We start from the raw sequence: 93,145 nt of genomic DNA, 5'->3' as shown, positions 1-93,145 counted from the left end.
GCGCGGACTTCGATACAGGCCCTAGGAGGTCCGCCGCCCAGACTGGACTGTTCCGTTGTTGCCGGAGGCCGTTCACCAGACACCACAGGTTCCGGAATGGCGAGGGCGGCCGAGCCGGCGCGGTCCCCGCGATCGAGGGCATCGTCGGCGCGAGCGCCGGACAGGATGGCGTCGAGCAGTCCGGGATAGCGCGCGTCCAGATCCTCGCGCCGCAGGACGAGCAGGTTCTCCCGTCCTGAGGGTTGTTGCCAGATGACGCCGCTGTCCCGCAGCACCCGCCAGTGATGGGTCATGGTCGACTTCGCGGTGATCCCCAGTGTGTTTAGGACGCTGGTGCAGTTGTGCTCACCACCGGCGTCGAGTACGCGTACGACGGCCAGCCGCACGCCGTTCCCGAGTGCCGATAGCACGTCTTCGATCCGGATCTGGTTGCGGTCGGGGTGACGAAAGGCCATGGTTCCACTGTACCGCGATTGTCGTACAGTCAGCCTCGTTGTGGCATAGTACGACTGTACGCGTACAGTCGTTCATCTGTGCGGGCTTCCGCATGCCTGCCATCGGCTTCCCCCCGAAGGGCGTTCCATGTCCACACCATCCGTGCTGCGCGGGCAATCCCCCGGTGGCGCCAAGCCACGACTCGGCTGGACCCTGGCACTACTCGCCCTGGCCCAGCTCATCTACGCGCTGGACCTCAACATCGTGTTCGTCGCGCTCCCACAGATTGGCACCGACCTGGGCTTTCCCGGCCAGACCCAGCAGCTCGTGGTCAGCGCCTACGTCGTCTTCGCCGGCGGCTTCCTGCTGTTCGGCGGCAGGGCGGCCGACCTGCTCGGACGCCGCCGCATCTTCGTACTCGCCCTGGCCCTGTACGCCGTCTCCTCGCTGGCGGGCGGACTGGCCACCGGCCCTGTCGTCATCATCATCGCCCGCGCCATCCAGGGCATCGGCGGGGCGCTGCTCCTGCCCTCCACACTGGCGCTGCTCAACAGCCTGTTCGCCGAAGGCCCGCAACGTAACCGCGCGCTGGCAGTCTGGGGCGGCGCCGGCGCTAGCGGGCTGACCATCGGCGCACTGCTCGGCGGCCTGCTCACCCAGAACTTCGGCTGGCCCGCCGTCTTCTTCGTCAACGTCCCCCTGGCCGGGCTGGTCGCGCTCGCCGCCCTTGCCGTCATCCCGCGCGACCCGGCCAGACGGGAACGGCGCAGATTCGACATACCAGGGGCGCTGAGCGTCACCGCCGGATCGACCCTGTTGGTCTTCGCCCTGGTCGAGGGACCCGAACTGGGCTGGGGCAGCCTCCCGGTGATCGCCGCCTTCCTGTTGGCCGCCGTGCTATTGGTGATTTTCGCGCTGGTCGAGGCCCGCAGCGCCGACCCGCTCATGCCCTTCCGGCTCTTCCGCAACCGCAGCCTGACCGTCGGCATGCTGGTGACCTTCATCTACATGGCCAGCTTCGGCGTCCTGCCGTATTTCCTCACCGTGCTGCTGCAGAGCGTCCACGGCTACAGCGCCCTGCAGACCGGGCTGGCCTTCCTCATCCCCTCATTGGCCATCGCCGTCGGCACTCAGAGCGGCGAACGCCTGGCCACCCGGATCGGCACCCGTGCCACGCTGCTGATCGGCTTCGCCGTCGGCGTGGCCGGCACCGCCGTCCTCGCCCTCGGTTTCGACGCCGAGGCCGGGTACGGCCTGCTGGTGCCCGGCCTCATCATCTCTGGCCTCGGTCAGGGCATCGTCTGGACCGCCATGTGGATCGCCGCCGCCACCGGCACCGCCACCGACAAGCAGGGCGTGGCCAACGGCATCGCCTCCACCGCGCTCAACCTCGGTAACGCCATCGGCCTGGCCGTCTTCACCGTCATCGCCGACATCGGCACCGAAGGCAGAACCGGCCAGGCCCTTCGTGCCGCCACGGCCGACGGCGAGTTCGTCGTCGTCCTGCTCACTGCGGCCGCGATGGTGGCCGGCCTCCTGATCACACTCATCTTGTCACCCCCGAGCCGCGAGGCCCTCGCCACCGCACAACGAGACAAGTCCCACGCGGCCGGCTGACCGCACAAGCACGGCGTACGACGGCAACAGCGGGGGCACCTGGCATGACCGCAGGTGCCCCGGCTGCCTCTTCAGAACCCAACGTGGCGATCGACGCGCTCGGCCCCAGGCGCCCGGAAGGCCATGCCGGCATAGGCCAATGGCCTGAACTCCTGAACTGCGGGCGATGACGGACTTCTTCGTCGAGTTCGAGGAACGCGACGAGGACTACGCCGGGCAACCCGTGCCCGACGCAGCACGCTGAACCACTGCATTCTCGACTGGGAAACGATCACGACCGCCATGGGAAGCGATCTTCGTCAGGGCGTCATCGTCACTGCTGAACCACACTCGTGAACGCCCCAAGGGGCAGGACATCCTCCACGTCGCCCACGCCCTGAACTTCCTCAAGCCCGGCGGCCGACTCGTCGCCGTCATGAGCCTTGGCGTCACCTTCCACAAAGCCCGTCCGGCCGTCGAGTTCCGGCAGCTCGTCCAGGAACGCGGTGGCGACATGCACGCGCTGCCGGCCGATGCCTTCGCCCCGGCCGGGCTGTCGATCCGCACAGTCATCGTCGTCATCCCCTGCTGACCAACCCGCCAGCCGTACCGCTTGCGGTACGGCTGGCATACCCCTCGAAGGAGAGCGGATGGTCGCCGTTGACCTGCCCGCCTAGACCTGGCAAACCGTCCTCGAAATCCTCCACGGTCACGCCGCCGAGGTCGAGACACGCCGCATCCATGACGCGATCGCCGAGCAGGTCGGCCCCGGAGACATCCCCCTGGCCGACCTCATCACACAGGCCGGTCTGCCCGGCGACAGGCCGATCAGGGACGCCATGCCCGACCTGCCTCCCGCGATCGTGATGGCCCTCGCGCGCGCGGACATCCATGACCTGGCGGGCCTGGCCGCCTGCACCGACGAGTACGTGCTCCGCGACGTCAGGTGCATGGGCCGTCTGCGGCTGGCCCAACTGAAGACGCACCTCGTCCGGATCGGCAAGCCCGGAAGGAGACCCCTCTCATGACGGAACACCTGGCGGACTGCTGGGCTGAGGAATGCGACGACTGCGGCGCCGCCCCCGGCCAGCGCTGCGCGCCGGACTGCTTCTCCTACCAGCTCGAGACGCACACGTCCTCCGGCGTCGAGACACCCTTCGGTGTCATCTCCGACGCCGACCCGGGACTGTGACGATGGCCCGCAACAGCATCAGCAGACTCGCTGCCTGCGAGCGACTCGCCCAGCGCAGCTAGTCCGAGCACGAGCAAGCCGGAGCCCGACCAGCGCTAGTGCCGCATCAGCTTGGGTTTGCCCCGTTTCATGGCGACACGCCGATCAAGGTCCCACCGCGATCGGCGTGATCGCCTCACACTCTGCTCGTGGCTGAGCGGGTTCGCGTACGCGAGATCGATGACGATGAAGGGAACCGGCTGCTGCGCATCGTACGGCGCGGCACGGGATCGGTGGTGACCTGGCGACGCGCGCAGATGGTGCTGCTATCGGCCCAGGGCATGAGCATCGGTCGGATCGCCAAGGTGGCGTTCACCAGCGAAGACCGGGTCCGGGATGTGATCCACAACTTCAACGCCGACGGGTTCGACTCCCTGTACCCCAAGTACAAGGGCGGTCGCGCTCCGCTGTTCACGCTGCCGCAACGCCGTGAGATCAAGAAGATCGCCAAGTCCAAGCCCGCCGAGCACGGGCTTCCGTTCTCCCGGTGGAGCCTGACCAAGCTGGCCGACTTCCTGGTCGCCGAGGGGGTGGTCGAGGACATCAGCCATGAGGGCCTGCGCGAGCTTCTACGTGCGGAAAGTGTCTCCTTTCAAGCCGTGAAGACCTGGAAGGGCTCCCGCGACCCGGACTACGCGGCCAAGAAGGCCCGCATCGAGCACCTGCACGCCATCTCCGACGGCGAGGTCGTCCCCGACCCCGGCGAACCCGCTGTGATCTTCTGCATGGACGAGTTCGGGCCGCTCAACCTGCAACCCCGGCCCGGCAGGCGGTGGACCGACGTCGGCGGCAAGGGCAAGGACCCCAACCGGGAACCCCGGCCGCGGATGCGCGCCACCTACACCCGCACCCAGGGGGTGCGGCACCTGTTCGCCGCCCTGGACCTGAGCAAAGACCGAATGTACGGGCACATCAAGAAGCGCAAACGGCGCGGCGAGTTCCTGGAGTTCTGCCGCTACCTGCGCAGCCTTCACCCGGCCGAGGTTCGCATCGCGATCGTGTGTGACAACTTCAGCCCGCACCTGACCACGAAGAAGGACAAGCGAGTCGGCCAGTGGGCGGAGGCGAACAACGTCGAGATCGCCTACGCGCCCACCAACTCCTCCTACCTGAACCGGATCGAGGCGCAGTTCACCGCGTTGCGCGAGTTCACCCTCAACGGCACCGACCACGCCGACCACCGGGAGCAGGCCAGCATGATCCGCCGCTACATCGCCTGGCGAAACCGCAACACCGACAATCCCCGCCTACGACGCATCGTAAAGAGGGCAAACGTGGCCTGACGCGGCACTAGACACCGTAGCGGTTGGCGCACCCGTTGAAGATCAGAGCACAAACGCTCGATCGGCCGCGGACGTGGTAGCGGCACCACGCCAGGCTGGCAAGATCTTGAGCTCTGCTGCGAAGCCCGCAGATCGAACGAGTCCGAAATCGTCGGTGCGGCGGCGTAGGCTCCATCTCACTGGCCGACGTGCCGGCCCGCTTCCGACGAACCCGGTCCGGAATGACGGGCCCGACCTATATCGTCCCGGCATGAAGTCTGCTTCTGCGAACATTTCGGGCCCGTGGCTGGAACAGTTGACCGGCGCCTTTGAGATTCTGCTCGGCCGTCCGCTGGCGAGTTTCGACGCCGACGCCGTCTATGCGACGTTCTTCGGCGGCAACCTCATCAACGAGCTCGGCTTCGCGCGGGACACCGCCTGGGTGAACCCGGCCGCCCTCCGCGGCGCCGAGCCGGTCGTCTGGGACTGCCCGATCTTCGACCTGGACGAGCCGCTGCTGGAATTCGACGCGAGCCGGTCGGTCTTCGAGTTCGACAAGGCCGGGCTGCCGCCGGAGTTCGAGGCGGATCTCGCGGCGGCGTGCTTCGCGGGCCGGCGCGTCCTGGGCGGTGACCTGGCTCCCCTGCTGGCGCGGTACGACCTCGCCGCGTCCGATCTGCGCGACACCTGGACCGTCTGCCACCCGCGGCTGGTCTCGGACGGCACGCTCTTCGACGCGATGCGGGTCGCCACCGCGCTCGGCACGGGCCCCGAAAGCCTCCTTCCCCTCGAGGCCGAGGCGGCCGAGGAGTGGCAGGAGGCGCTGGCCGACCTCACGCCGCCCGAGCTGTTCGCCCACCTGAGCTTCTTCTGCACCGAAGGCGAGGAGGGGCTGATGTACCTGCGAACCGAGCGGTCGGGCGGCGCCCTGCTCGCCGACGCGGGCTGCACGCTGATCGCCAACTGGGAGGAGGGCCAGAGCCAGGTCGAGTTCGCGGTCGTCCAGGTCGGCGAGCTCTTGGCAGGGCCGCGCCTGTCCTGAAGAACACACGGCGAGCCGGGAGCGGCAGACCCGTCAGGGCCGGACGGAAGACGGCGCGAGACCACCTGCCGTCGACGCCGCGGCGGGCGCGATCCAAGCCTGGCCGCCCTGTCGGCAGGTCGGTCAGTGTCCAAGACCGGAGAGCATCGACTCTGTCAGGTCTGCCTCCGGCGGCCCGTTTCCGCCGTATTCCGGTGGCACCCCCACATAGACGACCGCGAGTCCGCCCACGTCGAAGGAGCTGGGTTCGCCGGTACGGCAGGCGGCCACCATGCCCACGGGCAGGCCATTCAGGCGTCTGGCCACCATGCCCAGCACCAGCGCGCTTGCCCGGTCGAGCCACGGCAGGTCATCGATCACGAGTAACAGCGGCCGTTCTTCTGCCGTCGTCCGAAGGAGCGCGAGGACTGCGCCGGCGACCAGCCGTGGCGCGGGCGGGGCGCCATCGCCCCGCCCGAGCGCCACGTTCAGGGCCCCGGCCAGCAGCGGGCTCAGCCGGAGCAGCTCACCGAGGCACGGGTGCAGGAGTTGGTGCAGGGTGGCGTAGGAGATGTCGGCCTCGAACTGCGAACCGGCCGCCCGAAACACCCGCGCCCCCGCACCGGACGCGAGGGAGATGGCCTGCTCCAGCAGGGACGTCTTGCCGACGCCCGGCTCGCCTGTCAGAAGCAGCGCCTCCCCCGCGCCGCCGGCGAGCCGGCCGATCGCCGTAGTCAGCCGGTGAATTTCCGGTTCGCGGCCGATCAGGGCGTGGTGTGCGTCGAACCGCTCCATCCCCCGACCTGCCCCACGGCGATCAGGTCCGTGACGAGGTGCGCCGTGCGCGACACCGAGGAACGTCACGGGCCCTCCGAAGCTAGAGCGCCCAGGCACCACTGGTCACACTGGTACGCCGCCTGTATGGTGGCCCGCCGGGCCGGGCGTACTCCCGAGGAGGCGGAACGGCAGGCGGCCGATCACACGGAGGGGAATTTCGATGTCCAGCCACTATGACGTGATCGTCCTGGGCGGCGGTTCGCCGGGCGAGCACTGCGCGGGCGAACTGGCCGACGGTGGGCTGCGCGTCGCCGTGGTCGAGCCCGAACTTGTGGGCGGTGAGTGCTCCTATTGGGCGTGTATCCCCTCCAAGACGCTGCTGCGCCCCGGCGAGGCGGTGCGCGGTGCCCGCGAGGCCGCCGCCACCGCCGAGGTCGACGTGGCGGGGGCGCTGGCCTGGCGTGACTTCATGGTCTCCGGGTACTCGGACGCCGGGCAGGAGAAGTGGCTGGCAGGCAAGGGCATCGCGTTGCTGCGCGGCCACGGCCGGCTGGCCGGTCCTGGTGCCGTCGAGGTCGGCGGCGCCCGCTACACCGCCGACCACGTCGTGGTGGCCACCGGCTCGGCTCCCGCCAAGCCGCCGATCGCGGGCCTGGCCGGGCTGGAAGGGGTGTGGACCAACCGCGAGGCGACCGCCATGACAGCCGTACCGCGCCGGCTGGTCGTGCTCGGCGGCGGGCCGGTCGGACTGGAGATGGCCCAGGCCGTACGGCGGCTGGGCGGCGAGGTCGTCCTGGTCCACTCGGGCGACCGGCTGCTCGCGCGGGAGCCCGCGCCGCTCGGGGCCGCGCTCGGAGAGGTGCTGCGCCGTGAGGGCGTGGAGCTCGTCCTCGACGCGCGGGCGGCGGCGGCGCGGCGCGACGGAGAGGACTACGTGCTGGTCCTGGCGGACGGCCGCGAGCTACGCGGCGACCGGCTGCTCGTCGCCACCGGACGCAGCCCGCGCACCACCGGGATCGGACTGGAGACGGTCGGCGTCCAGGCCGGGCCGCGCGGCATCCCCGTGGATGAGTACCTGCGGGCCGGCGAGCGGTTGTGGGCGGTCGGGGACGTCACCGGGTTGTGGATGCTGACCCACGTCGGCAAATACCAGGGCAGGGTCGTCGCCGACAACATCCTGGGCCGCCCGCGCAAGGCTGACTACGCGGCCGTTCCCCGCGTGGTCTTCACCGACCCGCAGGCCGCCGCGGTCGGCGCCACCGAGGCCGCTTTCAGCGCGACGGTGCCGGTGTCGGAGGTGGCCAAGACCGCCACCTACACCCGCGCCTACGCCGAGTCCACCGGCTTCCTCACCCTGCTCAGCGACGGCGAGCGGCTGACGGGAGCGTACGCGCTCGGCCCGGAGGCCGGGGAGTGGCTCCAGCAGGCCACGCTCGCCATCCGGGCCGGTGTCCCGCTGGAGCTGCTGCGCGACACCATCCAGCCCTTCCCCACCTTCTCCGAGATCTACGTCGCCGCGCTGAAGGCTCTCCACAACGAGGTCTCCACCGGCCAGCACATGGTCACCGCCCCACGTGCAGGAACGGAGTGACCGACGAGCACCATCGGCACACCCGACCGCCGTCGATTCCTGGCCTTCAGCGCCGCCGTCGCGGCGTCGCGGGGTTGGGGCTGCCCGGCCGGGCGCAGGCGAGCGCCTCCCCTGGGCGGAGGCGAGGTTCTTCGGGCTCGATCACCTAGACCGCTACCTCCGGACTACTGGACATAACGGCCTATTGTGGGGCGATGTACTCGATCGCGGCACGCTCGATGTAGGCGTCAGGCTCCGGGAGATTGACAACCACCGGGTCCACGCCGGAGCGCACCACAGCCCAGACCGTCTCGACTTCGGTGGAGGCGTTGATCTCCTGGTGAACGACGTAGGAGGGGATGAACACGAAATCTCCGGGGCCCGCTTCGGCTACGTGCTCCAGCCGGTCTCCCCACCGGAACCGGGACGTACCGCTGATGACGTAGAGGACGGTCTCCTGGTCCCCGTGATGGTGGGCTCCAGTTACCGCGCCGGGCTTGACGGTGCTCAGGAATGCCGACAGATGGGCCGCGTCCGGGTTGCGGGCGTCGAAAGCGACGTCGCGGATGAGCCCGGGTGTCTGGGCCGTATCGCCGTCGAGAGCGTCGCGGTGCGCGATCCTGATCTGCCTGCCGGCGGAGATATCACTCATGACCGTGGTACTCCAGCGTCGAAGGTGCTGTCCGTTCTCGCCACTGCCCGCCAGGGCTGACCTCCAACCGTGAAACGGAGCAGCCACGCGACAGGCGCAAGCGGGGCGGAAGCGCGATGACGCTGGGCGCCGTGGCCGAAACGCACAAGCGCGCCGGAGCACGCCGCGCCCATGACTTCATCTGCGGGCCCGCTTGGGAGCGTCTCCTGCACGAGGGCATCGCCGGCCCCCGGTTCGTCCTCCTCGAAGACAGCGGCCATCTGGGGCACATCGAACAGCCCGACACCTTCGCCTCCGCCATCACCGAATTCACGCGCGACGCCACTCATGCGGCCGGGAGCTGAGGAAGAAGGGCCACCTGCGCGTGAGCCCCCGAGGAATCCCATGTCGGAGCGTGGGGCGCCAAGGCGCGGGTGGACGTCCCGACGCGGGGACCGTCTGGTCAGGCGAGGAACTCGGCGAGCGGGAAGGAACGGTGGGAGCGCGGCGGAATCAGGAAATTCTGCCGGTGCGTCGTGTGCACAACAGAATTCAAGCCGGCGCCCGAGGAGCGCGGCGAGAAGGGGGCGCGCCTGCCGTCGGGAAACTCGCCGTCCATGGCAAGCCGCACGCGGTTGAAGGTCTCGGTGGTCGGAGCGAAGAGCAGGAAATGCAATCCGGCCGCCTTCTGATCACTGAAATGGTCGCCGGCGGGATCCGAGGTGTAGTGGAACGGATTGTCCAGTGTGGCGAAGTCCCCGCGATTCGTGATGGCCGTATTGACGGGATAGACGTGACCGTAGTTGCTGGTCGTTTGCTCCTGCAGGCGGTTCACCGGCTGCATGCTTCCATTATGCCCGTACGCGTGATGTTTCTGCACGCCGCTCAGGACGTCGGCCTCATTTTGCTCCGGCGGGTCCGCTGTCACTGTTCCAGGCGCGAGGGAAACCCCCGGGCGAAACATCGCGTGGGCACGATCGTCAAAGGTCGGAAACGTTTTGGAGTACCACGCGACGATGTCCTGGAACAGATGCGAGAGGGGCATGATCGTCCCGTGCTTGAAGTATCCGTTGGGCCATTGGTCGGTCCAACCGGGCAGCGTCTCGAAGTTGGAGACAGGGACGGAGCTCTCCGCGTCACGGATCGTGGTTGTGAACCCGAGGAAGATTGGTGAATGCTGGGGGATCAGACTCGCACCGGGAATGCCTGCCGCGAGCGCCAGCTTGCTCGCCAGCCCCTGCCCACCGGTGTGGGCGCCGCCGGTGAAGCCGCGGCGAATGCTGGTCACCTTGAACAGGCTGCCCGCTTGCTTGTTTCCCGTCCCGAAAATGGCGTTCGTGGCGGTCATGATGTTGTCAAGCGAATCGCTGCGCAGCAGCACGGCCACATCGTTCTGTTCCAGGCGAACCGGCCCGAACCCGGGAGGCGGCTCGTCGCTCGGGAATGTTCTGGACTCCTGCAGCGCATAGACGGTGCGGCCACGCTGCTTGGAGGTCATCACGTCGACCGGCAAATAGCCCGGGTACGATGTTCCGGCGTGGAAATAGCTCGAACTCTTTTCGAGTCTGGGGATGTAATGCTCGAAATAAGGGAGTCCCCAGGCGACCACGACACCCACCCCGCTCGGCGGGGGCGGAAACTGCTGTTCCAGGCGTTGGATCACGCTTTCCAGGTGCCGCTGCGCCTCCTGCAGAGAATTCGCCCCCGCCGGAACATTCAGCTTCGCTGTGACGATATGGTTGTGGAACGGCGGGATCAGGACGGGGATCTTACCCTTGTTGCTCGCGACCCCGAAGCCGTCGTCCATGATGTGCCGCGGGTGCGGAATGGCATATTGCTCCGGAGGCAAGGGCTGTCGAGCCGTCCCGACCGGCGGCCGTTCGATCGGCCCGACCAGCGCGTCGACCAATTCGTAGATTCCCGCGGAAGCCAAGGCCGCCGCGAATGTTCCCCCTTTGAGTACGCTCCGCCTGCTCAGTGTTTTATGATTCTCCACGCCATACGACGGTGTTCCATGGCTGTCTGTCATATCGGCGTCGTGCCACGCCATCAGGCTGATCAAACGCTTCGTTATGCCATTATTTGACGTGGGCGTCCGGCGTCTCGGAGTCGGATCGGCCGACGGCGTACGGCTTCCCGACCGCGGGTGTACGCGCGCCGACATCCGCTCCGTCGAACTCTCGTGCACCTTCGCGCTTCCACCCGTCTCCCCCGGCACCGCGGGCCGGGCGCAGTGACTCGGTCACCCGCCACCCAGGCGTTCGCCCCAGTCGGCGGGTACCCGCCCGGCGGGCCCGGGGACGGGCTGGTCGACGGGGCGGCTCTCCGGCGGCGCCAGCGCGGGCCCGGACTTGTAGAACTTCGAGGTGGTGTAGTCCCAGAACCACTCCTCACCCGGCTCGAAACTGCGGATCACCGGGTGTCCCGTCTCCTTGGCGTGCGCCGTGGCGTGCTTGGACGGCGAGTCGTCGCAGCAGCCGATGTGGCCGCAGAGGGCGCAACGTCGCAAATGCACCCACCATCCGCCGGCCGCGTCGCACTCGACGCAGCCGGTGCCGCTCGGCGGAACGGCGGGGTCGATCGCCTGCTCAATACTCATGGCAACTCCTCGGGGGTGGTGAGGTCGGCGGGGAACAGCGGGAGGCGGACCTGGAAACGGGTGTCAGAGGGCACGGACTCGACCCGCAGGTCGCCGCCGTGCCGGTCGACGACGATGCGCCAGGAGATGTCCAGGCCCAGCCCGGTGCCCTCGCCCACGGGTTTGGTCGTGAAGAAAGGGTCGAAGATGCGGTCGCGGATGTCGGGAGGCACACCGGGGCCGGTGTCGCCGATCTCGACCAGCAGGCGGTCGCCGTCCCGTGCGGTGCGTACGGTCAGTGTGCCGTCGGCGTCCGTGCCGCCCATGGCGGAGAGCGCGTTGTCGACGAGGTTGGTCCACACCTGGTTGAGCTCGCCGGGGCACGCCGGGATCTCGGGCAGCGTGCGGTCGTAGTCCTTGACGACACTGACATGCGCCCCGATCTTCTGCGAGAGCATGACCAGCGTGCTGTCGAGCAGGTCGTGTACGTCGGTGTGCCGGTATGGCGCGCGGTCGAGTTGCGCGTAGTGCTTCGCCGCGTCGACCAGGGTGGAGATGCGGGTGGTCGAGTCCTCGATCTCGTCGAGGAGGAGTTCGGTCTCGACGGTGCAGTTCAGCCAGCGCACGGCCGCGTCGAGCACGCCCGGGGGCACGGCCGCGGCGATCCGGTCCAGCCAGGCGGTATCGAGACCGGCCTGAACGAACGTCGGCGCCAGCTGCCATCCGTCGGCGATGCCGTGTTCGTCCAGCCAGTCTGTCAGGACGTCCTCCCGGTCCGAGGCCTCCAGCGGGCTGAGGGCGGGGGCCCGCGCCGCGAGTTCGGCGGTGTCTTCCTGAATCTTGGTCAGCGCGTCGACGCTGTCCCGCCGGATCGGGTCGGCCGCGATGTCGCCGAGCCCGTGGCGCATCCCGGCCACCCGCTCCCGGAGTTCGGCGGTGGCCCGCACCGCGGCTGCGGCCGGATTGTTGAGCTCGTGCGTGAGCCCGGCCGTCAGCGATCCGAGGGCCAGCAGGCGCTCGCGCTGCCCGATCGCCTGCTGGGTGTTCTTGGTCCCGAAGAACAACCCCTCCAGCAGATGGACGGCCATGGGGAACCAGTCGCGCATGATCTCCGCGAACGTCTCCGCGGGCAGGACGAAGAACCGGGAGGGCTCGGTGACCCGCATCGAGTTGTTGTAGACCTGTGGCACCTGGTCGCCCAGGTAGGCCTGGAAGGCCCCGGCGTACACGCCGCGCATGGAGGTGCGGTTGACGTCCACGTCTTGGCCGCCGACGCGGCGTGAGAGCACCACCGTGCCCTCGAAGAGGACGTACAGGTACGCGGCCGGGTCGCCCTCCCGGTAGACCGTACCCGGGTCGAACCACTCCGCCCGGCCGTCCCGGCACAGCCGGGCGAGCTGGTCGTCGGAGAGCTTCTCGAAAAGGAACAGGGAGCGCAGCTCTTCCTCGTCGCACCGCGTACCGGGTCGGGTCATGACTGCTCCAGATAGCGGTGCACGAGCATGACGGCCATGGCCCCTTCGCCCACCGCGGAGGCGACGCGTTTGGCGGACTCGGCCCGCACGTCGCCCGCCGCGAACACGCCCGGCACGCTGGTCTCCAGGTGGTATGGCGGCCGGTCCAGCGTCCATCCCGCGGGCGGGCGCCCGTCCGGCGACAGGTCGGGGCCGGTCAGGACGAACCCGTGCGGGTCCCTGAGCACCGTGCCGTCCAGCCAGTCGGTCAACGGCGCGGCCCCGATGAACACGAACATCCACTGGGTCTCCACGGTCTCGGTCTCTCCGCTCACCGTGTTGCGCAGCGTCAGCTTCTCCAGATGATCCGTACCGTGGACGGCCTCCACGACGGTGTCGGTGCGCACCGAGATCACCGGGGACTCCATGACCCGCTGGAGAAGGTAGTGCGACATCGAGGCGGCCGGCGACGACCCGCGCACCACCAAGGTGACGGACTTGGCACCCCGGGCAAGGAACATCGCGGCCTGGCCGGCCGAGTTCGCCCCGCCGACGATGTACACGTCCTGCCCCTGGCACGCGGGAGCCTCGGTCAGGGCTGATCCGTAGTACACCCCGCGCCCGGTCAACTCGGTGGCGCCCGGCACGTCCAACTGCCGGTACGACACGCCCGTCGCCAGGATCACGCAGTGCGCGGAGACCTCGGAACCGTCCGAGAACCGGAGTGTGCGTGCCGCGCCCCGCACCTCCAGCCCGGTGACCTGACGCGCCGTCAGCAGCTCGGCCCCGAACTTCGCCGCCTGACGCCGCGCCCGGTCGGTGAGCTGTGCCCCGGAGACCCCGTCCGGGAAACCGAGGTAGTTCTCGATGCGCGAGCTCTGACCTGCCTGGCCGCCGGTCGCCTCGCGCTCGACCAGGACCGTCCGCAGCCCTTCGGAGGCTCCGTACACGGCCGCGCCCAGGCCGGCCGGTCCGCCGCCGACGACGACGAGGTCGTAGAAGTCGGCCGCCGGAGTCGTCGACAGCCCCACCCGGCCCGCCAGTTCACGCTCCTCGGGCTCCACGAGCGCGACGCCGTCCGGGGTGACCACCAGCGGCAGCCGAAGCCCGTCCTGACCCGCGGCGTGGAGCAGGCGCCGGCCTTCCGGTTCGTCGGACGAGTACCAGCGGTAGGGAACCTGGTTGCGGGCCAGGAACTCCCGGATCTGGGAGGAGCGTGCCGACCAGCGGTGACCGACCACTTTGGTGGTGGGCGTCTCCTTGCCGTCGGTGGCCCGCCAGGACTCCAGCAGGTCGTCCACCACCGGATAGAGCTTCTCCTCCGGCGGGGCCCACGGCTTGAGCAGGTAGTGGTCGAGGTCGACGATGTTGATGGCGTCGATCGCGGCGCCGGTGTCGGCGTACGCGGTGAGCAGCACGCGCCGGGCGCCGGGGAACAGGTCGAGGGCCTGCTCCAGGAACTCGACGCCGTTCATCCGCGGCATGCGGTAGTCGGCCAGGAGCACCGCGACATGGCTGCCCCGCAATTTCAGCTCGCGCAGAGCCTCCAGCGCCGACTCACCGGACTCGGCGCGGACCACGCGGTACCGGTCGCCGTAGCGGCGGCGCAGGTCACGGGCGACGGCGCGGGACACCGCCGGGTCGTCGTCCACGGTCAGGATGACCGTACGCGCTGCGTCGACGGCCTCCGCCATGTTTCACCTCCGGGACTTGTCAGCTCACGGCACGGCCCGCGCCGCGGACCACGTGACCGACCTCGTTCGGTTGGTGGAGCGCGACAGCGGCGCTGTCGACTCCGACGGCGGTCGTACCCACCCACTTCCGCCGGGCACCAGGATCCACTCCCTCGGCCCCTCCCGACGGCATCCGCGACGGCGATTCTCGCCACACTACGCCGTGACGCGACCACACCTTGCCTGGCAGCGCACGACCACCGGCCCCTGCGCGCACAGCGGGGCTACGGACCGGTGTGATGTGTTCCGCCTTGCGGTGACAGGGCGAGACGAGGGCACTGGCGGGGCAGGTTCTGTGCACGCACTGTCATATCGGTCACGCGAGTGACGCCTATCATTCCCGGACACGATTGCCTTAAGAAGAGGGACCGCCATGCAGTTCGGGATCTTCACGGTCGGCGATGTGTCGACCGATCCGACCACGGGCAGGACGCCGAGCGAGCACGAGCGCATCAAGGCGATGGTGACGATCGCGCTCAAGGCGGAGGAGGTGGGCCTGGACGTGTTCGCGACCGGCGAGCACCACAACCCGCCCTTCGTACCGTCGTCGCCGACCACCATGCTCGGATACATCGCGGCGCGCACCGAGCGGCTCATCCTCTCGACCGCCACGACATTGATCACCACCAACGACCCGGTGAAGATCGCCGAGGATTACGCGATGTTGCAGCACCTGGCCGACGGGCGTGTCGATTTGATGCTGGGGCGGGGCAACACCGGGCCGGTCTACCCCTGGTTCGGCCAGGACATCCGCATGGGCATTCCGCTGGCCGTCGAGAACTACGCGCTGCTGCGCCGGCTGTGGCGCGAGGACGTCGTGGACTGGGAGGGCCGCTTCCGCACCCCGTTGCAAGGCTTCACCTCGACGCCCCGGCCGCTCGACGGCGTCCCGCCGTTCGTCTGGCACGGCTCGATCCGCAGCCCGGAGATCGCCGAGCAGGCCGCCTACTACGGCGACGGGTTCTTCGCCAACAACATCTTCTGGCCCAAGGACCACTTCCAGCGCCTGATCGCGCACTACCGCGAGCGCTACTCCCACTACGGCCACGGCACCCCCGAGCAGGCCGTCGTCGGCCTCGGCGGCCAGGTGTTCATGCGCGAGAACTCCCAGGACGCCGTACGGGAGTTCCGGCCCTACTTCGACAACGCCCCCGTGTACGGGCACGGCCCGTCGCTCGAAGAGTTCATGGACGAGACCCCGCTCACCGTGGGCAGCCCCCAGCAGGTCATCGACAGGACAATGACCTTCCGGGAGCACTTCGGCGACTACCAGCGCCAGCTCTTCCTGATGGACCACGCCGGACTGCCGCTGAAGACCGTGCTCGAACAACTCGACATCCTCGGAGAGCAGGTCGTGCCCGTGCTGCGCGCCGAGTTCGCGAAAGGCCGCCCGTCGGACGTTCCAGACGCCCCCACGCACGCCTCGCTGATCGCCGCCGCATCCTCCGCGAACGGAGTGACGGCCGCATGAAGCTCGTCGCCGTGGCCGCAGGGCTGAGCACACCGTCCTCCACACGTCTGCTCGCGGACCGTCTCGCCGAGGCGGCCCGCTCCGAACTCGCCGATCAGGGCCACGACGTGGAGATCCAGGTCATCGAGCTGCGGGAACTGGCCGTCGCCATCGCCAACAACCTCGTGACCGGTTTCCCGCCGCGACAGCTGGCCACCGCGATCGACGCGGTCACGCGCGCCGACGGCCTGATCGCCGTGACACCGGTGTTCACCGCCTCATACAGCGGGCTGTTCAAGTCCTTCTTCGACCTCATCGACCCGGACGCCCTCCCCGGCAAGCCGGTCCTCGTGGCGGCGACAGGAGGCACGGCCCGCCACTCACTCGTCCTGGAGCACGCCCTGCGCCCGCTCTTCACCTACCTGCGCGCCGTGGTCGTCCCCACCGCCGTGTACGCGGCGTCCGAGGACTGGGGATCCGGCGGCGACAAGTACGTGGAGGGCCTGCCCGCGCGCATACGGCGAGCGGGCCGGGAGATGGCCGCCCTGATGGCCACCCGCCCGGCCGGCGCGACCTCCCAGGACGACGACACCTCGTTCGAACGGCGGCTCTCGGACCTGCGCTTCGACTGAACCACGGATGTCTCGTCACGTACGTCCCGTCGAACCGCGCCAGTGACGTGCCACCGCGCTCCCCCGTCTGTCACCGCGCACTCAGCAGCCTGAGTTCGGGAAATTTCCCTCACGCCAAAACTGTTCCGCAAGTTGAATGTTTAACATTCAACAAAGTTTGGAGGGGCCATGCCCGCCATCACCGCCAACACGCTGACGCTGCCCCGCGTGGTCGTGCCCGATCCCGCCGCGGCCGTCCAGCGCCCGGTCCGGTCGGTGACCACCGCGCCCAGCGACTTCGAGGGGGAGGGCTTCCCCGTACGGCGCGCGTTCGCCGGGGTCTCCTCCGCCGACCTGGACCCGTTCATCCACATGGACCAGATGGGCGAGGTCGAGTACGCGCCCGGCGAGCCCAAGGGCACGGCCTGGCACCCGCACCGCGGCTTCGAGACCGTCACCTACATCATCGACGGGATCTTCGACCACCAGGACTCCAACGGCGGCGGCGGCACGATCACCGACGGCGACACCCAGTGGATGACCGCCGGGTCCGGGCTGCTGCACATCGAGAAGCCGCCGGAGCACCTGGTGGTGTCCGGCGGGCTGTTCCACGGGATCCAGCTGTGGGTCAACCTGCCGCGGGCGCACAAGTTCCACCCGCCGCGCTACCAGGACATCCGCGGCGGCGAGGCCAAGCTGCTCGCCTCGGCCGACGGCGGCGCGCTGCTGCGGGTGATCGCCGGCGAGCTGGACGGTCACCAGGGGCCCGGGATCACGTTCACCCCGATCACGATGGTGCACGCCACCGTCAGCCCGGGCGCGACGCTGAGCGTGCCGTGGAACCCGGGCTTCAACGCGCTGGCCTACGTGCTGGCAGGCCAGGGCTCGGCGGGCGCCGAGCACGCGCCGATCCGCAAGGGGCAGCTGGCCGTCTTCGGACCCGGCGGCGCGCTCACACTGGCCGCGAGCCCGCGCCAGCCGCAGGCCGAGCCGAACCTGGAGGTGCTGCTGCTCGGCGGGCAGCCGATCCGCGAGCCCGTCGTGCATTACGGGCCCTTCGTGATGAACACACGCGCCGAGATCCTGCAGGCGATGGAGGACTATCAGGCCGGCCGCCTGGGCGTCGTCCCCGCCGAGCGGATGCCGCACACCGACGGAGAGGAGCGGCCATGACCGCGACCCTGGCCGAGGAGTTCGCCCGCGGCCGGATGTTCTTCGAACTCAAGGACTACATCGGCGCCGCCGGCATCCTGGCGCCGGTGGTCGCCGCCGAGCCGGGCAACGTGGCGGCCCGCCTGCTGCTGGCCCGCGCCTACTACCACTCCGCCCAGCTGCGTGGAGCCGAGGCGGAACTGCGTGCCGTCATCGAGCGTGCCCCCACAGAGGCGTACGCCCACCTGCTGCTGGGCCGTACCCTCCAGCGGGCCAACCGGCACGCGGAGGCGGAGACCTACCTCCGGTTGCACGCCGTCATGACCGGATGATCGATGGCGCCCCTGGCCGGCGCGGCCGGCCAGGGGCGCACCGAGCGCACGCTCGAGTGCTCACCTCGGACTCAGTCGGTGTGCAGGGCGCTGCGCAGGGTCTGTACGGCGAGCGTGATCGCGCCCTGGGCGGCTTGAGTGGAGCGCAGGGCGTTGAGCATCACGAAGTCGTGGATGATGCCCAGGAACCGCACCGCGGTGACCGGCACACCCGCCTGACGCAGCTTTCCGGCATAGGCCTCGCCCTCATCGCGCAGCACGTCGGCCTCGGCGGTGATGACCAGGGCCGGAGGCAGCCCCTGAAGCTGCTGGACAGTGGCGCGCAGCGGGGACGCGGTGATCTGCCCCCGCTCGACGGGATCGGTGGTGTACTGGTCCCAGAACCACTGCATCCCATCGCGGCGCAGGAAGTAGCCGGTGGCGAACCGGTGGTAGGAGCCGGTGTCGAAGCTCGCGTCGGTGACCGGATAGAACAACACCTGCTGAACCAGCGCGACCCCACCGCGCTCCTTGGCCATCAGCGTCAGCGCGGCCGCCATGTTGCCCCCGACCGAGTCACCCGCCACGGCCAACCGCGCACCGTCCAGGCCCTTGGAAGCGCCCTGCTCCACGACCCACTTCGCGACCGCGAAATTCTGCTCGATGGCCACCGGGTAGCGCGCCTCAGGCGACAGGTCGTACTCGGGGAACACGACCGCGGCGTTCACACCGACAGCCAGTTCCCGTACCAGGCGGTCGTGGGTATGCGCGTTGCCGAACACCCACCCCGCGCCATGGATGTAGACGATCACCGGAAGTACTCCGGTGACTCCGGCGGGCCGGACGATACGCGCCCGGACGCCTCCCGTGGGACCGCCCACGACGGTGATCCACTCCTCGTCCACCGCGGGCTTGGCGACCTCCCCGGACTGGACATTGTCCACGGCCTCGCGTCCCTCCGCCGGAGGCAGGTCGAAAAGGTACGGCGGGTCGGCGGTCGCCTCGGCGAAGGACTGGGCCTCCGGCTCGAGCACCGGCCGGGTCGGCGCGAGGGCATCGGACATGCGAATCTCCTGGAGTTCGTCGGGTACGCCGGTCGATCCGGCAAACGAACCGGATACCTGTGCTGAGCACCCCGGCGGCGCTGATCTTCAGCGTAGAAGCGCTGCGTATTCGGTAGTTGCCCACAAACGCACGTCCGATGTCCTCACAGCGCATGGAAGCCGCCCCGACCCGCCCCACGGAACACCGTCTACCTCCTTGCCTTCCAGGGCGGGCAGGCGCTGGCGGCACCCCTGTGGGGTACGGTCGCCGATCGGCTCGGGCTCACCACGTGCCTGCTGATCGCCGGAGCCGTGATGCTGCTCTGCGCCGCCGGCGTACGCCGATGCCCGTTGCACGACGCCGAGGGGACCAACCCCTCGCCGTCGGACCACTGGCCCGCTCCCCCTTGCTGTTCGAGCCCGGAGAGGCCGATGGCCCGGTCCTGGGGACCGGCCGCGCCGAGCCCATGGACGAACGAGCCGACGAGGATGCGGATCCGACCATTCGACGTCAGGAATGCGCCGCCCACACAGCACATGCCGGTGTCCACGGTGAACACGGCGTCGTCGGCGATCTCCGGTTGAGATAACCGACATCTCGAACCATCGCCGTGGATGGGGAAGCGGCGAGCGTCGTCGAGCGCTTGTGCCCCGTGAAGGCACCGAGCAAGGTGCCCCTTCCTCCGAAGAAGGTCTCCGTGTCCCAGTCATCCACACTTCGCACTCCGCGCCGGAAGACCGTCCGTGCAGAGCCCGCTCACGGTGTACCGGGCTGGCTGATCGCCCTGCTGGCCGTCGCCACCGGTACGACGGTCGCCAACCTCTACTACGCGCAGCCCCTGCTCTCGTCGCTGCGCGACGTCTTCCACATCAGCACCGCGACCGCGGGCGCGTTGATCACCCTCACCCAGGTCGGCTACGTGATCGGCATGCTCTTCCTGGTCCCCCTCGGCGACCGACTCGAGAAGCGCAGCCTGATCACCGCACTACTGACGATCACCACCCTCGCCCTGGTCGCGGCCGGTCTCGCGACCGGCTTCCCCATGCTGCTGGCCGCCTCCCTGATCAGCGGCGCCACGTCGGTCGTCGCCCAGATCCTGGTCCCTTTGGCCGCGAGCCTGGCCCCTGACCACGCGCGCGGCCGCATTGTCGGTCGGGTGATGAGTGGGCTGCTCACCGGCATTCTGCTGTCCCGCACGCTCAGCAGCCTGGTCTCCGACATCGCGGGTTGGCGCGTCGTCTACCTCGGCTCCGCTATCCTCATGGCTGTCCTGGCCGTGGCGCTGCGGGCAGCGCTGCCCCAGCACGCGCGCACCACGTCCATGCCGTACCACCATGTGCTGCGCTCCACGGTAAAGCTGGTGCGCACACACCCGGCGTTGCTGCGCCGCGGCCTGTACCAGGCGGCGATGTTCGGTGCCTTCAGCGCCTTCTGGACCACTGTCTCCTACGTCCTCACCGGCCCCCACTTCCACTACTCCCCCGTCGGCGTCGGCGTGTTCGCGCTCGTCGGAGCCGCCGGTGCGGCCATCGCCCCGCTCGCCGGCCACTGGGCCGACCGCAGACTGACCCGGCGCATGACCGGCGCCGCGCTCGCCGTCGCCGCGCTCGCCTTCGGCGTCGCGGGCTTCGGTCAGCGCAGCATCGTGCTGATCGCCCTGGCCGCCATCGTCCTCGACATGGCCGTCCAGACCACCCTCATCCTCGGCCAGCACACCATCTACCAGCTCGACCCCAACGCCCGAGCCCGCCTCAACAGCGCCTTCATCGCCACCTTCTTCCTCGGCGGCGCCCTCGGATCCGAGCTCGGCTCGATCGCCTATCACGCCGGCGGCTGGGGCGCGGTCAGCGTCCTCGGCACGGCCCTGCCGGTCCTGGCACTGCTCTACTGGGTCACTGAGCATCGGGACGCGGGCCGACGCCCGCCCCGGAGGTGACAGCAGTGCGCTCCTGGCCATCACCGCATGAACTCCTGGACAACTCGTCCCCGCCAGTCCAGCCCCTGGGCGGCGTCGCGAAGGCGATCCCCGGCACCTCGCCGAGATCACCTCGATTCCGCGGTCACCGAACGGCGTCGAGGAAGTCTGGGCCATGCACTCCCGGCTGCTGGAGGCCCAGGAGACGATCCTGGTCAAGTGCACGACGCGGCGGCCCGGATCGCCGACCTGGGCGACGGCGGCACCAACGACCTGCTGATCTCGCAGGTGATCTGTACCGGGGAACTGCAGACCTGGTTCTCGGCGGAACACCCGGTCGCCGCTCCCCTGGTCCGTGTCTGAGCCGAGGCCGTGGACTCCTCGTCCGCCTACGATGCTGTGAAGATCGTCGCCCTTCGGACGGGCGCCGCGGCACTGGGAGCGGATGATGGACCTGCGGCAGATGGAAGTCGTCGTCGCGGTGGCTGAGGCGGGTGGGTTCACAGCGGCGGCGAGGCGTCTGAACGTGGTCCAGTCCGCCGTCTCCGGCACGGTCCGCGCCCTTGAGCGCGAGTTCGGCACTCCGTTGTTCACCCGGACCACGCACCGCGTGTCGCTGACACCGGCCGGTGAAGCATTCGTACCCGCGGCACGAGCGGCGCTGCGCGCGGCCGACCTGGCGCGCGAGGCGGTCGACGCGGCCAAGGGAGAACTGCGCGGCCGGGTGACCGTCGGCACGATGCAGGGTGTCTGGGCGGGACTGCACCACGCGCTGGCCGCGCTGCGGGCGGAGCACCCGGGAGTGGTGGTCCAGCTGCGCCAGGCCGCGGTGGCCGACATCCGGCAGGCCCTGCGCGAGGGCACCGTGGATCTGGCGGTGGTGGCGCTCGACCGCCAGCAGCAGCGGGGGCTCGTGACCCGGCTGCTGTCTCGCGAGGACATGGTCCTGGTGGCTTCACCGCAGCGGGACCTCATCGCGAGAACCGCTGAGGGCAGGGTCGAACTGGCCGAGGTCGCCCGGCTGCCCCTGGTGGACTTCACCCCCGGCTGGGCGATCCGCCACTCCGTCGACCGGGCCTTTCGCGCCGCCGGTGTCGACCGCAGCACGACCTTCGAGGTCAACGACATCGTGGCCGCGTCCGAGCTGGTCCGCAACGACCTGGGCGTCTGCATCATGCCCCTGTCCATCGCGAGCCGCTTCCCCGACCTGCCGACGTACCGGTTCGCCCGGCACGCACCCAGATGGAGGGTGATGGTGGTACGGCCCCCGGGCGAGCCGCCCGCGGCGGTCGCTGCATTGCTGCGGCACATCGCCTGAACCGCCCTTGCCGAGGGGACCCGCCGAGAACCTCACCCTGCTCCCCGGAGGCCCCGCCACGGTCGCCTTCGCCTCCTCTCGCCAGGTCGCCGGTTCTCGGCGACCGTCGCCTCGGCGAGCCCTTCTTCGGCCCCGACGCTCGTCACGCTTGGGCCCGTCCGCGCCATTGCGTTGGCGACATGCCGTACGCTTCGCGAAATGTCCGGCTGAAGTGGGAGGGGCTGGTGAACCCCCAGCGGGCGGCCACTGCGGCGATCGGCCTATGGGCCGGGCCGAGCCGGGCGAGTTCCTGGCGTGCCGCCTGGAGCCGCCGCGTTCGCACCCAGCCGTTGACGGTGGTGCCGTGCAGCTGGAAGAGCCGGTGCAGGTAGCGCAGGGAGATGCCGTGCTGATCGGCGATGTCCTGCGGGGCGAGTCCGGGCTCTCCCAGCCGAGCCTGGACGGACGCCGTGATCCGCTCCCACAGCGCCGACGTGTGCCGCCTGGTGACCTGTTCCAGGGCCATGGTGGCAAGGATCTCCGCGGCGACGCGGGCGAGCTGTTCGCGTCGGCTCGTGGTGGCCATGGCGACCTCTTCGAGGAGCCCGCACAGCAACGGCAGCAGCAGGGCCGTCGCTCCCTCCCCGGCTTCGTCCACCACCGTGCCCGAGAGGGCGGACAGCTGCCCTTCCTCCAGGCGTAGCAGTGCCCGGGGCATCATGAGGATCCGGGCCCGCTGCCGCTGCGGCAGCACGATCCTGAACGGGCGCCGCGCGTCATGGAACGCCAGGCGGCCAGGCACGAGTTCGGCCATGCGGCCGTCCTGCAACAGCAGCGCGTCGCCGTCCAGTTGCTGACGCACCAGGATGTGGGTGCGGCGGTCGGCGGCCACCGACCTGGCATCACGCAGGAACGTTCCCGGGCCGAACTCCTCCGTGGCGATCTGGAGGGCCCCCAATCGTTCGGCGGCGAGCTCGCCCGCCCATGGGCGCTCGCCGTCGACGGCGACCTCGAGGTCCACGAAAACCTGCGAGAGCGCGCGTTCCCAAGCGGCGACACGGTCGCCGGGAGCGAGATCCCGGGTGGAGAAGAACATTCCCTGGCCCGGGGAGGTCAGCGCCCCTGTCAGCACAGCGCATCCGCCTCCGCGCGGCTCGCCCGCTCTCGGGCGAGCCAATCCGTGGGTGACAGACCGAAGGAGCTGCGGAAGGCCTTACTGAACCGGGCGGGACTGGTGAATCCCCAGCGCCTCGCGACCTGACCCAGGCCGACGGATCCCGGTGCCCGTGCGGCGAGTTCCCTGCGGCATTCCTGCAGGCGCAGCTCGCGGATCCACCGGCACAAAGTGGTGTCCCCGGCCTCGAACAGCCGGTGCAGGTATCGGACGGAGATGCCGTGGGCGTCGGCGATGACCTGAGGGGTCAGGCCGGGGTCGGACAGATGCCAGCGAACGAAAGTCTTGATCCTCAGCAGCAGGACACGGTCGGCACCCGGTAGCTCGGCCGGATCCTCGCCCAATTGGGCCGCCGCGGTGGCCGCCACCAGGTCGATGACGGACGCGGCCAGTCGCTCGGCCATCGGCGTCGCGTACCCGTCGGAGGTGTCCGCCAGCCGCTCCAGCAGCGGCATGAGCAGGGCGGGGAGACCGCCGCTCGGGCGCACTGCCCGCGCGGTGAGCTGTCGCAGGTCGGCCTCCGACCGCGCGAGCAGGCCGCGCGGAACCGCGAAGATCTTCAGTCGGAAGTGTTCCGGGAAGGTGGTGCGGAAGGGCCGGATGGTCTCGAAGAACCCGATGTCCCCGGCTCGCAACTCGGTGGTGCGACCGTCCTGCTCGACCTGGGCCCGACCGGTGCTCTGGAGGGCCACGAAGACGTGCCGCCCGTCACCACGGGCGATGAAGCGCGGCGCCCGGTGGACGCGCCCCGGGTCGCATTCCACCGTGGTGATCTGAAGGTCCCCGAGGTGGTCGGTGCGCATCGCCGCGTCATAGGTGCTGCCTTCAGTGGCGATCTCCATCCCTACCAGGGTCGCGAGCACGGCGTCGTGCCAGAAGTCCAGGCTCTCGTGCGGCGGAACCGAGCGGGTGGTCAGCACCCGGGCTCGCGGACTCGCGGAGGCGGTCGGGGACCAGGGGCTCTCCTCGACGGAGCCGATGACGGTTGGCATGCTGCCACCATGCCGCGACGGTGCCGGCCGGTGCATCAGTCCGCCGTCTCGACCGAGAGGTGGCGACTTCGCCGTACGGCCGGCCACTTCCTGGGGTGGGCGAACCGTCATGCACCTACTCCGGATCATGGTTGTGGAGCGCTTTCCTGGCCAGGCCATAATCGGGAGGACAAAGGTCGCGACGCTTCTGTCACATGACCAGTCGTACGCCGGCCACCGGTGGAAGGCCGTGCGGCAGCTGACAGGATCCCCGGCGTCGTGATCGCCGGCTTGAGGAGAACGACCGAGATGCACCCCGCCGATCCCGGCATCCTGGGCAGAGCTGCCGAGCTGTCCCGCATCGAGGGCCTACTCGGGGCGGTGGACGGCACCGGCCCACACGTGCTGGTGCTGACCGGAGAGGCGGGCGCGGGCAAGAGCACACTCGTCGACCGGACGGCCGAGCAGGGCCTGGCCCGCGGCCTGCGGACCCTGCGTGTGCGCGGAAGCGAGGCTGAAGCCGGGCTGGGCCTCTCGGGTATCCACCAGCTCCTGCACCCGCTGCTTCCCGGTGACACGCTGCCTGTCAACCAGCGAAAGGCCCTCGACCGCGCCTTCGGGATGGCGGCGGCGCAGGACGACATGCCCCTCGACCAGCTGTCCTTGTGCATGAGCGTGCTCACCCTCATCGGCGACGCCTCCTCACGCCGGCCGCTGCTCCTGCTGGTGGACGATGCTCAGTGGCTCGACCTCGGCTCGGTGGACGTGCTGGGCTTCCTCGCCCGGCGTCTGGAGGGCAAGCCGGTGGTGATGCTGCTCGCCGCGCGTGAGGAGGCCGTGCCGGCTCGCTTCGACCGGGACTTCCCGCACGTGGCCGTCGGCCCGCTGGACCGGGCAGAGGCAGGGCTGCTCCTGGACGTCCAGCCGAACCCACCCCGCGGCAGGGCCCGAACTCAGATCCTCCAGCAGGCTGCCGGCAACCCGCTGGCCCTGATCGAGCTGTCCCGAGCCGTCGCCCGAGGCCGGACCGGCACGGGTCAGGACGGCGGTGCCGCCCCTCAGCTCACCGCGCGCCTGGAGAACCTCTTCGCCTCCGACCTCCCCGGCCTGCCCGCGCCCACGCGTGAGGTGCTGCTTCTGGTCGCCGCGGGAACGGGGCGACTGGCCGACCTCCTACGGGCCGCCCCGTCGTTGGACGCCGTCCAGGCACTGGCGCCCGCGGAGAGCGTCGGCCTGGTGCGAGTCGAGGACGGCCAGGTGCTGTTCCGCCATCCGCTGGTCCGCTCGGCGGTCTACCAGGCGGCCTCCTTCTCTGAGCGTCGGCAGGCCCACCTCGCCCTGGCTTCCGCCCTGACCGGGGAACCGGACCGCCGCGCCTGGCACCTGGCCGCCGCGGCGACGGGTCAGGACGCCGAGGTCGCCGACGCCTTGGCGGAGAGCGCCGACCGCGCCCATGCCCGAGGCGGGTACGCGGCTGCCGCGGCAGCGCTGGAGCGCGCCGCGGAATTGACCCCGGTATCGGAGCTGCGCGCCCGGCGCCTGCTGTCGGCCGCACGGGCGGCCATGTTCGCCGGCCACCCCCAGTGGGTCGGCGAGATCAGCGGGCGCGTCGGCGACCTGACCGAGGATCCACGGCTGCGTGCCGAATCCTCCCTCCTGGCCGGGTGGGCCCTGGGGGTCACACTCCGCCACGAGGAGGCGCTGGCGCTGCTGCTCGGCCTGGCCGAAGCCACCGCCACCTCCGCTCCGGACCTGGCGCTCGGCACCCTGGCCACCGCCGCGACGTCCGTCTACAACTCCGGGGCGCCGTTCTACCGGGCGGAACTGCGGCGGATCAACGCTCTGATCGGCGAAGCCCACGATCCCGCCGCCTTCGCCTGGTCCCAGGCGGTCATCGATCCGCATCACCAACGAACGAGGCTGCTGGGGCTCCTGGAGAAGGGGCTGGCGGCCATGTCGCCGGAGTCGCTGGGGAACCTTACGGCGCTCGGCGGCACGACCTGGATCCTGGACGAGACCGAGCAGGCCGTTCGCATTCTCGAGCAGACCATGGACGTCATACGCCGCGCCGGCGGCGCGGGCGCGAACGCGACCGTCACTCAGACGCTCGCCCTCGCCTTGTTCGAGAGCGGTTCATGGACGGCGGCCCAGTCCGCGGCGGAGGAGGCGTTCTGGATGGCCACGGAAGCGGGAGCCGACAACGTCACCGTGGGCTCCCGCATCCTCCAGGCCACGCTGCGCGCTCTGCACGGCGACCACGCGGACGCGCGGACGCGGGCATTGGAAGCCGTGCGGGGCGTGGACCTGCGCAAATCCCTGAGCCTTCAGGTGCGGCACCGTCACGCCGTGGGCATGGCCGCGTTCGTCGCCGGAGAGCACGCCGATGCCTACGAGCAGCTGCGCGCGACCTTCACCCGCGATTTCCGCCCCGCTCCCGTCCACTACCACGCCTCGGTCTACTACCTGGGCGACCTGGCCGCCGCGGCTGTCCGCGCCGGGCGGACGGACGACGCGCGCACGGTGGTCGCCGCCGTCGAGCGCGACCTGGGACCGGACAGGTCCCCCCGGCTGGCCGCCGTCCTCCACCGGGCCGCGGCCCTGCTGAGCGATACCCAGGACGCCGAGGACCACTTCCACGCCGCCCTCGCCGACTCCACCGTCGACTGCTGGCCTTTCGAGAAGGCACTCACGCAACTCGACTTCGGTGAGTGGCTGCGCCGACGGCGCCGCAGCGCCGAGGCACGCCCGCACCTCAGCGCCGCGCTGGAGTGCTTCCAGCGGCTCGATGCCCGGCCCTGGATCGATCGCACGGCCGCGGAACTGCGGGCGGCGGGGGCCTCGGCGGCAGCGGCGAGCCTTGCCGGCGAGCTCACCGCGCAGGAACAGCAGATCGCCGAGCTGGCCGCTCAGGGCCTGACCAACCGCGACATCGCGGCCCGGCTCTACCTCTCGCCCCGGACCGTCGGCTACCACCTGCACAAGATCTTCCCCAAGCTCGGCATCCGTGCCAGGGCCCAACTCCGCGACGCCCTCTCGCAGGATCCGCCGCAGTGAGAGGGTGCCGGGCGAACGCGGGTACGTGAAGTGTGCCCGCGCGGCCGTCGGGTGGCCGGCCCAGCCGCGTGGTCATCCGGAGTTCGACGACGCGCCGCTCGGGGCGGACCACACGCTATGACGCCGGCCATCGGCACGCCAGACCGGGCCCTGGCCATGAGCTGAGACAGGGCCCGCGGCCGCATCCATCACGACTCGGCCCGCATGGAGCGACGTTCGCCTCACGCGAGCCAGGGAGACCTCGCCAGGCGGGCGTGCGCCACACCCTGTGACCGGACCCGGCTGCACCCCGGTCGGCGAATGGTGGACGTTCTGGGGGCGGCGGGCCCTTCTCGGACAGGAAGCGGGGGATGCTATGACCGCGCGGCGCAGACGGGGAGACGGCAGCCGTGCCGCGCTGGATCAAGGGGAATGCAGGGGCCGAGCGAGTATGAAAAGAACTGCCGCCTTTTGCGAGCAGGGAAGGGTATCCGATGCGTCCGGGGTTTAAGGCTTTGATCATCGGTGGGTCCGTCGGGGGTCTGGCAGCGGCTCATGAGTTGCGGGCGGCCGGTGCGGAAACTGCCGTGTACGAACGGTCGGCGGGCAGGATGCAGGCCCGTGGCGCTGGAATCGTCATGCAGCCGGAGGTGGAGGCGCTGTTGGTGGGCCTCGGCATGTCCGCGGAGTCGGTGAGTGTCGAACTGCGCGAGCGCCAGCAGCTTCACATCCACCGCAGTCCCGACCGGTATGAGGCCCCGCAGTTGATGACGGCCTGGGACACTCTCTACCGGGCGTTGCGAGAACCCCTCGCCGGGGTCTGCTACCGCTTGGACAGTGCCCTTAGCCGGGTCCGGGTGGAAGGTTCTGACGTCACGGCCGAGTTCGCCGACGGCTACACGGCTCAGGGCAACTTCCTGGTGGGCGCGGACGGGATCGGCTCGGTCACGCGGCGGCTACTCGATCCCGCCGCGCGTCCCGCGTACGCCGGCTATGTGGCCTGGCGAGGGCTGGAACCGGAGTCGGCCCTGCCCGGTGACCTTCTGGACCTGCTGGCAGGCCGGTTCACGTTCTTCGGCGCGGACGGCCTGCAGATGCTGTGCTATCTGGTCCCTGGTCCCGGCGGTGAGCTGGCCGTGGGCTCCAGGCGGGTCAACTGGGTGTGGTACACGAACGTGCTCGAGCGTGACGTTCCACGGCTGCTTGCGAGCCGGTCCGGAAGGCGGTTCACAACCTTCCTGCCGCCCGGGGAGATGCGTCCGGACGTCGTCGCGGAGGTTGTTGCCACGGCGGACGCATCGCTTCCGCCGCCGTTCGCGGAGCTCGTGCGCCACGGTGAGGTCTTCATGCAGCCTGTCTTCGACCTTCGTCCGTTTCGGATGGTCGCCGATCATGCGGCTCTCATCGGCGACGCCGCCGGAACGGTCCGGCCGCACACCGCCTCCGGGACCTCCAAGGCGTTCGGTGATGCGGCCGGCCTCGCCGCGGCCATGCGCGGATGGACACCCGGTCACGACCTTCCCGCCCAGCGGCTGGCGGACTGGGAAGAGCAGCGACTGATTCACCTGGTGAGGCTGTCGGAGATGGGGATCAACCTGGCTGAGCGGTCGGCACTCGGGACGGCCACCGGCCGCCGGTTCTTCACCTCCGCCTGAGGGGTCCGCGTGCGACCGGCGTGCCGAGCAGGTTGACCAGGTACCGGCGTTCCCCCTCGGGTCGGGCGGCTGCAGCGCGGGTGCATGAGGACGGCCTGCGGCCGCTGCCCAGCGGGAGATGACCTGCCCATCACCGCCTCCGAAGCGAGGCCGACTCGGCCGCGGCGCGCATGATCGCCCGCCGAATGGGTTCATAGCCGGTGCACCGGCAGATGTTGGACTCGACCAGACCGTGTACCCGTTCCGGATCGTCGCCGATCGCCGGGTCGGCCTCCAGGGCGCCTGCCGCCACCATCAGAAAGCCCGGTGTGCAGAAACCGCACTGCAGGGCGTGCTCGGCGGAGAAGGCCCGTTGGAGCGGATGCGGCTCGCCGTCAGGCCCCGCCAAGCCTTCAACGGTGCGTACCGACCTGCCGTCGCACTGTACGGCAAGCATGAGGCATGAACGTACGGCCTGGCCGTCCACCAGCACTGTGCAGGCCCCGCAGACACCGTGCTCGCAACCGAGGTGTGTGCCCGTCAGCCGGCAGTCCTCGCGTAGTACATCGGCCAAGATACGTCGCGGCTCGACATCCAGCGGGTAGTCGTCGCCGTTGACCGTGAGCGTGATCTTCACTGAAGGACTCCCTCCGCCGCCTGGCGCAGCGTTCGGCCGACCAGGACGGCGATGACCTGCCGCCGGTATTCCGGGTCGGCGTATGGCTCGGCGAGAGGAGCGGCGTCCTGGTCGGCGGCGATCCGGCCGGCACGGGCGAATGGGTGGCCGCCGGGCAGCCGGTCGCCGACCGCCGGGACGATGACCTCGCGGCCGATCAGGACCTGTTCGGCGGCGTGGGCCCGAATCGGCCGGTCGGCGCAGTTGACCAGGCCGATCCTCACGTCGCTGATCAGTCCGTCGTGCACGGTGAGCGCGGCGGCAACGGCCACCTGGGCGAAGCAGAAGTGCGTCCGCCGGTGCTCGATGAAGCCGACCCCGGTGTCCTCCGCGGGCAGCGGGAACCGCAGCGAGGTGATGAGCTCGTCTCGTGCGCGCGCGGTCTGGAAAGGGCCGCGGAAGTAGTCACGGGCCGCGATCTCGCGGGCGCCGCCGGTACTGCGTACCTCGATCACGGCGTCGAGCGCGAGGGCGATCGCGCACCACTCCGATGCCGGATGCGCCCAGGCGAGGCTGCCCACCATCGTGCCACGGGCGCGGATGGGCGGGTGGGCGATGTTGACGGCGGCGAGTGCGAACAGCCTGCCGAGCGGACCCGGCACGGCCTGCGGGGACTCGAAGACGCCGTGGCGGACCAGCGCGCCGATCTCGACCGTGCCGTCGTTCACGCTCAGGCGGTCGAGCCCGGCGACACGGTTGATGTCGACCACCAGGTCGGGACGGATCCGCTGCAGGTGCATCTCCAGGATCAGGCTCTGGCCACCGGCGAGGACGCGGACGTCGCGCCGGGTGTCGCCGAGGGCGTTCAGGGCCTCGTCCACGGTGCGAGGTGCGACGTAGTCGAAGGCTGCGGGTTTCAACGGGCTCCCTCGTACTTCGCGGCGCGGGCCGCGCGCCACACGACGTCCGGGGTCAGCGGCATCTGCAGCAGACCGGGGTCGGCGATCTGGAGCGCGTCGGCCACGGCGTTGACGATCGCCGCAGGTGTGCCGATGCAGCCCGACTCACCCGCCCCCTTGGCACCCAGCGGCGTACTCGGGCTCGGGGTGCGGGTCTCCTTGACCTCGATGGGCGGGACCTCGGTTGCGGTCGGCAGAAGGTAGTCCAGCAGGCCGCCCGCCAGCAGCGGCACGCCGTCGTCGCCGTACGGGATGCCCTCGTACAGGGCCTGGCCGATCCCCTGGACGGCCGAACCGAATGCCTGCCCGCGTACTATCGCCGGGTTGAGCACGACTCCGCAGTCGTCCACGACGACCAGCCGTAGCACGCGGACGGTGCCGAGTTCCGGATCGACCTCGGCGACGGCGACGTGGGCGCCGAACGGAAAGCCCATGCCCGACTCGAACCGGTCGTCGACGCTGAGCGGTCCGGTGGCCTTGACCAGTTCCGCCACGTCCATGGCGGCCGAGCCGTCCCGGACGTGGTGGACCGAGCCGTCGGACCACTCCACCTCCTCGACCGGCGTCCCCCACAAGTCCGCGGCCCGCTCGCGTGCCAGGTCGATGAGCAGGGCGGAGGCGTGGTGCAGGGCCGCCCCGTCGACCTGCGCCGAACGGCTGGCGAAGGAACCCAGGCCCTCGGGCTGCGCGTCGGTGTCTCCCTCGATCAGCTGTACCCGGCTCTCGTCGACGCCGAGGGTCGCGGCGACCAGCGCGGGAAAGGTTGTCTCATGACTCTGCCCGCTGGATGCCGCGCCGCAGCGGGCGATGATCGTGCCGTCCTCGTGCGCTTCGATGCCGGCGAAGTCGTGCAGTCCCCCCGGTTCTCCGCCGGAGCGTTCCACGTAGCAGGACAGGCCGATGCCCAGCGGCAGGGCGCGCGGGTCATGCCTGCGGCGTGTCTGCTCGGCCCGCCACGTGTCGTAGCCGATGGTCTCCAACGCCAGGTCGAGGGCGGCGGCGTAGTTCCCGCTGTCGTAGCACCGGCCGGTGGGAGTCTGGTACGGGAAGTCTTCGGCCGGGATGAAGTTGCGTCGCCGCAACTCCGCCGGGTCCAGCCCGAGTCGGCGGGCCAGCAGGTCCATCGACCGCTCCAGCGCGATCGTCGCCTCCGGCCGGCCGGCACCGCGATACGGGTAGGTCACCATCGTGTTGGTCAGCACCGAGCGCACGGAGGCGTGAACCCGCGGCGTGGCGTACGGCCCGGTGGCCATCCAGGCCGTCTGCATGGGCAGGCCCACCCCGAGATGAGGGTAGGCGCCCACGTCGGCGTCGATCTGCAGTTCGTAGGCGAGCAGGTGCCCGTCGGCGTCGGCGGCGAGCCGGACCCGCTGGTCCTGGCCCCGCCCGCGGGTTGCGGCCGTCATGGATTCCAGACGGTCCTCGATCCAGCGCACGGGCCGCCCTAGCATCACCGCCAGGTAGACCACCGTGACGAACTCCGGAAACGCCGCGCTCTTGGAACCGAACGCGCCGCCGGTATCGGGCACCACCACGCGGATCCGGTCGAGCGGCATTCCCAGCAGCGCCGCCAGTTCTCGCCGCAGCCGGTGAGGCATCTGATGCCCCGACCACACCGTCAACCGCCCGTCCTGTTCGGGGACGGCGAGGATCGTCCGGCACTCCATCGGCGTCGGCATCAGGAGTTGCTGGCGATAGCGGGCCTCGACGACGACGGCCGCCTCCTGCCATACCGTCTCCTCGATCGGTGTCCCGGCCTCTCCCCGGAACGCGGTGTTGCTCAGCCCGTCGAACAGCAGAACCGAGTCGCCGGCGGCGGCGGAGGGCGTCACCACGGCCGGCAGCGGATCGATCCGGACGGCGACCTCGGCGGCTCCGTCCTCGGCCCGGTAGCGGTCCTCTCCCACGACAACCGCGACGGCCTCTCCCGCATACCGCACACGGTCCTTCGCCAACGCCGGCCATTCACGCCCGGCGACCGCCTCAGCGGTGGACAGCTTCGCGAGCAGCGTATGAGGCACCGGCGGCAGATCCTGCAGGCGCGCGGCAGCGTGCGCACACGCGGGTAACCCGGACAGGTCCGCCGCCGACCACACCCCGACCACTCCCGGCACCTCTCGAGCGGCCGCGCAGTCCACGTCGCGCACGACACCGTGAGCGATCCCGCTTCTGACGAAGACCGCATCCAGGCAATTCTGCACCGCCATATCCGCGACGAACTGACCACGGCCGGTTAGCAGCCGCCGGTCCTCGCGCCTGGCCCACTGCTCCAAGGCGATCCCCCAACACCGACTCGATCGGTCGAGCCGTAGCGCTCCCTGCTGGCATTCCACCGCCAAGCCCGTTCAACCCATCATCGGCGCTCTTCACGCTCGGAAAACTCAGGTGGGGATGAGCCGGACATCAGCTTGTCCAGCGGCCATCCCTGACTCCCCGCTCTGCGGGATCAGCATGTCCGATGTCGCTGGGCAGGACTTTTGAACCTGCCGCCCCTTTACATCTGAGCATCACGCGCGGCCATGGGGGTCATCGCGCACTACTCGGCCATGTCCGTCAGTCTTCCTGGCCTGTTCACGAGAGCGTGTGACCTGGCGGAACGGAAACGTCAGAAGATCGAAGGCGCCTGCGGTCCCGGTCAGCAACGCCGGTGGACAGGTCTTGGTGCAGGTGCACCGCCGGCGGCCCCGACTTCGTGTCCCCGCACGAAGCACTCCCGGGTGACGTGATGGAGGGTTGCCAGAACATTGGTTTGAAAGCTCCGGAGGCCTGTGAATGGGACTCGCCGAAGACACCCTCGCTCTGGCGCCCGCGCAGATACGCAGGACGGCGACCGTCACCGTCGGTCTGCTCATGGGTGTCTGGGTGATCGACTACGTCGATCGAGTGATGATGGCCGTCGCGTTGCCGTTCATCGGCGAGGACTTCGCGCTCACCAAGACCGAGCAGGGCTGGCTGATCACCGCCTTTTCCCTGGTCTATCTGCTGTGCCAGATACCGGGCGGCATCCTCGCCGACAGGTTCGGCGCCCGACGCCAACTCATGGTCTCCCTGCTGCTCTGGTCGGTCTTCACCGCCCTCACCGGTATCGCCTGGGGCCTGGCATCCCTCCTCGTCATCCGTGCCCTCTTCGGCGTCGGCCAGGGCCTCTTCCCCGGCGCGTCCTTCAAGGCCATCGCGGAACGCACCACCCCCGCCGTCCGCGCCACCGCCGCCGGTGCCATGCTCGCGTCCAACCAGCTCGGTGCCGGCGTCGCCCCGCTCATCGTCGCGCCGCTCATCCTCGCCCTCGGCTGGCGCCACACCTTCTGGGTCACCGCCGCCGCCGGCGTCGCCATCGGCGTTCTGCTCTGGAAGCTGCTGCCCAGGGCGCTGCCCGCTCACCTCAACGGCTCCGACATCGTTCACGACAAGGGGCTCGGCCTCGGCACCGTTATGCGCTCGCCGTCGGTCTGGAAGTTCGCCGCCCTCTTCTGCGCCACCAACATGCTCGGCTACGGCTTGATCACTTGGGTGCCCAGCTACCTGCTGGAGGAGCGCGGCATCTCCCTCATCAACACCGGTGTCATGTCCGCCATCCCCGGCCTGGTCATGTGCGCGACCGTCTTCCTCGGCGGCTGGCTGTTCGACCGCTTCTTCCACGACAGGGCCCGGCTCTACGTCATCCCCCTGCTCCTGGTCACCGCCGTGCTCCTGGTGCTCATGCTGATGGCCGACTCCGCTGTCGGGTTCACCGTCTACCAAACCCTCGCCATGGGTGTGGCGGGCCTTTCCTCGATGGGCATCCTCGGCATGCCCGTGCGCGCCCTGCCACCCGCCGTCATCGGATCCGGCATGAGCGTCGTCAACGTCGGCGGCCAGATCGCCGGAGTCCTCGCCCCCGTCCTCATGGGCTTCCTGGTCGACAAGTTCTCCTACAACGCCGCTTTCGGCCTGCTCATCGCCACCACCATCCTCGGCGCGCTGATCGCGTTGATCGTGCCCCAGCGCCCTGAACAGTTCAGCCTCGGAACGAAGGAGTTCGCGTGACGACATACGATCTGGTCCTCGCCCGTGGCCGGGTCATCAACCCCGAGACCGGTCTGCATCCCCGTCGGCTACGCGCCTCGCATCGACCCCTCCGAGTTCCTCGCCGTGGCCGCCCTCGCCCGTGACGAGCGTCTGCTGCCGACCGCCCTGCCCGGGCGCGCCGTCAGAGCCTGATGCCTGCTCCAAGGCCGCCTGGTTGACGGAACCGCCTGCCATCGTGCCGTCGTCAGTTGTGATCGTTCTCCGGGCTCGGCCCGCGTGGTCGGCCTACAACGGGATGGGCCGTTGCCGCCGCGCTGGCAGCGAACGCGTCGAGCGGGGCGAGGGCGTGGTGCGGTCGCCGGTGCTGAGGCGTTCGATGGAGCGGACGGCGTTGGCGGCCTACATGGGGTCGTCCCTGCTACGGCGGAACGCCCTCTGTACCTCGTACACCGCCCATTGCATCTCGGCCAGGTGGTGGTGGAAGCGATTGAAGCGATGCCCGATCGGGTCCGGTGCGGACGTGGAGCCCGCACCGAACCCTCGGGACGACCTAGTGGTCGTGGTCGCAGGACACGCGGGCCCTCTCCAGCTCGGCGGGGTTGTTCCACCAGAAGCCCGCGGTGCTCGGGTGGGCGGGCACGCGGGCCTTGACCTTGCCGCGGGGTGCAGGGGCAAGGGGCGCAGCTTGGTCGGTGGCCGTGGAGGACGGGTACGGCGCGAGCAGTTGCTCGACCGTGTGGTGCCTCCCGCCGACGACGACGCCGGTGACGTTCGCGGTGTCCTCGATGCGGGATAGCGGATCGCCGTCGACGATGGCCAGGTCGGCGTACATGCCCTTGCCGATCCTGCCCAGCGGCAGGCCGAGATACGCCCCGGACGTACTGGTCGCGGTGGTGAGCGTCTCCAGCGGGGTCAGGCCGTACTTGACCATGGCCCGCATGTTCATGTGCAGGCTGACCGCGAGGTGATCGATCGGTGCGTCGGTGCCGGCGGTGACCACGCCGCCGCCGCGGACCATCGCCACGAGCTGCGCGACTTGGTTGGCCAGGTTCTCCCGGGCCGCGGTCTGGTCGGTGGTCTGCGCGGAGGTGACCGACGCCTGGAGCTTGGCCATCCGCCAGTTCGGGTAGAGCCGACGAACCCGTTCGTCAGTGACCAGGGAGGTGTCCTCCTTGTAGAGGGTGCTGGAGCCGAACAGGGTAGGGGTTCGGGCCATCTTCGACGTGTTGAACATGGAGATGACGTCGGAATAGGCGGAGCCGACATTGGTGACAGTGCGTGAGTAGCCGAATCGGTTGGTCGCGCCGACATGCTCGGTTTGGTCGCCGCCCATCGCGATCGCCGGATAGTGGTAGTGGGACGTGACCGGTTTGCCGTTACGGTGGGCCCAGTCGATGACCTCCTTGTGCCAGACGACCGGCAGCCGCACGTAGCACTTCATCAAGTCGTAGTCGAGGCTGGCGGCCCGCTCGAGCTCGAGCCGCAGCTGGTCATGGGAGAACGTCGGGCGCATGAAGTTGTAGTAGATGCGCGGCCCGTCGACGGCCTCACCGGTGCCCAGGTAGCGCGGTGCGAGCCGGGCGCCGGACTGGACCGACTCGCGCTCCTCGACCATGTGATAGGCGGGCGAGCCGGGTGAGCGGGTCGTTGTGATGCCGAGGGCGAGCCAGAGCGGCCCCTGCCGGGACCCATAGGCGTACCCCTGCATCTCGCGGTGGTGGTGGATGTCGATCAGGCCGGGCATGACGAACTTGTCGCCGGCGTCGATCAGGGTGCCGGGCCGTCCGTCCCGGTGCGGCTCGACCGCGGTGATGCGCTGGCCGCGCACGATGATGTCGACGTCGCGGGCGACGGCCGCGGAGACGCCGTCCCACATGCGGCCGGCGTGGATGACGACCTGGTCGGGTCCGGGGTCGTTGCGCCAGGTCAGCTGGACCGGGACGGAGCGGCCGGACTTGCCGTCGACGCGGACGGTCTTCAGCCGCCCGCCGTTCAGGTAGAGCAGGGTGGCGGAGTCGCCGGCCCAGGTCGGGGCGTCGGACAGCTCTCGGGTGACCTGACGGGCGGGGCCGGTGGGTCGTCCAGTCTTGTCGACCGGCAGGACCCACAGAAGCGACTCCATGGCGAAGGCGAGCATGGTGCCGTCCGGTGACCAGACGGGCCCGTCGTCGCCACGGGTTTGCAGGGACCGGTGCGGGGCCGGGTCGACGTAGGTGCCGGCACCGGTGGCGCGGTCGACGAGAAGGATCTTGGACAGACCTTCGCGGTAGCGTCGTGAGTACGGCACCACCGCGGCCAAGGCGATCGTCTTGCCATCGGGTGACCAGGTCGGCCGGCCAGGCTCGAAGGTTGCGTCGAAGACCTTCTGGATGTCGCCGGTGGCGACGTCGAGGACCCAAAGCGCTCCGTCTTGGTCCAGGTAGGCCATCTCCTTCCCGTCCGGTGACCACCGGACCGACAGGGCGGCGGAGTCGGTCAGGTGGGTCAGCTGCCGGTCGGTGCCGGTGGCCAGGTCGCGGACCCAGATGTTGAGGGTGCCGGTGCGGTCGGTGACGAATGCCAGTCGCTGCCCGTCCGGGGAGAAGTCCGGGTCGGCCTTCCACCATCGGTCGCGGAACAGCGGGATCGGCTTGTCCCCGATCCGCATCGTGTAGATGTCATTGAGGGCGCGGAACGCGATGGTGGACCCGTCCGGGGACACGGTCGGGCTGCCGATGCCGACGACTGGGAACGATCCGGGCGCGTCGAACACACGGACGCTCTTCTTGTACTTCGGGGTGGTCGCGGTCAGTGCGGCCGTGAAGCCGACCGTGCCGGCGGATGTGGAGCCGAGGTGGCGGGTCCGGATGGTGCCGGCGGAGGTGTAGAAGTAGCGTCCATCCGAGGTGAACCGGGCTCGGAACGGGAAGACCTCCTCGCCGGTGACGAGCGCGCCCGCGGTGCTGGCCAGGTCGTTCACGCCGTCGTGGAAGAGATGGTAGGCGATGTCGGTTCCGTTCGGCATCCAGGACGGCTGGTGGATGACCTGACCGGCGGGGACGGTGACTGCGGTGCTGCGGGCGCCGGTGGCCACGTCGACGACGTCGACCTTGGTGTCGGCGACGACGAATGCGACTTTGGTCCCGTCGGGTGACCAGGCCGGCTCGTACTCCTCCTCGGGGGTGTCGGCCAGGACGCGGGTGGCGCCGGTGGCGACGTCGAGCAGGTGGATGCCGTAGCTGCCGCCGGCATCGGATGAGTAGGCGACGGTGCGCCCGTCCGGGCTGTAGCGGGGCTCGCGGTGGTCGAACGGGCCGGTGGTCAGCTGGGTGACAGCGGACCCGTCGGGACGGATCGTCCACAGGTTGAAGACACCATCCCGGTACGACTGGAACACGATGGTGGACCCGTCCGGGGACCAGTCGGGCTGGGCGATGTCGTACAGGTCGCTGGTGAGCCGGCGGGCGGTGCCGCCGGATGCGGAGCAGATCCATAGGACGCCGAGCATGTCGAGAGCGAGCATGCGGCCGTCGGGTGAGGGTGCGACGGCGAAGTCGGTGCCGGAAGCGACGGAGGTGTTGCCGCCGTCGCGGGCATCGTCGGCCCGGGCGCGCCTGGGGGTGGTGGGGATGAGCGCGGCGGCAAGGGCGGCTCCGGCGCCGCCGGCTAAGACGGCGCGGCGGGACGGACGGAACGCCGGAGCGGGGACGGGTGCATCGGGAGAAATCGGGGCGGGGGGCATTAGGACTTTCCTCCTGCTTTACGCATCGTCGAACGATTTGTGGCAGTCCTCGGATCATGACCACGAAAGGGAGGTCCCATAGGGCCCGGAGGTACTCGGTTCGACGAGTGGACGTCGGTTGCCGCCCAACGGCACAGCGAGCACGTCGAACGGTTGATCCAAGCCTGTGGGCGGCGGGCACCGCGCCGGAATCGCGCTCGAAAGCGGCCGGGAACGATCAGTCGCCGTGGGCGCGCCGGACAGCGATCACGGCGGCGTCGTCGGCAAGTCGCCCCGACTTCACCGCCGCCTTCTTCGCGGCCCTGGGCACGAAGGGCACTCTGGCACTCCCCTCGACCCTGCGGCGGCAGTACCAGGGCCTCATGACCGACGATCCGATCAGGCCCGACGAGAGACTGCTCCGCATCCTCAGCGAAGCCTTCGGCACCGCGGTCACCGGAGGTTCGGCCGTTCCCGGGTTCGCGAAGATCCGGGACAAGGTCCAGTCCTCCTCCGACGACTGGGACGAACGCGTAGGCGCGGCTCTGCTCCTCTCCGCCGGAAAGTTCCCCACCGGCTGGCTTGCCGGCGCGATCGCGGCACGAGGAGGGCTGACCGATCCGCGAAAGGCCGGCATCGGGGTCATCCAGGCTCTGAGTAACAATCCCGCCGCCGCGAGAATCGCCATCGAGAAGGCCGTCGGGCCGTACACCAAGGACCAGTCCAAGCTGAAGGAGTTCATCAAGCAGCTCAACGAGCGCGCCGATGACGATTACACGCCCGCCGACAAGGTCAATGCCGACCTGTTCGGGCGGCGGCACGCGCGGCAAAGAACGCGCCATGGCCTACGACAGCTGACGCCGCTCTCCCCGCATACGACCTCGTCATCGTCGCTCCGCATCGCGACCGCCGGGCTGGCGTGACTGCCCCTCCGGCTCATGAGGTCGGGAGACACTCGGTTTCGCCCCGGACCTTGTATCGCCCCCCGGCCTGCGAGTCCAGGACGAGTACCGTCCGATATTCCTCGTTGGCAAGCCGGATCGGAGACTGATCATGATCTTCGATGATCTGGTAGCGGGCGACCTGAGAGAGAGTGCCCAGGAGAAGAGTGTTGAGCATGCCCGGCTGACGCTCCGGCGCGGCGTCCCGGGCAGTTGCGGCGAAGGTTCGTCTGGCCTTGCCCTCACCGCAGGGAATGTCGTGGCCGCCAGGATCGGTGACTTTGACGTCGAGAGCATGGCGTTCCTTCATCAGCTCGGTGATGTGGCGCTTGAGCGTCTCGCCCGCCTGGGCGGCGGTCGGGCCCCTGTCGCCGCAGCCGGACACCGCCAGCAACGCCCCCACGCAAGCCGTGACGCCAAGCCGTACGAGACGTGCCATGAAGTCCTCCAGAACGCTGGCTGACTTGCGCTAGGTCCCATAATGTCCAATTGATCAGCCCGGCGTACCCCCTATCGACAGAGGGACGTATGAGTCAGCCCCAGGACCAGATGGTCCCCAACCCGCGCCGCCAGGCCCTGGAGCAGAAGCTGGCGGAGGCCAGAACGCGGATCGCCCTCGAAGACGAGATCCGCGCCACGCCGGCGGAGATCCGGTCGCCCGCCCGGCGCTTCATGTGACACACGCCCGCGCCTTTACGATGTAGATCAAAACATCGCGTTCAACGCCGCAACGTCTCGTTCAGCACCGGCAGGCCGGTACCCGAGTCCAACAGGAGCCGGTCGCCCAGGGGTCTGGCGAGCGTGACCGTCGTCCGGGCTTCGATGAGCTCCAGCGTGCAGGGCCCGCCGCTGTCTTCGAGATCCACGTCGACCACCACCAGATCGTCGGTCTCATAGGCGCGTGCACCGTGGATCTCTTCGCACCGGCCGTGGCCGTACTGGAGGAGAAGGTCCCGCGGTCTCACCGGGTCGAGGCCGTAGGCCATCACCTCCTCGTACTCGCCATCCCGTTGGACCGGGCGCGAAGCGATCGCGGACGGATCGACCGCCATCCACCCGAACCTCTCCCTGACCCCCTTCACCGTGAAGTACCAGACGGGCACCCGGATCGTCCCCCGGCCGGTACGCAAGGGCGCGTCGCCCAGCTCGGCTCCGGTGACATGCAGGGTGGTGCAGCCGCCCGGCGGACACTCCTCATCGATGAAGTCGGCGGGCCTGCTCAGCTCGGCGTACGTCGTCGCCGCCGCGACCAGCGGAACCGTCAGCGTGGAGCCGTCCGGCCAGCTCAGTTGCGCGCCGCGCGGCGCTTTGCCGGAGAGCGTGACATCGAGGGCCCACGCGCCGTTGTGCACGCTCAGAGGCGCCCAGTCCGGGATCCGCTGCAACGGCGGCGGGATGTCGGGTCCCTCCAGCGGGACGAAGCCGGTCCGCCACGCCAGGTCGTCCTTGGACCCGTGCCAGCGCTCCACCACCTCACGGGCGCGGTCCTGGAACTCACCCGGCGACATACGTCCGCCGAGGCCGCACGCGGACACCAGCAGTATCAAGGCGAGCGCACAGATCACCACGCGTGCGACGGCCGCACACGCGAATCGGGGCGGCGGGGAAGCGGCCGGCGAGACGGACATCGGCATCCCCGGAGCGTACGGCAAAACGATCAAGCGGCGGGCGGTTCCGGCCACGTCCTCAGTCCCGCCAGAACCCCCACTCGCCCGCATCAACCAGCCGCTCAACGTGCGGCCTGAGGGTGCCGCCGGCGTCACCCCGCTGGATGTTGTCTCGGGCAGAACGCCAATTTTCGGCCGCCACCACCAGCGCCGTCACGTCGCAGACAGGATTTGAACCTGCGCCCCATTGACCCCCAGGCAACCTAGCCGGCCGACCAGGGCGGCACTAAAGCGGCTCTGAGCTGGGAAAACGATCCCTGATAGTCCGTCGGCGTCCATAGTCATCCGCAGGCGTTGTCGCTCAGTTTGTCACTCAGTGACCCAGCCGCCGACGAAAGCGACGAAGCCAGCATCTCGATCCCACTGGTCGGCTGCCTCGACGCTCACGGTCGGCGGCTCCTCATCACACCTTCTTCATCGCCGCAGCCCAGCGGCGCTCGGCGAACTCCAGGCCCTCGGTCCAGGAGGCGCCGCGCATGATGAGCGGGGCTGGTGGCGCCGCTTGACCCCCGCCCTCCGGTGGTGCTCGCAGACCGACTTTTGAAGCGGTACACGGCCTTCCGCATTGTTACGGATCCGACTCTTCATATGTGAGCAATGCTCATATATGGTCGCTGACGCTATGAGGAACCGCTGGCTGTCGCCGATCGCCGTTGTGATGCTGGCCGCCGTCATCGTGCTGGGGGCGGCTTTCGACCCGTCGGGGCTGGCCGCGCCGTACACGTGGACGGGCGCCGACCTGTTACCTGTCGCCGGGCTGTGGCAGGTGGCCGCGCCGGCCGTCTATGTGCCGCTGCTGCTCGCGGGAGTTGGGGCGCTGGCGTGGGTGGTCGCACGCGAGGGCGCCCCGCTGCGTGCGGCACTTCTGGTGTGGGGCGCGGTGGTGTGGTCGGCGATGGCGGCCAAGCTGATGATGTCGCTGGTGATGGCCTTCGGCGATGTGGTCTACCTGGCGTGGTCGACCGGCTTCACCGGCGTCAAGGCGGCGATCTTCGGCCTGCCGGTCCTGGCGGCCACCTGGCTCACGCAGCTCCTACGCCGCCGCCTCACCCCACCCCCTTCGAGTTCGACCTCCCCAGGGTCGGGCACCGGACCTGCGGCGGCCCCGGCGTCGTTCTTCCCGCCGGTTTCGGGGCCGGGGTGGGTTGCGGCGGGGGTGGCCGTGGTCTTGGGTGCGTTGGTAGGTGGAGTGTGGTGGGGCGGCTCACCCGTCGGGTATGCGATCGGCGACTCCCCGCTGGCCCCGGCGCCCGAGGCGGGACCGCTGGGCCGCCTCGCCGCCGTCGCCCTGCTGGGCGTTACGACCTGGGCACTGAACCGCCGGCTCGGTACCACCACCTCGCCGCGGGCCGTCGTGGCCGGGATCTCCGCGCTGGGAGCGGCCGCGACGCTGGGCCTGGTCCAGGCGGCCATCGGGCTTCCCGGCGACCTGGCGGGCGGCGACACGTTCTGGGCACCGGCGATCATGCTTCGCCTCGCCCCCGCGCTTTCCTTCGGCGCCCTCCTCGCCTTCGCGACGGCAGCCCTCGTCGCCCTCCTCCCCGCCACCCTCCCGGCGCGAAGAACCGCCCTGGTCCCTGCGCGTACGGGCTTCACCATTTCTGCGGCGATTTGGATGGCGGCTGTCGTGGGCGCGGCGGCGCTCGCCATACCGCTCCCGCAACCCGGAACCGCCACCGCGCAGCCACCACACACCAAGGGCCTGACGCTCTCAGCCGACCGCAGGATCGTCGACGCCGACGGCAATGAGGTGCTGCTGCGCGGCGTGAACGTCAACCAGCTCGAAGACTATTTCCAGGAATTTCCGGACAAGGCGGTGACGCGACCGCTCACCGAGGCCGACTTCGTCGGCATGGAGCAGATGGGCTTCAACGTCATCCGCCTCGCCCTGTCCTGGTCAGCCCTGGAACCCCAGCCGGGCCACTACGACCCGGCCTACCTCGCCAGGATCTCCTGGGCCGTCGAGACCGCGGCCAAGCATGGCCTGCACACGGTCATCGACATGCACCAGGACGCCTGGGGCAAGGGCGTCAACGCCGCCCCCGGCACCACCTGCGAGAACGGTTCCCCGATGCACGGTTGGGACGGCGCCCCCACCTGGGCCGACCGCTTCGACGGCGCCCCCAAGTGCGAGTTCACCGGACGCGATATCTCTCCCGCCGTCGCCCGCGCCTTCACCAACTTCTACCAGGACAGGGATGGCATCCAGACCCGCCTGGTCGCCGCCTGGGGCATGCTGGCGGAGCGGTTCGCGAGCGAGCCCATGGTCGCCGGATACGACCTGCTGAACGAGCCCGGCTTCGGCGAGGCCCCGCCGATCACCTCCGGCGTGCTGCTCGGCCGCTACTACGATCGAGCGATCAAGGCCATCAGGGCGGGCGAGAAGCGCGGCTTCCCGCACCTGATCTTCTTCGAGCCGTCCGTGCTCTGGTCGGGTCTGGGCTTCGAGGTCTCGGTGCCCAAGGACTTCACCGACGACCGGTTGCTCGTCTTCGCCCCTCACCTCTACAACGAGTCGATCACCATCGACCAGGGCACCGGCGTCACCATCACGAGCATCGAGCGCGGCTTCGACCTGGCGAGCCGGGCGGCGGCGTACTACGGCGCGGGGCTCTGGTCGGGAGAGTGGGGGTGGTTCGGCGACGCCGCCTCGGCCCCGATCAAGAGATACACCGACCACGAGGATCGGCACCGAATCGGCGGCGCGTTCTGGGTCTGGAAGCAGTCCTGCGGCGACGCCCACGCCGGAGCCGAATCCAAGACCGGCGGCAACCTCATGATCGAGGACTGTGCCACCGGGAAGTACCTGCCCCCGCCCCCCGAATACGTTGCCGAACTCTCGCGCCCCTACCCCCGTTCCGCCCCCGGCCGCCTGACCGGCCTCACGTCGGACCAGGCGAGCCTCACGGCACAGGGCGAGGGCGCCGGGTGCGGCCTCGACGTCTGGTTCCCCGGCGGTGCCCGGCCGGTCGTCCGTAGTGCCGGACTCACGGGCGTCGCCGCCCGGCAGACACCGGGCGGCTGGCGCATCATTGGCTGCGCCCGGGGCGCCTACACCCTGACGGCACACCGCTAGACGATCGAGTCCAAGGGATCGCCTGCGGAAATGAACGCTTGCCGCCGACACCGCGCTCTGGGGCCGACTCCACTCCGGTGGAGTGCGGCCGATCCCGGGAGACGGTCAACTCTCACTCGACACGGGTCAGGCGGACGAGGACGCTGGCGTGGCTGCGGCCCGGCAGCTCAAGCGGGAGGCCATGAGCCAGCAGGACGGCCCCGTGATGGACGGCGCCGGTGTCGTCGTCGCGATAGCGGGCGTCCGGGTCCAGGGCGCGCAACCGCAGAGGCGCGGGCGGGGCTCCGAAGGGGGACGACAGCCGCCAGGCGAGCACGACGACCCGGCCGTCCGCGACATACTGCACACCTGTCAGCGGCGGCTCCCCCAGCCGGTAGTGGACGCCGTGCTGCACGACCGGACGGATCTCCTTGTAGAGCGCGACGAGCTCCGCCGCCTCCCCGCGCTCGGCGGCGCTCCAGCGCGACAGGTCGCCGCCGACGCCCAGCACCCCGGCCATCGCCACATGGAAACGGAACCGCAGCGGCAGATCCCGGCCGGTCAGGAAGTTCGGGCTGTCGGTCACCCACGCCGCCATCGTCCGGGCGGGATAGATCTGCCCGAACCCGTGCTGGATCGCGATCCGGTCGGCGGCGTCGGTGTTGTCGGAGGTCCACGCCTCGTCGGTGCGGCGCAGCACACCGAGGTCCACCCGGCCGCCACCGCCCGCGCACGCCTCGATCCGCAGCCGGGGATGGTCGGCGCGCAGCCGGTCCATCACCTCGTACACACCACGCACATGGTCGATCCACGGCCGGCCCGGATCGCCGGCCCCGGGCCGCCCCACCTCGGTGAGAGCCCGGTTCATGTCCCATTTGAGGAAGTCGATCCCATGTTCGCCCACCAGCCGGTCCAGCCAGTCGTGCGCCCATGAGGCCACCTCGGGCCGCCCGAAGTCGAGCACGAGTTGGTTGCGCAGCAGCGTGCGGCGCCGGTCCGGCTCGTGCAGCACCCAGTCGGGATGGGCGCGGTAGAGGTCGCTGTCGGGGTTGACCATCTCCGGCTCCACCCAGATCCCGAACCGCATGCCGAGCCGGTGCACCTCGGCGATCAGCCCGTCCAGCCCCGTGGGGAACTTGCCGGGGTTCGGCAGCCAGTCACCGAGCCCGGCCTCGTCGCTGTCGCGCGCGCCGAACCAGCCGTCGTCCATGACGAACATCTCCGCGCCGACCTCGGCCGCAAGGACAGCGAGCCCCTTCTGCCCCTCCTCCGTCACCGCCCAGCCGGTCGCCTCCCATGAGTTGTAGACCACCGGGCGCAGCTCGGACCCGGCGGGCAGCACGTGCCGCGCGATGTACGCGTGCCAGGACCGGCTCGTGCCGCCGAATCCGTCGGGGCGGTACAGGCCCGCGAAAACCGGCGTCTCCAGCGACTCGCCCTGCTCCAGCCGCCAGGTGACCCCGTCATGGCCGAACCCGCCGCTCCAGCGCAGGCGCTCGGCGGGTGAACGGTGCAGCGTGATCCGCCAGCTCCCGCTCCAGGCCAGCGCGGTGCTCCACACCTCCCCGTGTTCCTCGCCGGCCCCACCGTCGTCGATCATGAGCCATGGATTGGCGTGATGCCCCGATACGCCTCGTCTGCTCGTCAGAACGGTCTCCCCTCCTGGGAGAGCCTCGCGGCGCAGCCGGAACTCACTGCCCCACGCCCCGGTCACATGGCTCAGCCGATAGCCCGCCAGATGGGGAACGCTCCACGCGGCCGAGTCCACGCGCAGCACTTCCAGGGGCACGTCACCCCCTGTGTGCCGCAGTACGGTCCACCGCTCCAGCACATCGCCGTCCTCATGCACCCGGTAGTGCAACTCGGCCGCGAGCGGACGGCACCGGTCGTGCAGCCGGATCGTCAGATGACCGCCCTCGACCGTGTGACCGTCACAGCGCCACTCGATCTCCTGCCCTCCGCCCGGGAAGCGGACCTGGAGAGCGGGCGGCCCGAACCCGGCGACAGGAAACTCCGCCCCGTCCGCCCGCGGGTACTCGAAGCTGCTGTCCGCCGGGTCGCGGAAGGGCGGTACGGCCGCCGCCTGCTCCAACGTCAGGGGGCGCCCCCAGTGCACGTGCCGGGGAGTGCCGTCCTCGTCCAGCCGCAGCGCGTACGCCATGGTGGGCGTGCTGAGCAGCCAGATCCGGTGGCGGGGGTCGAACTCGATCACAGTGGGGCGCTCCTCGCGAGGGTCGGCGACGGTCGGGAAGTGTAGATCCCCGGCCACCCCAAATTAAATTCTTGACGAAGTTAATTAGTTCACCCTACGGTAACCCGCATGCCGAGAAGCCAGGGCTCCGGGGCACCCGTCTCCAGCCCCGCCGCCGCAGCGGTCTTCACCACCGTCCTCACCCGGGGCCCGGCGAGCCGGGTCGACGTCTGTCGGCTCACAGGCCTCTCATCTGCGGCCGTGACCAAAGCCGCCCGTCCCCTGATCGAGGCGGGCTACCTGCGGGAACTCGCACCCACCGAGCGGACGGCGCCCGGCGCGGGCAGGCCCGCCAGTCCGCTGGCGATCGCGCCGGAACGTGAGTACTTCGTCGGAATCAAGATCACCGGTGATGACCTCATCGGTGTGGTGACCGATCTCGGCTCCCGGATCGTGATCTCCAAGCACCGCCCGGTGCCCGGATTCGACGTGCGGACCGACGCCTCCGCCTCTCCCATGGAACCCGCCGACGTGGTCGCGGCCATCGCCGCGCTCACGGCGGAGCTCTTGGACGAGCACCCCGACTTCCGAGAGCGGGCCCATCGGCTCGGTGTCGCCATCTCCGGCGACGTCGACCGCGACACCGGCACCGTGCGCTACTCCCCCTTCCTCGGCTGGCGAGACGTTCCGCTCGCCGCGCTGCTGGATGAGGCGACCGGGCTGACCACGACGCTGGAGAACGACGTCAAGGCCCTCGCCGTCGCCGAGCACTGGTTCGGTGAAGGCGTCGGCGCGTCCTCCTTCGCCCTGGTCACCGTCGGCACCGGCATAGGCAGCGCGTTCGTCGTCAACGGCGGTCTCGTCTCCGGCGCCTTCGGCGTGTCCGGGGAGATCGGCCATGTGCCGATCGGCGTCGACGGACCGCGGTGCCACTGCGGCGCGACCGGCTGCCTCGAAGCGCTGGCCTCCACCCAGGCACTGCTCACCGAGGCGCGCCGCGTGACCGGCGTGGACGATCTCACCATCGACCAGGCGGTCGATCTGGCCCGCTCGGGCGACCAGGTCCTCCGCAAGGTCTTCGCCATCGCCGGCCGGGCCATCGGCCTCGGCCTGGCCGTGGTGGCGAACCTCCTCGGCCCGGAAAGCCTCGTGGTATCCGGCGAAGGACTCGACGCCTACGACCTGTTCGAGGAGTCGATCCGCGAGGCGTTCTCCGCCCAGGCCTACGGCAGCGCGGGGCGGTGCGGCCTGACCATCCGCCCGCTGCCGTTCGAGGAATGGGCGCGCGGCGCGGCGACCGTCGCCGTCCAGTCCATGGTCAGTACACCCGGCTGACCGACCACGCACTGCCGCGCGGCCCGGACGGCGCCTCGCGACATCGTCTCCCCGTCGACGAGACACCTCGCCGGCTCGGAGTTTCCATATGGCCCGGAAATGTCGGGCGAAGGCTCCGCTCCCCTCCTCCTCCGCCTCGCGACGCATCCGTCAGGCACTCCCCAGCACCATCTCCGGGAACACCGGCCCGCGCCATGGGCCGGCGGGCGGCTCGGCCCCTCAGAAAGGACCCCCCAAATGAGCACTTCCCTGACATCCCGCCGCGCCTTCCTGGGCGGATCGCTCCTCTTCGTCGGCGGCATGGCGCTCGCCGCGTGCGGCAAGGACGACGCCGTCAAGGCCGGCGCCAAGGTCACGCTGGAACAGTGGTACCACGCCTACGGCGAGGCCGGCACCCAGCAGGCGGTGATCCGGTACGCCAAGGAGTACACCAAGGCCAACCCGGACGTCGCCATCAAGGTCAACTGGATCGCGGGCGACTATTCCGCGAAGCTCCACTCGACGCTGCTCACCCCGCAGGCGCCCGACCTGTTCGAGATCGGCGACTTCCAGTACGTCGACGTCAAGAACGGCCTGCTCGCTCCGCTCGACGACATCATCAAGGGGCAGGAGGCCGAGTACTCCAAGGCGTCGCTGGACTCCGCCACGGCCGACGGCAAGCTTTACGGCCTGAAGATGATGGACGACGCGATGGTCCTGTACTACCGCAAGAGCGTCCTGGAGAAGGCCGGGATCGCCGCGCCGCAGACTTTCGCCGATCTGGCCGCCGCCGCCAAGAAGCTCACCAGCCGGGAGCAGAAGGGCCTGTTCGTCGGCTCCGACGGCATCGGCAACGCGGCGTACCTGTTGCTGTGGTCGGGCGGCGGCGACCTGCTCGACCCCGAGGGCAAGAAGGTCGTCTTCAACTCGCCCGAGGGCGTCGCCGCGATCTCCGGACTCAAGCAGTTGCACGACGACAGGTCGCTGCTGCTGGACTTCACCACCGACTGGTACGACCCGGGCGCGTTCATCCAGGGCGCCGCCGCCATGCAGTGGTGCGGTCTGTGGGCCCTGCCCGCCATCAAGAAGGCGCTCGGTGACGACTTCGGCGTCGTCGCGTGGCCGAAGTTCGGCGACACGGGTCAGGCGGTCTCCCGCATCGGCGGCTGGTTCGCGGCCGTGAACGCCAAGGGCAAGCACGCCGAAGAGGCCAAGAAGTTCATCGAGTGGCTCTGGATCAAGCAGACGGACCTGCAGAAGGACTGGTGCGTCAGCTACGGGTTCCACGTCCCGTCGCGCAAGAGCGTCGCGGCGCAGACCACCGAGTTCAGCTCGGGCCCGGCGAAGGACGCCGCCGACATCCTGGCGAACACCAGCAGGGCCTACCCGAACCTGTGGAACACCACGATGGACTCCGCGTTCGCGCAGGCCGTCCTGAAGATCGCCAAGAGCGGCGGCGACGCCAAGTCGCTACTCGACGAAGCCGCGGCGAAGGCCCAGGCCGAGCTCGGCAAGCAGCTGGCCTGAGCATGTCAGACACCGCCACGACCGGGCAGGCGGCCACCGCCGCCCACCCGGCCGGGGTCCGGCCCGGCCGCCGCGGGCGGCGGACCGACTGGAGGGCCGTCGGCGCGTTCGCCGTGCTGACCGCGCCCACGGTCCTCGGCCTCGGCCTGTTCAAATACGTCGCCATCGGCTGGAGCTTCCTGCTCAGTTTCAGCGAGGCCCGCGGCACCGTCGATCTCGGATCCTGGATCGGCTTCGACAACTACACGTTCCTGCTCAAGGACGAGGCGTTCCGGTCCTCGATGACCGGAATCATCCTGTTCACGATCTTCATCGTGCCGGTGACGTTCGGCCTATCGCTCGGGCTCGCCGTGCTGCTGCACGGGATGCGCCGCGGCCGGGCCTTCTTCCGCACCAGCTTCCTCATCCCGGCCGCCGTCTCCTATGTCGTCGCCGCGCTGATCTGGAAGATGAGCCTGTTCAACGGCTTGCCGTCCGGCGTCGCCAACACCATCGGCGGGCTGTTCGGCTGGGACGTCCAGTCCTGGATCGCCAGCACCGACCCGCCCCTGTACTGGATCGTGATCATCACAGTGCGCCTGTGGCTTCAGGTCGGCCTCTACATGATCCTGTTCCTGGCGGGCCTCCAGGCCATCCCGGTCCACCTGTACGAGGCGGCCTCCCTGGACGGCGCGTCCCGGTGGGCGCAGTTCCGGCACATCACCCTGCCGATGCTGCGCAACACGTCGGTGGCGATCCTCATGCTGATCCTCATCGCCGCGTTCCAGGCGTTCGACGAGTTCTACAACGTGTTCATGACCACCACCGGCAACTCCACCGCCCCCGTACGGCCGCCGCTGGTGTTCCTGTACGACACCGCGCTCAAGGGCCAGGACTACGGCGTCGGCTCGGCCGGGGCGTTCCTGCTGACCCTGTTGATCGTCCTGGTGACCCTGCTGCAGGGACGCCTCGTCGGATTCGGCCGGAAGGACTGACCATGCGCAAGACCACGCGCAGGACTCCGGCGACGGTCCTGACCTATCTGGTCGTCGGCATCGCCGCCGTGCTGTTCCTGGCGCCTTTCTACTTCATGCTGCGCGCCGCGCTGATGACCGGAACACAGGTCACCGACTCGAACTGGCACTGGCTGCCCGACCCGTTCACCCTGCAGGGCTTCACGGACCTGTTCGACGACCCGTCGGTGCCGATGGCGGGCGCGCTCGGGAACTCCTTCGTCATCGCGATCGTCACCGCGCCGGTCTCCCCCCTGCTCGGCTCGATGGCCGGCTACGCCCTGGCCCGCATCTCGGTGCCCGGCCGTGGCGTGGTCATGTCCTTCATCGTCGTGACCCTGATGATCCCCACCTCGGCCACGTTCGTGCCCACCTTCGTTCTGGTCAGCGCGATGGGCGGGGTCGACACCCTGTGGGGTGTCATCGTGCCCGGCCTGTTCAACGCGTTCTCGGTGCTGCTGTTCCGCAACTTCTACCTGAAGTTCCCGCAGGAGATCGAGGAGGCGGGCCGCCTGGACGGCCTGGGCCATCTGGGCGTGTACTGGCGGCTCGCGCTGCCCAACTCGGGCGCCCTGCTCGCCTCGCTGGGCACGCTGTCGTTCATCGAGAGCTGGAACGCCTTCCTCTGGCCGCTCGTCATCGGTCAGGACCCGGAGTCGTGGACCGCCCAGATCGCGCTGTCCACGTTCCTGACCTCGCAGTCGATCAACCTTCCCGCGCTCTTCGCCGGCGCCGTCGTCACGATCCTCCCGCTGGTCGCGGTCTTCCTGTTCGCGCAGCGCTACATCGTCCAGGGCATCGCCGCCACCGGAATGAAGGACTGAGTTAATGAGTTTCACCGACCGCCTGGGCGGCCTGGGCTTCGGCGGCGACTACAACCCCGAGCAGTGGCCGGACGAGCTCCGCGCCGAGGACGTGCGCCTGATGGCCGAGGCCGGGGTCAACCTGGTCACCGTCGGTGTCTTCGGCTGGGCGCGGGTGGAGCCCGCGCCCGGCGCGTACGACTTCTCCTACTTCGACACGGTGCTGGACGCGCTGGCGGCGGCCGGGGTGACCGTTGACCTCGCCACCATGACCGCCTCGCCGCCGCCCTGGCTGGCCACGGAACACCCGGAGATCCTGCCGGTCACCCAGTCGGGCACCGTCCTGGCGCCGGGCGGCCGCCAGCACTACTGCCCGTCCAGCCCGGTCTACCGCGAGCGGGCCGCCAGGCTGGTCGAGGCGCTCGCCGCGCACTACAAGGACCACCCCGCCCTGGGCTTCTGGCACGTGGGAAACGAGTACGGCTGCCACGTCGCCGAATGCTTCTGCGAGGAGTCGGCCCGCGACTTCCGTCGCTGGCTGCGCGGGCGATACGGCGACGTCGAAGGGCTGAACGCGGCCTGGTGCACCGACTTCTGGTCCCAGCGCTACACCTCGTTCGACCAGATCCTGCCCCCCAGACTCGCGCCGACGTACGCCAACCCGGCCCAGCAACTGGACTTCAAGAGGTTCAGCAACGAGGCGCTGCGCGCGTGCTTCGAGGTCGAAGCGGCGATCCTGCGACGGGTCACACCGGGTGTGCCCGTACTGACCAACTTCCTCGCCCACCACAAACCGGTGGACGTGCACTCCTGGGCCGACCGGATGGACATCGTGGGGCTCGACAGTTACCCGGACCCGTTCTGGCCGAGATCTCACGTGGCCGCGGGCCTCGCCTACGATCTGGCGCGCGGCGCGCACGGCGGCGACCCCTGGTACCTGGTCGAACAGGCGCCGTCGGCGGTCAACTGGCGGCGGCGCAACGGCATCAAGGAGCCCGGCCTGATGCGCCTGTGGAGCTGGCAGGCGATCGCGCACGGCGCCGACGCCGTCCTCTACTTCCAGTGGCGGCAGTCACGCGGCGGCGCGGAGAAGTTCCACTCCGGAATGGTGCCGCACGCGGGTCCGGACACCCGGGTGTTCCGGGAGGTCGCCGCCCTGGGCGCCGAACTGGCAGCGGTGCCGGAGCTGGCCGGAACCCGCGTGGTCAACGACGTGGCCGTGCTGTTCGACTGGAACAGCTGGTGGGCGCTCGAGCTGGACTCCCGGCCGTCGGACGGGCTGAAGGCCGTCGACCGAGCGCTGGATCACTACGGCCCGCTGTTCGACCTCGGCGTCCGCGTGGACGTGCTGCCGCCCGGCGCGGACCTGTCCGGGTACAGACTGGTCGTGGTCCCCAACCTCTATCTCCTCACCGACGAGCACGCGGGGAGACTGGCCGACTACGTCTCGGCCGGAGGCCACCTGCTGGTGTCGTTCTTCACCTCCGTGGTGGACGGCAACGACCGGGTCCACCACGGCGGCTGCCCGGGACCGCTGCGCGAGGCGCTCGGCCTGCGCATCGAGGAGTACCGGCCGGCCGCCGAGGGTGAGACGTTCCCGCTTGGGGAGGGCACCGCCGATCTCTGGCGAGAGGACGTACGCATCGAGGGCGCGGACGTCCTGCTGGCCTTTCCCGACGGCACGCCCGCGGTGACCAGGAACGGGTTCGGCACGGGCACCGTCCGCTACGTCACCACCCGTCCCGACGAGACGATCATGCGTACGGTCCTGGCCGAGGCGCTCGCCGAGGCCGGCGCCGAGCCGGTGCTGCGCGGGCTGCCCGACGGCGTGCAGGCCGCGGTGCGCACGGGCGGCGGCGGGGAGTTCCTGCTGTTGCTCAACCACACCGACGAGGCCCGCACGGTCGATCTGCCCCACCCGTTCCACCACCTGCTCGCCCCCGGGCGCCCCGAGGTCGAGCAGGTCACCCTCCACCCCCGCGACGTCGCGGTTCTCGCGCGTCACTCCCGATCTGAGGTGCCTTGATGCGATTAGGAGCACTCCTCGCAGTTCTCGCCACCGCCCTCGGCGGCCTGGCCGTGGCTCCCCCTCCCGCGGCCGCCGACGCGCCGACCCCCCTGGCGGCGTCCTGGGAAGGACCGCTCAGCACCCGGGGCCGCTACATCGTGGACTCCACCGGCAAGCGGTTCAAACTGCGGTCCGGCAACTGGCACGGCGCCAGCGGCACCTGGACCGGCAGCGGCGACGACGAGAACCCGGCGAACAACTACGCCTCGGAGACCTCTCACCGGGTCCCGCTCGGCCTGGACCGGGCGCCGATGAGCAAGCTGATCGCGGACTTCCACACGCTCGGCGTCAACAGCATCCGCCTGCCGTTCTCCAACGAGATGCTCACCGACGCGCGGCCGGTCACCGACGCGGGGGTGGCGGCCAACCCGCAGCTGCGCGGCCTCACTCCCCTTCAGGTCTACGACAAGGTCGTCGAGGCACTCACCGCCGACGGGTTCGCCGTCATCCTCAACAATCACACGACCACCACCCGCTGGTGCTGCGGCGTCGACGGGAACGAACGGTGGAACAGCAGCCAGACCACCCAGAAATGGCTCGATGACTGGGTCTTCATGGCACGGCGGTACCGGGCGAACAAGCGGGTCGTCGGCGCCGACCTGCGCAACGAGGTACGCCGGGACACCTGGGACAACCCCAACTGGGGCTGGGGCGACGACCACGACTGGGCCGCCGCCGCGCAGCGGGCCGGCGACCGGATCCTCACCGAGGCCGACCCGGACATGCTGATCATGATCGAGGGGATCAACTGGTCCGGCATCCCGGTCGACGGCATCTGGCACGACAGGCCGATGCTCAAGCCGGTCGCGACGCTCTCCCAGACGCTCGTCCGCTCGCACAAACTCGTCTACGCGGCGCACTTCTACGGCTACACCGGCCCGCAGCACACCGGCGCGGACGGACTGGGCGAGACCCATGACGCCCGATACCGGGACCTGAGCCGCGCGGACCTCTTCACGGCCATGCGCGACACCGCCACCTACGTGGCGACCACCCCGGACCGGCACTTCACCGCCCCCGTCTGGATCAGCGAGTTCGGCGTCGGCAAGGTCACCACCGACAAGGACAAGGCCTGGTTCGCCAACATGGTCGACTTCCTCATCGAGAACGACGTCGACTTCGCGTACTGGCCGATGGTCGGCTTCCAGGAGAACGACCAGGGCAACACCTGGGGTCTCGTCCGCTACGCCACCGACGGCGGCCTGCGCAGCGTGTTCGACGCCGACGACTGGCGGGCGGCGCACTGGCGCCGCCTGATCGCCGCCACCGGGTACACCGGACAGGTCGCGCCCATCCGCACCTGGTCCATGCTCCAGGCCATCCGCGGCGACGCGAACCAGTCCGCGCGAATGCGCGCCCAGGGTGACTGGGATTCCGGCGCCCACAAGCTGTCCTGCCCGGACGACCAGCGCCTGATCGGCATCAGCCAGAAGGGCCAGGGCGGCCTGTGCACGGACGCCGGAGCGACGAACCTGTGGGAGTCGGGCGATGCCAAGGTGGTGAAGAGTGAGAACGTCACGACCGACTGGGCGTACGGATTCACCAAGTACCAGTGCCCCAACGGCCAGTTCATGATCGGCTACAGCCTGCGCGGCGACAGGATGTCGGCCGTCCTCTGCGCGCCCGGCCGGATCCCACTGGCCGGTGTGGGCCGGCCCCTGTGGGACGACCGGGGTGACAGCCGTCCCGCGTCCGGCGAGGGCGGCGACTACGCCTCCGGCTACTACAAGGCGCAGTGCGCCTCCGACGAGTACGCCGCCGGAATCGCGTTCTCCAACGGCATCGGCCGCTACGGTACCCCCGACGCTCTCTACTGCCGCAAGCTGTCAGCCTCTCAGCCGTGAACGACCGAGCTTGCAGCTCCTCGCCGCCGATGGGTTCGACGGTTCAGGCCGCGTACGGCAATTCCGCCCAGGCGTGAACGCCCAGGGTTCTTCGCTAGATCGCGCTGAAAGGTCTCCCCTCCGTTGTCTGCACTTCCCTCGTCCCTGCGGGCGGCGCTGGCCCGGCCGGCGCCGCCCGGGGGGCTCGACTCGATCCGGCACGTCGTGTTCTTCATGCAGGAGAACCGCTCCTTCGACCACTATTTCGGGACACTGCGCGGAGTGCGCGGGTTCGGCGACCGCAACGCCGTCATGCTGCCGGCCGGCCGGCCGGTGTTCGAGCAGTCCGGCGTGCTCCCCTACTCCGTACGCGCCGGAACAGGTGACCGGGACCTGACCGAAGGCGACCTCCAATATGTCGAGGGCGTCGACCACGAATGGGACACGGGGCAGCGGACCCGGGGCGATGGCTGGCACGACGGCTGGATCGCGGGCAAGGGACCGGGCGCAATGGTCCACTTCGACCGTCGTGAACTGCCGTTCCAGTTCGAACTGGCCGACGCCTTCACCCTGTGCGACGCCTATCACTGCTCGATGTTCGGGCCGACGAACCCCAACCGCCTCTATCACTGGTCGGGAACCGTTGGGCACGAGCCGTCCGGACGGCGCACCACGGCGAACGACGCCTGCGCCGAGGACACCCACCCCGGCTACGCCCACACCTCCTTTCCCGAGCGGCTGACGGCGGCGGGCAAGACCTGGCGGGTCTACCAGGAGTGGGACAACTACCAGTGCAACTCGCTGGACTTCTTCACGTCCTTCAAGAGGGTCGCGCGTGCTGCCCTGAGCCACACGCCCCATCGGAGCCTGCACTCCTTCTACACGTCGATCGCCGGGCTGCCCGAGCCGGAGCGTGAGGAGATGCTCGCGGCGCTGGAGAAGGGAGTCGCGCAGCTCACCCCGGCGGATCTGGACGCCTACCGGCGGGGACTGTCCAGGGTCGCGCCGGGACGGCTCGCCACGTCCTTCCGCGCGGACGTGGCGGAGGGGCGGCTTCCGCAGGTCTCCTACATCGTCGCGCCGGAGGCGTACTCCGAGCACCCCGATCCGTCCAGCCCGGCGCACAGCGCCGGACTCGTCTACGAGATTCTGGACGCGCTCGCCTCGCACCCATCGGTCTGGGAGCGGACGGCGCTGTTCCTCACCTTCGACGAGAACGACGGGTTCTACGACCACGTGCCGCCTCCGTTGCCGCCGGAAGGCACCGAGGACGAGTTCATCGACGGGCTCCCGATCGGGCTCGGCTACCGGGTGCCGATGACGGTCGTGTCGCCGTGGACCGCCGGAGGGCACGTCTGCTCCGAGGTGTTCGACCACACGTCCACGATCCGGTTCGTGGAACGCTGGCTGGGCGTCGCCGAGCCCAACATCAGCTCGTGGCGACGGCGCGTGGCCGGCGATCTCACCTCGGCGTTCGACTTCACCCCGGCGTTCGATTCGGCCGCGCACCCCGTGCCCACATCCGCGCCGGCGGCACCGGAGGAGACCGGGCCCCCGACCGCGGCGGCCGTGGCCATCCCACCGTTCCGTGTGCGCTGGCCGGCGACGCCCCCCGCGGAAGGGCGGCTCGCCGCGCAGGAGCCCGGCACACGGCCCGCCCGGCCGCTGCCCTACCGGCCGGAGGCGTCCGCCGTCCTGGCGGACGACGGGCTGATCGTCACCATGACCGACGTCGGGGATCGGGGCAGCCATTTCGCGCTCTATCCATACGCCGGGGAATTCGCGTCCCCCCGCCATTTCGACGTGCTCGGCGCGGAGGTCGTCACCGTGCCCGCCGGGGCGGAGGGATACCGGCTGACCCTCACCGGCCCGAACGGGTTCCGGCGCGAGTTCGCCGGCTCCCGTACCGGCCCGGCCGCCCGGGTGGCGGTGTCCTCCTGCGGTGCGGGCCACCGGCTCTCGGTGACGATCGCCAACCCCGGACCGGTGCCGTTGGCGTTCACACTCGAAGCGCTCGCCTACGGCTCCGGCCGGCGTGAGGTACTCGTCGCGGCCGGAGACCGGACGGTCCTCGACTGGGACACCGCGTCCGGCTGGTACGACCTGCGGCTGACCGTCGCCGAGGACCCGTCCTTCCATCGGCGAATGATGGGCCACCTCGAAAACGGCCATGCCGGCGTCTCCGGCTGACGTCTTCGCTCCCGGGGGTTGATCGTGCTTTCCGCTGTCGCGGTGCTGTTCGCCGGACTACTCCATGCCACGTGGAACGCGCTCGCCAAAGCGGTGCCCGACCGGCACGCCGCCTTCGGCGTCATGGGGATCGCCCAGTCGCTGATCTGCCTGCCGTTGCTGCCTTTCGCGGCTCCGCCCACGGCCGGGGCCTGGCCGTACTGGGGCGTCTCGATCGCGCTGCAACTGCTGTACATGCTGCTGCTCATCCGCTGCTACGAGCTGGGCGACTTCGGCCAGGTCTACCCGATCGCCAGAGGGAGCGCTCCGCTGCTCGTCGCGATCGTGGCCGGCTTGCAGGGTGAGAGGCTCGCGGTCCTCCAGGTGTTCGGCCTGGCCGCGACATGCGGTGGGCTCGCGGCGCTGGCGCTCGCCGGGGCGGGGCGGCGACGCATGCCATCTCGCAAGGCCGTGACGGCGGCCGTGCTGACCGGGGCGACCATCGCGGCATACACCGTGGTGGACGGCCTGGGCGTACGGGAGTCCGGTACGGCGCTCGGCTACGCGGTCTGGATGTTCGCCGTCGAAGGGGTGCTGACCCTCGCGGTGATGGCGGCCGTACGCGGCCGGGCGATCGTGCCCGCGTTGCGCGACCGCCGGCGGGTCTCGGCCGCCGGGGGGACGATCTCGATGGTGGCATACGGCCTGGTGCTGTGGGCCCAGACCCGGAGCCCGCTCGCCGAGGTCGCGGCGCTCCGCGAGACGGGCATCCTGTGGGGCGCGCTCATCGGCGCGGTGTTCTTCTCCGAACGGTTCGGCCGCCTGCGGATCGCCGCGGCCGGAGTCGTGACCCTCGGCGTCGTGCTGCTGTCCGCGCACTGAGCCGCGCCGGCGACGGGCGGCCGGCCGGACGAGCGGCTCTCGGCCGGGGCGGGAGCCAAGGGCCACCGTTTCTCCGGCTGGGCGTTCGCCGAGGAGTGGCGGAACGCGGCGAACCGAGGCACTTATGTCCCATTTATCCCAGTCTAGGGGTATTGTCCGGTTAGCTGCTCTGGCGCGTTCCCCCCACTGACCGGTGACGGAGGGAGAAGCATGGAGATCAAACCACAGGCAGTCGTCCTTCCCAAGGAAACCGACCATCTCGAGCAGGGGAAATACGGTCCCGTCTTTCCGCGGACCCCGGCCTGCTACGGGTTCACTGTCATCGCCAAGGTCAAGCCCGGCCGGGCCGAGGCGATCCGCGACTACGGCCACACGCTGGCGAAGGCGCTGGAGGGCGATCCGTACCTCCTCGCGCCGCTCAAGCTGCACTACCTGCGCTGGGTGCTCTTCGACGACGACACCCGTTTCATGTACCAGGGCATCTTCGACACCGACTTCGACAAGTACACCGAAGACGCCATCGCGCTGTTCACCAAGTCGGGCGTGAGCACCGCCTTCGAGAACCTCGAAGGGTTCCCCGAGGACTGGAGGACGAACCCCGAGGCGTTCATCAGGTTCGTCCGCGAGCACCAGTGCCCGAGCTTCATCGAGTACGGAGAATATCCGTACGTCACCGCCGACGAGATCAAGAAGGCGCTGCGGATCAAGAGCGCCCTGTCGGAGATGCTCGACCAACTGCAGTGAGGCCGGGCCACCGCGCCCGCCCGCCACGCCGTCGATGGAGACGTGATGAGTGAGATCAGGACCGCACGTACCTACAACCAGAACCATGTGCCGCGCGAGTACACACCCGGACGCCGACGCGTGAGCATCTACGTCGCATGGAGCTACCCGGCCGAGGCCGGCCGGAACCCGGCCGAGCTCGACAACCGGTTCTCCACGATGACCGAGGTCCGGCGCGTGGCCTGGCCCGCGTACGAGGACCCGAAGTGGTCCGACCCGATGCGCTTCCAGCAGGGCATCGCCGGGACGCTGGAGCTGTTCTTCTGGGCCTGGGTGCCGTTCCAGCAGTTCGTCGAGGAGACCACCGGACACCCCGTACCCGTGTACCAGCGCATCGATCAGGCCGGCTTCCGCACCCCGCTCGACGAGCGGGTGCTGGCGGACACCGACACCCTGTTCGTGTTCGGGCTGGACCACATGGTCACCGGCCAGGAGGCCGCGCCGGAGGAGATCGAGGCGCTGCGGCAGTTCGTCGACCGGGAGGGGACCTGCCTGGTCCTGGGGCCGCACCACGACGTCGGGGCCTCCGACGACCTCGCCGTGCGCGATATGGAGTACCACCATCACGGCGACCTCCTGGTCCCCCGCCAGCAGCGGTTCGGCAGGTACACCCGGTCCTTGATGCAGGGGCTCGGAGTGCCGGTGGAGAACCGCTACGGCTTGCGTCCCGCGGCACAGGGACCCGGCAAGATCGCCCCGCTGTCCATCGCGAGGGATCTGGACACCAAGGGATGGCTGGACGGGGTGACGACCTTCAACTTCCACCTGCACCTGCCGCACTACGCCGTGACGACGGACGATCCGAACGCCGTCCACGTGCTGGGCAGGCAGCCGATCGACCTGTCCAAGCCGCACCCGTTCACGGAGGCCGGGAACACCGAGTTCAACATGTTCCTGTGGATGCCCCCGACCGGTGACCGGGGCGGCGACATACTCTTGGCAGACTCCACGATCTTCAGCTCGCTGTTCGGCGGAGACGAGAGCCTGCGCAACTTCTGGAGAAACATCATCTCGTCCAAGTAGCGGCCGGGAGGAGGTGAGTATCCGTGACCGAACAAACCCATACCGCACTCGAACTCGACGACATCCAACGCGGGGTTCTCAGTCCTCGGCCGACCCCGTACGCGGCGACATACATCCTGTTCCGCATCGACGACCGCGCCCAGGGACGGGACCTGATGCGGCGCGTCAGCGAAGTGGTGACCGCGGCCACCGACTCGATGAGTCCCCTGGGCGAGACCTGGGTGAGCGTCGCGCTCACCGGCCACGGTCTCAGGGCGCTGGGCGTGCCGCAGGAGTCGCTGGACACGTTCGCCTGGGAGTTCCGGCAGGGAATGGCCGCACGGGCGAACGCGCTGGGCGACACCGGCGAGAGCGGCCCCGCGAACTGGGAACCGCCACTGGGCACGCCCGACGTCCACGTCGTGCTGGTGGCGCTCGCGCCGGACGGCACCCAGCTCGAAGCGGCCGTCGATCATGCCCGCCCTGCGTTCCGGCACCTGCCCGGCGTGGTCCCGATCTGGCGGCAGGACTGCTACGCGCTGCCGACCGAGACCGAGCCCTTCGGCTACCGGGACGGCATCAGCCACCCGGCCGTCGAAGGCAGCGGCATCGCCGGGTCGAACCCCCTGGAAGCGCCGCTCAAGGCCGGAGAGTTCGTGCTCGGCTACCGCGACGAGCTCGGCGGCGTCCAGACCCCGCAGCCCGAAGTGCTGGGCCGCAACGGCACCTACGTGGCCTTCCGCAAACTCCACCAACGTGTCGCCGTGTTCCGGCGGTACGTGAAGGACAATTCCACCGGCCCCGAGGACGAGGAACTGCTCGCGGCCAAGATCATGGGGCGCTGGCGCAGCGGCGCTCCGCTGGCGCTCAGCCCGCTGCGGGACGACCCCGTCCTCGGCGCCGACCCACGCCGCAACAACCGTTTCCTCTACGAGCGGGACGATCCGGCGGGATTCACGACCCCTCCCGGCTGCCACATCCGCCGGGCCAACCCCCGCGACGCCGCGGTGGCGGGAGCGCCGAGGCTGCACCGCATGATCAGGCGCGGCACCGTGTACGGCCCGCCGCTGCCCGAGGGGGTCCTGGAGGACGACGGGGCCGACCGCGGGCTGATGTTCACCTTCATCGGAGCGCACCTCGGGCGGCAGTTCGAGTTCGTCCAGTCCCAATGGATGAACGACGGCGTCTTCGTCGGCGCCGAGGACGCCAAAGACCCGATAGTCGGATCCGCCGACGGCGCCGGCGATTTCACGATCCCCCGGCGGCCGGTACGACGGCGCCTGCACTCGCTGCCGCGGTTCGTCGTCACGCGCGGCGGCGAGTACTGCTTCATGCCCGGACTGAGCGCCCTGCGCTGGCTCGGCGACCTCAAAGACTGAGGTCACGGCGCCGAGCCGCGGAGCATCCCGGCAAATGCCGCCTCACGCGAGTGCGGATCCAGACGGACGCATCGCACGGCCAAGAAGCTGCTCGGGCGGAGCCTCCGGCCGAGCAGCTTCTTGGCCCGTGGAAACTTCGAGCCTGAGGAGTCTTCGCCGACGCGGCGAGATGCCGGCCGGGCCGTGCGCGGCAGGGCTCGACTTGTCAGACACGACCGACGGGCGGCCGGCACCGCCAGGCACGGTCATCACCGCTGTGGACGGACCTCATGGATACGCTGCATCTGCTCCTCAACGCGGTCACCGTGATCTTCATCGCGACCACCATGTTCGCCGCCGGTCTCGGAGCCACGCCGGCGGCGTTGCGTGCCGTACTCACCGACCTCCCACTGCTCCTGCTGGCGCTGCCGGCCAACCTGGTGATCGTCCCGCTGCTGGGCTGGGGCATCGCCGCTCTGTTCGGTCTGCCCGCAGCGGCTTTCACGGCGCTGGTCCTGGTGGCGTCGTCACCGGGCGGGCCGTTCGGGGCGAAGCTCGCCATGGTGCAAACCGGAGACGTGGTCGCGGGCGCGGCGATGCAGGTGCTGCTCGCCGCCGCAGGCAGCATCACCTTCGGCCTGACGAGCAACGGCATCCTCTCGGCGGCCCAGGTCGGTGCGGGTATCTCCATCGATGTCGCCGCGCTGGTGCGGACCGTGGCCATCCTGCAGCTCGTACCGTTCGCCATCGGACTGATACTGCGTCGCTACGCGCCGCCGACAGCGCGATCGTGGCACCCCGTGGCGGCCAAGGTGTCGAACGTGACGTTCGTGATCGTTTTGGCGGGCATGCTGGCGGGCAATTGGCATGACGTCGTCGGGCTCCTCGGCTCACGCACCTTGCTGGCGGGGTTCCTCCTGTCCGCCGTCGCGTTCGCCATCGGCACCGTGCTGGCCACCGGATCTCCGGTACGCCGCACCACCATGGGAGGCGTCACGGCGGTGCGCAACGCGGGGCCCGCGCTGGCTGCCGCCGGTATCGCCTTCGGCAACGACCCGGCCGTCCTGGGAGCGCTTGCCGCGGTGCTGCTCAGCGGCCTGGCGGCGGCCATACCGATCGCCGCGCTGCTCACCCGCGGGCGAGGCGGCAGCCCCACGTGAAGTACGCGATCCGTCTGCCTTCGGCCGGAGGGACGAGATGTCGGCCCTGGACCGGCTGAAGGCGAACGCGGCGCATTCTCGTCCTACGCCGAAGACCTCGTCGAGGAGTTCGCCTGGGACGTCTGCTGGGACTGATCCGACCGGGACGGGGTGGCGGAGCTGTCGCCGACCGGCGGTGGCAGGCGGCGCAGCTCGGGTTTCTGGATCTTTCCCGAGCCCGTCTTCGGGAGGTCGTCCACGACGTCGAAATAGGCCGGGATCTTGTACTTGGCCAGGCGGGAGCGGAGGAAGTCGCGCAGCTCGTCCGAGGTGACACTCACACCTGGGCGGGGGACCACGAACGCGCGGCCGACCTCGCCCCATTGGGGATCGGGCACGCCGACCACGGCGACCTCGGCGACGGCCGGATGCTCGAAGATCACTGCCTCGACCTCGGCCGGGTAGACGTTCTCCCCGCCCGAGATGTACATGTCCTTGACCCGGTCGACGACGTACAGGTGTCCCTCCTCGTCCAGGACGGCGATGTCGCCGGAGGAGAACCAGTCGCCGTCGGAGAAGGCGGCGGCGGTCGCCTCCGGGTTGCGCCAGTAGCCAGGGGTCACGTTCGGCCCCTGGATGAGCACCTCACCCGGCTCTCCCACTGCCGCGTCCGCCCCGTCGGGCCGGACGACCCGCACGTTGGTGAAGAACACCGGCACCCCGGCCGAGCCCACCTTGCGCACGCTCTGACTGGCCTCGAGGAAGGTTGCGCCGGGCGCGGTCTCAGTGAGCCCGTATCCCTGGCAGAAGACCAGACCCCGTTCCTGGTAGGCGCGGATCAGCGAGGCCGGGATCGCCGCTCCCCCGGACATGAGGTGGCGCAGCGAGGACAGGTCCGCATCGGCCCACCTGGGCGACTGGGCCAACGCGGCGAACATCGTGGCAACCCCGAACATCCAGGTGACACGGGACCTCTCGATGAGGTCGTAACACTCGTCCACATCCCAGGATGGAGTGATCACCGAGCAGCCGCCCTTGAGGAAGGTCGGCAGCAGCGTCTGGTCCAGGGCCGCGACATGGAAGAGCGGCGCGCTGATCAGCGTCACCTCGTCACTGGCGACGTCGACGCCGGCCAGGAGGTTGAAGCAGTTCCACACCAGATTGCCGTGGGTGAGGGTCGCCCCTTTTGGACGCCCGGTCGTGCCCGACGTGTAAAGGATGAGCGCCGTGTCGTCCAGCCCTACGGGCACGTCGATCGGCGTGGGATCGCCCTCCGCGAGCCAGGTCTCGTAATGCCGTTCTCCCGGTCCGGGCGTGTCGGGAGCGACGATCTCACGAAGGGAGGCCGAGGTGTCGCGTACCATCTCGGCGCACTCGGGCGCGTAGATCAGGACCTGCGCGCCCGAATGATCAAGCATGTAGCCGATCTCGGGCGCGGCCAGGCGGAAGTTCAGCGGGACGAAGATCCCGCCGAGCATGTGCGTGGCGAACATGGTCTCGGCGAAGGCGACGTGGTTGCGGCCGAGGTAGGCGACGCGGTCCCCGGCCGTCACTCCGGCCTCGCGCAGTCGCGAGGCCAGCCGCGTCGTCCGCTCGTGGAACTCGGCGTAGGTCACCGGCCGGTCCGCGAAGACGAACGCGGTCCGTTCCGGGGTCATCTGGGCCCGGCGAGCGGGCCATGCTCCCAGTCCGGCGTTTCGCATCGGTGTACAAACCTCCTGTCGGGCATGGCCCTCACTCCCTAGTCCCGCACCAGGTCGCGGCCGATGATGCCCTTCATGATCTCGGTGGTTCCCCCGTAGATCGTCTGGATGCGGGCGTCGACGAAGGCTCGCGCGATCGGGTACTCGCGCATGTATCCGTAGCCCCCGTGCAACTGCACGCACCGGGAGATGACGCGCTGTTGCAGCTCGGTGGTCCACCATTTCGCCTTGGCCGCGTCCACGGCTGACAGCTCGCCCGCGTTGAGCGCCAGTACGGCGTCCTGGACGAAAGAGCGGGTCACGTCGATCTCGGTCCGCATTTCGGCCAGTTCGAAGCGGGTGTTCTGGAAGTCGGCGATCCTCCGGCCGAAGGCGGTGCGCTGCCTGACGAAATCCAGCGTCCAGTCCAGCGCCGCCTCGGCAGCGGCCAGCGCGTAGACGGCGATCGACATCCGTTCGGTGGGCAGGTGCTCACGCAGGTGCCGCAGCCCCTCGCCCTCCTCCCCGAGCAGCGCCTCGGCGGGCAGTCGTACATCGTCGAAGAACAGTTCGGCGACGTTCTCGCCGCGCTGGCCGATCTTGTCGAGGTTGCGGCCCACCGAGAAGCCGGGTGTGCCCCGTTCCACGAGGAGCAGGCTGAACCCGTGGTTGCCGCCCTCGGGGCCGGTTCGCGCCACGACGACCAGGACGTCGGCGTGACCGCCGTTGGTGATGAACGTCTTGGCGCCGTTGAGCCGCCAGCCGTCACCGTCGCGGCGTGCGGTCGTCGCGATGCCGCGCAGATCGCTGCCCGCCCCGGGCTCGGTGATCGCCAGGGCGGGGCTCAACTCACCAGCGCACAGACCGGGCAGCCAGCGCTTCTTCTGTTCGTGGCCGCCGAGGTCGAGCAGGTACGGCAGGGCGAGGTCGTCGACGAGGCTCACCTGGGAGTTGACGGAGGCGGCGCCGACACGTGCGAGTTCCTCGATGAACACGCATCTGTACCGGTAGTCGCCGGCGCCGCTGCCGCCGTACTCCTCGGGTACGGCAAGCCCCAGCAGACCCTGCCTGCCAGCCACCCGCCACAGGGCGGGATCGACGCGCCCCTCCTCCTCCCAGCGGAGTTGGTCGGGCACGACCTCACGGCTGACGAACTCGCGCACCGCTGACCGGAAGGCGTCGTGGTCTTCCTCGTAGAAATCGCGCCGGATCATGGCTCAGGCGTAGTGCCGGTAGATGGTCCGGGCGACGCAGGCCGGCTTGTCAGCGCCTTCGATCTCGACGGTGAAGTCGAGCGACATCTGCACGCCGTCGCCGGGGACGTCCTCGACCGAGGCGACCGTGGCGCCCAGGCGGATCCTGGCGCCCACCTTGACGGGGCTGGGGAAGCGGACCTTGTCCAGGCCGTAGTTGACGCTCATCTTCACGCCCCGGATGTGGAGCAGTTCGTTGAACAGCGGGATGACCAGGGACAGGGTCAGGTAGCCGTGGGCGATCGTGCCGCCGAACGGCCCGTCCTTGGCCCTGTCGGGGTCGATGTGGATCCACTGGTGGTCGTCGGTGGCGTCGGCGAAGGTGTTCACCCTCTCCTGGGTGATCTCCAGCCAGCCGCTGTGGCCGAGGTCCTTGCCGGCCAGCGCCTTGATCTCGTCGAGCCCGTCGGCCGTGGTGGTCATGCGTCTTTCGTCCTCTCCTGCGTGCCGAGCCCGAGCAGGCGTACGGCGTTGTCCTTCAAGATCTTCGGACGGACCTCCGGCTTGATCTCCAGCTTGTCGAAGTCGGCCAGCCAGCGGTCCGGTGTGATCACCGGATAGTCGGAGCCGAAGAGCACCTTCTCCTTCAGCAGCGTGTTCGCGTACCGCACGAGCTGCGGCGGGAAGTACTTCGGCGACCAGCCGGACAGGTCGATGTAGACGTACGGCTTGTGCGTGGCGACGGCGAGGGCCTCGTCCTGCCACGGGAAGGACGGGTGGGCGAGGATGATCCGCAGCTCGGGGAAGTCAACCGCGACGTCGTCGACCAGCATCGGGTTGGCGTACTTCAGCCGGATGCCGCCTCCCCCCGGGACGCCCGCGCCGATGCCGGTCTGGCCGGTGTGGAACAGCGCGACCGCGCCCAGCTCCTCGATGGCCGCATACAGCGGGTACGCCACCGGATCGTTGGGAGCGACGCCCTGGATGCTCGGGTGGAACTTGAACCCGCGCACCCCGTACTCCTCGACCAGCCGCCGCGCCTCGCGCACCCCGGCCCTGCCCTTCCAGGGATCCACGCTGGCGAACGGGATGAGCACGTCGGCGTGCTCGGCGCAGCTTTCCGCGATCTCCTCGTTGGAGATGCGCGGGTGGCCGGTGGCGTGCTCGGCGTCCACGGTGAACACCACCGCGGCCATCTTCCGCTCCCGGTAGTAGGCGGCCATCTCGGGGATGGTCGGCTGCCGGTGCGCGTGCGCCTTGAAGTAGTCCGCCGACGCGCCGAACAACTCCGGGCTCAGCGAGCCGTGCCCGTCCTTGGAGATCTCCGCGTGGGTGTGGACGTCGATCGCGACCAGGTCGGCGACGTTCATGGCGGTCATCTCAGGCCCCCTGGCCGTCCGAAGCGGGAGCCTTCGGCGCCGGGATTCCGTACGTCTCGGGCTCGGCGCCGACCCCCGACCGCCAGGAGGCGGCGATGGCGTCCGCCGTCCACCCTCCGTCGGCGAACGCGACGGCCTTCTCAGCAGGGTGGGACCAGAGCGCGAGGCGGTCGCCGCCGACGCCGATCGCCTGGCCGGTCACCTCGGCCGAGGCGTCCGAGGCGAGGAAGACGATGAGTCCCGCCACGTCCTCGACCGTGCCCAGGCCCTCGTCCTTGCGCAGCCAGTCCGGGAACGGCCGGCCGGTCCGCTCGGCCTCCTCGATGACCGGCGCGAACGCCGGGATCGTCTTGGTCATCTCCGTGGCCGCCACCGGGACGACCGCGTTCACGGTGATGTTCGCCCTGCCCAGCTCCATCGCCCATGTGCGGGCCATCGCGGCGATGCCCGCCTTGGCCGCCCCGTAGTTGGTCTGGCCGAAGTTCCCACGCTGACCGGCCGGAGATGTGATCAGGATCAGCCGACCGCCGGTCCCCTGCTCGCGCATCCGGACCGCCGCCGCGCGAGCGCAGGTGAACGTGCCGCGCAGATGCACCTCGATGACGGCGTCGAAGTCCTCGTCCGACATCTTCCACAGCACGCGGTCACGCAGGATGCCCGCGTTGGTGACCATCACGTCCAGCCGGCCGAACTCCTCGACCGCGGTGGCGACCAGCCGCTCGGCCACCTCGGCCGAGCCCACCGGGGCGACGACGTCGACCGCCTTGCCGCCGTTTCCGGTGATCGCCTCGACGACCTGCGTGGCCGCCTCGGCGTTCACGTCGTTGACGACCACCGCCGCGCCGGCCGCGGCCAGCGCCTCGGCATACGCGCGGCCCAGGCCCCGGCCCGCACCCGTGACAACGGCCACCTTGCCGGACAGATCCATGAACTTCACCCCTAGATACGCAGATACGCGGAACGCGACTCGGCCAATATTAGGCACTTTTTTTACTGGCGTCAAAGATCTGCCAAATAACGCCGTGCACGCAGCGGTCCACTCCCGGCGGGTCGGTTCCGCCGGGACCGTCACCTCTTGGCCGCCCCAAGGGTGAGGCCTTCCGCGGAGCCGGGCAGGATGCCGGAGGCAAGGTCCGCCCGGCTGGTCTCTCTCAGTGCGAGCATGCAGGCCACGGTCAGCAGGCAGGAGACGGCGATGATGACGGAGATCGCGATCGTCCCGCCGCCGCCCGCCGACGCCTGAATCTGCGCGAAGAGCAGCGGGGTCAGCCCGGCGCCGAGACCGGCGATCTGATAGCCGAGCGAGGCGCCCGTGTACCGGCTTTCCGTGCCGAACAGCTCGGCGTACAACGCTGCGAGCGGGCCGTACATCATCGGTTGGACGATGCCCTGGCCGAGCACGAGAGCGACCGCGAGCATGACCGCGCTGCCGCTGTCCACCATCGGGAAGAGCACGAAGCCGAACACCGCCGACACCGCCGCACCCGCCAGCACGACGGGGCGCCGTCCCAGCCGGTCCGACAGCGCGGACCAGCCGATGATGCCCACTATGGCCACCCCCGACGAGAGGGTGAGCCCGTTCAGCACGGTCTGCCGCGGGAAGCCGGCCTGCACGCCGTAGGCGATCAGGTAGGTGGTGAGTGTGCCCTGCAGTACGAAGGCGGACAGGCCCACACCCACGCCGAGCAGGAGTGTCCTGGGGTGGTTGCGCAGCACGTCCATGAGCGGAGCGCCGCGGCGGGCAGCCGCGTCCCTGGCGGCAGTGAAGACCGGGGTCTCCTCGACCCGCAGGCGTACGAACAGGCCGACCCCGAGCAGGACGATGCTCATCAGGAACGGCACGCGCCAGCCCCAGCTCAGGAAGGCGTCCTCACCCAGAACGGCGGCGGTGCCGGTGAGCACCGCCGTGGACAGCAGCGTCCCGAACGGCGCTCCGGCGTTGGTGAAGCTCGCCCACAGGCCTCTGCGCCGGGTCGCGTGCTCTGCGGACATCAGCACCGCGCCGCCCCACTCGCCGCCGACGGCCACGCCCTGCAGGACTCGCAGCACGACCAGCATGAGAGGAGCCAGACTGCCGATCTGGTCGTACGTCGGGAGCACGCCGATGAGGAAGCTGGCGACACCCATGAGGGACATGGTCAGCATCAGCATCCGCTTGCGTCCCAGACGGTCCCCGAAATGACCGAAGATGACGCCCCCGAGCGGCCTGGCGAGATAGCCGGTGGCGAACGTGCCGAAGCTGGCGACCGTCGCCGTGAGCGGGTCGAGCTCGGAGAAGAAGACCTTGCCGAACACCACTGCCGACGCGGTGGCGTACAGCAGGAAGTCGTAGAACTCGATGGTGCTGCCCAGGAAGCTGGAGGCCACCGCACGGCGGAGCTGGACCTGGGTGGGGGGTGTGGTGGACATGAACGAACTCCTCATCCGGGAGTAAGCGAGGGCTTCGCTCTCTTCCCGGCGAGGTTAGGCAGATCTTTTACGACCGTCAATATAGTACCCAGCATTGGAGGGCCGCGGCCGCCCGCCGACTTCCCGGCGGCCCGGTCCTCGCGGCCATCTACCCTCTTCATGTGACGCATGCAGAAGGAGTCGACGAAGGGCAGGCACTGGCCAGGCGCCCGCAGTCCCTCATGTTCAGCTTCCTCGGTATCTACGTGCTCGGCCGCGACGTCGCCGTCTACTCGGGGAGCATCATCGACGTTTTCGCCCGCCTTGACGTCTCGGAAGAGGCGGTTCGCTCGACGCTGTCCCGCATGGTCAAGCGCAACCTGCTGACGCGGCACCGCCAGGGCCGCAAGATGTACTTCGGGCTCACAGAACACGCGACACAGGTGCTCGAGGACGGCCGCCGGCGCGTCTGGGAGACCGGCGCGGTCAACCGCGACTGGGACGGCACCTGGACGCTGGTCGGGTTCTCGCTTCCCGACAGCCGGCGAAGCACCCGCCATGATCTGCGCTCCCAGCTGACCTGGGGCGGGTTCGGCCTGCTGCAGAACGGGCTGTGGGTCGCTCCCGGCATCAAGGACGTCAAGAGCATCCTCGCCCCGGTCGAACCAGGTGGTTCAGAACCGAGCGACTTCGACCTGAGTGACCACGTCACCGTGCTGCAGGCGCGAGCGCTCAGCCCCACCCGCTCCGCCGACCTCGTCAGTAAGGCCTTCGACACCGAGCAGATCGCCGAACGCTACCGGGCTTTCCTCGACCGTTGGGACACCCCGCACCCGCTCCCCTCCGCCCCCGACGATCTCGCCCGCCAGCTCCTGCTGCACACCGACTGGCTCCAGCTCGTCCGCCAGGACCCGCACCTGCCCGCGGAACACCTGCCCCGGGACTGGCCCGCCATCCGCGCCGAGCAGGTCTTCCGTACGCTCGCACGCACCTACGAACCAGGCGCGGGGAAGCTGGCGGACGCGGTCCTGGACGAGCTCGCCAGATAGGCCGCACTCGCAGAGGCCCCGGCGGCCCGCCCATCGCGTGGCCGGCTATTCGGTCGGCCGACCGACTGTGCGTACGTTGAAAGTGAAACATCACCGCTGGCCGGTCACCAGGAGTTTTCGACCGCTGATCCCTCTCTATGCGTCCATGACCGGAAGCCCGCTGACGGCGCGACGGACGCTGGTATGCCGCCGGGTCGACACCGACGACGGGTATCTCCCGGCGCCCGCCGTCGGCTCCTTGATCCAACCGGTGGGCGCATGGCCGCACCAGAAGCCGGTACGGCCATGCGCCGGGCGCCTACTCTGTAGCGGCGCTGGAGACGCAGGTGTAGGCGGGCGTGGACTCAGCCGCCGCTGTCGCCACTGAGGCGGCGGCAGAGGCGTCCCCCGCGCCGGTTCCGCTGTCAGACGCTCCGGCGGTCGCGGGCACCGACTCGGCGGGCGTGACCACGGCGGCGGGCGTGACCACGTCGGCGGCCGTGGCCTCCACCTCCTTGCCATCCACGATGCCGACGAGCTTGCCGTCCTTCTCCGTCACCGTGACACTGGCGTTCTCGCACGCGACCGGCCCGGGCCGCGGGGCCTCATCGGCGTTCGCCGCGGCAGCGAGCGTGGTGGTGAGCGCCACGCCGAGGACACCGACCGAAAGCGCCAGCCGTACGCGCTTGCTGAGCATGCACATCTCCTTTGATCGTCGAGCCGTCGGGATCGACCCGTATCGGACGGGAGGATGCTGTCAGCCGCTACCTGAAGCGAAGCTGAAGCCGGCCGAAGGGACCTTCAGGTTCACTTCAGGTGGACTCGTCCATGCTTCAGGTATGCGTGTGCTGTTGGTGGAGGACGAGCGGCGGCTGGCCGAACTCGTGAAAAGTGGTCTGGCCGGCGAGGGTTTCGCCGTCGACATCGCGCTCGACGGCAGCGAAGGCCTGTGGCTCGCCACCGAGAACACCTACGATGCGATCGTTCTCGACGTCATGCTGCCGCGCGTGAACGGGTACGCCGTCTGCCGCCGCCTGCGCGAGGCCGGGAACTGGACACCGATCATGATGTTGACCGCCAAGGACGGCGAGTACGACGAGGCCGAGGCGCTCGACACGGGAGCGGACGATTTCCTGTCCAAGCCGTTCTCCTACGTGGTGCTGCTCGCCCGGCTGCGCGCGCTCGTACGGCGGGGCGGCAGGGAGCGGCCGGTCGCGCTCACGGTGGGCGACCTCGTGATCGACCCGGCCGGGATGAAGTGCCGTCGCGGCGGCGCCGAGATCGCGCTCACGCCCAAGGAGTTCGCCGTGCTACATGGCCTCGCCCGACGAGCCGGCGAGGTGGTCTCCAAGGCGGAGCTGCTCGAACAGGCCTGGGACTTCGCATATGCGGGCGATCCCAGCATCGTCGAGGTATATATCAGCGCGCTGCGACGGAAGATCGACGCTCCCTTCGGCCGCTCGTCCCTGGTGACCGTGCGCGGTGCCGGCTACCGGCTGGACGGGCGGCTCTGATGCGCCGACAAGCTGGATGGGCGGCCCGGATGCGGGTCCACCTGCCCGCGCGCTGGTCGGTACGCGTGCGGGCCACGATCGCGGCCACCCTCATCGTGGCCGTCGCTCTCGGCGGAGCGTCGGCCGTACTGAGAACCGTGCTCCACGACAACCTCCGGCAGAGCGCGCAACAGGACGCCGCGCGGCGAGCCGCGACGGTAGCCAACGCCCTGTCCGCAGGCTCTCCGGCGGCCACCGTGAGCCCCGCGACGTCCGTGGCCGAACGACCCGGCGCGGCGATCGTCGAGGACCCCGACCTCCAGATCAGCCACTCGACCGAACCAACGCGAACAGGCTGGGACACAGCCGGCTACGCGGTGGCCAGCGCAGCCGCCGCGACCCGCGACGACGTCCTGACGGTCACCGCGCGCAGCTCGCTGGAACCGGCCGAGAACGCCCTGTGGACCCTCAACCGCCTGCTGATCTTCGGAGTCCCCGCGTTGCTCCTGCTCGTCGCCGGGATGACGTGGTACGTCATGGGCAAGGCGCTGGTCCCGGTGTCAGGGATCCGGGCGAAGCTGGCCGACATCACCGCCCGTGACCTGCATCAGCGGGTCCCGGTGCCGAGCACGCGGGACGAGATCGCGGCGCTCGCCCGGACGGTCAACGCCACCCTGGATCGGCTGGAAAACGCTGTCGAGCAGCACAAAAGGTTCGTCGCGGACGCGGCTCACGAACTACGCAGCCCGATCGCGACGCTGCGCACCCGCCTGGAGTTGGCCGCCCGCTGGGAGCCGGCCGAGGCCCTCGCCGACGTTGAACGGTTGCAGTCGCTCGCGGCCGACCTGCTCCTGCTGGCCCGGCTGGACGCGGGCGAACCTCCCCGCAACGACGAGGTCGACCTCGGGCAGGTGGCCGCAGAGGAGTCCCTGCGCCCACGCCCCCGCCCGGAGGTCGGGATCCGCCTGGCCGTCGAGCCCGATGTCGTGGTCAACGGCTCCCGCGCCCACCTGGCCCGTCTGGTCACCAACCTGGTCGACAACGCCGTACGGCATGCCCGCTCAACCGTCGAGGTACGCGTCGCGGACGAGAACGGCGTGGCACTGCTCGAAGTGCACGACGACGGGCCAGGCATCCCGCCTGAGCATCGCGAGGCGGTGTTCGACCGCTTCACTCGACTCGACTGGGCGCGGACGAGGGACTCGGGCGGATCGGGTCTCGGGCTGGCGATCGTCCGGGAGATCGCCCTCCTGCACGGCGGAACCGTGTCCATCGCCGACCGCGGCGCCGGAGCCTGTCTCGTCGTGCGGCTCGACGCGGCGCCACAGCCCGACACCGCGGCCTCGATACGGAATAGGGACGAATGACATTCGACTTCCTCGGCTTCCACCCCTGTCTGGCGCGCACTCCGGGGCCGGATGGGATCTTGGTCGGGCCGGCCGTCGACGAGTTATGGCCTGCTCTTCTACAAGGTCAGGTCGGTGGTGAGGCGGATGTCGTCGAGTGAATGCCCGGTCTGGAGCACGTAGTCCCCGGAGACCAGGCGCCATCCGTCCGCGCTCCAGACCTCGGCCGCGCGGCGTGGGATCTCCACGGACACCTCCGCGGTCTCGCCGGGGCCGGCCTCGGCGACGGCGAACCCGGCCAGCCAACGTGCGGGCCGGGACTCCTCAGGCGCCGCGGGCGCCAGGTAGACCTGCACCACCTCGCGTCCGGGTCGGCCGCCGGTGTTGCGCACCCGGACGGTGAGGGTCGCGTCGGCGTACTCGGCGGATTCGTAGTGCCAGGTCGTGTATCCGAGGCCGGCTCCGAACCCGAAGGCGGGAGCCCTGCCGGACCGCTCCCAGGCGCGGTACCCAACGAAGACGCCCTCCTCGTAGCGCAGCACGCCGTCGACCGGGGTGACGTCGACGACCGGGCAGTCGGCCAGCACCGCGGGCCAGGTGGTCGGCAGCCGGCCGCCCGGCTCTGTACGGCCGAGCAGCACGTCGGCCAGCGCGTGGCCGCCCTCCTGGCCCGGGAACCAGGTGAGCAGGACGGCCGCGACCTCGTCCCGCCACGGCATCTCCACAGGTGAGCCGGCGTTGACCACGACGACCGTCCGCGGGTTGGCGGCGGCCACCCGGGACACCAGCTCGTCCTGGCGGCCGGGCAGCTTCAGCGACGTGCGGTCGAAGCCCTCGCTCTCCACCTCCTTGGTCGTCGCCACGACGACCACGGCGACGTCCGCCGCCGCGGCGGCCCGGGCGGCCTCCTCGATCAGCTCGTCCGGGCCGAGCGACGGTTCCCGGTGACCGAGCGTGGCGCCGACGAAGGGGAACGGCAGCAGGTCGGACCGGGGCACCGTGTGTTCGAGGCGGACGTCCACCGGCTCGCCGGCGGCCAGCTCCGCCTCGACGACCGTGCGCGGCGGCGCCATGAACACCGCGACCGGGTCGTCGCCTTCCGGGGCGATCGTCCCGTCGAAACGGGTCCGCCCGCCGACGGTGAGCCGGAAGCGGCCGACCCCCTCGATGGAGAACCGGTGGACGCCTCCGGCCTCGGGGGTGAACGTGCCGGTGATCTCGACGCCGCGCAGCTCCGCGAAGGCGACGCCGTCCGGCATCTCGCCGAGCCACTGGATCGCCCCGTCGGGCAGCGGGACGTCGCCCAGCACCCGCCCGTCCTCGGCCCGGCAGACCGCGCGCAGCGGGAACCGTGCCGGGTTGAGCCGGTCGCTCGGGTCGGCGCCGCGGGCGTACGCCATCGGGACTCCCGCGGAGACGAGCCCCTCGTACGGCGACACGACATGGGAGGGGAAGACCTGGGCGCTGCCCCCGCCCATCACGCGGGCCTCCTTCGCCGCTCCCCCGATGAGGGCCACGCTCGTGTCCGGCCCGAACGGCAGCACGCCGTCGTTGCGCAGCAGCGTGAACGACGCCGCCGCGACCTCACGGGCCAGCGCCTCCCCGTCGACGGGCGGCACGGGGTCGGCGCGGCGCGCGCCCTCCAGGGCGCCCACCCGGCGGGCCAGGGTGAGCACCCGGCGCGCGTGCTCGTCCACGACCTCCTCGTCCAGCTCGCCGGCGCGTACGGCCGCCGCGAGCGCCGGGCCGTACACGGTGGCGGGGCCGGGCATGGCGATGTCGAGCCCGCCGAGTGCGGCGCGGATCGTGTGGCGGGCGGCCGTCCAGTCGGAGACGACGACGCCGTCGAATCCCCACTCGTCGCGCAGGACCGTGTTCAGCAGCTCGTCGTGTTCCGTCATCGTGGGGCCGTTGACGCTGTTGTAGGCCGCCATGACGCCGAACGGCCCCGCCTTCTTCACCACGACCTCGAAGGGTGCCAGGTAGAGCTCACGCAGGGCGCGTTCGCCGACCAGGACGTCGGCGGTCATCCTCTCGGTCTCGGAGTCGTTGGCCACGAAGTGCTTCACCGTGGCGGCGACGCCGCCCTCCTGGACTCCGGTGACGTACGCGGCGGCGATCTCGCCGGTCAGCACCGGATCCTCGGAGTAGCACTCGAAGTGGCGGCCGCCGAGCGGAGAGCGGTGCAGGTTGACGGTCGGCGCCAGCAGCACGTGCACGCCCTTTCGGCGGGCCTCCTGAGCCAGCAGGTTGCCCACGCGGCGGGCCAGCCCCACGTCCCAGGTCGCGGCGAGGGCGGTCGGGCTCGGCAGGGCGATGGACGGGTCGTCGGCCGTCCACCGGGCGCCCCGTACGCCGATCGGTCCGTCCGACATGACGATCGGCTCCAGGCCGACGCCGGGCGCCGCGGGCAGGCGCCACATGTCCCGTCCGGCCAGAATGCGCGCCTTGGTGTCGAGGTCGAGCTCGCTCAGCGCCTGTTCCACGATGTCGTCGTCGCGCTCGGTTGCCGACACGGTCAGCCAACCCCCTCGATGTGAAGGACCAGAATTGTGAATCACGCCGATCTCCCCGGACGTCGCTGTGATCCACTTCCCTCGGAGTATGCCCGTGATTACCGAATAGTCGGTAGGTTACGAGATGCAATCGTTATGTCGGCTGATCGCGTTAGGCTCGGCGCGACGAGAGGAGTGATCCATGGTGCGGCACCGAGGGGCACGCGAGAACCGCCGGGAGGAGATCCTGCTGGCCGCGCTCGACGTGTTCGCCCAACGTGGCTACACGGGGGCGTCGATCGCGTCGATCGCCGAGCGGGTGGGCCTCAGCCAGCAGGGTGTGCTGCATTACTTCCCCAGCAAGGACCGGCTGCTCGCCGAAGTGCTGCGGCTACGCGACGAGCGCAACCTCGACGTGCTCGTGCTGCCGGGAGAGGGCGGGGCGATCACTCTGGAGACCGTGGCCGGCCTCGTCGAGTACAACGCGCAGCGCCGGGGCATCGTGCAGTCCTTCACCGTGCTCTCCGCGGAGAGCGTGATCGAGGACCACCCGGCGAGGAACTTCTTCAAGGAGCGCTACGGAACCTCCCGCGCCTGGATGGCCGAGGTGATCCGCGCCGAGCTCGGCGACGAGCTGCCCGCCGGCCTCACGCCCGAGCAGGCCGCGCCCCTGATGTTCGCGGTGATGGACGGACTCCAGCTCCAGTGGCTGCTCGCCCCCGACGAGATCGACATGCCGGGGCTGTTCCGCGCCTTCCTCTCCCTCCTGAAAGGCGCGCCGCGTCCCTCGTGACGCGGCGCGCGTCGGCACGAGTACGGACTCAGCGGACGGATTCGACCCGGAGCACGGTCAGCGCCCCCACGATCGCCACCACGACGGACGCGACGAAAAGCGTCGGGTAGCCGCCCAGGCCGATGAAGAACGCCGCGGCGAGCGGCGCGATCATCTGGGGCCCGGCATTGGCGACGTTGAGCACCCCCAGGTCCCTGGCCGCGTTCTCCGGGTTGGGCAGGACGAGGGTGACCAGGGCGGTGTCGACGGCGTAGTAGGCGCCAAAGCTCACCCCGTTGACGGCCGCGAAGATCATTATTCCGGTCCAGGTGGGCGACATCAGGAGGATCAGCATGGCCAGCCCGGTGACCGCGCTGGAGACGAACACGAACAGCCGGTAGCGCTGCAGCTTGTCGGCCAGCGGCCCGCCGATCAGGGTGGCGAGGACGGACGTGCCCGTGTTGATCAGAGTCAGGGTCGCCACGCCCCCGACCGCCGTCACGCCTGGGGGCAGCGCGATGTAGTCCTGGAGGATGTAGAGCTGGAACATCAGCACCATGAAATAGCTGAGGTTCATCAGCGCACGGCCGACGAACACCCACATGAAGTCGCGGTGCCTCAGGGCGGACACGAATTGCGCGAGCGCGGCGAGCGGCGATCTGCGCTCCTTGACCACGACCTCGTACTCCCCGGGACGGGGGTCCCGGCTGAACAGCACCAGAAGTACCGCCGACGCGACCACGCCCGCGCCCAGCAGCAGGAAGCCCGCGACCGAGCCGATGTATGCGGCCGCGATCTGGGTTCCGACGATGGCCGCGACCGAGGTGGCGACGCCCGCGACGGCCGAGGCGGTCCCGCGCAGTTCCCTGGGCACGCGGTCGGGGACGATGGCCGTGAGCGCGGCCTGGAAGAGATTCATCATGGCCTGGGCGACGGACCAGGCGACCAGGATCACGATGACGCTGCCGGCCGTGCCGAGGAACCACAGCGCGGCGAAGGCGGCCAGCGCGCCGCCCAGCAGCCAGGGGTTGCGGCGGCCGAAGCGCGAGCGCGTCCGGTCGGAGAGTGCTCCGCCGATCGGGTTGAACAGGGTGGCGAAGATCGCGCTGATCCCCGCGACCATGCCGGCGTTGGACACCTTGTTGACGGGGTCGGCGGCCTCGATGGCACTCTGCACGAGCGGGCCGCCCACCCCGAAGTAGACGGCGAACATCGCGGTGTTGGCGAGGAAGAGGAGCCCGAAGAGGCCGGCCTGGCTCCTCTGTTGGGGGGTGGTCCTGACGGTCATGATGCTCCAGGGGGGTGATCGGCATCAGTGGGTGCGACGGTCTGAGGACGGGAGGGCGCGCCGGCTCGCCTCGTACGGGGGCCGTGCCGGGACGGTCTAGACCCAGCCGTCGAGACCTGCCATGAAGTCCTCGAAGAGGTGGCGGTGGATCGTGTGCTCGGCGCCCTTCACGACCCGAACGTCGAAGCCCTTGGCGACGAGGGCGTCGGCGGCCTCCGGGGGGACGAGGTCGCTCGGGTCGGCGAGCTGGACCAGGGACGGCACCACGGGCTGCGGCGTGAAGTCGGTGCCGGCGAACGAGTCGAGCGCGAGCGCAGTGGCCGGATCCCACCTCGCCAGCATCTCGACCTCGAGGGCGCACTCCTCGACGGACCAGCCCGGGTGAAATTGCCGCACCATGTCCACGGTCTGGTCCTTGGCCGCGGCCAGCATCGCGCCGAGATCCACGTCGTCCCTCTTCGGGAGCCGGAACCCGGGATCGGAGTAGATCGCCCGGCCCGGCCGGAGCCGTTCGACGGCGACCGCCAGGGTGAGTCCGCCGAGTGAGTGGCCGATGGCCACATCGGGCTCGGCGGGGACCGACTCCAGCACGCTCGACGCGTACAGCTCCGGGGTGTACTCCTGGGCGCGGGGGCTGAGCCCGTGGCCGGGTAGGTCGACGGCGACGACCCGGTATCCGCGTTCGGCCAGCGCCGGGCCGACCCGCCACCAGCAGCGGGAGTCGGCCATGATTCCGTGGATCAGCACGGCGACCCGGTCGCCCGAGCCCCATTCACGGGTGTGCAACATCCGATCACCTCACAGTTGTGTCGAGAATCGCGGTCCGAGAAACGCTCCGGGAAACGTGCGGGACACGGCGAACCATTGGCGGGGAGGAGATTCGCCGCTCCCGCCGCGCCTCCCGCGGAACGTCGTAGCGGGTCAGCGCAGGCCGCCGAGGCGTGCGGTGGTCGCGCCGTAGGTCGCCGGGCCGGCCGTCCAGTCGGCGTCGATCGGGGTGATGCTGACCTCGCCCCTGGCGAGGGCGGCAAGGTCGCTCCATGCCTCGCCCTCGGTGTCGGCGTAGGAGACCTTCATCGTGAAGGTGTCGCCGCCGCTCGGCTCGTAGATCACGCCGAACAGCTCCTCACGGCTCTGCCGGGTGAACGCGACGCCGGTCGGCGCGGCGAGACCGGGACGCGTCGGATAGTTGACGTTCAGACCGGCGTGCCTGGGCAGCAGGCGCCCGCCGCGCGCCGTGTGCTGAAGCCGCGCGACCAGCCGGGTGACGAAGTCCGCGGTGGCCGGCATGTTGGCGATCGTGTTCCGCATGTCGTCGAAGTCGAATTCGGTGCTCACCGCGATGGCCGGCACGCCGAGGTCGATGGCCGTGACGGCGGCGCCTACGGTGCCGGAGTTGTCGACGATGCCGCCGACGTTCTGCCCGAGGTTGGTGCCGGAGACGACCAGGTCGACCTTGCCGCCCGCGAGGACGTGGCCGAGGCCGAACAGGACCGAGTCGGCCGGGGTGCCGTCCACGGCCCAGACCTTGTCGGACACCTTCTTGGCGGTGACCTGGTGGCCGTCCTCGACGGTGCGCTTGGCGCTCGCGCCGCTCTGGTTGGCGGCCGGGGCCACGATGGTGACGTCGTGTCCTGCGGCGGTGAGCTTGTCGAAGACGGCCTTGATGCCCGGAGCGCTGTAGCCGTCGTCGTTGCTGAGCAGGATGGTCAGCGGCCTGGCGGAGTCGGGGCGCGGGGCGGCGGCGACAGCGGAGGCGGTGGGGAGCGCGGCCGTGGTCATGACCACGGTGGCGAGGAAGGCGGCGCATCGGCGGTTCGGCTTCATAGGGGGCTCCGAATCTCGCGAGAGGTATCGCTGACGAGGAGCATGCGCCATCAGACCGAGTACTCGGTAGATCTTGTTATCGGGTCGTTATATATCTCGCGCCGGGCCGTGATCCGCTGTGGGGTGTTCCGGCTACCGCCCCGTTCCTCCGTCCGTCTCGGCGGAGGTCTCGTCTGCGCCGGTCGTGCGCGTTCCCAGCCCGGCGATGAACACATCGGTCAGCCGGGAGACGGCCGCGCCGACCCGCTCGTCCGTCCACAGTTCCGGGTCCTCCGTGCTGGCGAAATAGAAGCCGCGAAGCATCAGATAGAGAACGTCGGCCGCGAAGTCGGCGTCAGGCGCGCCCGCCTCGGCCACGGCGGCACGCAGCATCCGGTGATGCTCCACGGCGTCCTGGCGGAGCAGTTCGAAGGCCGCACTTCGCGACTCGGCCTTGGCGGCGACGTCGAGCCATATCTGCCGCACGGCGCGGTCGTGGCCGACGGTGCCCGCCGACCATTCCATGTAGGCGCGCAGGCGCTGCGCCCCCTCGTGCGGATTGACGTGGCTGTCCAGGTCCTCCCGCCATCCGCGTTGCGCGTGGCGGATGGCGTTGACCAGAAGGTCGGAGCGGGTCGCGAGGTAATTGGTGACCACGGCGGTCGAGCCCCCGAGCTCGGCCGCGACCGCCCGGATGGTGATCGCCGCCGGCCCCTCGCGCTCGGCCACGCGCAGCGTGGCCTCGGCGATCTGCTCAAGACGCTCGGCGATGTCGATCTCGATGGGCATTGGCTGACCTCGAATCCTTCACTGCTGCTGAGTTCTCCGGCTGTCGCGGCGCGACGACGACGCCCGCGTGCGCGGGGGAACCGCCCCCGAGATGTCGCGGGAAACCGGTTCTTGACGCCTGTCTCGCAGAGCATATAGCTTCCTGCAACAACGTCATACAACGCTGTCATACAACAGCGTTGCATCTACTCGCCCGTCGTCTTCCGTGAGATCCGCACCGGTGTCCGGCCCGCGCGATTTCACCTGCACAGAGGGGAGTGTCGTCATCACTTCCAGGGCAGCGTCGCGCACACGATCATTAGTGGGGCGACTCACCGCACTTCTCACCACACTGGTCGTGGCCAGCGTGGTCATCTACGGCGCCATGTTCGTCGTGCCCGGCGATCCGGCGTCGTTGCTCGTCGGGGGAAGCAAACCGAACCCCGAGGCGCTGGCGGCGATACGCCGCCAGTTCCACCTCGACGAACCGTTCTGGCAGAGCTATCTCCGATGGCTCGGCGGGGCCGTTCGCGGCGACTTCGGGACGTCACTCGTCTACCGCAGCCCGGTCGCCGACCTCATCGCCGCCCGAGCGCTGACCACGCTTCTCCTCGTCGCGTACGCGGCGATCGTGATCATTGTCGCGGGAGTGGGGCTCGGCCTCCTCGCGGGCTGGAAGGAGAGGCGCGCCGGCGCCGTCATCACGGTCGCCACGACGGTGATGATGGGCGCGCCCACGTTCGTGATGGCCGTCGTCTTCGTCGCGGTCTTCGCCACGGGACTCGGCTGGTTCCCCGTCTTCGGCGCGGGAAGCGGCCTGGCCGACCGGTTGTGGCATCTGACCCTGCCCGCCTTCGCGTTGGCGTTCTCGTGGATCGCCTACGTGGCCCAGATGACGCGGGCCTCCGTCCGCGAAGAGCTGCGTTCAGAGCACGTCGACACCGCTCGCGGTCGCGGTGTCCCGGAGCGGTCGATCCTGCGTCGCCATGTCCTGCGCAACGCGTCGGGGCCGATCCTCACGGTCAGCGGCCTGACGGTCGCCGGACTCTTCGCCGGCACGGCGGTGGCGGAGCAGGCGTTCGGCATCAACGGAGTCGGAGCGCTTCTCGTGCAAAGTGCCGCCAAGCAGGACCTCGCGATCGTGCAGGCGATCTCGCTGGTGCTCGTCGTCGCGTTCGTGATGGTCAACATGCTGGTCGACGTGGCCAACGCGTTGCTGGACCCGCGGGCCACGAGGAGGACGGCCGGATGAGCGTCCTCCAGCTGGCCGCCGCGCCGGGCTCCCCCGAGATCACCTCACGGGCCTACCGGTTCGGCGCCCTCACCGCCGTGGCGTGCGCCGTCGTGACGCTGCTCACCCTCGCCGCCGTCTTCGCGCCGGCCGTCGCGCCGTACGACCCGACGCAGGTCGACCCGTCCGCGGTCTACCAGGGGCCGGGCGGCGCCCATCTGCTCGGCACGGACGACGTGGGACGGGACATCCTGTCCCGGCTGCTGTACGGCGCGCGGGCGAGTCTCCTGGGTCCGGCGATCGTCGTTGTCGTCGCGGCCGTCGTCGGCACCCTCGTCGCCGTCTCCGCCGCGTGGATCGGCGGACGGTTCGACGCGTTCGTCTCGCGAGGTCTGGACGTGATCTTCGCGTTCCCCGGCCTCGTTCTCGCGATCGTCGCGGTGGCGGTCATCGGGCCCGGCCTGATGGCCCCGGCCGCCGCCCTGTCGATCTCCTACGTCCCCTACATCGCCCGGGTGCTGCGGACCGCCGCGATCCGCCAGCGCAACCTTCCCTACATCGCCGCGCTGGAGGTCCAGGGGTTCGGCGCCGCCGCGATCTGTGCCCGGCATCTGGTCCCCAACCTGCTGCCGCTGCTGATCGTGCAGGCGACCGTGGCCTTCGGGTACGCGCTGCTCGACCTGTCGGCCGTCTCCTTCCTCGGGCTGGGCACCCAGCCTCCCGCCCCCGAGTGGGGACTGATGGTGGCGAACGGCCAGCCGTCGATCGTCGCAGGCCACCTGGAACAGTCCTTGTCCGCCGGGCTCACCATCGTCATCGCCGTTGTGGCCTTCAACCTGCTCGGCCAGGGGCTGTCCAGGGTGTTCCTGGGAGAGGACCGATGAGCGCCCTGCTGTCGATCGACCGGCTCCGCGTCGAGCTCCCCGCCAAGAAGGGCTCGCGGACCGTCATCCACGACGTGTCCCTCGACGTCCGGGCGGGCGAGGCGGTCGCCCTGGTCGGCGAGTCCGGGTCGGGAAAATCCATGACCACGCGGGCGGTGATGCGACTGCTCCCCGAGGGGGCGCGGCTCTCCGGCGAGATACGGTTCGACGGCGTTTCGATCCCCGGCATGGACCGACGGGCGCTGCGCCGGTGGCGGGCGACACGGGTGGGCATGGTCTTCCAGGATCCCCGGGCGCACATCAACCCCGTACGGAGGATCGGGGACTTCCTGATGGAAGGCGTACGCCTCGACGGGCGGCTCTCGGCCGGGCAGGCCCGGGAGCGGGTCTCCCGCCTGATGCGCGCCGTGGGCGTCGCCGACGTCGATCGGCGGCTGAGCCAGTACCCGCACGAGCTCTCCGGCGGGCTGCTGCAGCGAGTGATGATCGCCGCCGCGCTCGCCACCGAGCCGGACCTGCTCCTGGCCGACGAGCCGACGACCGCCCTCGACGTCACGACGCAGGAGGAGGTCGTGGCGATCATCGACGGGCTCCGCCGCGAGAGAGGCCTCGCCATGCTCTTCATCACGCACGACCTCGACCTCGCGGCCGCGGTCTGCGACCGGATCGCCGTCATGTACGCCGGATCGATCGTGGAGGAGCGGCCGGCCGGCGCGCTCACTCCGGACGCGTCGCACCCCTACACCAGGGGACTGCTGGCCGCGCGCCCCGAGATCGGGCGCCGCGAGCCCCGCCTCCGGACCATCGAGGGCCGGCCGATATCGGCGTTCGAGGTCGGCGACGGTTGCGCGTTCGCCACACGCTGCCCGATGGTGCGCGACCTGTGCCGGCGGGAACGTCCCGCGCCCGTCCACGTCACTGGAGGGCGGGTCGCCTGCCACTTCGCGGGGGAGGCCGAACCCCAGGCCGTGGTCGGGGACGGAGCCGCCCGATGAACCACCCCGCCCTCGAGGTCCGCGACCTGCGCAAGGTGTATCCCGTCGCCGTCACGGAGGATTGTCCCGACGGCGAGTTCACGGCCCTGTATCGCGAGAGCTTCACCCTCGCGCCCGGCGGTTCCCTGGCCGTCGTGGGCGAGTCCGGCTCCGGCAAGACCACCTGTGCCCGCCTCATCGTGGGACTCGAACGCGCCACGTCGGGCGCCGTCCTCGTCGACGGGGTGGAACGGGGCCGCGGGCGTACGAGCTCCGCACGTCGCCGGCGGCGGGGGCGCGAGGTGCAGATCGTCTTCCAGGACCCCTACTCGTCGTTGGACCCCCGCCAGCGTGTCCGCGACTGTCTCGCCGAGGTGCTCACGCTGCACTTCGACATGGACGCACGGCAGCGCGACGGCCGGGTCGCCGAACTGATCGATCAGGTCGGCCTCGACGAACGGCAGGCCGGGGCCCTGCCCCGCGCGCTGTCGGGCGGACAGCGCCAGCGGGTCGCCATCGCCCGTGCCCTCGCCGCCGAGCCGAAGGTCCTGATCCTGGACGAGGCCGTCGCCGCGCTCGACGTGTCCATCCAGGCCCAGGTCCTCAACGTGCTCGCCGACGTCCGCGAGGCCACCGGCGTCGCGTACCTGTTCATCACGCACGATCTGGCCGTCGTCCAGCAGGTCTGCGACGACGTCGTGGTCATGCGTTCGGGCCGCATCGTTGAGCGCGGGCCGGTCGCGGACGTGCTGGAGCGGGCGGCTCATCCGTACACGCGGCGGCTTCTCGCATCGGTGCCGCGTCCGGGGTGGACTCCGCGACGCCGTACGACCGAGGGGCGACCGCCGGTCCCGTCCGGTCACCCCCTGCCCCCCGTATCCGAGACGAAGGAGCCCCTCCCATGAGGGTCCGAACCCATCCTCGACGTCGTACCGCGTTCACGACCGGGCGCCCGCTCCTCGCGCTGGCCGCCGGCGTCGCGGCGTCGGCACTGGCCGCCGCATGCGCGGCCAAACCGGTCGCACAGGCGTCCCACGACGACCTGGAGAAGTCGGTGACGTACACGACGCCGCCGGGCAACGGGCGACTGGAGCGGTTGACGTGGGCGCTGCCCAACGGTGAGCCGACGTCGCTCGACCCCGCGTTGACCGGCGACTATCCGGGAAGCACCGTCGAAGGAAACCTCTGCGAGGGCCTGGTACGGATGAACGCCGACTTCTCGATCGAGCCGGGCCTGGCGGAGAGGATCACCCGCCCCGACGACCGGACGATCGTCTACGACCTGCGGCCGGGCGTGACATTCACCAACGGCGACCCGCTCACACCGGAGGACGTCGTCTACAGCCTGGAACGGCACACCAGGGACAAGAAGCTCGGCTCCTTCTGGTCGTCGACCTACGACGCGGTGACCTCCATCAAGAAGACGGGACCGACGCAGGTCACCGTCCGCTTCTCGCGGCCGAGCGCGATCTTCGAGCAGTCGATGGCCACAGCGGCGGGGCTGATCTCCCAGAAGTCCTACGTCGAGAAGGCGGGCGCCGCCTACGGAACGCCCAAGGGGGGTGTGATGTGCACCGGCCCCTTCGCGCTGGAGAAGTGGGCGCCCGGAGCGGAGATCGCGCTCACCCGCAACGACCGCTACTGGGACAGAACCCGGGCGGCCAAGGCCGGGAAGGTCGTCTTCACCTTCATCAGCGACTCGAGCACGCTGACGAGCGCGCTGCTCGCCGGAGAGGTCGACGGAACGTACGGCCCGCCGAGCACGAGCTATCCCGTGCTCTCCGGCTCCGGCTCGGGCACGCTGTACCTCGGGCCGAGCACCCAGATGGTGGAACTCCTTCCCGCCCAGAAGACGGGCCCGATGGCCGACGCGCGGGTGAGGAAGGCGCTTGATCTGGCCATCGACAAGACCGCTCTGGTCGCGAACGTGTTCGGTCCGGCCGCGGAGCCCCTGAACACCATGATCCCGCCGGGCATGTGGGGAACCGGCCCCACCCGGAAGACCTTCGAAGACGCGTACGCGAAGCTGGAGGACACCGCGAAGCCCGACCTGGAGAAGGCCCGGGCGCTCGTCGCCGAGGCCGGCCCGCCGAACCGCGCGTTCACGGCGGCGATGCCCGCCGGCGACCAGACCGCGTTGCAGATCCTCACGTTCGTCCAGGCGTCCGCCAAGGACATCGGGCTCACCATGACGATCCGGCAGGTCCAGCCGACGGAATTCTCCGACCTCTTCTACAACCCCGAGCGCCGCAAGGAGGTCGACCTCGTCTACGCCGTGGGCTACAGCGAGTTCGCCAACCCGATCTCCTACCCGGACAACTACGTCCGGCCCGACGGCCTGTTCAACTGGACGGGGTACGACGACCCCGAAGTCCGCCGGCTGATGGACAAGGGACTGCACACGGCCGACGCCCGAAAGTCGGCCGAACTCTTCGTCGAAGCCCAAGTCCGCTACACACCGGAACGCCTCGTCATCCCGCTCGCCGCTCCGTACCAGCAGCTCTACATGAACAAGCGCGTCACCGGCGCGCCGGCGTCGTTCGCGTACCTGCAGATGCCCTGGGCTGCCTTGATCGGCGCCGTCTAGCCCCCGGCTCGCGCCACTCGGCCCCGCCTCCCGACCGCGGACGCATCGCGGCGCCGGTCACGTCACTGCCGGCGCCGGGTGTCGCCATGCCACTTTCTTCCCCTTTCCCCTATATGAGGAGATTCGGTTCTGCCCATGAGCACCACTTCCACCGGTCCTTCCACCGGCCCGCGCTGGAGCAGCACCCCGGCGCCGATCGACACGCGCGCCGACGCCACGATGCTGCGCCTGCGTGACGGCGTGCGCCTGGCCACGGACGTCTACCTGCCCGAGTCCGGCCGGCGGGACCTGCCGACCGTGCTGGTGCGGCTGCCGTACGACAAGTGCGGGCGCTACACCTTCATGCCGGCGGTCGCCGCCTATCTCAACGCCCACGGTTTCGCGGTCGTGGTCCAGGACGTCCGCGGAAAGTTCCGGTCCGAGGGCGAGCGCTTCCCCTTCGTCAACGAGGCCGCGGACGGTCACCAGACGATCGACTGGATCGTCGCGCAGCCGTGGAGCGACGGCACGGTAGGCATGCTGGGCGACTCCTACTACGGCTTCACCCAGTGGGCCGCGGTGGCGAGCGCCCACCCCGCGTTGCGCGCGATCGTGCCTCGCGTCACCGGCTCGCAATTCATGGACATGTTCTCGCCCGGCGTCGTGCCCAAGCTTCCGCTCTACGAGTGGGTCCTGCACACGTTCACGTCGTCCGGCATGCTCGACGGGGCCGTCCTGCCAACCGAACCGCTGGCCGGGCTCGACTCGCTCCCCGAGTACGCGACCCACATGGCCACGTTGCTCGGCGATCTCGTCCGCGCCTGCGGCGACGGCACGCTGCTGCGGCGCTCGTTTCCCGCCGGACCGCCCGCGCCGGCCATGAAGCTGCCCGCGCTCCACATGGGCGGCTGGTGGGACAACCTCCAGCGAAGCCAGCTCGACGACTGGCGCCGGGCCGGCGCGTCCCCGGCGGCGGCGCACCAGTTCCTCCGGATGAACGCGACGGATCACGAGGACCTGGAACTGCGCGAGGACGGCGTCCCGGTCGACGACCACGAGACCGACGACGACGCGCTGGTGCGCTACCTGCCCAGGATGCTGGACGAGCCCATCCGGTTCCTCGACCATTACCTGTCCGGCCGTGCGGGCCGGTGGCAGGCTCCCCGGGTCCGTTACCGGGTCGCGAACTCCGGATGGCAGATCGCCGACCGCTGGCCGGCCGGGGACGTCGACCTGGTCGAGCTGCACCTGACGGAAGGGGAACGGGCGCTGTCCGGGGCGGACGGCGGCGCGCTGCGCCCGCGCGCGGAGGGCACGGGCACGAGCGTCTCGTGGACACACGACCCGCTGAGACCGGTTCCCTACCTGGTCGCCGTGGAGTGGAGCCAGCTCTCCGGGCTTCCGGACGAGCAGGTCGTCCATGTGCGCGACGACGTGGCGACCTTCACCGGAGAGTCGCAGGACACGCCGTTCGACATCGTGGGGCCGGTGGAGGTCGCGTTGACGGTGGACGCCGACGCGCCGTCCACCCACGTGATCGTCCGGCTGCTCGACGTCTATCCCTCCGGACGGGCGCGCATGGTGCTGGAGGGAGCGGAGATCGCGTCCACCGTGGCCGGTCCGGCCCGGGTACGCGTACGCCTCGGCGACACCGCCTACCGGGTCCGCCCCGGGCACCGCCTGCGCCTGGCGATCAGCAGTTCGTGCTTCCCGCTCTATCTCGTACATCCGGGCAACGACGAGGATCCCTGGCACGCGTCGTCGTCCCGGGCGGCACGGCAGACGCTGCGCGTCGGCGGATCGGACGGCGCGGTCCTCCGCCTCCCGGTCAGAAAGCGGCTCGGATGATCCACCCCGCCGGTCCTCACCAGATCCCTTCACCCCACGACGCGACAAGGAGTGTGGCCCCGTGACCGATCTCCCCTACCTGCCCGCGACCGAGGCCCTGCGGCTGTTCCGGTCCCGCGAGCTGTCCCCCGTCGAGCTGATGACCGCCGTCATCGAACGGGCAGAGGCCGTCGAACCCCAGGTCAACGCGCTCAGCGAGCGCATCTTCGAGGAGGCGCTCCTCCAGGCGAAGCAGGCCGAGCGCGCCTACCGCGACGGCTCGCCGCGCCCGCTGGAAGGGCTCCCTGTGGCGGCGAAGGACGAGCAGCCGATCGCCGGACGGCCGGCCAGAAGCGGCTCGCTCGCGTACGCGGACCATGTGGCCGAGGTGACCCACCCGGTCGTCGAGCGCATCGTCGCCGCCGGCGGCATCATCCACGCCCGCACCACGACGCCAGAGTTCTGCTGCGCGGCCTTCACGCACTCGAAGCTGTGGGGCCTCACCCGCAACCCGTGGAACCCCGACTACTCCCCCGGCGGCTCGTCGGGCGGCTCAGGAGCGGCGCTCGCCTCGGGCACCGCCGCGCTGGCGACCGGATCCGACATCGGCGGCTCGATCCGTATCCCCGCCGCCAATACCGGCACCGTGGGTTACAAGCCGCCGTACGGCCGGGTGCCCGTCATGCCGCCGTTCAACCTCGACCACTACTGCCATGAGGGCTCGATGGCCCGCACGGTGGCGGACTGCGCGCTGCTGCAGAACGTCATCGCCGGCCCGCACCCGCACGACGTGGTCTCGCTCCGCCCCGCCGTCCAGATCCCCGACCGGCTGGGCAACGTGACCGGGCTGCGCATCGCGTACGCGCCCAACCTGGGCGACTGGGAGATCGAGCCGGAGATCGCGGCCAACACCAGGGCCGTAGCAGACGCGCTGCGCGAGGCCGGAGCGACCGTCGAGGAGGTCGAGGTCGGGCTGCGCCGCGCCGACGTCATGCGCGCCACGTTCACCCACTTCGGCGCCATCTTCGGCCCCTCGGTCGGCCAGGTCGCCGCCGAGCACGGCGACACACTCACCCGATACGCGCTGGACTTCGCCGCGTACTCCCGTGCCGTTTCGGAGGAGACCGGCGGCTTCCTGGCCGGCCTTGAGCTGGAGGCGGCGATCTACGCGCCCATCGGCGAGTTGCTCGACCGCTACGACGCGCTGATCTGCCCGACCACCGGCGCGCCCGGCCTGCGCGCGGGCGAGGAGTACGTCGACACCAAACTCACCGTGAACGGCGTCGAGCTCGACCACTACATGGAATATGTGCTGACGACTGTCTTCAACATCGCCAGCCGCTGCCCGGTGCTCAACGTGCCCTCCGGACGCGCCTCCAACGGCGTACCGACCGGGGTTCAGATCGTCGGCCGCAGCTATGACGACGCCACCGTCTTCCACATCGGCGCCGCCGTCGAGCGCGTCCGTCCGTGGGCGTTCCGCCCCGATGTCGGTGATAGCCGTCGCGGTCGGGTTCCAGCTCAACCAGATTGCGACCTCACCATCGCGTTCTAACTTCACCACCCCGGGGGGTGACGTCCCCTCGGGGTGGTGTGACTCCAAGCTGATGAAGCAAGCCCGGGACATGGGACGAGCCATCGCGATAGGTCAGCGAGCTCCCACCCGTGGAGGAGATCCTCCTGGATGCGGCCGATGACATCACTGCCTTCGCCGACTGCCCCTCCCCGCGTTGTAAGAAGATCTGGTCGACCAACCCTTGGAGCGGCTGATCGGTTGGAGTTACACCACCTCCGTGGACGCAACCGGGACGGCAAGTGCGCGGGGGTAAGCGGAGTGCTGGCCGCGTCACTCGTCCGCGGGGGTGTTTGGGCCCCGCTTCGATCAGGTGGGTCGAGGCACTGAGGCGAACTCGGAGAGTGTGAACCAACGGGGCAGTTGCCGACGGAACGCCTCGGGGCCATGCACGTCGACCACGCCGGAACGCAGGGCGTCGCGCCAGCTCAGATCGCCGCGCCAGACCCCGACCATGTGGCGCAGGCCGGCGGTCACCGTGACCGCCACGGTATAGCCGGGGTCCACGTCACAGACGTCGGCTTCGCCGGGTGTGATCACCAGCCACCAGTCGCGGGCCCGCGGGTGCACGTCCGGGAAGCTGAACAGCACCACGGTCCGGCCGACCGGGACGACGGCATGGTCGACGCGCCGGCGCATGTCCCACAGCAGCAGTTTCGGGTCCAGGTCCATATCGCCGAGATCGCCGATCCAACGGGTGCCCCAGACGCCGAGCGCCTCGATGACCGGCCGCAGCTCCTCGCCGGCCGAGGTAAGGACGTACCGTACCTCGTTGCCGTCCGCCGCTCTCTCCACGACGCCGGCGCGCACCAGTTGCTGCATCCGCTTGGACAGCAGCGAGGGGGACATTCTCGGCACACCACGGCGCAGCTCGTTGAAATGCTGGCTCCCGGACAGCAGTTCCCGCACAACCAGCAGCGTCCAGCGCTCGTCGAGCATCTCCATCGCCTTTGCGACAGGGCAGAACTGGTAGTAGGAGGAGCCCATGGATTGCAGCGTAAGCCCCGCCCCCGGCGCCTTCCAGTACAGATGTTGTACTAGGAGGCGATTTCGCCGGAACCTAGCCTCGTTTCATGAGCAATTTGATCAGCGCGGCGGAGACCGACCGCGCCTTGAAGACGAGGCACCGGGCGATGTGGGCGCTGGGTGACTACCCGGCCGTGGCCTCGGAGATCATCCCTGACCTGGGCGCGACCCTGGTGCAGGCATGCGATGTACGGCCCGGCGACCGGGTGCTGGACATCGCGGCCGGAACGGGCAACGCCGCGATCCCGGCGGCCCTGGCCGGCGCGAAGGTCGTCGCCTGCGACCTGACGCCGGAACTGCTGGAGGCCGGACGCCGATCATCGGCTGAGCACGGCGTGGAGCTGGAGTGGCGCCAGGCCGACGCCGAGGCGCTGCCGTTCGCCAACGGTGAGTTCGACACCGTGCTCTCCTGCGTCGGGATCATGTTCGCGCCGCACCACCAGGCCGCCGCCGACGAGATGCTCCGCGTCTGCCGCCCAGGCGGCACAATCGGCCTGCTCAACTGGACGCCGGAGGGGTTCATCGGGCAGATGTTCGCGGCGATGAAACCCTACGCGTCCCCGCCGCCGCCCGGCACGCAGCCGCCGCCCCTGTGGGGGCGCCCGGAACACGTCCGCGCGCTCTTCGGCGACCAGATCACCGATGTCACGGCCGATCGGCGGACCGTGCGGATCGACAGGTTCATGACACCCGAGGCATTCCGCGACTACTTCAAATCCAACTACGGCCCGACCGTCGCCGCTTACCGCGCCATCGCGAACGATCCCGACCGTGTCACCGCCCTGGACCATGACCTGGCCGCCCTCGCCCATCGCCACACTCAGGACACCGGCACCACCTCCATGGCCTGGGAGTACCTGCTGCTCACCGCACGCAAGGCCGAGGGGTAGCCGAAGAGGCGCTCAGCTCGTCCCCAAGGTCACCGCGTGGGTTGATCAACAGCTCACGTTCACGCGCGTCGGCGACCAACTCCTCCACCGAGACACCACGAAGGCGGAGGACTCCGAGACTTGATGTTGAACCGGTCTTGTGGACATCACTATGTCCGGCGCGATATCAGTGTGTGACTTCGCTGTCGGGTCAGGCCGGCGTCGGCAGTGAGGTAAGGGAGGGTTGTGGCCGCCGAGGGGCGACGTCATCGCATCGACCGATGGCGCTGGGGCACGGACGCGAAAGGTCGCACGCGATGGACCCGGGGGCGGATCCTCGCGTCGTTTTCCGTGCTGGTCGCCGGGCTGCTGCTGTTCCACGCCGCCGTGCCGAACACCGTGGGCAACCTCGGTAGTCTCCTGGAGACCTTCCTCCCCTGGCTCGGCCTGGCCGTCCCTGCGCTGCTCTGCCTGGCGACGCTACGCCGCTCGGCCACCGCGACGGTGGCCGCTGCGCTGCTCGCGGCGGTCTGGATCGCCCTGTTCGGCAGGCTCGTGCTGCCCGCGGGCCGGGGAACGGCACATGACCTGATCGTGCTCCAGCACAACGTCAACGACGAGAACCCCGATCCCGCGGGCACCGCGCGGGCCCTGATCCGCGCGGGAGCCGACCTCGTCGCCCTCGAAGAACTGACGCCTGCCGCGCTCCCCGTGTACGAGGCCGCGCTCGCGGCCGGCTATCCGTACCGTGCCGTCGTGGGGACCGTCGGGCTCTGGTCCAAGTATCCCCTCGCCGATTCCCGGCCGGTGGACATCAGGCCGGACGGCGTCGGCGGCGACTGGAGCCGGGAGTTGCGGTCCACCGTACGGGTGCCCTCCGGCGACCTGGCCGTCTACGTCGCCCATCTTCCCTCGGTACGCATTCGACTGCCGGGCGGCTTCAGCTCCGGTTGGAGGGACGAGAGCGCCGTCGCCCTAGGCACGCGGACTGCTGATCCGGGGCTGGCCACGTGGGACGTCAGGGGACTGGGCGCCCGGGGCCTGTCCCGGAAGTTGAATAGCGGCCTTGTTGTGGCGTGCGGAGGCGTGGGGGCGTCGTGTACCTGTCACACTCGCGACACCAGCGGTCGGCGCAATCCGTCTTGTTGCCGCAAGGTGCGCCGTCGCCGCGGTAGCGACGGCAACGTTCCTGGCCGTAGGCGGTGTTCTCGTGGTTCATTGCGCAGACAGCCGCCAACCAAGAGCCCGGTGGCTCCTATGGGCAGCCCGGCCGACTCGCTGGCCGTCTCTCGCTCCACCGCTCAGACCCGTGCGGCCGCGTCATGCAGAGCCGTCCGACGCACGAGCGGTGGGCCCGCGGCATCGGCGGTGATGAGACCGCCTGGGCGGATCGCCGCAGCGAGGGAGGCCGAGTTCCCTTGCCCCGACTCTTTGAGCGACATAGCGTCTCTCGATGCGGGTTCAGCCCTACGGATCCTCTACGCAGGAGGGCGTCAAGGCAGCCGCGCCGCCTTGGCCCTGGCCAAATGCTGAGCCCGTGCATGCAGTTCGTCGCGCACAGGCGCTGGCGCACTGAACCCCTCCGCTTTTGTGATCAAGAATTCCCCGGCGAACTGCCTGCGAGCCGAGGCGGAGCTGATCTGCTGATACTGGGGGTTGGCCACCAGTTCGTCGGCGAGCTCGTCGAGCCGATCGGTGAGCTGCTTGTACTGCTGGCTGGCCAGCTCGTCGGCTCGATCACAGGCGTCGCGGATCACACTCCAGAAGCCCCAATCGTCGAGTTTCGGGACCACCAACCTGACGACGCGTTGCCGGGCGCTCCCCTTGGCAGCGCGGAACTCGGAGTTGGCCAGCAGCGTAGTGATGATCTGCTCTTGCTCTTCGTCACTGAACTGGTCGTCCTCATTGTTCGTGATAGAGGCGCTCCGCGACGATTGTTCGTCCGCAATGCTCTGCCACTCCAGGTACCAGTCCGCCTGGTGCGTCCAGAGGTGGACGATGCCGTTCGCCGCGAAAGCGACGTCGATCCGGCGGATCTGGCCCTTGCGTTGGACCAGGTGTCGAGGGGGTTCGGCGATCTCGTGCTCGTCGTCGACGGGGTCGAACGGTGCGGCGTGCAGGTATAGAAGGCCGCCGCCGTGCTCGTGCGCCATGGCCAGGAACCCGGGGAGGCCCATGGAGTCGGGCCCGAGGCAAACCTCGGGCCCGAGAGCGCCATCGGGGACGGCGGGCACCAGCATGAGAGCAGTCTTGGCGGCGTAGCCGGTAACCGAGGCGGCGAGTTCGGCGAGCTTGTCCACGAATGGCAGGGTAGCTGCCGTTGCATTTGTCGCCTGCCATTTGCCCCGAGAGGAAGAGGGGCGTCACCTGCGGTGCCTCAGTTTGAGTGGCAGGAGTTGAGTCACATGTCGCACCCCGACGTGGGGCAAATCGCCCTTGCCGGGCACGACGAGCGCAGCCTCGATATCGCCTGGTACGTCGTTGGCTGACAAGAGTTAGCGGATGTCTCTAGGTCAGATGGCAATGCCTCGGTTCAAGCGCCAAAGGACAACCATCATGGGATTGCATCGGCTGCAATACCAGGCCGTCTACTGGTGGCCTCCAATATTCACTCGGCCGGTTTTCCTCGATGCTCTCGGGTCAATCCCAGTAGTTGTACGACAGCTCGCCTAGGGTCGCG

At 69.8% G+C, this 93,145-nt stretch carries 78 protein-coding genes and 1 pseudogene; 48 read left to right on the top strand and 31 right to left on the bottom strand.

All coding sequences use genetic code 11. From position 1 onward, the window contains the following. Positions 1 to 455 (bottom strand): ArsR/SmtB family transcription factor (locus tag AWQ68_RS41610; RefSeq protein WP_084464736.1); only part of this gene is annotated, 455 nt, incomplete at its 3' end. A gap of 127 nt (positions 456 to 582) precedes the next feature. On the opposite strand from AWQ68_RS41610, the gene AWQ68_RS34755 reads away from it, so the two are divergent. The 6 genes from AWQ68_RS34755 to AWQ68_RS34735 all read left to right on the top strand — a co-directional run bounded on the left by AWQ68_RS34755 (position 583) and on the right by AWQ68_RS34735 (position 5,566). Continuing rightward, positions 583 to 2,052 (top strand): MFS transporter, encoded by a 1,470-nt coding sequence (locus AWQ68_RS34755; protein WP_174554182.1) that lies wholly within the window; start codon positions 583 to 585, stop codon positions 2,050 to 2,052. A 415-nt stretch (positions 2,053 to 2,467) separates the two neighbouring features. Next, positions 2,468 to 2,623 (top strand): hypothetical protein, encoded by a 156-nt coding sequence (locus tag AWQ68_RS43085; protein WP_157546193.1) that lies wholly within the window; start codon positions 2,468 to 2,470, stop codon positions 2,621 to 2,623. A gap of 247 nt (positions 2,624 to 2,870) precedes the next feature. Then, positions 2,871 to 3,059, top strand: coding sequence for a hypothetical protein (locus tag AWQ68_RS43080; RefSeq protein ID WP_157546190.1), 189 nt, complete (start codon positions 2,871 to 2,873; stop codon positions 3,057 to 3,059). Further along, a complete protein-coding gene (locus AWQ68_RS43075; RefSeq protein WP_157546187.1) occupies positions 3,056 to 3,223 on the top strand; it encodes a hypothetical protein in 168 nt (55 codons plus the stop codon). The genes AWQ68_RS43080 and AWQ68_RS43075 overlap by 4 nt, the downstream gene beginning before the upstream one ends. Positions 3,224 to 3,411: 188 nt before the next feature. Next, positions 3,412 to 4,545, top strand: coding sequence for an IS630 family transposase (locus tag AWQ68_RS34740; RefSeq protein ID WP_174554181.1), 1,134 nt, complete (start codon positions 3,412 to 3,414; stop codon positions 4,543 to 4,545). Positions 4,546 to 4,795: 250 nt separating this feature from the next. Further along, positions 4,796 to 5,566, top strand: a complete 771-nt coding sequence (locus tag AWQ68_RS34735) for a hypothetical protein (protein ID WP_066949115.1) — start codon at positions 4,796 to 4,798, stop codon at positions 5,564 to 5,566. 123 nt (positions 5,567 to 5,689) lie between these two features. Here AWQ68_RS34735 and AWQ68_RS34730 read toward each other — a convergent pair whose 3' ends face one another. Beyond that, entirely contained in the window at positions 5,690 to 6,340 is a 651-nt protein-coding gene (locus tag AWQ68_RS34730; protein WP_066949112.1) for an AAA family ATPase, read from the bottom strand. Between the two features lie 202 nt (positions 6,341 to 6,542). On the opposite strand from AWQ68_RS34730, the gene AWQ68_RS34725 reads away from it, so the two are divergent. Further along, positions 6,543 to 7,913, top strand: a complete 1,371-nt coding sequence (locus AWQ68_RS34725) for a dihydrolipoyl dehydrogenase family protein (protein WP_066949109.1) — start codon at positions 6,543 to 6,545, stop codon at positions 7,911 to 7,913. Between the two features lie 181 nt (positions 7,914 to 8,094). Here AWQ68_RS34725 and AWQ68_RS34720 read toward each other — a convergent pair whose 3' ends face one another. Beyond that, positions 8,095 to 8,544 (bottom strand): cupin domain-containing protein, encoded by a 450-nt coding sequence (locus tag AWQ68_RS34720; RefSeq protein WP_066949107.1) that lies wholly within the window; start codon positions 8,542 to 8,544, stop codon positions 8,095 to 8,097. Between the two features lie 116 nt (positions 8,545 to 8,660). Between AWQ68_RS34720 and AWQ68_RS34715 the strand changes: the two genes are divergently transcribed. Continuing rightward, positions 8,661 to 8,888 carry an alpha/beta fold hydrolase gene (locus AWQ68_RS34715; RefSeq protein WP_066949104.1) on the top strand — a complete coding sequence of 76 codons (228 nt, stop codon included), beginning with the start codon at positions 8,661 to 8,663 and terminating at the stop codon, positions 8,886 to 8,888. A 98-nt stretch (positions 8,889 to 8,986) separates the two neighbouring features. Here AWQ68_RS34715 and AWQ68_RS34710 read toward each other — a convergent pair whose 3' ends face one another. From AWQ68_RS34710 to AWQ68_RS34695, 4 genes are all read right to left on the bottom strand, one after another. Beyond that, entirely contained in the window at positions 8,987 to 10,585 is a 1,599-nt protein-coding gene (locus tag AWQ68_RS34710; protein ID WP_218007165.1) for a DUF7405 family protein, read from the bottom strand. 180 nt (positions 10,586 to 10,765) lie between these two features. After that, positions 10,766 to 11,122, bottom strand: a complete 357-nt coding sequence (locus AWQ68_RS34705; protein WP_066949099.1) for a UBP-type zinc finger domain-containing protein — start codon at positions 11,120 to 11,122, stop codon at positions 10,766 to 10,768. Then, positions 11,119 to 12,576, bottom strand: a complete 1,458-nt coding sequence (locus tag AWQ68_RS34700; protein WP_066949097.1) for an ATP-binding protein — start codon at positions 12,574 to 12,576, stop codon at positions 11,119 to 11,121. Before AWQ68_RS34700 ends, AWQ68_RS34705 begins: the two co-directional genes overlap by 4 nt. Further along, on the bottom strand, positions 12,573 to 14,249 hold the full coding sequence (locus tag AWQ68_RS34695) for an NAD(P)/FAD-dependent oxidoreductase (RefSeq protein WP_066949095.1): 1,677 nt from the start codon (positions 14,247 to 14,249) through the stop codon (positions 12,573 to 12,575). The genes AWQ68_RS34700 and AWQ68_RS34695 overlap by 4 nt, the downstream gene beginning before the upstream one ends. Before the next feature lie 412 nt (positions 14,250 to 14,661). Here AWQ68_RS34695 and AWQ68_RS34690 point away from each other — a divergent pair, with 412 nt between their 5' ends. The 4 genes from AWQ68_RS34690 (at position 14,662) to AWQ68_RS34675 (ending at position 17,833) form a co-directional block, all read left to right on the top strand. Beyond that, positions 14,662 to 15,759 carry an LLM class flavin-dependent oxidoreductase gene (locus tag AWQ68_RS34690; RefSeq protein ID WP_066949093.1) on the top strand — a complete coding sequence of 366 codons (1,098 nt, stop codon included), beginning with the start codon at positions 14,662 to 14,664 and terminating at the stop codon, positions 15,757 to 15,759. After that, complete coding sequence (locus AWQ68_RS34685; protein WP_066949091.1) at positions 15,756 to 16,370, top strand: FMN reductase; 615 nt, start codon at positions 15,756 to 15,758, stop codon at positions 16,368 to 16,370. The genes AWQ68_RS34690 and AWQ68_RS34685 overlap by 4 nt, the downstream gene beginning before the upstream one ends. A gap of 168 nt (positions 16,371 to 16,538) precedes the next feature. Next, positions 16,539 to 17,522 carry a pirin family protein gene (locus AWQ68_RS34680; protein ID WP_066949090.1) on the top strand — a complete coding sequence of 328 codons (984 nt, stop codon included), beginning with the start codon at positions 16,539 to 16,541 and terminating at the stop codon, positions 17,520 to 17,522. After that, on the top strand, positions 17,519 to 17,833 hold the full coding sequence (locus AWQ68_RS34675) for a tetratricopeptide repeat protein (RefSeq protein ID WP_066949088.1): 315 nt from the start codon (positions 17,519 to 17,521) through the stop codon (positions 17,831 to 17,833). Before AWQ68_RS34680 ends, AWQ68_RS34675 begins: the two co-directional genes overlap by 4 nt. 71 nt (positions 17,834 to 17,904) lie before the next feature. Here the strand turns inward: AWQ68_RS34675 and AWQ68_RS34670 are convergent, their stop codons facing one another. Beyond that, positions 17,905 to 18,876 (bottom strand): alpha/beta hydrolase, encoded by a 972-nt coding sequence (locus tag AWQ68_RS34670; protein WP_066949086.1) that lies wholly within the window; start codon positions 18,874 to 18,876, stop codon positions 17,905 to 17,907. Positions 18,877 to 19,095: 219 nt separating this feature from the next. Here AWQ68_RS34670 and AWQ68_RS46300 point away from each other — a divergent pair, with 219 nt between their 5' ends. From AWQ68_RS46300 to AWQ68_RS34650, 4 genes and pseudogenes are all read left to right on the top strand, one after another. Beyond that, positions 19,096 to 19,440, top strand: a complete 345-nt coding sequence (locus AWQ68_RS46300; RefSeq protein ID WP_373281569.1) for an MFS transporter — start codon at positions 19,096 to 19,098, stop codon at positions 19,438 to 19,440. Between the two features lie 113 nt (positions 19,441 to 19,553). Then, positions 19,554 to 20,792 (top strand): MFS transporter, encoded by a 1,239-nt coding sequence (locus AWQ68_RS34660; RefSeq protein WP_084464733.1) that lies wholly within the window; start codon positions 19,554 to 19,556, stop codon positions 20,790 to 20,792. Positions 20,793 to 20,848: 56 nt separating this feature from the next. Further along, positions 20,849 to 21,134, top strand: a pseudogene (locus tag AWQ68_RS45430) (ferritin family protein); the annotation flags it as partial. Between the two features lie 85 nt (positions 21,135 to 21,219). Beyond that, entirely contained in the window at positions 21,220 to 22,089 is an 870-nt protein-coding gene (locus AWQ68_RS34650; protein ID WP_066949080.1) for a LysR family transcriptional regulator, read from the top strand. A gap of 142 nt (positions 22,090 to 22,231) precedes the next feature. Here the strand turns inward: AWQ68_RS34650 and AWQ68_RS34645 are convergent, their stop codons facing one another. After that, the gene (locus AWQ68_RS34645; RefSeq protein ID WP_218007163.1) at positions 22,232 to 23,200 is read right to left on the bottom strand and encodes a helix-turn-helix domain-containing protein; all 969 of its coding nucleotides are present in this window, start codon (positions 23,198 to 23,200) and stop codon (positions 22,232 to 22,234) included. Further along, positions 23,194 to 24,234, bottom strand: a complete 1,041-nt coding sequence (locus tag AWQ68_RS34640) for an AraC-like ligand-binding domain-containing protein (RefSeq protein ID WP_084464729.1) — start codon at positions 24,232 to 24,234, stop codon at positions 23,194 to 23,196. The genes AWQ68_RS34645 and AWQ68_RS34640 overlap by 7 nt, the downstream gene beginning before the upstream one ends. 288 nt (positions 24,235 to 24,522) lie before the next feature. On the opposite strand from AWQ68_RS34640, the gene AWQ68_RS34635 reads away from it, so the two are divergent. After that, the gene (locus AWQ68_RS34635) at positions 24,523 to 27,267 is read left to right on the top strand and encodes a helix-turn-helix transcriptional regulator (protein ID WP_084464728.1); all 2,745 of its coding nucleotides are present in this window, start codon (positions 24,523 to 24,525) and stop codon (positions 27,265 to 27,267) included. Positions 27,268 to 27,740: 473 nt separating this feature from the next. Next, positions 27,741 to 28,901, top strand: coding sequence for an FAD binding domain-containing protein (locus tag AWQ68_RS34630; RefSeq protein WP_066949077.1), 1,161 nt, complete (start codon positions 27,741 to 27,743; stop codon positions 28,899 to 28,901). A 130-nt stretch (positions 28,902 to 29,031) separates the two neighbouring features. Here the strand turns inward: AWQ68_RS34630 and AWQ68_RS34625 are convergent, their stop codons facing one another. The 3 genes from AWQ68_RS34625 to AWQ68_RS34615 are packed head-to-tail and all read right to left on the bottom strand — an operon-like array spanning position 29,032 to position 32,788. Then, positions 29,032 to 29,517 carry a (2Fe-2S)-binding protein gene (locus AWQ68_RS34625; protein WP_066949074.1) on the bottom strand — a complete coding sequence of 162 codons (486 nt, stop codon included), beginning with the start codon at positions 29,515 to 29,517 and terminating at the stop codon, positions 29,032 to 29,034. Next, the gene (locus AWQ68_RS34620; RefSeq protein WP_066949071.1) at positions 29,514 to 30,416 is read right to left on the bottom strand and encodes an FAD binding domain-containing protein; all 903 of its coding nucleotides are present in this window, start codon (positions 30,414 to 30,416) and stop codon (positions 29,514 to 29,516) included. The genes AWQ68_RS34625 and AWQ68_RS34620 overlap by 4 nt, the downstream gene beginning before the upstream one ends. Further along, positions 30,413 to 32,788 carry a xanthine dehydrogenase family protein molybdopterin-binding subunit gene (locus AWQ68_RS34615; protein ID WP_281217829.1) on the bottom strand — a complete coding sequence of 792 codons (2,376 nt, stop codon included), beginning with the start codon at positions 32,786 to 32,788 and terminating at the stop codon, positions 30,413 to 30,415. Before AWQ68_RS34615 ends, AWQ68_RS34620 begins: the two co-directional genes overlap by 4 nt. A gap of 439 nt (positions 32,789 to 33,227) precedes the next feature. Here AWQ68_RS34615 and AWQ68_RS34610 point away from each other — a divergent pair, with 439 nt between their 5' ends. Both AWQ68_RS34610 and AWQ68_RS43070 read left to right on the top strand, forming a co-directional pair. Further along, complete coding sequence (locus AWQ68_RS34610; protein WP_066949066.1) at positions 33,228 to 34,481, top strand: MFS transporter; 1,254 nt, start codon at positions 33,228 to 33,230, stop codon at positions 34,479 to 34,481. 24 nt (positions 34,482 to 34,505) lie between these two features. Beyond that, the gene (locus tag AWQ68_RS43070; RefSeq protein ID WP_157546184.1) at positions 34,506 to 34,655 is read left to right on the top strand and encodes a hypothetical protein; all 150 of its coding nucleotides are present in this window, start codon (positions 34,506 to 34,508) and stop codon (positions 34,653 to 34,655) included. Between the two features lie 358 nt (positions 34,656 to 35,013). Here AWQ68_RS43070 and AWQ68_RS34605 read toward each other — a convergent pair whose 3' ends face one another. Further along, on the bottom strand, positions 35,014 to 38,184 hold the full coding sequence (locus AWQ68_RS34605) for an amidohydrolase family protein (RefSeq protein ID WP_066949060.1): 3,171 nt from the start codon (positions 38,182 to 38,184) through the stop codon (positions 35,014 to 35,016). Between the two features lie 362 nt (positions 38,185 to 38,546). On the opposite strand from AWQ68_RS34605, the gene AWQ68_RS34600 reads away from it, so the two are divergent. Continuing rightward, positions 38,547 to 39,086, top strand: a complete 540-nt coding sequence (locus tag AWQ68_RS34600) for a hypothetical protein (protein ID WP_066949057.1) — start codon at positions 38,547 to 38,549, stop codon at positions 39,084 to 39,086. 13 nt (positions 39,087 to 39,099) lie between these two features. On the opposite strand, the gene AWQ68_RS34595 is transcribed toward AWQ68_RS34600, so the two are convergent. After that, positions 39,100 to 39,543 carry a hypothetical protein gene (locus AWQ68_RS34595; protein WP_066949054.1) on the bottom strand — a complete coding sequence of 148 codons (444 nt, stop codon included), beginning with the start codon at positions 39,541 to 39,543 and terminating at the stop codon, positions 39,100 to 39,102. 89 nt (positions 39,544 to 39,632) lie between these two features. Between AWQ68_RS34595 and AWQ68_RS43065 the strand changes: the two genes are divergently transcribed. Continuing rightward, complete coding sequence (locus tag AWQ68_RS43065) at positions 39,633 to 39,782, top strand: hypothetical protein (RefSeq protein ID WP_157546181.1); 150 nt, start codon at positions 39,633 to 39,635, stop codon at positions 39,780 to 39,782. A 41-nt stretch (positions 39,783 to 39,823) separates the two neighbouring features. Here AWQ68_RS43065 and AWQ68_RS34590 read toward each other — a convergent pair whose 3' ends face one another. After that, positions 39,824 to 40,738: a hypothetical protein gene (locus AWQ68_RS34590; protein WP_066949051.1), complete on the bottom strand. Its 915-nt coding sequence runs from the start codon at positions 40,736 to 40,738 to the stop codon at positions 39,824 to 39,826. Between the two features lie 655 nt (positions 40,739 to 41,393). Between AWQ68_RS34590 and AWQ68_RS41595 the strand changes: the two genes are divergently transcribed. Next, the gene (locus AWQ68_RS41595) at positions 41,394 to 43,847 is read left to right on the top strand and encodes a cellulase family glycosylhydrolase (RefSeq protein WP_157546178.1); all 2,454 of its coding nucleotides are present in this window, start codon (positions 41,394 to 41,396) and stop codon (positions 43,845 to 43,847) included. A gap of 112 nt (positions 43,848 to 43,959) precedes the next feature. Here AWQ68_RS41595 and AWQ68_RS34580 read toward each other — a convergent pair whose 3' ends face one another. Beyond that, a complete protein-coding gene (locus AWQ68_RS34580; protein WP_218007161.1) occupies positions 43,960 to 46,038 on the bottom strand; it encodes an alpha-galactosidase in 2,079 nt (692 codons plus the stop codon). Between the two features lie 108 nt (positions 46,039 to 46,146). On the opposite strand from AWQ68_RS34580, the gene AWQ68_RS34575 reads away from it, so the two are divergent. The 12 genes from AWQ68_RS34575 to AWQ68_RS34520 all read left to right on the top strand — a co-directional run bounded on the left by AWQ68_RS34575 (position 46,147) and on the right by AWQ68_RS34520 (position 61,898). Further along, positions 46,147 to 47,352 (top strand): ROK family protein, encoded by a 1,206-nt coding sequence (locus AWQ68_RS34575; protein ID WP_066949048.1) that lies wholly within the window; start codon positions 46,147 to 46,149, stop codon positions 47,350 to 47,352. A gap of 237 nt (positions 47,353 to 47,589) precedes the next feature. Next, entirely contained in the window at positions 47,590 to 48,858 is a 1,269-nt protein-coding gene (locus AWQ68_RS34570; RefSeq protein WP_084464725.1) for an ABC transporter substrate-binding protein, read from the top strand. A gap of 2 nt (positions 48,859 to 48,860) precedes the next feature. Continuing rightward, positions 48,861 to 49,832, top strand: a complete 972-nt coding sequence (locus AWQ68_RS34565; RefSeq protein WP_066949045.1) for a carbohydrate ABC transporter permease — start codon at positions 48,861 to 48,863, stop codon at positions 49,830 to 49,832. A 2-nt stretch (positions 49,833 to 49,834) separates the two neighbouring features. Further along, positions 49,835 to 50,674, top strand: a complete 840-nt coding sequence (locus tag AWQ68_RS34560; protein WP_066949042.1) for a carbohydrate ABC transporter permease — start codon at positions 49,835 to 49,837, stop codon at positions 50,672 to 50,674. Positions 50,675 to 50,678: 4 nt separating this feature from the next. Beyond that, the gene (locus AWQ68_RS34555; RefSeq protein ID WP_066949039.1) at positions 50,679 to 52,679 is read left to right on the top strand and encodes a beta-galactosidase; all 2,001 of its coding nucleotides are present in this window, start codon (positions 50,679 to 50,681) and stop codon (positions 52,677 to 52,679) included. Then, on the top strand, positions 52,679 to 54,565 hold the full coding sequence (locus AWQ68_RS34550) for a glycoside hydrolase family 5 protein (RefSeq protein ID WP_066949037.1): 1,887 nt from the start codon (positions 52,679 to 52,681) through the stop codon (positions 54,563 to 54,565). Before AWQ68_RS34555 ends, AWQ68_RS34550 begins: the two co-directional genes overlap by 1 nt. 123 nt (positions 54,566 to 54,688) lie before the next feature. Next, positions 54,689 to 56,734 (top strand): phosphocholine-specific phospholipase C, encoded by a 2,046-nt coding sequence (locus tag AWQ68_RS34545; RefSeq protein WP_066949035.1) that lies wholly within the window; start codon positions 54,689 to 54,691, stop codon positions 56,732 to 56,734. 24 nt (positions 56,735 to 56,758) lie between these two features. Next, positions 56,759 to 57,595: an EamA family transporter gene (locus AWQ68_RS34540; protein ID WP_245656396.1), complete on the top strand. Its 837-nt coding sequence runs from the start codon at positions 56,759 to 56,761 to the stop codon at positions 57,593 to 57,595. 210 nt (positions 57,596 to 57,805) lie between these two features. Further along, a complete protein-coding gene (locus AWQ68_RS34535; RefSeq protein ID WP_066949030.1) occupies positions 57,806 to 58,339 on the top strand; it encodes a hypothetical protein in 534 nt (177 codons plus the stop codon). Between the two features lie 45 nt (positions 58,340 to 58,384). Further along, entirely contained in the window at positions 58,385 to 59,401 is a 1,017-nt protein-coding gene (locus tag AWQ68_RS34530; protein WP_066949024.1) for a hypothetical protein, read from the top strand. A gap of 23 nt (positions 59,402 to 59,424) precedes the next feature. Continuing rightward, positions 59,425 to 60,759, top strand: a complete 1,335-nt coding sequence (locus tag AWQ68_RS34525) for a Dyp-type peroxidase (protein WP_066949021.1) — start codon at positions 59,425 to 59,427, stop codon at positions 60,757 to 60,759. A 269-nt stretch (positions 60,760 to 61,028) separates the two neighbouring features. Further along, on the top strand, positions 61,029 to 61,898 hold the full coding sequence (locus tag AWQ68_RS34520) for a bile acid:sodium symporter family protein (RefSeq protein WP_066949018.1): 870 nt from the start codon (positions 61,029 to 61,031) through the stop codon (positions 61,896 to 61,898). Between the two features lie 83 nt (positions 61,899 to 61,981). Here the strand turns inward: AWQ68_RS34520 and AWQ68_RS34515 are convergent, their stop codons facing one another. From AWQ68_RS34515 to AWQ68_RS34490, 6 genes are all read right to left on the bottom strand, one after another. Next, positions 61,982 to 63,580 (bottom strand): acyl-CoA synthetase, encoded by a 1,599-nt coding sequence (locus AWQ68_RS34515; RefSeq protein ID WP_066949016.1) that lies wholly within the window; start codon positions 63,578 to 63,580, stop codon positions 61,982 to 61,984. Between the two features lie 38 nt (positions 63,581 to 63,618). Continuing rightward, the gene (locus AWQ68_RS34510; protein ID WP_066949140.1) at positions 63,619 to 64,770 is read right to left on the bottom strand and encodes an acyl-CoA dehydrogenase family protein; all 1,152 of its coding nucleotides are present in this window, start codon (positions 64,768 to 64,770) and stop codon (positions 63,619 to 63,621) included. Positions 64,771 to 64,776: 6 nt separating this feature from the next. Further along, positions 64,777 to 65,235 carry a MaoC family dehydratase gene (locus tag AWQ68_RS34505; RefSeq protein WP_066949014.1) on the bottom strand — a complete coding sequence of 153 codons (459 nt, stop codon included), beginning with the start codon at positions 65,233 to 65,235 and terminating at the stop codon, positions 64,777 to 64,779. After that, the gene (locus AWQ68_RS34500; RefSeq protein ID WP_281217828.1) at positions 65,232 to 66,131 is read right to left on the bottom strand and encodes an amidohydrolase family protein; all 900 of its coding nucleotides are present in this window, start codon (positions 66,129 to 66,131) and stop codon (positions 65,232 to 65,234) included. Before AWQ68_RS34500 ends, AWQ68_RS34505 begins: the two co-directional genes overlap by 4 nt. Position 66,132: 1 nt before the next feature. Further along, positions 66,133 to 67,059 (bottom strand): SDR family oxidoreductase, encoded by a 927-nt coding sequence (locus AWQ68_RS34495; protein WP_066949135.1) that lies wholly within the window; start codon positions 67,057 to 67,059, stop codon positions 66,133 to 66,135. Between the two features lie 140 nt (positions 67,060 to 67,199). Continuing rightward, positions 67,200 to 68,540, bottom strand: a complete 1,341-nt coding sequence (locus tag AWQ68_RS34490) for an MFS transporter (protein ID WP_066949012.1) — start codon at positions 68,538 to 68,540, stop codon at positions 67,200 to 67,202. A 161-nt stretch (positions 68,541 to 68,701) separates the two neighbouring features. Between AWQ68_RS34490 and AWQ68_RS34485 the strand changes: the two genes are divergently transcribed. Further along, positions 68,702 to 69,568 (top strand): PaaX family transcriptional regulator, encoded by an 867-nt coding sequence (locus AWQ68_RS34485; protein ID WP_245656393.1) that lies wholly within the window; start codon positions 68,702 to 68,704, stop codon positions 69,566 to 69,568. Between the two features lie 298 nt (positions 69,569 to 69,866). On the opposite strand, the gene AWQ68_RS34480 is transcribed toward AWQ68_RS34485, so the two are convergent. Further along, complete coding sequence (locus AWQ68_RS34480; protein ID WP_066949007.1) at positions 69,867 to 70,244, bottom strand: hypothetical protein; 378 nt, start codon at positions 70,242 to 70,244, stop codon at positions 69,867 to 69,869. 142 nt (positions 70,245 to 70,386) lie between these two features. Between AWQ68_RS34480 and AWQ68_RS34475 the strand changes: the two genes are divergently transcribed. Together AWQ68_RS34475 and AWQ68_RS34470 are read left to right on the top strand one after the other, a co-directional pair. Beyond that, entirely contained in the window at positions 70,387 to 71,061 is a 675-nt protein-coding gene (locus AWQ68_RS34475) for a response regulator transcription factor (RefSeq protein WP_066949005.1), read from the top strand. Next, positions 71,061 to 72,407 (top strand): sensor histidine kinase, encoded by a 1,347-nt coding sequence (locus tag AWQ68_RS34470; RefSeq protein WP_245656392.1) that lies wholly within the window; start codon positions 71,061 to 71,063, stop codon positions 72,405 to 72,407. Before AWQ68_RS34475 ends, AWQ68_RS34470 begins: the two co-directional genes overlap by 1 nt. A gap of 98 nt (positions 72,408 to 72,505) precedes the next feature. Here AWQ68_RS34470 and AWQ68_RS34465 read toward each other — a convergent pair whose 3' ends face one another. Then, positions 72,506 to 74,902 carry a glycoside hydrolase family 3 protein gene (locus tag AWQ68_RS34465; protein WP_066949001.1) on the bottom strand — a complete coding sequence of 799 codons (2,397 nt, stop codon included), beginning with the start codon at positions 74,900 to 74,902 and terminating at the stop codon, positions 72,506 to 72,508. A gap of 181 nt (positions 74,903 to 75,083) precedes the next feature. Between AWQ68_RS34465 and AWQ68_RS34460 the strand changes: the two genes are divergently transcribed. Then, the gene (locus AWQ68_RS34460; protein WP_066948999.1) at positions 75,084 to 75,674 is read left to right on the top strand and encodes a TetR/AcrR family transcriptional regulator; all 591 of its coding nucleotides are present in this window, start codon (positions 75,084 to 75,086) and stop codon (positions 75,672 to 75,674) included. 28 nt (positions 75,675 to 75,702) lie between these two features. On the opposite strand, the gene AWQ68_RS34455 is transcribed toward AWQ68_RS34460, so the two are convergent. The 4 genes from AWQ68_RS34455 to AWQ68_RS34440 form a co-directional block, all read right to left on the bottom strand. Further along, entirely contained in the window at positions 75,703 to 76,941 is a 1,239-nt protein-coding gene (locus AWQ68_RS34455) for an MFS transporter (RefSeq protein WP_066948997.1), read from the bottom strand. Positions 76,942 to 77,037: 96 nt separating this feature from the next. Next, positions 77,038 to 77,730, bottom strand: coding sequence for an alpha/beta fold hydrolase (locus AWQ68_RS34450; protein WP_066948995.1), 693 nt, complete (start codon positions 77,728 to 77,730; stop codon positions 77,038 to 77,040). Between the two features lie 132 nt (positions 77,731 to 77,862). Further along, complete coding sequence (gene surE / locus AWQ68_RS34445; RefSeq protein WP_169809042.1) at positions 77,863 to 78,768, bottom strand: 5'/3'-nucleotidase SurE; 906 nt, start codon at positions 78,766 to 78,768, stop codon at positions 77,863 to 77,865. A gap of 132 nt (positions 78,769 to 78,900) precedes the next feature. Beyond that, on the bottom strand, positions 78,901 to 79,536 hold the full coding sequence (locus AWQ68_RS34440) for a TetR/AcrR family transcriptional regulator (RefSeq protein WP_066948992.1): 636 nt from the start codon (positions 79,534 to 79,536) through the stop codon (positions 78,901 to 78,903). Between the two features lie 301 nt (positions 79,537 to 79,837). On the opposite strand from AWQ68_RS34440, the gene AWQ68_RS34435 reads away from it, so the two are divergent. From AWQ68_RS34435 to AWQ68_RS34405, 7 genes are all read left to right on the top strand, one after another. After that, positions 79,838 to 80,767 carry an ABC transporter permease gene (locus tag AWQ68_RS34435; protein WP_245656390.1) on the top strand — a complete coding sequence of 310 codons (930 nt, stop codon included), beginning with the start codon at positions 79,838 to 79,840 and terminating at the stop codon, positions 80,765 to 80,767. Continuing rightward, positions 80,764 to 81,630, top strand: coding sequence for an ABC transporter permease (locus AWQ68_RS34430; protein ID WP_066948989.1), 867 nt, complete (start codon positions 80,764 to 80,766; stop codon positions 81,628 to 81,630). The genes AWQ68_RS34435 and AWQ68_RS34430 overlap by 4 nt, the downstream gene beginning before the upstream one ends. Further along, a complete protein-coding gene (locus AWQ68_RS34425; RefSeq protein WP_066948987.1) occupies positions 81,627 to 82,625 on the top strand; it encodes an ABC transporter ATP-binding protein in 999 nt (332 codons plus the stop codon). The genes AWQ68_RS34430 and AWQ68_RS34425 overlap by 4 nt, the downstream gene beginning before the upstream one ends. Then, positions 82,622 to 83,509 (top strand): ABC transporter ATP-binding protein, encoded by an 888-nt coding sequence (locus tag AWQ68_RS34420; protein WP_066948985.1) that lies wholly within the window; start codon positions 82,622 to 82,624, stop codon positions 83,507 to 83,509. The genes AWQ68_RS34425 and AWQ68_RS34420 overlap by 4 nt, the downstream gene beginning before the upstream one ends. Further along, on the top strand, positions 83,506 to 85,191 hold the full coding sequence (locus AWQ68_RS34415; protein ID WP_066948982.1) for an ABC transporter substrate-binding protein: 1,686 nt from the start codon (positions 83,506 to 83,508) through the stop codon (positions 85,189 to 85,191). Before AWQ68_RS34420 ends, AWQ68_RS34415 begins: the two co-directional genes overlap by 4 nt. Positions 85,192 to 85,326: 135 nt before the next feature. Further along, positions 85,327 to 87,018, top strand: a complete 1,692-nt coding sequence (locus AWQ68_RS34410; RefSeq protein WP_066948980.1) for a CocE/NonD family hydrolase — start codon at positions 85,327 to 85,329, stop codon at positions 87,016 to 87,018. Positions 87,019 to 87,079: 61 nt separating this feature from the next. After that, positions 87,080 to 88,552 carry an amidase gene (locus tag AWQ68_RS34405; RefSeq protein WP_066948978.1) on the top strand — a complete coding sequence of 491 codons (1,473 nt, stop codon included), beginning with the start codon at positions 87,080 to 87,082 and terminating at the stop codon, positions 88,550 to 88,552. A gap of 327 nt (positions 88,553 to 88,879) precedes the next feature. On the opposite strand, the gene AWQ68_RS34400 is transcribed toward AWQ68_RS34405, so the two are convergent. Then, the gene (locus AWQ68_RS34400) at positions 88,880 to 89,557 is read right to left on the bottom strand and encodes a winged helix-turn-helix transcriptional regulator (RefSeq protein ID WP_066948977.1); all 678 of its coding nucleotides are present in this window, start codon (positions 89,555 to 89,557) and stop codon (positions 88,880 to 88,882) included. Positions 89,558 to 89,643: 86 nt separating this feature from the next. Here AWQ68_RS34400 and AWQ68_RS34395 point away from each other — a divergent pair, with 86 nt between their 5' ends. Both AWQ68_RS34395 and AWQ68_RS44035 read left to right on the top strand, forming a co-directional pair. Further along, a complete protein-coding gene (locus tag AWQ68_RS34395; protein WP_066948976.1) occupies positions 89,644 to 90,486 on the top strand; it encodes a class I SAM-dependent methyltransferase in 843 nt (280 codons plus the stop codon). Positions 90,487 to 90,816: 330 nt separating this feature from the next. Further along, entirely contained in the window at positions 90,817 to 91,998 is a 1,182-nt protein-coding gene (locus AWQ68_RS44035; protein WP_218007160.1) for an endonuclease/exonuclease/phosphatase family protein, read from the top strand. Here the strand turns inward: AWQ68_RS44035 and AWQ68_RS34385 are convergent. Next, complete coding sequence (locus tag AWQ68_RS34385; RefSeq protein WP_066948972.1) at positions 91,959 to 92,765, bottom strand: hypothetical protein; 807 nt, start codon at positions 92,763 to 92,765, stop codon at positions 91,959 to 91,961. The two genes, AWQ68_RS44035 and AWQ68_RS34385, sit on opposite strands and share 40 nt — an antisense overlap. Between the last annotated feature and the right edge of the window lie 380 nt (positions 92,766 to 93,145).

This window comes from Microtetraspora fusca, from assembly GCF_001570365.1.
Taxonomy (GTDB): Bacteria; Actinomycetota; Actinomycetes; order Streptosporangiales; family Streptosporangiaceae; genus Microtetraspora; species Microtetraspora fusca.
This window is presented reverse-complemented; position numbering and strand designations above follow the sequence as displayed.

What these genes read in the sequence shown, in the direction of transcription:
- AWQ68_RS34755 (WP_174554182.1), top strand. Translation starts at nt 583, where the DNA reads ATGTCCACACCATCCGTGCTGCGCGGGCAATCCCCCGGTGGCGCCAAG.
- AWQ68_RS43085 (WP_157546193.1), top strand. Translation starts at nt 2,468, where the DNA reads ATGAGCCTTGGCGTCACCTTCCACAAAGCCCGTCCGGCCGTCGAGTTC.
- AWQ68_RS43080 (WP_157546190.1), top strand. Translation starts at nt 2,871, where the DNA reads ATGCCCGACCTGCCTCCCGCGATCGTGATGGCCCTCGCGCGCGCGGAC.
- AWQ68_RS43075 (WP_157546187.1), top strand. Translation starts at nt 3,056, where the DNA reads ATGACGGAACACCTGGCGGACTGCTGGGCTGAGGAATGCGACGACTGC.
- AWQ68_RS34735 (WP_066949115.1), top strand. Translation starts at nt 4,796, where the DNA reads ATGAAGTCTGCTTCTGCGAACATTTCGGGCCCGTGGCTGGAACAGTTG.
- AWQ68_RS34730 (WP_066949112.1), bottom strand. Translation starts at nt 6,340, where the DNA reads ATGGAGCGGTTCGACGCACACCACGCCCTGATCGGCCGCGAACCGGAA.
- AWQ68_RS34725 (WP_066949109.1), top strand. Translation starts at nt 6,543, where the DNA reads ATGTCCAGCCACTATGACGTGATCGTCCTGGGCGGCGGTTCGCCGGGC.
- AWQ68_RS34720 (WP_066949107.1), bottom strand. Translation starts at nt 8,544, where the DNA reads ATGAGTGATATCTCCGCCGGCAGGCAGATCAGGATCGCGCACCGCGAC.
- AWQ68_RS34715 (WP_066949104.1), top strand. Translation starts at nt 8,661, where the DNA reads ATGACGCTGGGCGCCGTGGCCGAAACGCACAAGCGCGCCGGAGCACGC.
- AWQ68_RS34705 (WP_066949099.1), bottom strand. Translation starts at nt 11,122, where the DNA reads ATGAGTATTGAGCAGGCGATCGACCCCGCCGTTCCGCCGAGCGGCACC.
- AWQ68_RS34700 (WP_066949097.1), bottom strand. Translation starts at nt 12,576, where the DNA reads ATGACCCGACCCGGTACGCGGTGCGACGAGGAAGAGCTGCGCTCCCTG.
- AWQ68_RS34695 (WP_066949095.1), bottom strand. Translation starts at nt 14,249, where the DNA reads ATGGCGGAGGCCGTCGACGCAGCGCGTACGGTCATCCTGACCGTGGAC.
- AWQ68_RS34690 (WP_066949093.1), top strand. Translation starts at nt 14,662, where the DNA reads ATGCAGTTCGGGATCTTCACGGTCGGCGATGTGTCGACCGATCCGACC.
- AWQ68_RS34685 (WP_066949091.1), top strand. Translation starts at nt 15,756, where the DNA reads ATGAAGCTCGTCGCCGTGGCCGCAGGGCTGAGCACACCGTCCTCCACA.
- AWQ68_RS34680 (WP_066949090.1), top strand. Translation starts at nt 16,539, where the DNA reads ATGCCCGCCATCACCGCCAACACGCTGACGCTGCCCCGCGTGGTCGTG.
- AWQ68_RS34675 (WP_066949088.1), top strand. Translation starts at nt 17,519, where the DNA reads ATGACCGCGACCCTGGCCGAGGAGTTCGCCCGCGGCCGGATGTTCTTC.
- AWQ68_RS34670 (WP_066949086.1), bottom strand. Translation starts at nt 18,876, where the DNA reads ATGTCCGATGCCCTCGCGCCGACCCGGCCGGTGCTCGAGCCGGAGGCC.
- AWQ68_RS34650 (WP_066949080.1), top strand. Translation starts at nt 21,220, where the DNA reads ATGGACCTGCGGCAGATGGAAGTCGTCGTCGCGGTGGCTGAGGCGGGT.
- AWQ68_RS34640 (WP_084464729.1), bottom strand. Translation starts at nt 24,234, where the DNA reads ATGCCAACCGTCATCGGCTCCGTCGAGGAGAGCCCCTGGTCCCCGACC.
- AWQ68_RS34635 (WP_084464728.1), top strand. Translation starts at nt 24,523, where the DNA reads ATGCACCCCGCCGATCCCGGCATCCTGGGCAGAGCTGCCGAGCTGTCC.
- AWQ68_RS34630 (WP_066949077.1), top strand. Translation starts at nt 27,741, where the DNA reads ATGCGTCCGGGGTTTAAGGCTTTGATCATCGGTGGGTCCGTCGGGGGT.
- AWQ68_RS34610 (WP_066949066.1), top strand. Translation starts at nt 33,228, where the DNA reads ATGGGACTCGCCGAAGACACCCTCGCTCTGGCGCCCGCGCAGATACGC.
- AWQ68_RS34605 (WP_066949060.1), bottom strand. Translation starts at nt 38,184, where the DNA reads ATGCCCCCCGCCCCGATTTCTCCCGATGCACCCGTCCCCGCTCCGGCG.
- AWQ68_RS34600 (WP_066949057.1), top strand. Translation starts at nt 38,547, where the DNA reads ATGACCGACGATCCGATCAGGCCCGACGAGAGACTGCTCCGCATCCTC.
- AWQ68_RS34595 (WP_066949054.1), bottom strand. Translation starts at nt 39,543, where the DNA reads ATGGCACGTCTCGTACGGCTTGGCGTCACGGCTTGCGTGGGGGCGTTG.
- AWQ68_RS43065 (WP_157546181.1), top strand. Translation starts at nt 39,633, where the DNA reads ATGAGTCAGCCCCAGGACCAGATGGTCCCCAACCCGCGCCGCCAGGCC.
- AWQ68_RS34590 (WP_066949051.1), bottom strand. Translation starts at nt 40,738, where the DNA reads ATGCCGATGTCCGTCTCGCCGGCCGCTTCCCCGCCGCCCCGATTCGCG.
- AWQ68_RS41595 (WP_157546178.1), top strand. Translation starts at nt 41,394, where the DNA reads ATGAGGAACCGCTGGCTGTCGCCGATCGCCGTTGTGATGCTGGCCGCC.
- AWQ68_RS34575 (WP_066949048.1), top strand. Translation starts at nt 46,147, where the DNA reads ATGCCGAGAAGCCAGGGCTCCGGGGCACCCGTCTCCAGCCCCGCCGCC.
- AWQ68_RS34570 (WP_084464725.1), top strand. Translation starts at nt 47,590, where the DNA reads ATGAGCACTTCCCTGACATCCCGCCGCGCCTTCCTGGGCGGATCGCTC.
- AWQ68_RS34565 (WP_066949045.1), top strand. Translation starts at nt 48,861, where the DNA reads ATGTCAGACACCGCCACGACCGGGCAGGCGGCCACCGCCGCCCACCCG.
- AWQ68_RS34560 (WP_066949042.1), top strand. Translation starts at nt 49,835, where the DNA reads ATGCGCAAGACCACGCGCAGGACTCCGGCGACGGTCCTGACCTATCTG.
- AWQ68_RS34555 (WP_066949039.1), top strand. Translation starts at nt 50,679, where the DNA reads ATGAGTTTCACCGACCGCCTGGGCGGCCTGGGCTTCGGCGGCGACTAC.
- AWQ68_RS34550 (WP_066949037.1), top strand. Translation starts at nt 52,679, where the DNA reads ATGCGATTAGGAGCACTCCTCGCAGTTCTCGCCACCGCCCTCGGCGGC.
- AWQ68_RS34535 (WP_066949030.1), top strand. Translation starts at nt 57,806, where the DNA reads ATGGAGATCAAACCACAGGCAGTCGTCCTTCCCAAGGAAACCGACCAT.
- AWQ68_RS34530 (WP_066949024.1), top strand. Translation starts at nt 58,385, where the DNA reads ATGAGTGAGATCAGGACCGCACGTACCTACAACCAGAACCATGTGCCG.
- AWQ68_RS34520 (WP_066949018.1), top strand. Translation starts at nt 61,029, where the DNA reads ATGGATACGCTGCATCTGCTCCTCAACGCGGTCACCGTGATCTTCATC.
- AWQ68_RS34515 (WP_066949016.1), bottom strand. Translation starts at nt 63,580, where the DNA reads ATGCGAAACGCCGGACTGGGAGCATGGCCCGCTCGCCGGGCCCAGATG.
- AWQ68_RS34505 (WP_066949014.1), bottom strand. Translation starts at nt 65,235, where the DNA reads ATGACCACCACGGCCGACGGGCTCGACGAGATCAAGGCGCTGGCCGGC.
- AWQ68_RS34500 (WP_281217828.1), bottom strand. Translation starts at nt 66,131, where the DNA reads ATGACCGCCATGAACGTCGCCGACCTGGTCGCGATCGACGTCCACACC.
- AWQ68_RS34495 (WP_066949135.1), bottom strand. Translation starts at nt 67,059, where the DNA reads ATGGATCTGTCCGGCAAGGTGGCCGTTGTCACGGGTGCGGGCCGGGGC.
- AWQ68_RS34490 (WP_066949012.1), bottom strand. Translation starts at nt 68,540, where the DNA reads ATGTCCACCACACCCCCCACCCAGGTCCAGCTCCGCCGTGCGGTGGCC.
- AWQ68_RS34480 (WP_066949007.1), bottom strand. Translation starts at nt 70,244, where the DNA reads ATGCTCAGCAAGCGCGTACGGCTGGCGCTTTCGGTCGGTGTCCTCGGC.
- AWQ68_RS34475 (WP_066949005.1), top strand. Translation starts at nt 70,387, where the DNA reads ATGCGTGTGCTGTTGGTGGAGGACGAGCGGCGGCTGGCCGAACTCGTG.
- AWQ68_RS34470 (WP_245656392.1), top strand. Translation starts at nt 71,061, where the DNA reads ATGCGCCGACAAGCTGGATGGGCGGCCCGGATGCGGGTCCACCTGCCC.
- AWQ68_RS34460 (WP_066948999.1), top strand. Translation starts at nt 75,084, where the DNA reads ATGGTGCGGCACCGAGGGGCACGCGAGAACCGCCGGGAGGAGATCCTG.
- AWQ68_RS34455 (WP_066948997.1), bottom strand. Translation starts at nt 76,941, where the DNA reads ATGACCGTCAGGACCACCCCCCAACAGAGGAGCCAGGCCGGCCTCTTC.
- AWQ68_RS34450 (WP_066948995.1), bottom strand. Translation starts at nt 77,730, where the DNA reads ATGTTGCACACCCGTGAATGGGGCTCGGGCGACCGGGTCGCCGTGCTG.
- surE (WP_169809042.1), bottom strand. Translation starts at nt 78,768, where the DNA reads ATGAAGCCGAACCGCCGATGCGCCGCCTTCCTCGCCACCGTGGTCATG.
- AWQ68_RS34440 (WP_066948992.1), bottom strand. Translation starts at nt 79,536, where the DNA reads ATGCCCATCGAGATCGACATCGCCGAGCGTCTTGAGCAGATCGCCGAG.
- AWQ68_RS34430 (WP_066948989.1), top strand. Translation starts at nt 80,764, where the DNA reads ATGAGCGTCCTCCAGCTGGCCGCCGCGCCGGGCTCCCCCGAGATCACC.
- AWQ68_RS34425 (WP_066948987.1), top strand. Translation starts at nt 81,627, where the DNA reads ATGAGCGCCCTGCTGTCGATCGACCGGCTCCGCGTCGAGCTCCCCGCC.
- AWQ68_RS34420 (WP_066948985.1), top strand. Translation starts at nt 82,622, where the DNA reads ATGAACCACCCCGCCCTCGAGGTCCGCGACCTGCGCAAGGTGTATCCC.
- AWQ68_RS34415 (WP_066948982.1), top strand. Translation starts at nt 83,506, where the DNA reads ATGAGGGTCCGAACCCATCCTCGACGTCGTACCGCGTTCACGACCGGG.
- AWQ68_RS34410 (WP_066948980.1), top strand. Translation starts at nt 85,327, where the DNA reads ATGAGCACCACTTCCACCGGTCCTTCCACCGGCCCGCGCTGGAGCAGC.
- AWQ68_RS34400 (WP_066948977.1), bottom strand. Translation starts at nt 89,557, where the DNA reads ATGGGCTCCTCCTACTACCAGTTCTGCCCTGTCGCAAAGGCGATGGAG.
- AWQ68_RS34395 (WP_066948976.1), top strand. Translation starts at nt 89,644, where the DNA reads ATGAGCAATTTGATCAGCGCGGCGGAGACCGACCGCGCCTTGAAGACG.